The following is a 115,343-nucleotide window of genomic DNA, read 5'->3' on the forward strand; positions in this document are numbered from 1 at the left end:
GGCGGCCTGAACGATCTGCGCAAGGCGATCTCCACGATCGGGAAGGGCGTCAAGGCGTTCCAGCTCTTCCGGGATCTCGCGAAGCTCGGCGAGGCCGGCTATGAGGGGCTGAAGGGGCTGGTCAACCAGCAGTTCATCGACGAGCTGGTGGACCGGACCCGGGCTCCCTCAGGCAAGATCATGGACTTCCTGCATGGCAAGGGCTGGACCCGGGTCGCCGACGTCGCCGAGGGGATCCTGGACTCCGGGGTCGTCAAGGGGGCCGGCAAGGTGCTCGGCAAGGCGCTGCCGGTGCTCGACATCGGCATGGGCATCCACCAGATGGTCACCGCGGAGGACGGCTGGGATGTGGCCGCGGGCGGGCTCAGCACGCTCAGCGGCGGCCTGCTGCTCGCGGCGCCCTTCACCGGCCCGGCGGCGCCGATCGTCGCGGGGGTGGGACTCGTGGCCGGCGGCATCTCGCTCGGCATCGACGCGGGCAAGGCGATCGTCGAGAACTGGGACACCATCAGCGACACCGCGGGCAAGGCGTGGGACGCGACGACCGACGCCGTGGGCGACGCGGTCGAGGGCGTCGGCGACTTCATCTCCGATCCCATCGGATCGATCTTCTGACATCCTGAGCGCGGACCGCCCGACGCTCGAGCCCCACCATCGCGAGGACTCCCCATGACCGAGACGACCACCGCCCCCGGGCCCGACCAGGGCTTCCCCTACGGCGTGGGCCGCAGCTCCGGCCCGGACGCGCCCATCGAGTACAGCCGTTACGACGTCGCGAGCGCGCTCGCCGTCCTGGAGCGCTCCCAGGAGGCGGAGGAGCCGCAGGAGATCGTGTCCCTCAGCGACGAGCAGCTGCTGGGCCTCGACGGTCACCTGCGCACCCAGCCGGTCGCCCTCCCGTGGGCGGAGGAGCACGAGGAGCAGCGTGCCCTGCTCGCGACCGCGGGCGTGCGCAGCCTGCTCGCCGCGGGGACCGTCGCCGTCGGGGAGGACGAGGGAACCGGGGAGCGGCGCTGGCTCGTGGAGCCGGCGATCGACGGGGTGCTCGTCCTGCGCCGCACCGCGCGGCTGATCGCCTCCGCGGAGACGCAGGTGCGCAGCGAGGAGGCGGGTCTCCAGACGCATCGCCTGTACTACTTCGTGCACCCCGAGGGCGTGCTCGAGGAGGAGGTCACCGGCTCCGGCCTGCACCACTTCCGCTCCCTGCGCCAGGAGGCGGTGCCCGCCCGGATCGCGCACCTCGTGGACCAGGACCAGGTGGCCTCCGGCCCCACCGAGCCGGTCGTGCTGCAGGACGCGGACCTCCGCGAGGGGGCGTCGATGGCGCAGCGTCTGGCCGACGCCCGCGCGATCACGATCCTCTCCTCCCTCTCCACCCGCTCCGACGCCGTGAAGCAGCTGATGCTGTACGCGACGAGCAGCGAGCTGCTCGCCCAGCAGGTCGACGACCCCGAGGCGGAGGCCCCGGAGATCACGGTCAAGGGCCTCTCCCGCGAGGAGCTGCTCGGCCTCGCCGCCTGGCTCGTCGAGGCGGAGGAGGGCTGAGCGTGGGGAAGGCCGCCCGACTGGCCCGCCGTCACGGTCTGAGTCGACCCCTGCGCACCTATCGGCAGTCCTTCCCGCTGTGGTGGCACCTGCTGTGGATCGCGATGGCGCTGGTCATCCTCGTCTCGGTGGGGGTGAACCAGAACCTCGACGTGCTGACGAAGGCGTGGGGCGCGGCGATCCCGCTGCTCGTGGGGCTGGTGCTGTGGTGGCTGCTGACGGACGTGCGGCTGGTGCTGTGCGAGGGAGGCGTCGTCATCGGCCGCTTCTTCCCGCTGCTGTCCCCGTCGGTGATCCCGTACGGGGCGATCGAGCCGCGCGGGGTCACGTGCGTGAGCGACGTCGGCCGCTTCTCGAAGGTCTCGGGCCGCGAGTTCGGCTCGACCCTGTTCTACTTCCCGCAGTCGCGCCGCGGGCTGCTGTTCGACGGCCCGCCCGCGAAGGCCGTGCGCCGTCGCAGCGGTGCGCTCGCGTCGATGTTCGACTCCCCGCCGGACACGGTGCGCGGTGGGAAGCTGTGGGCCTTCGCCTACCGCGGCCGGCCGGAGGACCTGCTGGCCGTGATGCACCGGGGCATGGTGGGCGCCGGCGTGCCCTTCGCGGAGGCGCTGCCCGGCGCGGCGCTGCCCGAGCGCGGCGTGGGCGCGACCCGGGACGAGGCGCGCGCCCGGATCAACGGCTTCGCACCCTGAGCGGATCCACCGCGACGAGGCGCAGCCGCGTGCCCGGCGCGGCCTGGGCGAGCTGATCGAGCCCGGCCCGGGTGACCACACCGATCACGGGGTAGCCGCCGGTCGTGGGATGGTCCGGCCCGAACACGACGGGCAGGCCCGAGGGCGGGACCTGCACGGCACCCGGGAGCATCGCCTCGCTGGGCAGGGTCGCGGCGCCCTCGGGGACGGGCAGCGGTGGCCCGTCCAGGCGCACGCCCACCCGGTCCGAGTCGCTGCGCACCGTCCAGGTCGTGGTGCGGAGCGCCCTCACGGCGGCCTCGCCGAGCAGCACGTCCCGGGGGCCGAGGACGACGGGCACCTCGAGCGGCGGGCGGGGTGCCGGGGCGGGGTCGGCAGCAGGGTCGTCGCTGTCGCTGTCGCTGTCGTCATCGTGCTCGGTCCCGGATGCGGGGCCGACGGCGGAGTCGGCGTCGGGCCCGGCGACGGGTCCCGCGCCGAGCGCCGGCACGGCGTCGAGGCCGTGCTCGGGGCTGATCCCCAGCTGATCGCCTGCGCCGAGGGGCGCCGGTCCGAGCCCGGAGAGCGTGTCCCGGGAGAGCGAGCCGAGCACGGGTCCCTGCACACCGCCGCCGTCCGCGTCGCGACCCTGCGCGCCGTCGTCCTGCCCGATGCCCCCGGCGCCGACCACCCCCGTGATCCCGCCGCGCACGGCGAGCACGATCCGCAGGCCCGAGGCGGCGGGACCGATCGTGAGCTCGTCCCCGGCGTCCAGCGCGAACGCACGCCCGCCCGAGACGCCCGCCGGGACCTCGCGGTCCTCCTCGTCCGGGTCGCCGCGCAGGATCGTCACCGGTGCCGGCGCCCCCGCGAGGGCGATCACGAGCGGGGCGGACGCCCGCAGCCGCAGCGGCCCCAGCAGCCCTTCGAGCGCCGCGGCGTGCGGAGGGTTGCCGACGGCGAGGTTCGCGCTGACGAGCGCTCCCCGGTCGAAGGCCCCGGAGCTGCTCACGCCGATCGAGGCGCGGCCGGGTCGTCCTGCGTCCTCGACGAGCAGCAGCGGCCCGGGCGCGAGCACCTCGAGCGACCGGCCGGCCGCGACCGGAAGCACACCGGTTCGGCCCGCAGATCTCTCGCGCGCGGCCTCCCGGCCACTCACGCCCCGGCTCCCGGGGTCGCCCGCCTCCGGTCTCCGCGGAGCGGCGCGGAGGGCGGCGAGGCGCTCGCGGGCGGCGGCCGCCTCCCGCCGGGCGAGCTCGAGCGCGGAGGCGGCGCCGCTCGTCGCCGCCGCACCCACCGGGGTGCCGGCGAGGCCGCGGGGGCGCGCTCCCGCCGGCGCCGCCGTCGGACCTGCCGCCGATCCCGCGAGAACCCGATCGCGCCGGGCCCGGAAGTGCACGCGCGTGCCCGGTGCGAGCAGGGCGGGCGGTGTGCGCTCGGGGTCGAAGAGCGTCACGTCGGTGCGGCCCACGAGCTGCCAGCCGCCGGGGGAGGAGCGCGGGTAGACGCCGCAGTAGCCGGCCGCGAGCGCGACAGAGCCGGGCGGGACGGTCGTGCGCGGGGAGGAGCGGCGCGGCACCTGCCAGCGCGGGCCCTCGCCCTCCGCCTGCGGTACGAGGTAGGAGAAGCCGGGCGCGAAGCCGCCGAAGGCCGCCGTCCACAGGGTCCCCGTGTGCGCCGTGACCAGGGCGGGGACCTCGAGTCCCAGCAGCGCGGCGGTCTCGGCGAGGTCCTCCCCGTCGTAGACCACGGGGATCTCGACCTCCTGCGCCGCCGCGTCCTCGGCGGGGGCGGGAGGGAGGTGCTCGAGGAGCGCCGCGAGGGTGCGCGCGTCGGCGCCGCTCGTGCCGCGCAGCAGCAGGGTGCGCTCGGCGGGGACGAGGTCCGCGAGCGCGGCGGGGGCGAGGGCGCGCACCGCGCTCGCGGCCCCGAGCACGTCGGCGGTGTCCGGGTAGACGGCGAGCACGGCGGCCTCCCCGGCGGGGCGGAGATCCTGCGGCGGCGGGAGATGCTCCCCGGGGCTCACAGCGCCGCCCGGATCGTCATGCCCTCCGCCTCGAGCCGCTCGCGCACCGCGCGGGCCAGGGTCACCGCGCCCGGTGTGTCCCCGTGCAGGCAGAGGGTGCGCACGGGCAGGTCGATCACGGTGCCGTCCGTCGTGCGCACCTGCCCGTCGCGGGCGAGGGAGAGCGCCTGGGCGGTGACCTCCTCCGCGGTGGAGAGCACGGCGCCCGCCTCGCGGCGCGGGGTGAGCGTGCCCGCCGGGGTGTAGGTGCGGTCCGCGAAGCCCTCGAGCAGCACGGGCAGGCCGGCGCGCTCGGCGAGGGCGGCGACCACGGACCCGGGGGCGGCGAGCAGCGCCGGCTCCCCGCCGAGCTCCTGCAGCGCCGTGACCACCGCCGCGGCCTGCGCCTCGTGGTGGGCGATCGCGTTGTAGAGCGCGCCGTGGGGCTTCACCCCGCGCACACGGGTGCCGGTGGCCGCTGCGAGCGCCTGCAGGGCGCCGGTCTGCGCGAGGATCTGGTCGGTGAGCTCCGCGGGGTCGATGTCGAGGAAGCGCCGGCCGAAGCCCTGCAGGTCCGGGTAGGCCACGTGGGCGGTGACGGCGACCTCCCGGACGGCCGCCGCCCTCAGCGCGGCGCGCATGGTCGTGGGGTCCCCGGCGTGGCCGCCGCAGGCGACGTTCGCGGTGGTGACGACGTCGAGCAGCACCTCGTCGTCGCCGAGGCGCCAGTCGCCGTAGCCCTCGCCGAAATCCGCGTTCAGGTCGATCGTGCTCACGCTCGGGTCTCCTCGGTGCTGCGTCGGGGGTGGTGATCGGGGGTGGGGCCGACGGCGGGTCCGGAGGGGGCGACGTCGGGCCCGAGCCGCTCCGCCCAGGTGCCGAGCACGTCCTCGATCCGGCCGTGCAGGCGCACCGTCGCGAGAGGGTCCCCTCGGGTGGGGCCGTCGTTGAGGATGACGACCCCCTGGCCTGCGCGGTGGGCGGCGCGCACGAACCGCAGCCCGGACTGCACGGTGAGGCTCGAGCCGAGCACCAGCAGGGACCGCGCAGCCGCGAGCGCCGCGAAGGCCGCCTGAACGGTCTCGGGGCGGGCCGCCTCGCCGAAGAAGACGACGTCGGGCTTGAGGATCCCGCCGCACAGCGGGCACGGCGGGTAGCGGAAGCTGCTCGTGCGGTCCACCTCGGCGTCGCCGTCGGGCGCCTGCGCGGCGTCCGACGCGAGCTCCTCGATCCGGGCGGCGAGCTCGGGGTTCATCGCGAGCATCCGGGAGTGGAGCGCGGAGCGGGAGCTCCGCGCCCCGCAGCTGAGGCAGCGCACCCGGTCCAGGCGTCCGTGCAGGTCGATGACCGGGTCGGAGCCGGCGCGGCCGTGCAGGCCGTCCACGTTCTGGGTGATGACGGCGCTCTGCGGCAGCGGTCCCGCGCCGAGCCGCGCGAGCAGCAGGTGGCCGCGGTTGGGACGGGCCCGGCCGAACTGCGTCCAGCCGACGGTGGAGCGCGCCCAGTAGCGGCGCCGCGAGAGGTCCGAGCCGGTGAACTCCTGGAAGGTCATGGGGGAGCGGGGCACGGCGTGGCGCCCGCGGTAGTCCGGCAGTCCGGAGGCGGTGGACATGCCCGCGCCGGTGAGCACGGCGACCGGTCCCTCGCGCAGCAGGTCGAGCGCCGCCTCTAGCTCGTCGGGCCCGCTGATGCGGCCGTACTCGGCGCCGTCCATGGGGCCCCAGGCGGGCGTGCGCGGCAGCGACCGGGCGGGCGCCGGCGCCGCCGCGGTGGAGAACCAGCGGCCGACGTCCGCCGCGGGCCCGGCACGGTGGCCGTCGGCGGGGATGCTCACCCCTCCAGCGTAGGCGGGCCGTCCTTGCGGCGGCGCGAGCGCAGGCGCTGGGTGAGCAGGCCCAGCAGCGCGAGGATCCCGATGCCGGCCACGATCGAGGAGTAGATCCGCACGAACGCCTCGAGGGTCTCGCCGCCCGCGGTGCCGAACAGGTATCCGGCGACGACGAAGACGGCGTTCCAGATCCCCGAGCCGAGCCCCGTGGCCAGGGCGAACAGTGCCACGGGCATGCGCTCGATGCCGGCGGGGAGCGAGATGAAGGTGCGCACCATCGGCACGAAGCGGGCGAGGGCGACGGCGGGGAAGCCGTGGCGGTCGAAGAACCGCACCGCCATGTCGACGTCCTTGTCCTCGAGCAGCGGGAGGCGCCGCACGAGCCGCCGCGTCCGCTCGAGGCCCAGGGTGCGGCCCACGGCGTAGACGCCGAGCCCGCCGAGGACGGAGCCGGCGGTGGTCCACGCGATCGGCACGAGCACGTGCTGGCCGTCGGCCGCGGCGCTCACGCCGGCGAAGGGGAGCAGCACCTCGCCGGGGACCGGTGGGAAGAGGGCCTCGGCGGCGATGACGAGCGCGATCCCGGGACCGCCGAGGAGCTCCATGAGGTGGATGGCGAATCCGGCGATGTCCATGGCTCCCCCCTCCGTGCTCGACCGCCCTGCCCGTGCCGGGCCCCGCCCGGGCCGTGCGCGGCGAGGCTAGCGCCCGCGCATGGCGAGGGGGTGAACGGGCGGCGTCCGCCGCGGAGGTCACGACCCGGCGTCGATCCGGCGCCGCTGCCGTGGACGGCATTGACATCCACGGCGGTTAGCGCTTTCCTATGTGTGCCGCACCACAGGGTGCCCCCTCGTCGTCGAGGGATCACCCGCGCACTGCAACACGCGAATGAAACCTTTCAGAAACAGGCGTGCGCCGATCGCAGCAGATCGACGCCCCACCACCGCCCGCCCACGCTTCAGCAGCAGGGCAGCACCCGCCCACAGGATCAAAGGAGATCTGATGCTCACCCGACGCACCGCCCTCACCCTGGGCCTCGCCGTCCCCGGCCTCGCCGGCCTCGTCGCATGCGGCCCGAACGCGACCTCCGGCGGCGGCTCCGGCGGCAGCGACGGCGGCTCCGCCGATTCCGGCAGCTTCCGCCTCGCCTGGTGGGGCAACCCCACCCGCAACGAGAACACCACCAACGTCATCGCCGCCTACAAGGAGGAGAAGCCCGACGTCACGATCTCCCCGGAGCCCGGTGAGTGGAGCGGCTACTGGGACAAGCTCGCGACCCAGACCGCCGGCGGCGACTTCCCCGACGTCGTCCAGATGGACGAGAAGTACCTCGCCGAGTACGCGGGCCGCGGCGCCCTCCTCGACCTCGCCGGCGCGGGGCTGGACACCTCGAAGTTCGTGGACGGCTCCGTCGAGGTCGGCGAGGTGAAGGACGTGGGTCTCGCCGCGATCAACGCGGGCCTGAACGCCTTCACCGTGCTCGTGAACCCGGACGTCTTCGAGGCGGCCGGGGTGGACGTCCCGGACGACACCACGTGGACCTGGGACGAGATGATCGAGACCGCCGCGCGGATCACCGAGGCCACCGAGGACGGCACCTACGGCATGACCCAGATGGGCACCGTGCAGGGCCTGTTCCAGCTGTGGGTGCGCCAGGCCGGCCAGGACCAGTACGAGGACGGCAAGGCCGGCTTCGACGCGAAGGCCGCGACCTCCTGGTTCGAGTGGTCCAAGAAGATCCAGGACACCAAGGCCTGCCCCGGCGCGGACGCCTCCGTAGAGGACTCCACCGCCGCCATGGACCAGTCCCTCTTCGGCACCGGCAAGATCGCCATGACCGTCGCCTGGTCCAACCAGGTCGTCGCCAACGACGCGCTGCACGACGGGAAGCTCACGGTGCTGCGGCCGCCGTCGACCGCCGGCTCCGCCGCCGAGGCGCAGCTCTGGTACAAGGCGTCGATGTACTGGGCCGTCTCCGCGAAGAGCGCGAACTCCGCGGCCGCCGTCGCCTTCGTCGACTACCTCGTGAACTCCCCGGACGCCGGGAAGATCCTCTCCGTGGAGCGCGGCGTGCCCGGCAACCTCGAGGTCCGTGAGGCGATCACCCCGGACCTCGACGAGTCCAGCAAGAAGGCCGTGGACTTCCTCGACGCGATCGAGAAGGAGCTGGGCGACGCCCCCGAGATCACCCCGCAGGGCGGCGGCCAGTTCGAGGACATCCTCACCCGCGCCGGGCAGGACATGCTCTTCGGCACGATCACTCCCGCCGACGCCGGCCAGCGCCTGCTGGACGAGCTGAACTCCGCCCTGTCCTGACCGACCCGGCCGGGGGGGGGGGCGACGCGCCCCGCAGCCCGGCCCCACAGAAGGGAGACACCCGATGAGCGCTGTCGGAGAGCTCACCCAGATCGTGTCCCGCCGCAAGAAGGGCGGGGTGCGCGAGAAGCACCCGGACAACAAGATCTCGCTCGTGTTCATGGCCCCGTGGCTGATCGGCCTGCTGGGCATCACGATCATCCCGATGATCGCGAGCTTCGCGCTCTCGTTCACGGACTACAGCCTGCTGGCCCCGCCCGAGTTCGTGGGCCTCGCGAACTTCCGCGAGATGCTGGGCGACACCCGCCTGCACCACTCGCTCGTGGTCACCTTCACCTACGTGATCGTGGGGACGCCGCTGCAGCTCATCGCCGCGCTGCTGCTCGCCGTGGTGCTCAACCAGGGAATGAAGGGCCTGTCCTTCTACCGCTCGGTGTTCTACCTGCCCTCGCTCATGGGCGGCTCCGTCGCGATCTCGATCCTGTGGCGTCAGATGTTCGGCGCCGACGGCCTCGTGAACCGCTTCCTCGGGATGCTCGGATTCACCGACCTGCCCGGCTGGGTGTCCAATCCGGACACGGCGCTGTGGACGATCATCCTGCTGCACGTGTGGACCTTCGGCTCGCCGATGATCATCTTCCTCGCGGGCCTGCGGCAGATCCCGCAGATGTACTACGAGGCCGCGAGCGTGGACGGCGCCTCGAAGGTGTCGCAGTTCTTCCGGATCACGATCCCGCTGCTCACGCCGATCATCTTCTTCAACCTCGTGCTGCAGGTGATCAACGCGTTCCAGACCTTCACCCAGGCCTTCGTGGTCTCGGGTGGGACGGGCGGGCCGTCGGACTCGACGCTCTTCTACACGCTGTACCTGTACCAGAAGGGCTTCACCCAGTTCGACATGGGCTACGCCTCCGCGATGGCCTGGCTGCTGCTGGTCATCGTCGCGATCTTCACCGCGATCAACTTCTTCGTCTCCAAGTTCTGGGTGCATTACGATGACTGACCTCTCCACCGCCGCCCCCGAGATCCCGGGCCGCCCGGCGACCCCCGCCCCCACCGCTCCCCGCCGCAAGGCCGCCGGCGGCAGCGCCGGCCGCAGCGGCCGCGCCGTGCTCAAGCACGCGGCGATGATCGTCGCGAGCATCATCATGATCTACCCGCTGCTGTGGATGGTCGTCTCCTCCCTGCGCCCCAACGAGGAGATCTTCCGCAACGCGAGCCTGTGGCCGCTGTCCTTCGACATCGACAACTACGTGCGTGGATGGACGGCGCAGTCCTTCGACTTCGGCCACTACATCCTGAACTCGACGCTGCTCGTGGTGGGCTGCGTGATCGGCAACCTGTTCGCCTGCACGCTCACCGCCTACGCCTTCGCGCGGCTCAGGTTCTGGGGCCGGAACATCGCCTTCGCGGTCATGCTCATGACCCTCATGCTGCCGATCCACGTCGTGATCGTGCCGCAGTACATCATGTTCTCCCAGACCGGCTGGGTGAACACGATGCTGCCGCTCATCCTGCCGAAGTTCCTCGCAACGGACGCGTTCTTCATCTTCCTCATGGTGCAGTTCATCCGCGGCATCCCGCGGGAGCTCGACGAGGCCGCCCGCATCGACGGCTGCGGCCACCTGCGGATCTTCTTCCGCATCGTGCTGCCGCTCATGACGCCGGCCCTCGCGACCACCACGATCTTCACCTTCATGTGGACCTGGAACGACTTCTTCGGCTCGCTCATCTACCTGACGACGCCGGACCACTTCACGGTGCCCCTCGCGCTGAAGTCCTATCTCGACAGCCAGGGCTCCTCCGACTGGGGCGCCATGTTCGCCATGTCGATCGTGTCCCTCGTGCCGCTGTTCCTGGTGTTCCTGTTCGGCCAGAAGTTCCTGGTGCGAGGCTTCGCCACGACCGGCATCAAATGACACCGTCCTCCACCGCCCCGTCCGCCACCCCGCACCCCCGCCCCGCGACCCAGGGAAGAAGCCCCATGCGTACCCGCTACGCCCTCATCGGATCCGGCCATCGCGCCCAGATGTACCTCGACGCGATCGCTGGCCCCCACGCCGACGTCGCCGAGCTGGTCGCCCTGCTCGACGTGAACCCCGCCCGGCGCGAGTTCCACCGTGACCGCGTCCCCGCCTTCGCCGATGTGCGCCTCGCGGGGCCGGACGAGCTCGAGCAGGTCATCACCGATCTCGCGGTGGACCGCGTGATCGTCACGAGCGTGGACCGCCTCCACGCCGAGCACGTGGTGCGGGCCCTCGACGCCGGGGCCGACGTCGTCGTCGAGAAGCCCCTGACGATCGACGCCCCCTCGGCCCGCGCGATCCAGGAGGCGATCGACCGCACCGGCCGCAGCGTGGTCGTCACCTTCAACTACCGCTACAGCCCCCGCAACACGGCGCTCAAGCAGGTCATCGCCTCGGGCGAGATCGGCGACGTGGTCTCCGTGGTCTTCGAGTGGGTGCTGGACACGCAGCACGGCGCGGACTACTTCCGTCGCTGGCACCGCGACAAGACCAACAGCGGCGGCCTGTTCATCCACAAGGCGGCGCATCACTTCGACCTCGTCAACTGGTGGATCGCCGACGTCCCCGCGCGGGTCTACGCCCGCGGCGGGCTGCGCTTCTACGGGGCCGACGCGGCCGCCGAGCGCGGCCAGGCCGCCCTCCCCGAGCGCGGCACCCACGACGGCCCGCACGACCCCTTCGAGCTGGACCTCCGCTCCGACGAGCGGCTCGAGGCCCTGTACCTCGAGGCCGAGAAGCACGACGGCTACCAGCGCGACCGCTCCGTGTTCGACCAGGGCATCACCGCCGAGGACAACCTCACCGCGATCGTCGACTACGCGGGCGGGCCCGTCCTCACCTACGCCCTGAACGCGCACAGCCCCTGGGAGGGCTACCGGGTCGCGGTCAACGGCACCCGCGGCCGCGCCGAGCTCGAGGTCGTCGAGCGGGCCGAGGTCGTCGCGAAGGACGAGGACGGCCGTGCCCACGTCGACCCGAGCGCCGTCGCCGTCACCACGGAGGACTCCGGCGTGCGCGAGCGCGGCGAGCGCCTCGTCGTCCAGCACCACTTCGCACCCGCCCGCGAGGTCGAGATCCCCGAGGGCGTGGGCGGCCACGGCGGCGGCGACGCCCTGCTCCTGCGGGACGTGTTCGTCGGCCCCACCGAGGAGGAGGCCGGCGGCCTGGGCCGGCCCTCCGACCACACCGACGGCCTGCGCGCGATCAGCGTGGGGATCTGCGGCAACGAGTCCCTCGCGACCGGCGCCCCGGTGGACGTCGCCGCGTTCCTGGGCCTCGACCTCTCGCGCGAGCCCGCCCCGGCAGGAGCGGCACGATGAGCGTCCGCACGGCCGGCGCGCCCGTCACGACCGAGGAGGGGACGGCCGGGGCGGCGCCCGTGCGGGTCGCTCTCGTCGGCACCCGCGGTTTCGGCGCCCACCACCTGGTGAACCTCGACCGCCTCGTGGGGGAGGGGCTCGCGGAGCTCGTGGGCGTCGTCGACGTCGCCGAGCCGCCCGCGGAGCTCGCCGCCATCCACCACCCCACGCTCGGCGGCCTGCTCGCGGCGCTCGGCGAGGAGCGGCGCCCCGAGGTCGTCATCATCGCGACCCCGATCGACACGCACGTGCCGCTCGCCCTCGAGGCGCTCGCCGCCGGCAGCCACGTCTACCTCGAGAAGCCGCCCGTCCCCGCGCTCACGGACCTCGGGATGCTCGCGGAGGCGGCCGACGCCGCGCACCGCACGATCCAGGTGGGCTTCCAGGCCCGCGGCGGCGCCGGCATCGACGAGCTCCGCGAGATCGTCCGCGCCGCGACGCTGGGGAAGGTCACCGCGGTGCGCGCCTACGGCGCCTGGGTGCGCGACCGCGCCTACTACCACCGCTCCCGCTGGGCCGGCCGGCGCCGCCTCGACGGCCGGCGTGTGGCCGACGGCGTCGCCACCAACCCCCTCGCCCACTCCGTGCACGCGGCCCTCGCGATCGCGGGGCTGCGCCGGATCGAGGACGTGGCCGGCGTGACCACCGAGCTGCGCCGCGCCCACGACATCGAGGCCGACGACACGACCTTCCTGCGGGTCGCCCCCGCCGGCGACGGCCCGCCCGTCCTCGCCGCGCTCACGACCGTCGCCCCCGACTCCTCGGACCCGTGGGTCGAGGTGCTCGCCGAGAAGGGCCGCGTGCGGCTCTGGTACACGGCGGACCGCTCCGAGCGGGTCGACGCGGCGGGCACCGTGACCCGCAGCGAGTACGCCCGCACGGATCTCGTGCAGAACCTGCTCGCGCACGTGCGGGACCGCTCGGTGGCGCTCATCAGCCCGCTCGAGGACTCCGGCGCGTTCTCCGCGGTGCTCGAGGCGATCCAGTCCGTCCCCGATCCGCTGCCCATCGAGGCGGGCGTGACCTGGGAGGGCGAGGGGGAGGCCGCGCACCCCGTCGTCGACGACATCGAGGCGGTGCTGCTGCGCTCCCTCGACGAGGGCCGTCCCTTCAGCGAGCTCGACGGGGACGGGGCGGTGCCCTGGGCCCGCGCCGACGCCGTCAGCAGCTGGACCCCGCCCTCCGCCTGAGGGCGGCCCTCCCCGCCAGCACGTCCCCGCCCCGCCGATCCTGGAGATCCATGACCACCGCACAGGTGCTCGCCGACCTCGCCCGCCCCGATCCCGCCGCCCGGCCGATGATGCGCTGGTGGTGGTTCGGACCCGACGTGGACCGCGGGGAGCTCGAGCGGGAGCTCGACGCGATGGCCGCGGCGGGGATCGGCGGGGTGGAGATCGCGCTCGTCTACCCGCTGCGCCCGGGCGCCCCGGACTACCTCTCCCCGGAGGTGCAGGGCCACCTCCGGTTCGCCGCGGAGGCCGCCCGGGCGCGCGGCCTGCGCTGCGACGTGACGCTCGGCAGCGGATGGTCCTACGGCGGGGCGCACGTGGGCCCCGAGCACGCCTCGCGGCGGATCCGCTGGGAGCGCCGCGACCTGGGCCCGCAGCCCCTCGCCGTGGACCTCACCCCGCGCTGGCCGGAGGGCGAGCTCATCGCCGTGCACCTCGGCGACGGCCTGCCGCCCTCGGCCTGGCAGCGGATCGAGGTCCCGGACGAGGGTCCGCTCGTCCTCCCCGCCGGGCGCGGCCCGCGCACCGTGCTGCTCGCGTGGTCCGAGGTGACCGGGCAGCAGGTCAAGCGCGCCGCGGCCGGCAGCGAGGGGCCCGTCGTGGACCACCTGAGCGCACAGGCCGTGCGCCACCACCTCGACGTGGTGGGCGGCGCGATCCTCGAGGCGGTGCCCGCTGAGCTCCTCGGCTCCGTGTTCAGCGACAGCCTCGAGGTGTACGAGGCCGGATGGACCGCCGGCCTGCCCGCGCACTTCGCGGAGCGCCGCGGCTACGACCTGCTGGAGCGCCTCCCGCTGCTGCACGTGGGCGGCGAGGGCGCGGAGCAGCTGCGCGAGGACTACGGCCTGACCCTCTCCGAGCTCGTCGCGGAGGGCTTCATGGCGACCTGCCGGGACTGGGCGGAGGAGCACGGCACCCGGTTCCGCCTGCAGGGCTACGGGGAGCCGCCGATCACGCTCTCCGCCCAGCGCGGCGTGCACCTCATCGAGGGCGAGGGTGCCGGCTGGACGGGGATGACGCAGACCCGCTGGGCGTCCTCCGCGGCGCACCTCGACGGCCGCGACGTGGTCTCGAGCGAGGTGTGGACCTGGGTGCACTCGCCCTCCTTCCGCGCCGCACCGTTGGACCTCCTCGGCGAGGCGCACGAGCACCTGCTGCTCGGCATCAATCACCTCGTGGGCCACGGCTGGCCCTACACCGCGCCGGACGCCGCGGGGCTCGGCTGGACGTTCTACGCCGCCGGCGCGCTGGACGACCGCAACGCCTGGTGGCCCGCGATGCCGGAGCTCATGGCGCACCTGACGCGCCTCAGCGCCGTGCTGCGCCGCGGGGAGCCAGGGGCCGACGTCGCCCTCTACCTCCCCTACGGCGACGTGCGCGCCGCCCACGGCGCCGGCCACGACCTGTGGCGCGCCTGCCGCGACCACGTGGGGCCGGCGATCCCCGAGACGATCCGCCGCGCGGGCTACGACCTCGACCTCGTCGACGACGACGCGCTCGCCGGCGAGCAGGGGAGCGCCGGGCTCGACCCGGCCGCCTATCCGATCGTGGTGCTCCCGCACGTGACCCGCCTGCCCGCCGCGACCGCCGCCTGGCTGGACCGGGTGCGCGAGGCGGGCGGCCACGTGATCGCCGTGGGCGGCGCCGCACATCCGACCGTCACTTCGCCGGCCGGTGCACGGATGACCACCGCGGCTCCGTCCGCGGAGTCGTCTCCCGGCTCCGCTCCGATCACGGAGGACGGGTTCGAGGCCGCGCTGCGATCGGTGATGCCGCCGCCGCTCACGCTCACCGGCTCCGGCGGCGAGGTGGGCGTGCTGCGCCGGCGGCTGGCCGACGGCGACCTGTTCCTGCTCGCGAACACCGGCCCGCAGCTGCGCACGATCGAGCTCGCGGTGCGCGAGCCGCGCGCAGCCCTGCTGCTCGTGGACCCGGATACGGGGGAGCGCCGCGCGCTCCCCACTACTGGCGGGACACTCGAGCTGCACCCCTACCAGGCGCTCCTGCTCCTCGCGACCGACGACCCGGACCTCGCCGTGACCGGCCCCGATGCCACGACGGAGCCCGTCGGGACCGCGAAGTCCGACGGGGCCGTGGAGCCCGCCGGTACGGTGCTCCCGCTCGACGGGCCCTGGACCCTCCACGCGCCGGGGCAGGACCCGCGACCCGTCACGCTGCCGCACCTGATCCCGGGGGAGGATGCCGCGGCGCTGCCCTGGCTCTCCTACGAGCGCACCGTCACCCTCGAGGCGGAGCAGGCCCGCGGGCCGCTCGTGCTGGACCTCGGCCCGGGCACGGTGCTCCCGGCGGACGGTGCCGGCAGCGGCTACCGGGCCCTGCACGCCCCGCCCGTGCGGGAGATCGCCGCGGTGAGCGTGGACGGGGAGGGGGCCGGCCTGCTGTGGCGCGCGCCGTTCCGCCTGGACCTCACCGGCCGCCTCCGGGAGGGGACGAGCACCCTGCGGCTCGAGGTGCGCGGCACCACCGCCCCTGCGGCAGCGGATCCGGTGACCGCGCAGGCCGCGGCGCAGGAGATCGTCTCCGCGCACGAGGCCTACGGGGAGCGGTTCCAGCAGCAGGAGCTGCCGCGGATGCTCGACGGGGTCGCCCTCGGCCTCGGCGCTGTGCCGGTCCTCCGCCGCGGCTGACCGCGCCCCCTCAGCGGGCGAGGGGCGGGTAGGCCGCGCGGGGGATCGTGGTGACGAGGTCGATCGCGGTCTGCGTGGCCTCGTCCTCCTCGAGGCGGTGCTCGGCGACGAGGCGGGCGAGGTAGCCGGCGTCGATGCGGCGGGCGAGGTCGTGGCGCGCGGGGATCGAGGCGAAGGCGCGGGTGTCGTCCACGAAGCCGGAGGAGTTGTAGAAGCCCGCGGTCTCCGTCGCGGCCTCGCGGAAGCGGCGCATGCCGTCGGGCGAGTCCAGGAACCACCAGGGCGCGCCGTAGCGCACCGAGGGGTAGGCCCCGGCGAGCGGCGCGATCTCGCGGGAGAAGACGGTCTCGTCCACCGTGAAGAGCACGAGGTGGAAGCGCGGGTCGTGGCCGAACCGCTCGAGCAGGGGGCGCAGCGATCGCGTGTACTCGGTCGCGACGGGGATGTCGTAGCCCTTGTCGCGGCCGTGGCGCGCGAGGATCCCGCTCGCGTGGTCGCGCAGCACACCCGGGTGCAGCTGCATGACGAGGCCGTCCTCGCAGCTCATCGCCGCCATCTGCAGCAGCATGTGCGCCTCGAAGGCGGCGGCCTCCTCCGGTGTGGGCACGGTGCCGGCGAGGGCGGAGGCCACGAGCGCCGCGGCGGCCGCCTCGTCCATCGGTGCGGCGGCGGCGCTGAGGTGGCCGTGGTCGGTGGCGCGCGCCCCGGCGGCGACGAAGCGCCGCCGCTGGATCCGCAGGGCGTCGAGGAGGCCGGCGAGGTCGCTGATCTCCTCGCCCGCCGCGGCGCCGAGGGCCTCGACCTCCTGCGCCCAGCCGTCGCGGCCGATCATGAGCGCGGCGTCGGGGCGGAAGGTCGGGACGACCCGCTCGCCGAGGCCCTGCTCGGCGAGGGAGGCGTGGTGGGAGAGGTCCGAGGAGGCCGGGTCGGTCGTCGAGATGATCTCGATGCCGAAGCGGTCCAGCAGCTGCTGGGGCCGGAAGGCGGGATCGGCGACGGTCTCGGCGATGCGGTCGTAGAGGCGGTCGGCGGAGTCGGCCGACGGCGCCTCGTCGACCCCGAACACCTCGACGAGCTCGTGCTCGAGCCAGTAGCGGGACGGGGTGCCGCGGTAGAGGTGCCAGTTCTCGCAGAAGCGGCGCCAGATGGTGCGGGAGTCGGTCTCGACCGCGCCGCCGTCCGTGCGCGGAACGCCGAGGTCCGCGAGGTCGATCCCCTGGGAGGCGAGCATGCGGGTCACGTAGTGGTCGGGGACGATGAGCAGCTGGGCCGGGTCCGCGAAGGGCGTGTCACGCGCGAAGGCCTCCGCCTCGACATGGCCGTGCATGCAGATCAGCGGCAGCGGGGCCGTCTGCTCGAGGATGCGCACGGCGATCGCGCGCACAGCGGGATCCGCGGGCAGGGCGCGGTGGGGGTGCAGGGTCAGCGGTCGTACCACGGGGCTCCTCCTCGAGCGTTCCGTGCTCCCGATCGGGGGAGCGGAGGGCGGGGGCCGATGCCGCCCGCCATGCTGCAAACGATTGCATACGGACGCCTGCCCGACAAGCGTTCTCCCGCCAGGTTTCCGGGTCAGCGGCGGTGAAACAGTTGCATTCCTGGGGCCCCGCACCGCACGATGGGGCTCCGCCCGGTCCGCACCGGCGGCGACGAGGTCCCGCTGGACGGCGACCCGGCGGAGTCGGGACCCGGGACGACGGGCCCAGGAGAGGAGGCGCGGTGGGCATCACCCTGCGCGACGTGGCCGCCCGGGCGGACGTCTCGGTGGCGACCGCCTCCCGGGCGCTGCAGAAGCCCGCCATGGTCAGCACCGCCACCCGCGAGCGGGTCCAGCAGGCCGTCGACGAGCTCGGCTACAGCCCCAACCGCAGCGCCCGCACGCTCATCACGGGCCGCACCGGCGTGCTCGGCGTCGTCGTCCCCGACCTCCTGAACCCCTTCTACCCCGCGCTGCTCAAGGGCGCCCAGGAGCGCGCCCGCCACCACGGCGTGCAGCTCCTGCTCGCCGACGCCGAGGAGACCCCCGAGGGGGAGCTGCCGCTCGTGCGCACCCTCGCCCCGCAGGTCGACGGCATCCTGCTGTGCTCCCCGCGGATGGGCGCCAAGGAGCTCGACGCCGCCGCCCGGCTCACCCGGATCGCGCTGGTCAACCGCACCCACACCTATCTCGAGGCCGTCGCCCCGAACGCGCTGAGCGGCGTGCGCGGCGCCCTGCGGCACCTGCGCTCGCTCGAGCACCGGCGGATCGGGGTCGTCGGCGGTCCCGCCCGCAGCTGGTCCGAGGGACGCCGCCGTCGGACCATCGCCCGCGCGGCGGACGAGCTCGACGTCGAGGTCGTCGACGTCGGCCACTTCGCGCCCACCGTCGAGGGCGGGCGCGCCGCCGCGGAGAGCGTGCTCGTGCTCGAGCTGGGCGCGGTGCTCGTCTACAACGACGTCATGGCGATCGGACTGCTCGCCGCGCTGCGCGAGTCCGGGTTCCGCGTCCCGCAGGACATCAGCATCGTGGGCTGGGACGACATCGAGTTCGCCGCCGTCACGGACCCTCCGCTCAGCACCATCCGGGTGCCGCGGCGGGAGATGGGCGCGGCGGCGATCGACGCGCTCGTCGAGGACCCGGCCGCCCACCAGGACGGTCTCACCTGGCGCTTCGAATCCGCCTTCGTGGCCCGCGGCTCCACGGGCCGCGCCCGCCGGGCCGGGGACTGAGACCCGGCGCCGATGGGCGCCCTCCCTACCTGCTCAGGCGAGCGTGACCCGCTCCCCGGTGCCGACGACCTGCTGCTCGGAGCCGTCCGGCAGCACGACCCGCGCCGGCACGCCCGCGGGTATCGTCGCCGCGAGGGAGAAGCCGCCCTCGGCCGCGGACCACTCGACCTCGATCCGGCCGTGGGCCGAGTCGTACGCGCCCGTCGCCCAGTCGATGCCCGGGCCCGGAGTGGGCTGCAGCAGCACCTCCGCGTGGCCGGGGGCCGCCGGGCGGATGCCGAGGACGACCTGGTAGATCCAGTCCGCGACCGCGCCGAGGGCGTAGTGGTTGAAGCTCGTCATCTCGCCGGGGTTGATGGTGCCGTCCGGCAGCATCGAGTCCCAGCGCTCCCAGATCGTCGTCGCGCCCATCGAGACGGGGTACAGCCACGAGGGGCAGCCCTCCTCGAGCAGCAGGCGGAACGCGTCCTCCGTGTGGCCGGTCTCCGAGAGCGCCCAGGTGACGAAGGGGGTGCCCGCGAAGCCCGTGGAGACCTTGTACTCCGCGGCGCGGACCACCTCGACGAGGCGCGCGGCGGCCTTCTCCCGGGTGGCGGGATCGAGGAGGTCGAAGGCGATCGCGAGCGCGTAGACGGTCGCGCAGTCCGAGGTGATCGTGCCGTCCTCCTGCACGTATGCCTCGGTGAATGCCGCGAGGGTGCGGTCCGCGAGCTCCTGCCAGCGGCGGGCGCCGGCCTCCTCGCCGATCAGCGCGGCGGCCTCCGCGGCGAAGCGGGCCGAGCGCACGAGGCACGCGGTCGCGACGACGTACCTGTCCGCCTTCGCGGCGGCCGCGTCCTCCGGCGGGGCGTCCGGGTCCAGCCAGTCGCCGAACTGGAAGCCCTGGTCCCAGAGCCCGCTCGGGGACAGCGCCTTCTCCACGGACTCCAGATGCAGCACCATGCCGGGGTACTGGCCGCGCAGCTGGTCGAGATCGCCGTAGGCGGTCCAGAGCGCCTGCGCGACCCACACGGCGGCGTCGCCCCAGATAGCGGTCGCGCCCTTCCAGGCCTCCGCCGCCTCGACGTCGGCCTCCTTCGGGAAGGAGGCGAGCTTGAGCAGGTCCGGGATGACGAAGGGGACCCAGCCGTCGGGGTTCGCGGCGGTCTCCGCGCGCAGGTCCAGCAGCCAGTTGTGCAGGAAGTCCTGCACGTCGAACTGGTAGGCGGCGGTCGCCGCGAAGGCGGCGATGTCACCGGTCCAGCCCAGGCGCTCGTCGCGCTGCGGGCAGTCCGTGGGGACGGCGAGGAAGTTGCCGCGCTGGGACCAGATCGAGTTGCTGATCAGCTGGTTCACGCCCGCGTGGGAGGACTCGAACCAGCCGGTGCGACGGAGGTCGGAGCCGACGACGACCGCCTCGACGTCCTCCGGCGCGAGCTCCCCGGGCCAGCCGGTGATCTCCGCGTAGCGGAAGCCGTGGAAGGTGAGGGTGGGCTCGAAGGTCTCCCCGGCAGGGTTGCCCGCGAGGACGATCCGGTCCGTGGCCTCGGCGGCGCGCAGCGGGCGGGTGCCGAGCTCGTCGTGCTCGAGCACCTCCGCGTGGCGCAGGGTGATCTCGGTGCCCGCGGGTCCGGTGACCGTGAAGCGCAGCCAGCCCACGAGGTTCTGGCCGAAGTCCAGCAGCGTCCTCCCCGACGGCGAGGTCCAGATCTTCTCGGGCCGGCGGGACTCGTGGCGGACGATCAGCGGCGAGGCCTGCTCGATGAGGGTGCCGCGGTCGATCTGTGCGGTCTCGACGGGCCGGGGGTCGCCCGGGGTGAGGCGGCGGTCCTCGCGCTGGCCGTCGTAGAGGGTCGCGAAGGTGATGGGGGAGTCCGTCGCGGTCCACGAAGCGTCCGTGTCGATGCGCTGGACCGTGCCGTCTGCGAAGGTGATCTCGAGGGAGGCGAGCAGCGCCTGCTGGTCGCCGTAGTTCGCGTGGGCGTTCTCGAAGCCGAGGTCTCCGTTCCACCAGCCGCGGCCCAGGGTCACCGCGAGCTCCTGCTCAGTGCCGGGGCGCAGCAGCTCGGTGACGTCGAAGCGCTGGACCTGCAGACGGGACTCGTAGACGGTCCAGCCCGGGTCGAGCACGGAGGAGCTCACGGGGCGTCCGTCGATCCGGGCCTCGTACACGCCGTGGGCGGTGGCGATCAGCTCGGCGCGCGCGATCGCGGGGGCGCCGGAGCCCGCGGCGTCGGCGCCGGCGGTGAAGCGGGTGGCGAGCACGGGGGTGCGGCCGTCGGTCCCGGCGGCGGTGATGGCGGTCGCCGTCTCGAGGGAGCGGGCGGCGGTGTCGGGACCCGCCGTGGTGGAGGGCGTCGCGGGGGTGGTCGCGGTGGGGGAGGGGGTCACGTCGATCCTCGTCATCGGGTTCGGTGTTGCGGGTGAGGCGGGTGGGTCCGGTGCTGCGCGATCGACTCTAGATGAAACGACTCAACGAATCCAGGGGTGATTTCGCCTGGTGGTCCGCGCATCGCACCGGCCCAGGTGTCCACGGCAGCGGGATAGCGCTTGCACGTTTCAAGCCCTGCGGCCTACGCTCGCCGCGCAGTGACACCGATCGAAGGAGATCGCCCCCATGCGCAGCCCCCGCGCTCCCCGCCGCAGCATCCTCACCGCCTCCCTGCTGCTGGGCGGTCTCGCCGCCTGCGGCCCCAACGCCCCCGGCGGCTCCGGCGCCTCCGACGCAGCCGCGCTCCGCTTCGCCTGGTGGGGCAACGCCAAGCGCGACGAGCTCACGAAGACCGCCCTCGAGACCTACGGCGCCGCCCACGACGGCGCCGCCGTGAGCCCCGAGACCACCGACTGGAGCAGCTACTGGGACAAGCTCGCCACCCAGGTCGCCGGCGGCGACGTGCCCGACGTGCTCCAGATGGACGAGGGCTACCTCGCCGAGTACAGCTCCCGCGGCATCCTCGCGGACCTCGGCGACAGCGCCCTCGCGACCGACGGCTTCGACCCCACTGCCCTGGACGCCGGGAAGGTCGAGGGATCCCTCGTCGCCGTCAACGCCGGCATCAACGCCCCCGTGCTGCTCGCGAACCCCGCCGTCTTCGGGGCCGCCGGCGTGGACCTCCCCGACGACACCACGTGGACCTGGGACGACCTCGTCGACATCGCCACGCGCATCACCGAGGGCACCGAGGAGGGCACCTACGGCGTCCAGCAGCTCGGCATCGCCGGTGACCCCACCTTCTCCGTGCACCTGCGCCAGCAGGGGGCGCAGAAGTTCGACGGCAACGCGCTCGGCTTCACCGAGGAGCACCTCCTGGCCTGGTTCGAGCTCGCCCTCCGCCTGCAGGACACGAAGGCCGCGCCGCCCGCGGACGTCGCCGTCGAGGAGGCCGGGCAGGCCGTCGACCAGACCCTCTTCGCGACCGGGAAGTGCGGCCTCCAGTCGCAGTGGTCCAACCAGGTCGTCACCTTCGACGCCTCGCTCGACGGCGCCGTGACGGTGCTGCGCATGCCCTCCCTCGCCAGCGCCGCCGACCAGGCCCAGCTCTGGTACAAGGCCTCCATGTACTTCGCCGTCTCCGCCCGCTCCGGACAGCAGGAGGCCGCCGTCGCCCTCGTGGACTGGCTGGTCAACAGCGAGGAGGCGGGGAGGATCCTGCTCGCCGAGCGCGGGGTCCCCGCGAACCTCGACGTGCGCGAGGCGATCCTCCCCGAGCTCACCGAGGCCGATCTCAAGGCCGCGGACTTCATCGAGGCGATCGCGGAGGAGCTCGGCGAGCAGCCCTCGATCACGCCGCCCGGCGGCAGCGCAGTCGGCGACGTCCTCCAGCGGGGGATGGAGGACGTGCTCTTCGGACGCGTCGAGGCGGCCGACGCCGCGAGCTCCGTGCTCCAGGAGGCGTCCGGCGCGCTCGGCTGAGCGCGGGCCGCCGCACGATACAGTCACCGCAGGCGGGAAGCGGTCCCGACCGGCACGACGAGGGGAGAGGCATGGCCTCCGGGCGCCTGGTGAGCATGAAGGACGTCGCGGCCGCGGCGAGGGTCTCCGTGGGCACCGTCTCCAACGTCCTCAACCGGCCCGACGTCGTCTCCCCGGACCGCCGCGAGCGGGTCGAGCAGGCGATCGCGGAGCTCGGCTACGTGCGCAACGACGCCGCCCGCCAGCTCAAGCTCGGCCGCTCCCGCACCGTCGGCGCGGTCGTCCTCGACTCCGGCAACCCCTTCTACACCCAGCTCGTGGGCGGGATCGAAGCCGCCGCGGAGGCCTCGGGCCTCGCCGTGATCTCCGGCAGCTCCGGCAACCGCGAACGGCGCGAGCGGCTCTACCTCCAGCTGTTCGAGGAGCAGCGGGCGCGCGGCATCCTGCTCGCCTCCACCGGCGGCACCACCGAGCTCATCGAGGCGATCCGCGGCCGCGGCACCCCCGTGGTGCTCGTGGAGCGGGAGACCGAGGGCGGCTCCTCCGTGAGCGTGGACGACGTCGCCGGGGGCGAGATCGCCGTGCGCCACCTCGCGGGCATCGGCCGGCGCCGGATCGGCGTGATCGTCTCCCGTCAGGACCTGCGGCAGGTCGCGGACCGACTGCGCGGCGCCCAGCGGGCCGCCGCCGAGGCCGGGGTGGAGGTCGAGGTGATCGAGGCGGAGGACCTCACCGTCCTCGCGGGCCGCACCGTCGGCGAGGCGATCGTCGCCCGCAGCGTCGCCGAGCGGCCCGACGCCGTGTTCTGCGTGAACGACCTGCTCGCCGTCGGCGTGCTCCAGGCCTTCGCGTTCCGCCACCAGATCGCCGTGCCGGAGCAGATCGCGATCGTCGGCTACGACGACATCGCCTTCGCCCGCTCCACCGTGGTGCCGCTGACCTCCGTCTCCCAGCCCGCGGAGCTCATGGGACGCACGGCCCTCGCGCTCCTCGAGGAGGAGATCGCCGAGGCGGACGCGCCGCGCCGCCACGTGAGCTTCCGGCCCTCGCTCGTGGAGCGGGAGTCGACGCGGGGCTGAGGGACGCGGTCGTCCGTCGCGGTCATCGCGATGCTCGGCGCACGGAAGGTCAGTTCCGGGCCCCCGGTGAGTCCGGCAACGGATATGTCGGTGATCGTCCGATGTGCACGCGACGAGGAGGCCCCTCCCCGGCTGCGGCAGACGAACCGGTCGGTTCGCGTGTTCCGGCTGTGGTCAGAGAGGGCACGACTTCTCCTCCGATGGGTGCCGCCGTACGGTGAGGGGCATCACACGCGGTACGTCCGTCCCTGAGGAGGAAGCACGTCATGGCATCCACCGAGCACGCACCCACACCAGCCCCCGGTCGCCCGAACAGCGAACCCCCGTCGCTCGAGGAACCGACGGAGCCCACCGCGCCGCTCTCTCCGAAGCCGGATCAGCAGGGCGTCCAGCCCCGAACGCCCACCGGCGCCGAACCCAGCCCGGACGAGGCCACCACCGCGCAGCAGGGCGAGTTCCTGACCACCTCGCAGGGCGCCCGACTGCGCGACACCGACCATTCGCTCAAGGCCGGCAGGCGTGGCCCCGTGCTGCTGCAGGACCATCACCTGCGCGAGAAGATCACCCACTTCGATCACGAGCGGATCCCGGAGCGAGTGGTCCACGCTCGCGGCGCGGCGGCGCACGGGGTGTTCGAGGGCTACGGCACCGCAGAGAGCGTCTGCCGGGCCGGATTCCTCGCGAAGGGCAAGCGCACCGAGGTGTTCACGCGGTTCTCGACCGTCGTGGGCTCCCGCGGCTCGATGGACACCGCGCGTGACACCCGCGGGTTCGCGACCAAGTTCTACACCGATGAGGGCACCTTCGACCTGGTCGGCAACAACATCCCGGTGTTCTTCATCCAGGACGGCATCAAGTTCCCCGATGTCGTGCACGCGGTGAAGCCGCACTCGGACCGGGAGATTCCACAGGCACAGAGCGCCCACGACACCTTCTGGGACTTCGTCTCCCTCCACACCGAGGCTCAGCATCACACGCTGTGGTCCATGGGTGACCGCGGCATCCCGCGCTCCTACCGAATGATGGAGGGGTTCGGGATCCACACCTTCCGGCTCTCGAACGCCGACGGGGAGACGTCGCTGGTGAAGTTCCATTGGAAACCGGCACTCGGCGTGCACTCGCTGACCTGGGAGGAAGCGCAGATCCTCGGCGGTGCGGACCCTGATTTCCACCGTCGGGACCTCGCCGATGCGATCGAGGCCGGCGCCTATCCCAGCTGGGAGCTCGGCATCCAGGTCTTCCCTGACAACGAGGAGCAGAGCTTCGAGGGCATCGATCTCCTGGACCCCACGAAGTTCGTCCCCGAGGAGCTCGCGCCGGTGCAGCCCATCGGACGGCTCACGTTGAACCGTAATCCCCGCAACTACTTCGCCGAGACCGAGCAGGTCGCCTTCAACCCGGGCCATCTGGTGCCCGGGATCGACGTCACGGACGACCCGCTGCTGCAGGTGCGCCTGTTCTCCTATGTCGACACCCAGCTGACCCGGTTGGGCGGGCCGAACTTCGCCCAGCTGCCGATCAACCGTGCCCATGCGCCTATCAATGACATGCTGCGTGATGGCTACGGTCAGCAGGGCGACCACTCCGGTGTCGCGCCGTACCACCCGAACTCGCTGGACGGCGGGTGCCCGTTCATGGCGGGCGAGATGGATGGTGCCTTCGAGGACCTCCCGGTGCGTGTGCCGGAGAGCGTGAAGGAGCGTGCGCTCTCGGCCACGTTCGAGGACCACTTCAGCCAGGCTCGTCTGTTCTGGCGCAGCATGACGCCGGTGGAGCGGGACCACATCGTCGACGCCTACTCCTTCGAGCTCGGCAAATGCTACGAGACCACGATCCGGGAGCGGCAGCTGCAGTCCCTGGCGAACATCGACGAGGACCTGTGCGCGAGGGTCGCCTCGGCACTCGGGATGTCCGCCCCCGCGTCGACGGTCCCGGTCGGGGAGGAGTCCGACGGCGCGGCGGACTCCAGTGCTCCGCTGTCCCAGCTGGGTGGTCGGTGGCCGACCGACGGGCGGGTGATCGGCATCGTGGTGGACCCCGATGGCGACAGCTCCGCTCTGCTCGCGCTGCACGAAGCCATCGTGGCGGCCTCGATGACCCCGGTCGTGATCGCCCCGCGCGGCGGCGAGGTGGCGGGCGTGCCGGTCGGACGAACGTTCGGCACCGCCGCCTCCGTGGAGCTCGACGCCCTGCTGCTGGCGGGCAATCCCCTCACGGCACCGGACTCACGGCCCTCGGTCGATCCGAAGGCAGGAGCCCCCGGTGCCGGCGAGGTAGAGCCCCGCGTCGGCAAGCTGATCGACGAATGCTGGCGCCATGCCAAGGCGATCGGCGCCTGGGGCGAGGGGCGCGCAGCCCTGGAAGCCCGCACGGCGCCCGGCGGGGCCGGGATCGTGCTCGGCGAGGACGGGCAGGTCATCTTCGGTGAGGTCCGAACCCTGCTGGAGAGCCATCGGGTCTGGGAACGGTTCCCGGCCAGCGCCTGAACGGTGCCGGAGCGGAGGGGTTCTGAGCTCGGCCGTCATCATGGCGGCCGAGCTCCCGCCGACCCCTGATCGCGCATCAGTCCCGTGGGAGGGAGCACGGACGATGACGCGCTCCGGCCATAGGGCCGACGGTGGGGGGAACACCCGGACCGCCGACGAGAACGACGTTCTCGTCTGGTTCACCGTGCAGTGTCTCTCCAACGCCCTGCGGCTGCAGACGTACCTCGAGGACGCATGCCGCAGCGGAGACGATGAGCTCGCTGATCTGCTCGGCACGGCCCCGCACGAGAGCGCCGAGGGAGCAGAGATCGCCACAGACCTCCTGCGTCGCCGCCTCGGGCAGGACTGACGCCCATCACGGCGTGGTGGGAGCCGACCGGTAGGTCCCGAAGAGGCCCGGCCGCCGGGCGCAGCCGTACGCTCTCCGGCATGCGGATCGACCTCATCCGGCCGCTCATCGGGCGAGCTGTGACGGTGAGCGACCACGACACCGTGCTCGCCGAGGGCGTGCTTCAGCACGCCCGCCAGGAGCGCGCGACCTACCGGCCTGTTCCCGGCGGCGGCACGTGGTCAGGGGACGTGCTCGTGCTCGTCGTCGGAGACAGAACTCTGGAAGTGAGCACGAGCGTCGACGTGGAAGCTGCTGCACCACCACCGGACGCGTAGCGGCGGCATCCTGGAGGTCGCGCGAGCGCGCACCGCCCAGGGCGATGAACCCTGATCTCCTGCTGCTCGAGTGGCTTGGCTCCGCAGAGAACTCCCCAGCCGGAGTGGCGCAACTGCCCTCGGTGGTCCCTCGTCGGTTGTCACGTCCTCAGCCTCGCGGCGCGAACACCTCGAGCTCGGTGCTCTCCCGGATGACGGCACGGATGCCGCCGGGCTCCTGCCCGATCGCTCCGAGCGCCCGCGCCTGCACGGCGACGTTCCCGAGCGCGGTCGCCTCCATCGGCCCCGCGACGACCTCCACGCCGAGGGCATCGGCGGTGAGCTGGTTCAGGAGGGCGTTGAGGGAGCCGCCGCCCACCACGTGCAGCCGGCGGGGGAGCGGCGCCCGGGCGAGGCGACACGCGGCCGTGAGCTCGTCGCGGTAGGTCTCCGCGAGGGACTCGAGGATGCAGCGTACGAGCTCCGCGGGCGTGGACGGGAAGCGGTCGTCCCCGGAGAGCACCGTCGCGGCCGCGCGCACGCGGTCCGCCATCCGCCCGGGGGCGAGGAACGCCGGATCGGTGGGGTCGATCCGGAACCGGTCAGCGGGCGCATGGGCCGCCGCCGCCAGGAGCCCCTCGAGCTCCACGCGGGCGCCGTCCTCCTCCCACTGCCGGATCGCCTCGCTGACCAGCCACATCCCGGAGACGTTCTTGAGGAACCGGACGGTGCCGTCCACCCCGCCCTCGTTCGTGAACCCGGCCTCCCGTGCCGCCTCGTCGAGCACGGGGGCGCGCAGCTCGAGGCCGATCAGCGACCAGGTCCCCGAGGAGATGAACGCGACCGGCGCGTCCTCCTCGCGGGCGGGGACGGCGAGCACCGCGGAGGCGGTGTCGTGGGAGCCGACGGCGACCACCGGCACCTCGCCGATCCCGAGCTCGCGGGCGAGCCCGGGGCGCACGGTGCCGAGCTGCTCGCCCGGGGCGATGAGCGGGGCGAGCAGCGCCGGGTCCACCCCGGCCGCGTCGAGCAGCTCGCTCGCCCAGCCGTCCCCGGAGGCGAGCAGCGCCCCGGTGGTCGAGGCGTTCGTGCGCTCGGTGCGGCGCTCGCCGGTGAGCAGCAGGCCGACGAGGTCCGGGACCAGGAGCACGCCCGAGCCGGCGGGGAGGCCGGTGAGGCGGTCCTCCGCGGCGAGCTGGTAGAGCGTGTTGAAGGGCTGCTGCGCGATGCCGGTGAGCGCGAACTGCCGCTCGCGGGGCACGCGCGCGGCGAGGGCGTCGGCCACGCCGTCGGTGCGGTGGTCGCGGTAGGCGATCACCTCGCCGGCCTGCTCGCCGCCCGGCCCGACGATCCCGTAGTCCACCGCCCAGGAGTCCACGCCGATCGAGGAGAGTCCGGGCAGGCCCTGGTCGCGGGCGAGGACGGAGGCCTGGGCGAGCCCGTGGCGGATCTCCGCCCAGAGCGCGCCGATGTCCCAGCTCAGGTGCCCGTCCCGCTGCTCGAGGCGGTTCTCGAAGCGGTGCGCGGGCAGCAGCGAGATCCGCCCGTCCTCGACGAGGCCGAGCATGACCCGGCCCGAGGTCGCCCCGAGGTCCACCGCGGCGACGGCCACCGATGCGCCCGCCAGCGACCGGGGGGCGCCGCTCGCGGCGGCGCCCCCGTCGGCCGTGGTGCCGGGGCCGGTCATCGCAGGAACGCGGCCGCGACGCCGGCGTCCACCGGGACGTGCAGGCCGGTCGTGTGCGAGAGGTCCCCGGCGGTCAGCGCGAACACCGCGTTCGCGACCGTCTCCGGCAGCACCTCGCGCTTGAGCAGCGTGCGCTGGGCGTAGTACTCGCCGAGCTTCTCCTCCTCGACGCCGTAGACCTTCGCGCGTGAGGCGCCCCAGCCGCCGGCGAAGATGCCGGAGCCGCGCACCACGCCGTCGGGGTTGATGCCGTTGACGCGGATCTGGTGCCCGCCGAGCTCCGCCGCGAGCAGCCGCACCTGGTGCGCCTGGTCCGCCTTCGTCGCCGAGTAGGCGATGTTGTTGGGCCCGGCGAACACGGAGTTCTTCGAGGAGATGTAGAGGATGTCCCCGCCCATGTCCTGGGCGATCATCACGCGCGCCGTCTCCCGGGAGACGAGGAAGCTGCCGCGCGCCATGACGTCGTGCTGGAGGTCCCAGTCCTTCGCGGTGGTCTCCAGCAGCGGCTTGGACAGCGACAGTCCCGCGTTGTTGACGATGAGGTCGAGGCCGCCGAAGGCGAGCACCGCCTCGGCGACCGCGTCGATCACGGCCTGCTCGTCGGAGACGTCGGCGCTCAGGGCGACGGCGCGGTCGGGCCCGCCGAGCTCCTCGGCGACCTGCTGCGCGTTCTCGAGGTTCAGATCCGCGATGACCACGCACGCGCCCTCGGCGACGAGCCGGGTCGCGGTCGCCTTGCCGATCCCGGAGCCGCCGCCGGTGACGAGCGCGATCCGTCGCGCGAGCGGCTTCTCGGCGGGCATGCGCTGCAGCTTCGCCTCCTCGAGCGCCCAGTACTCGATGCGGAACTTCTCCGCCTCGTCGATCGGGGCGTAGGTCGAGACGGCCTCCGCGCCGCGCATGACGTGGATGGCGTTGACGTAGAACTCGCCGGCCACGCGCGCCGTCTGCTTGTCCTTGCCGAAGGAGAACATGCCGACCCCCGGCACCAGGACGATCGTGGGATCCGCGCCGCGCAGGGCGGGGGAGTCCTCGGTCGCGTGGCGCGCGTAGTAGGCGCTGTACTCCTCGCGGTAGGCGGCGTGCAGCTCCTGCAGACGGGCGATCTGCTCCTCGACCCCGGCGGCCGACGGCAGGTCCAGCACGAGCGGGCGGATCTTCGTGCGCAGGAAGTGGTCGGGGCAGGAGGTGCCGAGCGCGGCGAGCTGCGCGAGCTTCTCGCCCGCGAGGAACTCGTGGACGTCCTCGGAGTCCGTCCAGTGCCCGATCATCGGGGCGTCGGTCGAGACGAGCCCGCGGATCACGGGGGCGAGGGCGGAGGCCCGGGCCCGCCGCTCCGCGTCGGGCAGCGGGGCGCGCCCCGGATCGGCGGGGCCGAACGGCTCCGCGGCGCCGTGGGCGTCCAGGTGCGCCTGCGCCTCGCGGATGATGCGCAGCGAGTTCGCCTGCGCCTCCTCGGAGGTGTCGCCCCAGGCGGTGATCCCGTGCCCGCCGAGGATGCAGCCGATGGCCTCGGGGTTCGCCTCCTTGATCGCGGCGATGTCGAGGCCCAGCTGGAAGCCGGGACGGCGCCAGGGCACCCACACCACGGCCTCGCCGAAGATCTCGCGGGTGAGGCGCTCGCCGTCCGCGGCGGTCGCGATCGCGATGCCCGCGTCCGGGTGGAGGTGGTCCACGTGCGCGGCAGGGACGAGGGCGTGCATGGCCGTGTCGATGCTCGGCGCGGCGCCGCCCTTCCCGAACAGGCAGTGGTCGAAGGCGGCGACCATCTCGTCCTCCCGCTCGACGCCCGGGTAGACGTCCGCGAGGGCGCGCACGCGGTCCAGGCGCAGCACGGCGAGGCCCTTCTCCTGGAGGGTGCCGAGGTCGCCGCCGGAGCCCTTGACCCACAGCAGCTCGGTCTCCTGCCCGGTGACGGGATCGGTGTCGGTGCCCTTGGCGGAGGTGTTGCCGCCGGCGTAGTTGGTGGTCGTCGGATCCGCTCCGAGCGCGTTCGATCGCGCGATCAGGGCGTCCACGGTCTGACGTGCGGTGCTCATGCTCAGGCTCCCCATCCCATCTGGTTCCCGCCCACGCGCTCGGCGGCGACCTTCTCCTCGTAGCCCGAGGCGCGGAAGGCCCCGAACGGATCCGCGGGCAGGCCCTGCTCCTCGCGGAAGGCGGCCAGCGCGGGCCGCACGTCGGTCCAGAACGCGTCCATGAGGATCGCGTTCGCCTCGAGCACGTCGTAGCGGGCCTGGGCGTCCGCGAGCGCCTCGCGGTCCACGAGCAGCGCCTTGGCGAGGGTCTCCTGCACGTTGAGCACGGAGCGGATCTGCCCCTGGATCTTGGACTCGAGGTTGTGGCACTGGTCGAGCATGAAGTTCACGCCCGAGGCGGGGCGGTGCGCGTCCTGCTGCACGATCTCGAAGAGGATGCGGAACAGCTGGAACGGGTCCGCGGCGCCCACGATGAGGTCGTCGTCGGCGTAGTTGCGGGAGTTGAAGTCGAAGGCGCCCAGGCGCCCCTGCCGCAGCAGCTGCGCGACGATGAACTCGATGTTCGTGCCCGGCGCGTGGTGGCCGGTGTCGAGCACGACCATCGCCTGCTCGCCGAGGGCCAGGCAGTGCAGCAGGCTCGTGCCCCAGTCCGGGACGTCCGTGTGGTAGAACGCCGGCTCGAAGAACTTGTACTCCAGGACGATCCGCTCACCCTCCTGCAGGCCCGCGTAGATCTCCGCGAGGGAGTTGGCGAGATGGTCCTGGCGGGCGCGGATCGAGTCCTGACCCGCGTAGTTGGTGCCGTCCGCGAGCCAGATCTTCAGCTCGTGGGAGCCGGCCTCCCGCATCACCGCGAGGCACTCGAGGTGATGGTCGATCGCGCGGCGGCGCACCGCCGGGTCGGAGTGGGTGAGCGAGCCGTACTTGTACTCGTCGTCCTGGAAGGTGTTGGAGTTGATCATGCCCAGCTGCACGCCGAGGTCCTCGGCGTAGGAGCGCAGGGCGGCCGTGTCCTCGACCCGGTCCCAGGGGTGGTGCAGGGACACGCGCGGCGAGGAGCCGGTCATGGCGTGGGTCTGGGCGGCGTCCGCGATCTTCTCGAAGGGGTCGCGCGGGGTGCCGGGAGTGCCGAACACCTTGAAGCGGGTGCCGGAGTTGCCGTAGGCCCAGCTGGGGACCTCGATCGTGAACTCGCGCAGGTCGCGCGCGATGTCGTCGGGAAGCTCGGTGAGCGGGGACATGGTGCTCCTTGGGGAGGGCCCGGCTCGGCGCCGGGGGAGGCGGATTCGGGGACGGGGGTCAGGCCCGGGGGGCGGCGGCCGGGGCGTCCCGGCGATGGCCCTGGGCCATGAGTTCGATCTGGGCTTCGCCGATGTCCTTGGCCTCGACGTCGAAGAGGTTCGCGCGGCCCGTGACCTTGAAACGACTCAATTGAAACGTTAGCATCAGTCGTGCCGGTCGACAAGCGCCCGAGGGGGGACGTGGCGTCGAACGGTGAACGCCCGTCCCGATGCACGTCGAAGGAGACCGCATCCCATGTCCACTCACCCCGCAGCACCCTCGCGCGGACGCGTGCGCGGATGGAAGGCGACGATCGCCGTCGCCATGTCCAACTACATCGAGGCGGGCTCGATCATCGCCCTCGCCACCAGCCTGACCTTCTGGCAGGAGTTCTTCGGCTTCTCCAGCTGGATGGTCGGCCTCGTCGCCGCGATCTCCGCCAACGCCTTCGGCGCCGCGATCGGCGCCATGATCGGCGGGCCGCTCGGCGACCGCTACGGGCGCAAGTTCATCTACACCTACGACCTCGTCCTCTACATGCTCGGGACGCTGCTCGTCGTGTTCGCGACCCACGCCGCGATGCTCGTGATCGGCGTCGTGCTGACCGGCATCGCCGTCGGGGCCGGCGTCCCCGTCGCGTGGACGTACATCGCCGAGCAGGCGCCGCACGAGAAGCGCGCCCGCCACGTGGGCACCGCCCAGCTGGCCTGGTCGCTCGGTCCGGCGATCGTCTTCGCGATCGCGACCGCGCTGGTCCCGCTCGGCCTGCTGGGCTCGCGGATCGTCTTCGCCCATCTCTTCGTGGTCGCCTTCATCACCTGGTGGGTCCGGCGCGGCCTCGCCGAGTCGGACATCTGGACCGCGCAGCGCCGGCGGCACGACGAGGCCGTCGCCACCGGCGGGCCCGTCCAGCGGCGAGGCGTGCGCGAGCTGCTCTCGAACCGGCGGAACGTCACGGCGCTGCTGTTCCTCGTCGGCGTCTACTCGCTGTGGAACCTCGTCGCCGGGCAGATGGGGATCTTCATGCCCCGCGTCTACGCCACGGCGGGCGTGGAGAGCCCGGCGAGCCAGAACCTCCTGCAGGTGCTGCTGTGGACGGTGACGGTGATCGTCACCTACGTCGGCTTCATGCTGCTGGGTGATCGCATGGACCGCCGCGTCCTGTACGGCATCGGCGCCGCGCTCGGCATCGCCGCGTGGCTCGTGCTCGTCTTCGCCCACGTGACCATGCCGCTGCTCATCCTCTTCGCCGTGCTGTGGGGTGCCTCGGCCGGCATCGGCGCGCAGGCCTTCTATGCGCTGTGGACGGCGGAGATGTTCGCGACCCGGTACCGGGCCACGGCGCAGGGCGTCCTGTTCTTCGTCGCGCGCATCCTCGTGGGCGTGCTGAGCTACTTCTTCCCGGTGCTCCTGGAGACCCGGGGCGTCCCGTTCGTGGGCGTCCTCATGATCGCCTTCCTGGTGGTGTCCCTCCTGGTCGGCGTGATCGGGGCGCCGGACACGCGGGGCAAGAGCCTCGAGCGGATCGAGCGCGAGCGCTACGGGGAGCCGGCGTCCCGGTGACGCGGTGCCGGCGCGTCACCGGTCGCGCGCGGGACCGGTGGACTCCCGCCAGACGATCTGCGTGATCGAGGGGCGGTCCATCTCCGGCGCATCGCCGCCCATGACGCGCAGCAGCTCGGTGAGCAGGTCGGCCCCCAGCCGGCGGTGATCGATCGCGACCGAGGTCAGCGCCGGCAGCATCGCGGCGCTGAGCGGCTGGGTGTCCCAGCCGGTGACGCTGAGGTCCCCCGGCACGGACCACCCGCGCTCGACGGCGCCGCGCACGGCGCCCGCGGCGAGGGTGTCGTTCCCGGCGAGGACGGCCGTGACGCCGGTGTCCCGGGGGAGGTCGCGCACGGCGCTCGCCGCGATGGCCGGGTCCCAGCGGCAGTCCACGACGCCCGCCGAGCGCAGGTCGAGCTCCCGCACCGCCCGCTCGAAGGCCTCGCGGCGCCGCACCGAGGCCGGATGGTCGGTCTCCCCGGTGAGGTGGAGGAGCTCGCGGTGCCCGTGCTCGGCGAGATGGGTGACGAGCTCGGCCATGCGGGAGGCCTCCGAGAGCGGGCCGATGCCGCGCATGTGCTCGTCGTAGACGGGGGCGGAGACGATGGGGGCGCCGTCCGAGCTGCGCCGGTGCTGCGGGGGCAGGTCCGTCAGGGCGAGCACGGCCTCGTAGAGGCCGGAGTCGGCGAGCTCGACCACGCGCCTCCCGTGCAGCTCCGTCGCCGGGAGGGAGACGACCTCCACGGCGAACCCCGCGGCCTGCGCCGCCTCGTACGCGCCGCTGAGCAGCTGCAGCGAGCTCGTCGCATCGCCGACGGGGAGCACCATCGCCAGGCGACCCGTGCTCCGGGAGCGCATCGCCCGTGCGACGAGGTTCGGCCGGTAGTCCAGCTGGGCGACGGCGTTGTCGATGTGGGCGGCGAGCATGGGGGAGACGGTGGGGTCGCCGCGGAGGCGGCGGGAGACGGTCTGGTGGGAGACCCCGGCGAGCCGGGCGACGTCGCGGATCGTGGGCCGGCGGACGGTGGTCATGGGCTGCTCCGGAGCGAGGGGAGGGGCGCGGGGGAGGTCTCGACAGGGTGCGCGCGGGATGCGGTTCCCCGGTCACGGTGTATCACGATCGGATCACGTGTGACCGTTCATCCGCGAGAACGGCGACGTCGTCGAGTGACAGGATCGCACGGCCGCAGCTCGCGATCGGCGAACGGTCCGAGGGCCCATGCTCCCTGGTCATGGCGGTGGCGTGGACCCGCCGGCGGAGGCGGTCGCGGCCGGTGGCCCGTGGCGGGTGAACGGTCACTCGGCTCCCCGGGCCCCGCGGCCGTCCGAGCGTCCCGGACGAGTTTCGGGAAAGCGATTGACGAGCGCCCTGGAACGATTCAAGATGACGGCAGTCACACGGCGTCGGCACCGCAGCCGCACGCCGGACGGCGCGCCCGAGGCCGGGCGCCGCACTCGAGGACGAGGACCGGAAGGGAGCCCGGCGATGACGACCACGATCCACCGCTCGGCCCTCTCCGGGCCGGGCGACCTCGCCGGCTGGCACCTCGAGGGGCCCGCCGTCACGTCCTTCCCCGCCGGACGGCTCCGCCTCGAGAGCGGCGCCGAACCGGGCGAGGGCCAGGCCGCGAACTTCGTTGCCTGGCTGCCCGTCACCCACGAGGGGGACGTGCGGATCTCATGGAGCTTCCGGCCCCTGCACGAGCCCGGCCTCGCGATGATCTTCTGGGCCGCCCGCGGCCGCGGCGGGCAGGACGTCCTCGACCCCGCGCTCCCGACCCGCAGCGGCGAGTACGAGCAGTACCACTCCGGTGCGATCCACGCCTACCACCTCTCCTACTACCGCCGGATGTGGCCCTCGGAGCGGGCGCTGCACACGCTCAACGTCCGCAAGAGCCACGGCTTCCACCTCGTCGCCCAGGGCCCGGACCCGCTGCCCGCCGCGATCGACGCGGAGGGCGACCACCGCATCGAGCTCACCTGGCGCGGCGCCGAGCTGACCGTCGAGGTCGCGGGCCTCGTCTGCCTGCGCTGGACGGACGACGGCGGCGTCGGCGGCCCCGCGCGCCGCGGCGGCCGGATCGGCCTGCGCCAGATGGCGCCGCTCGTCGCGGAGTACTCCGACCTCCTCGTGGAGGCGATCTGAATGGGCCGCGCCGTCCACGCGCTCGGCGCCGGCACCGACCTCGTGCTGCGCGCGCTGATCATCCAGGGCATCTGGATCGCGGGGGCCCTCGCGGGCGGGATCGTCCTGGGCTGGGCACCGGCGACCCTCGCCGCCGTGGACGCCGCCGCCCGAGCCCGCCGCGGCGAGCCGATCACCCTGCGCGGCGCCGCCCGGGTGTGGCGCGAGCAGTGGCTGCGCGCCCAGCTCGTGCTGGGGCTGCCCGCCCTGCTCCTGCTGCCCTCGCTCACGGCGCTGCTCGCGACCGGTGTCCCGCTCGCCGTGCGGGTGCTCGCCGGGATCGGGGCGCTGCTCGTGCTCGCGGTCCTGCTGCACGTGCCCGCGGTCGAGCTGCGCTACCGCCTGCGCGCCCGTGACGTGCTGGGGCGCGCCTCCGCGCTCGCCCTCGCGCAGGCGCCGATGGCCCTCGTCCTCGCGGCGGCCCTCGCCCTGTGGGGCGGGATCCTCGCCGCCGTCCCCGGCCTCGTCCCCTTCCTCGGCGCGGCGGTCCCGCTGCTGGCCGCGGAGCACCTCGTGGGCCGCTCGATCGACCGCAACGAGGAGCTGCTCGCCGTCGCGGGCGATCCGCCGCGGCCCGCTGATGCGACACCCCGGCCCGAGGCGGCCCCCCGCCCCGTCCCGGCACCCCGACCCCGACAGGCCGGCCACCCCACCGCCGCCCGCCGGACGACCCCCGCCTGATCCCCACCGACCTCCGGCCCCTCGGCGCCGACGCCCCGGGACCCGGACCCGCTCCACCCCTGTGCAGTCCCCCCCTCGAAAGGAACGACGATGTTCTCCCGACGCACCCTCCTCGGCGGCGCCGCCGCCGGCGCGACCGCCCTCTCCCTCGCCGCGTGCGGCAGCTCCGGCGGATCCGCCGCAGACTCCGGGGAGGAGATCACCTCCCTCAAGATCATGGCGCCGCTGCTCTCCGACACCGCCCCCGATCCCGCCGGCAAGCTCCAGAAGGCCGTCGAGGAGCTCGTCGGCATGCCGCTCGAGATCACCTGGGTCCCCAACTCCAGCTACAGCGACCGGGTCACCGTGACGATGGCCTCCGACAACATCCCCCACGTCATGGTCCACACCGGCAAGAGCGCCGAGTTCGCGCAGACCGCCCAGGCGGGCGGCTACTGGGACCTCACCGACGTGCTCGGCGACTACCCGAACCTCACGCCCGAGAACGAGGAGGTCGCCCACGGCGCGAGCATCAACGGGAAGACCTACGGCATCTTCCGCCTGCGCGACGCGATGCGCGCCGCCGTGATCCTCCGCAAGGACTGGCTCGAGAAGCTCGGCCTCGAGGAGCCCACCACCACCGACGACCTCCAGGAGATCGCGAAGGCCTTCACCGAGGGCGACCCCAACGGCGACGGCTCCGCCACGACCGGCCTGATCATCCCCGCGTGGAGCGGCTACGGGAACAACGGCCCCTACGACCTCTGGGAGACCTGGCACGGCACCGCGAACGTGTGGAAGGAGGAGGGTGGGAAGCTCTCCCCGGCCTTCCTCGCCCCCGAGTTCCTCGACGCGAACCGCTCGATGCGCGCCATGGTCGAGGCCGGCCACGTCAACGCCGACTTCGCCACGATGGACGCCGCCACCTGGAACGACCCCTTCTTCACCGGCAAGGGCGGCATCATCGCCGACGTCTCCTCCCGCGGCGGGCAGCTGATGGGGCTGTTCAAGGACGAGGACCCGGAGGGCTACGGCGACAAGGTGACGATGGTCGGCAACCTGACCAACCCCGACGGCACCCTCTGGGCCCTGCCCACCCCCGGCTACTCCGGCTACCTCACGATCCCGCGCTCCTCCGTGCCCTCGGAGAAGCAGCTCGCGACCGTGCTCACCGCCCTCGACAAGCTCTCCTCCGAGGAGGGCCAGCGGCTCCTGAACAACGGCCTCGAGGGCGTGAACTACACCGTCGAGGACGGCCAGAGCGTCGCGATCGACAGCGAGGAGGCGAATGTCGTCAGCAGCGACGTCTCCGCCTTCGCCCAGATCGGCAGCCAGTCCAACGGCTACCTCGGCTACCCCTCCCAGCCCGCCGGCGAGCCCGAGGCCGCCCTCGACGAGAAGCGCCTCGCCTTCCACGAGTCGGACCTGACGAAGGCGGTGTTCAACCCGGGGGCCGCGTACATGTCGGAGACCTACCTCCAGAGCGGCGCGATCCTCGACCAGATCGTCGTCGACGCCCGCCTGAAGTACCTCGCCGGGCAGCTCGACGAGGCCGGCCTCACCGCGGAGCTCGAGCGCTGGACCAGCAGCGGCGGCCAGCAGGTCATCGACGAGATGAACGAGCTGTTCCAGAAGGGCGGGCAGTGAGCCGCCCGGGCCGCCGCCTCCCCCAGGAGGCGCGGCCATGGTCATGACCTCTCCCGCGGCGCCCGGCGCCGCCCTCCCCGCCGCCGCCGTCGAGGACGCCCCGGCGCCGCTCGCCGGCGGGCCCCGCCGTCGGCGGAGCATCCTCAAGCGGCTGCGCCGCGCCCCGGTGCTCTACCTGATGCTCATCCCCGGGATCATCTACTTCGCCGTCTTCAAGTACGCGCCGATGTACGGCATCACGATCGCGTTCAAGGACTACCTGCCCTTCCTCGGCGTCGAGGGGAGCCCGTGGGTGGGGCTCAAGCACTTCGAGCGGCTGTTCAGTGGGCCGGACTTCGGTCGCCTGCTCAGCAACACGCTGATCCTCGCCGTGCTCAACGTGCTCATCGCGTTCCCCGCCCCGATCGTCGTGGCGCTCATGCTCAACGAGCTGCGCCAGCACCTGCTGAAGAAGTTCATCCAGACGGCGATCTACATCCCGCACTTCCTCTCCTGGGCGATCGTCTCGGGGCTCACCTACCTGCTGTTCGCGCTCGACGTGGGCCCGGTGACGGTGCTGCTCAACGACCTCCTGGGCGGGCGGGTCAACGTGCTCGCCGATCCGGACTGGTTCCGTCCGCTGATCATGGCGCAGACCCTGTGGAAGAGCACCGGCTGGGGGACGATCATCTACCTCGCCGCGCTCGCCGGCGTCGACAAGAACCTCTACGAGGCGGCGATGCTCGACGGCGCCGGGCGCCTGCAGCAGCTGCGGCACGTGACGATCCCGGCGATCGTCCCGACGGTGATCATCATGCTGATCCTCAACATCGGGAACTTCCTCGACACCGGGTTCGAGCAGATCTACATGCTCACCAACTCGCTGAACCGCGAGGTGGCGGACGTCTTCGACACCTACGTGTACTTCATGGGCATCACCAACGGCGCCTACAGCTATTCCACGGCGATCGGGCTGTTCAAGTCCCTCGTCGGCCTCGTCCTCATCCTCGGTGCGAACTGGCTCGCGAAGAAGTTCACCGATTCCTCGCTGTTCTAGGAGCCCGTGATGTCCCTCAACCACACCACCGCCAAGGACCGGGTGTTCGACGGCGTCAACATCGCGATCCTGCTGGGATTCGCGGCGCTCACGATCCTGCCGTTCCTCTACGTGCTCGCCGCGTCCTTCGCGACCGAGTCGGAGATCGCCGCGCGGCCGTTCTTCCTGTGGCCCGAGAACCCCACGCTCGAGACCTACCGCTACATCTTCTCCACGGACACCTTCGTCCGCTCCCTGCTCGTGACGATCGGGGTGACGGTCGTCGGCACCGTCGTCCAGATCGTCATGACGCTGCTCATGGCGTACCCGCTCTCCGACCCGAACCTCGTGGGCCGCGGGCTGATCATGCGCCTGGTGCTGTTCGCGATGCTGTTCTCCGGCGGCATGATCCCGCTGTTCCTCGTGATCAAGCAGCTGGGGCTGCTGGACTCGTACTGGGCGCTGATCCTGCCCCTCGCGATCAACCCCTTCAACCTCATCGTCATCCGCACCTTCTTCCAGCAGCTGCCCGGCGAGCTGCGGGAGGCCGCGGAGATCGACGGCGCGAACGAGTTCACGACCTTCTGGCGGATCATGCTGCCGCTGTCCAAGCCGGTCATCGCGACGTTCTCGCTGTTCTACGCGGTGGGGCTGTGGAACGACTTCATGTCCCCGCTGCTGTACATCTCCGACAGCTCGAAGTGGACGCTGCAGATGTTCGTGCGCCAGGTGACGATCTCGACCGACCCGTCCACGACGATCGGCAATCTCGACCCGAACTACGTGCCGCCCGCGGAGGGTCTGAAGTTCGCGGTGATCGTCATCGCGACCCTCCCGATCATGTGCATCTACCCCTTCCTCCAGAAGCACTTCGCCAAGGGCGTGATGATCGGCTCCGTCAAGGGCTGACGCGTCCCCTCCCCATCCCCCTCCCTCTCGACCCCTGCCTGTTGATCGGAGCAACGATGCCCCCGCACAGCCCCCTCCCCACCTCCCACACCACCTCGCCCGCCACCCGGCCCTGGTCGCGCGCCCTGCGCCGGCCCGCGACGCTGCTGCTCGCCCTTCCCCTCGCCCTCGGCGGCGCGGGCGTCGCGGTCGTCCAGAGCGCGGAGCCCGCGACCGCCGCGCCGACGTCGGCCCCGCTGCTCCGGGACGCCGAGCGGCTGGACCGCGGCGCCGTCGCCGCCGTCACCGAGGACGGGGTGTTCCTGTCCTGGCGGCTGCTCGGCGACGAGGCCATGGGCACCCGCTTCGTGGTCTACCGCGACGACGAGCGGATCACCGAGAAGCCGATCACCGACTCCACGAACCTCCTGGACGCCGAGGGCGACGCCGACTCCGTGTACCGGATCGCGATCCAGAGGGGCGCGAGCGGCCACAGCCAGCAGTGGGCGAGCGAGGAGTTCACCCCGTGGGCAGAGCAGCACCTCGACGTGCCGCTCGACAAACCCGCGGACTTCACCGCCGTGGACGGCACCGCCCAGTCCTACCGGGCCAACGACACGATGACCGCGGATCTCGACGGCGACGGGCAGCTCGAGCTCGTCGTCAAGTGGGACCCGACGAACTCGCAGGACAACTCCCGCCCCGGGGCGACCGGCACCGTGTACCTCGACGCCTACGAGCTCGACGGCGAGAAGCTCTGGCGGATCGACCTGGGCGTGAATATCCGCGCGGGAGCCCACTACTCCCAGCCCCAGGTCTACGACTTCGACTCCGACGGCACGGCGGAGGTCATGGTCAAGACGGCCGACGGCACCGTCGACGGCGAGGGCACCGTGATCGGCGATGCCGACGCGGACCATCGCAACGACGCCGGCTACGTGCTCGAGGGCCCCGAGTACCTCACCGTCTTCGACGGCGGCACGGGCGCCGCGGTGGACACGATCGACTACGGGGTGCCGCGCGGCACCGTCACCGACTGGGGCGACGGCTACGGCAACCGCGTGGACCGCTTCCTCTCGGCGACCGCCTACCTCGACGGGGAGCACCCCTCCGCCGTCTTCGCCCGCGGCTACTACACGCGGGCGACCCTCTGGGCGGTGGACTTCGACGGCGAGCACCTCACCGAGCGCTGGCTCTTCGACTCCGACCACGAGGGCGACGGCGGCTACGCCGGCCAGGGCAACCACAACCTCACCGTCGCGGACGTCGATGCCGACGGGCGGGACGAGATCGTCTACGGCTCCGCGACGATCGACGACGACGGCACCGGGCTGTACACGACCGGGCTCGGCCACGGCGACGCGATGCACGTGAGCGACTTCGACCCGTCCCGGCCGGGCCTCGAGGTGTTCGCCGTCCACGAGGACGTCAAGGGCAACGGCGGCATCGGCTCGACCTTCCGCGACGCGGCGACCGGCGAGGTGCTGTGGTCCGTCCCCGCGAACAAGGACACGGGCCGCGGCGCGATGGCCGACATCGACCCCCGGTACGCGGGGGCGGAGGGCTGGAACGTGGGCTACGGCGCCGAGTGGGACTCGCCCGTCGGCTCCCTGCGCTCCGCCTCCGGCGAGCTGATCGGCACGGACATCCCGGCCGCGAACTTCACGGCCCTGTGGGACGGCGACCTCCTCAGCGAGATCGTGGACCACGAGTTCGACACCACGACCCGCACGGGCGTGCCGACGGTCGCGAAGTGGGATCCCGAGCAGGGCGCCGCGGTCGAGATCGAGCGGTTCGAGGGGACCGCGACGAACAACGACACGAAGGGCAACCCGGCGCTCCAGGCGGATCTGCTGGGCGACTGGCGCGAGGAGCTCGTGTACCGCACCGAGGACTCCACGGCGCTGCGGATCCTCACCACCACGGACGTGACCGACCACCGGCTGCGCACCCTGCTCTCCGACCCCCAGTACCGGCTGGCCGTCGCCTGGCAGAACGTCGCCTACAACCAGCCCCCGCACACGAGCTACTTCCTCGGCGAGGGCATGGAGACCCCCGCGGCGCCGGCGCTGCGGTACACGACTCCTGCCGCGAGCGCCCAGCCGCTGACGGCCGCCGAGCGCGGCTGAGAGGACCCCATGACGACGCTCCCCACCACCGGGATCCACCTGCTCGAACCCCGCGAGGGGCACGCCCCCGTGCCCGTCCAGTGGGGTGTGCCGTGGCCGCGCGGCACGGTGCACGAGCTGCCCGAGCTCGACCTGCGCGAGGGGGAGCGGCGCCGCCCGGTGGACTCGTGGGTCACCGCCCGCTGGCCCGACGGCTCCGTGAAGTGGAGCGGACACGGGGGTCTCGCCCCCGCCGGGGACAGCGAGCTCGTGGAGCGGGGGAGCACCCCCGGGCAGGTCGCGCCCCTGCGCATCGGGACCGGGGCCGACGGCGCCGTCACCGTGGACGCGGGATCGCTGCTGCTCGAGGTCTCCCCGCATCCGGCCGCCCCGATCCGCCGGATCGTGGTGGACGGGCGGGAGGTGGGGCTGCGTGGGCGGATCGTCGCCTCCTCGGCGACGGGCGCGGATCCCGCCGCCCCGCGCCGCGAGCACACGGTGCGCACCACGGGGGTGCGGATCGAGCGCCACGGGGAGCAGCAGGCGGTGCTGCGCCTCGAGGGGCATCACGAGGTCGGCGACGAGGGCCAGCGCGAGCGGGTGCTGCCCTTCGTGCTGCGGCTCGTCGTGACCGCCGGCTCCCCGCGGATCCGCGTGCTCCACTCGATCGTGTGGGACGCGGACCCGGAGCGCCTCTTCCTCACCTCCCTGGGGCTGCGCCTCGAGGTGCCGCTGCGTGCCGCCCCGCACGACCGCCACGTGCGCCTCGCCGGCGGCGAGGGAGGCTTCCTCACCGAGGCGGTGCAGGGCGTGACCGGCCTGCGCCGCGACCCCGGGGCGGAGGTGCGCGCCGCCCAGGTCGCCGGCCGCCGGACGCCGGAGACCTCCACCTGGGCGCCCACGGTCTCCGGCCGCCTGGGCTGGGTGCCCTGCTGGGGCGCGTGGACGCTGCGCCAGCCCACGGCGGACGGCTACACGGTCGCCAAGCGCACCGCCCCGGACCGGCCGTGGATCACCGCGGGCGCGGGCACCCGCAGCCGCGGCTACGCCTATGTGGGGGACGTGCACGGCGGGATCGGCGCGGGGCTGCGGGACTTCTGGAAGCTGATCCCCACCCAGCTCGACGTCGCCGGCGCCCGCGGCGACACGGCGGAGCTCACCGTCTGGATGTACGCGCCCACCGCCGAGCCCATGGACCTGCGCTTCTACCACGACGGTCTCGGGCAGGAGACGTTCGCGGACCAGCTCGACGCCCTCGAGATCACCTACGAGGACTACGAGCCGGGCTTCGGCGACGCCCGCGGCATCGCCCGCACCCACGAGCTCGTGATCGACGCCTTCCCCGCGACGCCCCCGGGGGAGGAGCTCTCCTCCCTCGCCGCCGCGTGCGCGCTCCCGCCGCAGCCGATGGTCGCCCCGGATCGGCTCCACGCGGCGAGGGTCTTCGGGCTCTGGGCACCGGTGGACCGCTCCACCCCGCAGCGCGCGCACCTCGAGGACCGCCTCGTCCTGCTGCGCGAGCACTACCGCGCCCAGGTCGAGCAGCGCCGCTGGTACGGCTTCTGGGACTACGGCGACGTCATGCACACCTACGACGTCGACCGGCACACGTGGCGCTACGACGTGGGCGGCTACGCCTGGGACAACTCCGAGCTGTCCCCGGACCTCTGGCTCTGGCAGGACTTCCTGCGCAGCGGGGACGCGGGCGCGTTCCGCCTCGCGGAGGCGATGACCCGCCACACCGGTGAGGTGGACCAGTACCACGTGGGGCGCTTCGCGGGCCTCGGCACCCGCCACAACGTGCAGCACTTCGGGTGCAGCGCGAAGCAGCTGCGGGTCTCGAGCGCGCTCTACCGCCGCCACCTCCACCTCCTCACGGCGGACGAGCGCACCGGCGAGCTGCTCGACGAGGTCGCCGCCTCCGAGGAGGCCCTGCTGCGCGTGGACGCGACCCGCAAGGTGCGTGAGGACGTCTACGCCCCGGACCGCCGGGCGCTCGCGATCGGCCTCGGCACGGACCTCGGGGCGCTGCTCGGCGCCTGGCTCTCCGCGTGGGAGCGCCACGGTGACGCGGAGGCGGAGCAGAAGCTGCGCTCGGCGCTCGCCGGGATCGGGGAGCTGCCGCAGGGGCTGTTCACGGGGGAGGCGCTGTGGGACCTCGACGAGCGCCGCTTCGACACCTCCCGGGACCGGGTGCGGGTCTCGCACCTCGCGGCCGTGTTCGGCTTTGTCGAGGTGGTCGCCGAGCTCCTCGAGCTCGTGGACGATCCCGGCTTCGCGCACGCCTGGGACGAGTACTGCCGCTACTACCTCGCCACGCCGGAGGAGCAGACGGAGCGGTTCGGGGCGCCGCTCACCGGCATCTCCCTGATCCCCGCCTACAGCCGCCTGCTCGCGATGCATGCCGCGCGCACCGGGGACCGCGCGCTCGCCGCCCGCGCCTGGCGGGCGTTCCTGATGGGGGAGGGGGACCAGGTGAACACCGATTCGATGGTGGGCCGCGCCGACTGGTCGATCACCCGGGTCGAGGGCCCCTCCGTGCTCGAGCCGGTCGACGAGGCGGCGTTCCTCGGCACGAACGGCGCCGCCCAGTACGGGCTCTCCGCGATCGCGAACCTCGCGCTGATCGGCGACGACCTCCCCGCGCAGATCCCGTATCTCGCGGGCGCGGAGGGCACGTCATGACCTATCACCTCGCGGGCGACTCGACGGTCGCCGCCTGCCCGCCCGAGGAGGCCCCGATGTCCGGCTGGGGCGCGTTCCTCGGCGAGCACGTGGACGCCCCCGTCGTGAACCGCGCCGTGGGCGGCGGCACGACCGAGTCCTGCCTGCGGGACGTGTGGCCGGCCCTGCTGGACGGCGTGGCCGACGGGGACACCGTGCTCCTCCAGTTCGGCCACAACGATCAGAAGCAGCCGCTCACCCTCGGCGCCCGCGGAGGCTACACGCGCCGCCTGCGCCGCATGGTCGAGGCGGTGCACGCGCGCGGCGGGCGCGCGGTGCTGTGCACCTCGGTGGAGCGCCGGCGCTTCCGCGAGGGGCGCCTCGTGCCGAGCCACGGCGACTACCCCGACGCCGTGCGGGACCTCGCGGCGGAGCTCTGCGTGCCCCTGATCGACCTGCAGGGCTTCACCGCCTGGTGGTACGAGGACCTCGGCGAGGCGGCCTCCGCCGGCCTCTTCTGCCACCTCACGCCGGGGGAGAGCGCGCGCTGGCCGGAGGGCCTGCGCGACGACACCCACTTTTGGGCGGCGGGCGCCCGCCGGATCGCGGCCTTCGTGGGCCGCGGCCTGCGCGGGATCGAGCGGCGGGACGGGCACCTGCCCGCCGCCGGGGACCCACGCGCGGAGCCGGCCGTCGACCGCCCCGGTGCGGCGGCAGGTGCCGCCGGACCCACCGGACCCCTCATGACCACCGCACCCCGAACGGAGCACCCATGACCACCCCCGAGCTCGACACCCTCCTCGCGACCAGCGAGGCGCGCAGCCCGCACCGCTGCTGCTTCCTGCTGCACGTGCGGCCCGAGCGCCTCGCCGACTACGTCGAGGCCCATCAGCACGTGTGGGAGGAGATGCGCGAGGCGCTCCGCGAGGCCGGCTGGCACAACTACTCGTTGTTCCTGCGGGCGGAAGACGGCATGGTGGTCGGATACTTCGAGGCCGACGACGTCGATGCCGCGCAGCGGGCGATCGCCGAGGCCGCGATCAGCCCCCGCTGGGAGGCCGCGATGGGGGAGTACTTCGCCCCCGGCGGCGGCGAGAAGCAGATCCTGCCCGCCTACTTCCATCTCGCCTGAACCCCCTGATACGGAGCACCGTGAACAGCATCGAGTCCAGCACCGAGCACAGCATCGAGCCCGGCACCGAGTCCGCGGCCGTCGTCGGCCGCGACAACCCCGGCACCATGGCCCGCCGCCTCGCCGCCCTCGTCGAGGCCGCCGCGCGCGGCCCCCTCACCGCGGAGGACGACGCCGCCTGGGACGCCCCCTACGGCCCGGCCGAGGCGTGGGACCTGCACGTCGAGGACCGCGAGGCGCCGGGTCCCCACGGCCCCGTCCCCGTGCGCGTCTACACCCCGGCCGCCCCCGCCGCGGGGCCGCGCCCCGTGCTCGTGTTCTGCCACGGCGGCAGCTTCCAGCACGGCGACCTCGACATGCCCGAGGGGGACGCGACCGCCCGCGGCGTCGCCGGCCGTGCGGACGCCGTCGTCGTCTCCGTCGACTACCGGCTGTGCGACGAGCCGTCCGGCGGGAACCCCGCCCGGGTCATCCCCGGCACCGATCCCGCGCTCGAGGTGCGCGCCCCGATCCCCTGCGACGACGTCATCGCCGCCGTGGACTGGACCCGCGCCCAGGCCGAGGAGCTGGGCGTCGACCCCGCCCGGCTCGCCCTCGGCGGGGCGAGCGCCGGCGGGAACCTCGCGGCCGCCGCGAGCCTGCGCCTCGCCGAGGCCGGCCGGGCGCCCGCCGCGTCGCTGCTCATGTACCCGGTCACCCACCCGCTGAACCCCGAGGCCACCGCCGAGGAGGCGGAGGCGCTCGCGGGCGTCCCGGACCGCTTCCGCTTCACCCCCGCGGGCATGCGCCGCATGGCGGAGAACTACCTGGGCGGCCCGCTCGAGCAGGCCACCGCCCACGACTTCCCGGGCCTCGGCACCGCCGAGCAGCTCGCCGTGCTGCCCCGCACCTACCTCGAGGCCGACGAGTTCGACGACCTCCGCCTCGGCGCCCGCCGCTACGCCGAGCAGCTCGCGGAGGCCGGCGTCGAGGTGGAGCTCGTGGTGCGCCGCGGCGTCACCCACGGCCACCTCAACAAGGTGGGCCTCGCCGAGGCCGCCGAGTCCTGGGACCGCCTCGCGGCGATCCTCCGCGAGATCTGAGGAGGAGCCCACGACCTCGGCCGAGGAGACGGCGACCTGCCTCCGCAGCGCCCTGGCGGCGATCGCTCCGCAGGCCAGGCCAGGCCCGGCCCGACGTGACCGTGGTGCTGGGCAGCGGCGCCGCCCGGCGGATCCCTCGCGGCGGGGACCGCACCGTGCTGCGGGAAGCGGACCAGGCCACGGCGGCCTGAGCTCGTCGGGATCGCCTCACGCGTCATCGCGCCGCACCCGGCGCGCGCGAGGCGACACTGATGAGGCCGCGCGACGGGCAGCCCGTCACTGGGCGGGCTGCATGCCCTCGAGGGTCGAGAGGATCTCCTTCGCCGCGGCGGCCGCGTCCGTGTTCCCGAAGTAGAAGTTCTGCGAGATCCGGGTGAACTCGTCCCCGAAGCCGACGCCCTCAGCCGGGGTGACCAGCGGCGCCGGGGCGACCTCGGCCTGCATGTCCTGCGCGAACGTCAGGCAGGTCTTCTCGATGTCGTCCAACTCGCCCTCGATGGCCTTCTGCACCTCGGGGAAGGCGGTGACGCCGCGCTCGATCTTCAGCACCTTCGCCGCCTCGGGGTCGGTGAGCAGGAAGCTCATGAGCGTGCCGGCGTCCTCGGCGACGGCGGACTTCGCGGCGATCGACCAGTACATCGAGGCCTTGTTGACCATCTGCGGGTCGCCGCTCGTGATCGCGGGCAGGCGGAGCAGGTCCATCGTCGCGCCGGAGGCGCTCGCGAAGGTCTGCAGCTGGGTGTGGAACTGGAAGTGGAACACGGACTTCCCGGTGCCGAAGCGGCCCTGCTCGACGCCGGCGCCGGTGTCCTCGATCTGGGCGTCCGCACCCGGGGTCGCGCCGCTGTCGATGAGGGACTTGGAGAACTCCAGGAATCTCTGGATCGTCCCCTCGCTCACGAGCGTCTCGTCCTCGCGCGGGAACACGGCCTCGCCGGCCTGGCGGGCCCAGGCCGCGATCTCCGCACCGCCCTGCCCGAAGGCGTCCAGTCCCACCACGCCCTGGTCCTTGCCCCAGTCGCTGATCTTCGCGGCAGCCTCGCCGAACTGCTCCCAGGTCCACTCGGTGTCCGCCGGCAGCTCCACACCGGACTTCTCGAGCAGGTCCTTGTTCACGCCCACGGAGAAGATGCCGATGCCGAGCGGGGCGCCCACGAGCGTGCCGTCGGCCAGGCGTCCGGTGTCGAGCACCTTCGCGTCCATGGCGGAGAGGTCCAGGACGTCGGAGATGGTCTCGAGGTCCAGCAGCGCGCCGCGGGTGCCGTAGGAGTCGATGTACGCCTCGTCCATCTGCAGCAGGTCGGGGGAGTCGCCGCCGGAGGTCTGGGTGGCGAGCTTGTCCCAGTAGCCCGTCCACTCGCTGTACTCCTGCTCGACGGGGATGTCCGCGTGGGCCTTCTCGAAGAGGGCGAGGGCATCCTGGGTGAGGCCCAGTCGGAGGTCGCCGCCCCACCAGTAGATGCGCACGGCGCCTCCCGCGCCGTCCTCCCCGGAGCCGCCGCGGGAGGCGTTGGGGCCGCAGGCGGCGAGGGCGGGCACGGCGCCGGCGGCGACGAGCAGGGCGAGCGTCTGACGACGGGTGAACATGGGGCCTCCCGGTGGATGAGCGACGGTGCTGTGCATCCGGGCCGCGGCGCAGGTGAGCGGGGCCAGGTGGGAAAACGCTAGCCCAGCACGGGGCCACGCGGCCAGGCCTCGGCCGCGGCAGGAGGGTCGCGGCGGCGCAACGTGACCGTTCCGTGTCCGGAGCAGATCTCGACACCTCTTATTGCAAGGGTTACGGTAAGTGAGTCACGAACGGCGGGCAGCGGAGCCCGCCACCTCTCCGATCACTGATGTCGAGCAGGGCTGAAGCCGTGACCAGATGAAAGGCGCGATGATGAGCCTCACCTCCTCCCCGTTCCCCCGTCGTGGACTCCTCGCCGGCATGGGTGCCGCCGGCGCAGCGCTCGGCCTGGCCGCTTGCGGGTCCGGAAGCGAATCCGGTGCGACCCCGAAGTCCGACGAGAGCCACAAGGATTTCGTCATGACCGTCTGGGGCGGCGAGGCGGACAAGGCCGCCTACCAGGCGCGCATCGACCTGGCCAAGGAGAAGTTCCCCGACTACACGATCACGCTCCAGCTCATCCCCTCGGAGAACTACGAGCAGAAGGTCCAGACGATGATCTCGTCGAAGACCGGGCCGGACATCATGCAGGTCGCGGAGAACGTGAACGTCTACGCCTCCAAGAAGCAGCTCGTCCCGATCGACGACTACCTGAGCCAGGGCGGGCTCGATCTCGAGAGCACCTTCGGTCCCGTCGGCGCGAACTATGCCTGGGACGGTGCGACCTATGGCGTGCCGGACCGGTCAGGGGCGATGGTCCTCTACTACAACAAGGACCTCTTCGATGAGGCCGGAGTGGACTACCCCAGCGCGGACTGGGACTGGGACGCGTTCCTCGACGCCGCGAAGAAGCTCACCGATCCCGCCAAGGGCCAGTTCGGCTTCGGCGGGGTGGGCTGGTGGCCTCAGTGGTTCTCCCTCGTCGCTCAGAACGGCGGGAACGTCCTGGACCCCGAGTCCGGCGCACCGGGTGTGAATTCGCCGGAGGCCGTCGAGGCGCTGCAGTTCGCCTACGACCTCTACTTCACCCACAAGGTCGCCCCGACCTCCGTGGACTACTCGAACATGGGCCCCGACATGGGCGCCGACGGCGCGTTCCAGCAGGGTCTCGTCGCGATGAACGCGACCGGGTTCTGGGGCGTGGGCGGAAACGCCGCCATCGAGGGCCTCAACTGGGACATCGCGCCGTTCTTCCACGGCGCGCAGCAGGCCGTGAGCGCCTTCGGCTCCGCGCTGGTCATCCCCACGGCCGCGAAGAACCCCCAGGGCTCCTTCGAGATCATCCAGTTCCTGACCTCCGCCGAGGGGCAGGCACCGATCGCGGACAAGGGCCAGGACGTCCCAGCGAACCTCGAGCTCCAGGAGAGCGACACCTTCCTGGACCCCGAATGGCTCGAGGCCGACGTCGACCTCCAGGCGTTCCCTGACTCCGCCGACATGATCTTCACCCCGAAGTTCATCCCCGAGTGGAACGAGATGCAGAAGGCGATCGAGGACGCGATGGCCTCCTTCTGGCTCGGCGAGTCCGACGCCCAGGCCACGGCCGACGACCTGCAGGGACGCCTCGAGCGCGTCATCAAGCCGACGAAGTGAGCACCCTGTGACCACCGCCGTCGCCCCTGTGGCCGCTGATGCCGCCGGTCGGGAGTCCGCTCCCGGCCGGCGCCGGCCCCGTCCCCGTCTGGCTCCGCACCGTCGTCGCGAGGCCCTCTTCTTCTACCTGTTCATCTCACCGTGGGCGATCGGGTTCCTGGTCTTCCTGCTCGGCCCGATGATCTTCTCGTTCTATCTCTCGTTCACCGACTGGGACTCGTTCACCGCTCCCGTGTGGGTGGGCCTGGACAACTACATCACCCTGCTCACGGACGACCCGATCTTCCTCAAGGTCATGGGCAACACCGCGTTCTACTCGCTGATCTCGGTGCCGCTCGGCATGGTGGTCTCCCTCTTCATCGCGAACCTGCTCAACAAGAAGGTGCGTTTCCGAAAGCTGTTCCGCACGCTCGTCTATCTGCCCCACCTGATCCCGATCGTGGCCGTCGCACTCATCTTCCAGATGGTGTTCGCCCCGGAGGCGGGGCCGCTGAACCAGGCGCTCGCCCTCATCGGCATCGAGGGGCCCAACTGGCTCATGGACGCGCGCTGGGTGAAGCCGGCTCTGATCCTCATGTCGCTGTGGCAGGCCGGAGGCGGCACGATCCTGCTGCTCGCCGGCATGAACGGCATCCCCAAGGAGCTGTACGAGGCGGCGGAGATCGACGGCGCATCCGGGTTCCGGCAGTTCTGGTCGGTGACCTTCCCGCAGCTCACCCCGGTGATCTTCTTCAACCTCATCATGGGGATCATCGGGTCGTTCCAGGTCTTCGCCCAGGTCTTCATCCTCACCGGCGGCGGGCCGGACAACGCGAGCCAGATGGCCGTCCCCATGCTGTTCGACGAGGCGTTCCGCTTCTACCACATGGGCTACGGCTCGGCGATCGCCTGGATCCTCTTCGTCGTCATCATGATCTTCACCGCGATCGCCTTCGCGACCTCCGGACGCTGGGTCTTCTACGAATCGGAGGTGCGCTCATGAGCGCCACGACCACTCTTCCCGCGGCGAGCGGCGCCGCCCGGCGTACGCGGCCGCGCACCCTCAGCGCGTTCCGCGGCGGCCCGTTCACCTACGGGATGCTCGTGATCCTCTCGGCGATCTTCATGGTGCCGCTGGTGTTCGTCGTCTCGATCGCCCTGGCCTCGGACTCCACGGTGTCCACCGGTCAGCTGACGATCCTGCCGAGGGACTGGCAGTTCTCGAACTTCGTCGAGATCTTCCGGACGAGCCTCCCCGTGGGCCGTTTCATGATCAACTCCGTGATCATCGCCGTGACCTCGGCGATCGGCCAGGTGCTCTCGAGCTCCCTCGTGGGCTACGCGTTCGCGAGGCTGCGGGCACCGGGCAAGAAGGGGCTCTTCCTCATCGTCATCGCGACGATGATGGTCCCCGCCCAGATCACAATGATCCCGCAGTTCTGGATCTTCAGTGAGCTGGGTTGGGTGGACACGTTCCTCCCGCTCATCGTCCCGCAGTTCTTCTCCAACGCCTTCAACATCTTCCTGGTGCGCCAGTTCGTCACGCGCATCCCCTACGAGATGGACGAGGCGGCGTCGATCGACGGCCTGGGGTTCTTCGGCATCTACGTCCGGCTCATCCTGCCGATGATGTCTCCGATCCTGATCGCCATCGCCATCTTCACCCTCACCGCGATGTGGGGTGATTTCATGGGGCCGCTCATCTACATCAACTCCGAGGAGAAGATGCCGCTCGCCCTCGGCGTGCAGTACCTGACCTCCACCAGCCAGGAGCTGCAGACGCCCCCGTGGAACCTCATCATGGTCGGCTCGATCTTCCTGTCGCTGCCGATGATCGTCATCTACTACTTCGGGCAGAAATACATGTACGAGATGAACCTCTCCGCCGGCAGCGCGGGGGTCAAGTGATGACCTCCCGGATCGACCTCTCCTCGTCGCGGCTCGAGCTCGACGGCACGCCCGCGGTGCTCCAGTGCTCCTCGGTGTTCCCCGTCCGCCTCCCCGCGGACCAGTGGGCCCACCGCCTGGACCTCGTCCGCGACTCCGGCTACCGGATGATCGACCTCTACGTGCACTGGGGCTTCCACGAGCAGGAGCCGGGCGTCATCGACCTCGACTCCGAGCAGCGGGACCTGCGCCGCTTCCTCGCCCTCGCCCAGGAGCGGGAGCTGCTCGTCATGGCGCGACCGGGGCCGTACATCTGCTCGGAGACCGACGGCGGCGGCCTGCCCTGGTGGCTGCACGGGGACGCGCCGACGGCGCCGTCGGCCCTGCGGACGACCGACCCGGACTACCTCGCCGCGGTGGACCGCTGGTTCGCGGCGGTCATGCCCGTGCTCGCCGACGCCCAGACCACCCGGGGTGGCCCGGTGGCGCTCGTGCAGATCGAGAACGAGCTGGACTTCTTCGACTGCCCCGACCCCGAGGCGTACATGACCCACCTCGCCGAGCGCGCCCGCGGAGCCGGCATCGAGGTGCCGCTCATCGCCTGCGCCGGCCAGGGCGACCTCGCGGGCGCCTCCGGCGACGCTCCGGGCGTGGTGCCGACCGTGAACCTCTACCCCGCGGACTCCTCGACGACCTTCGACGAGGAGACCCGCCACTACGCCCGCGTGCTCGGGGACCGCGACCTCCCGCTGCTGGTCACGGAGACCAACCGCGTGCATCGCACGCTGCGCCGCGAGATCCTCGCCGGCGCCCGGCTCGTCGCCCCGTACCTGCAGACCTCCGGCTTCGACCACCTCGTGCTGCCCTCCGCCGGGAACTGGGGCGATCCCGGCAACCTCATGACCCACGACTACGACTTCGACGGCTACCTCACGCCCGACGGCCGCCGCCGCCCCGAGTACGACGAGGCCCGGGACCTCACCGCGACCCTGACCGCCTGGGGCGGGCGCCTCGCGGCCGCCGCGCCGGTGCCGCTCGACCCCGGCGCCGTCGCCGACACGACCGGCGGGCCGGTCGTGGGCGGTGCGCTCGCCCTGCCCGGCGGCGGCACGATCGTGGGCCCCGCGGCCCTCGGCGCCGAGGAGCTGCCCGTGCGCCTGCGCTCCGCGAGCGGGATCGAGCTGGCGGCGAGCGTCCCCGCGGGGGCCTGCCCGTTCTGGTCGCTCGACGTGCCCCTGGACCCGTGGGGCGCCCCCGGCACCCTGCGCGTCGCGACCGCAGAGCTCACCGGGGTCGAGTCCGGCCCCGAGGGCCTCTCCCTCACCTTCACCGGCGGCGACTCCGCGGAGGTCCGTCTCGCCGTGCCCACCGCGGGCGGCGGCGAGGAGCTGCTGGAGCTGCGGGGCCCCGGCCGCGCCGCGACCCTGCAGGCCGCGACCGCGGTGAGCATCCGCATCGGCGAGCCCGGTCCGCGCCTCGCCGATCCCGAGCCCGTCCTGCACGCCGCGGGCGGGGAGCTGCTCCCGGCGCCCGCGGTCGAGGACCTCCTCGACGCGCGCCCCGTGCCGGAGGGGGCGCTGCCCGGCGCCGAGGCGCTCGGACTGGCCGACGGCCGCGTCGCCGCGGAGCTCGAGGTGCCAGCCGGGGCGAGCGGGCTGCTGCTGCTCGGCGCCGCGGACCTCGTGCGCGTCTCGGTCGACAGCGCCGACGGCGCCGGCGGTCATCGCGGCGTGCACGGCACCCACGGCGCCCCGATCCGGGTGCCCCTCGGCCCCGCCTCTGCGCACCGGGTGCAGGTCACGGCCGAGATCTGGGGCCGCGCGAACTTCGACGACGCCCGCCTGCCCGCCCTCCGCCTCGGCGCGGGCCGCGGCCTCGGCACGGTGCTCGCGATCCACGGTAGCACCGACCTCACCGACCTCTGGGAGGTGCGGGAGCTGCCGGACCGTCGCGCCCGGGGCCGCCTCGACCAGCCGCCCCTGCGCGGCCTCGGCGGCTGGTCGAGCGCGAACCCCGGCCGTCCCGTCCGCTACGGCCGCGCCGTCCCGGCCCCGGACGGGGGGAGCGCGCAGGTGCTCGTCCTGCACGGGCTCACCGAGCCGGTGCGGGTCGCCGTCGGGGGTGCGGCGGAGCAGCTCGTGACGCCGGGATCGCCCGTCGTCCTCCTGCCCACCGGCGCTCCCGCGGAGGTCGAGGTCCTCGCCCCGCACGTGCCGGGCGGCCTGCTCGAGCGGGTCGAGCTGCTCGCGGTGCGGCCGCCGCGCGTGACCGCCCTGCGCACCGTGCGCGAGGAGGATCTCGCCGCCCGCCTCACCGAACGGGCGCCCGCGGCGGGCGCCGGCGCGCCCCTGCCGCGGGAGGGGCTGCGGCTCGACGCGGGGGAGCGGCTGCTCGTGCGCCTCGACGCCGCCCCGGCGACCGCGGGACCGGGGCGCCTCCTCGAGCTCGCCGGCGAGGACGTGGAGGTGACCGTCCTCGTCGGCGGCCGGCGGGTCTCCCGCCACGTGCTCGGCGCCCCGGCCGTCTCCGGCGGCGACGCTCACCGGTCGTGGATCCCCGCGGGATGGTCCGACGGTGATCCCGACGACGTGCTCCTGCTCGTCGAGGCGCTCGGTGCGGGAGGCGGTATGTTCGGGGGCGCCCGCCGCGCCGCCGTCCCGCGCTGAGCGGTCACCGGACGGCCACGAGCGGGTCGCCCCGCAGGCCCCACGACCGGGAGGGAAGCCGTGGCCACGAAGACGTCCAAGGACATCCGCAGCGAGAGCCGCTTCATGGTGCTGCGCACGGTCTACGTGCGCGGCACGGTCACCCGTGCCCAGGTGAGCGCCGAGACGGGGCTCAGCCCGGCGACGGTCACGACCCTCGTCGGCGAGCTCGTCGAGGAGGGCGTGCTGCGTGAGGCGGGCCGGATCTCCTCCCAGGGTGGGCGGCCCACCTCGACGTTCCAGGCGAATCCCGCGCGCGGCGCGCTGCTCGCGGTCGACGTCGCGGAGACCTACGTGCGCGTCGACCTCTTCGACGCGTCCCTCGTGCGGGTGGACCAGGAGCGCGTGGACCTCGCCCCGGGGACGCAGAGCATCGCCACCATCGCGGAGCGGATCGGCGTCTGCATCACCGTGATCCTCGCGCGGCACCCGGAGCTCGAGGGGGAGGTGCTCGGCGCGGGCATCTCGCTGCCCGGGCAGGTGGACCCGGCGCGCGGGGTGGACGTCTTCGCCCCCAACTGGGACTGGCACGAGGTGCCGCTCATGGAGGAGCTCGAGAAGGCCGTCCCCGTGCCCGTCCGCATCGACAACCCGCTCATGGCGCTCGCGACCGGTGAGCTGTGGTTCGGCGCCGGGCGGCGCTTCCGCCACTTCGTCGCCGTGAACCTCGGGACCGGTGTGGGGGCGGGGATCATCGTCGACGGCCAGCTGCTGCGCGGCCCCGGGAACTCCGCCGGCGAATGGGGGCACACGACCCTCGTCTGGGGCGGGCGCGCCTGCCGCTGCGGCCGCTCCGGCTGCGTCGAGGCGTACGTGGGCGTCGAGGGCATCCGCGCCACGGTCGCGGAGATCGACCCCGAGCACGAGCTGCTCGCCGTGCCCCATCACCGGGACTTCGTCGAGCGGCTCATGCGGGCCGAGGCCGCAGGGGACCCGACGGCGCGCGAGGCGCTGCTGCGCACGGGCGACTACCTCGCGGCGGCCGTCGGCAACCTCGTGAACCTGCTGAACCCCGAGCACGTCTCGGTGCTCGGCTGGATCACCCGGTACGCGGGCTGGGAGCTGCAGGAGCGGGTGCGCGAGCGCATCGCGCAGGAGTGCCTGCCGGGCCCCTCCGCCGCGCTGAGCATCGAGTTCACCGAGGCGGACGGCGAGGGCGTGAGCCTCGGCATGGCGGTGCTCGCCCTCGAGGGCTTCCTCGAGCGGGTGGGCCTGCCGAGCCCGTCGAGCCCCCCGACCCCCGTGGTGCCCGCCGCCGGGCGCGGCCCGCGCACCGGCTGGGCGGTCCCGCAGCGCGAGGGCTGAGCGGCCGACGGGGTCCCCGTCGGCCGCCCGCTCCCGTCACTCGGCGACGACCGCCACCCAGCTGACCTGCACGTCGGGCGAGCGCGTGGGATGCAGGACGAGGCGGATCTCCCCGGCGTCGCCCACCTCGACCCCGCCGTAGGCCGCGGCCTCCGGGGTCGCGGTGAACAGCTGCTGGGCCGCGACGACCTCGTCGTTGATGCTCACCTGCGCGGCGCGGTTCGCCCAGGGCCACGGGTCGTAGTAGCCCACGTGCACCGTGTACGAGCCGGCGGGCAGGTTCGCGAAGCGGTACGTGAGGTCGTCGTGGTCCGTGGCGTAGCGCAGCGTGCGGTCGATCGAGTCGGTGCCGCTGCCGGCGCTCTTCGAGCGGCCCTCGTAGCCCCACACGCTCCCCGTGGCCGGATCCGCGCCGTAGGGCTGGTCCGCGACGGAGTTCCGCAGGCCGCGACCCCGGGCGTGCTCGCGCAGGGCGAGGTAGTCGCTCGTCTCCTCGCCGCCCGCGTTCACGAGGTAGACCATGTGCTGCGGGACCACGAGCACCTCGCGGCGCACGGTGAGGCCCTCGGACCCGGAGAGGGTGCCCGTGACGGCGACCTTCCCGGGGCGGTCGAGGCTCGCTTCCCACGTGACCTTGCGCTTCTCACTCGTGCCGCCCGCGAGGCGGAGGGTGCCGTGGCGGGGGAGGCGCTGCGTCTCGCCGATCCGCACGGACCCCGGCAGGGCGACGTCGACGGTGAAGGCGGGCTGGGCGGGCTGGTCCTCCCAGCGCCAGGAGTCCTCCCACACGAGCGAGGTCTGCGTGCCCTCGCCGAAGCGCAGCGGCAGCCAGATGTACGGCGCGTTCCTGAGGTCGGAGGGGGTCCAGCGGTCTCCCATGTAGATGTAGGTGCCGCGCTCGGGGTCCACGGGGATGACGTTCGTGGACTGGGAGCGGAAGGTGGTTGCGGCGCCGTCCCCGGTGACGGGGTTGCCGTGGTCGGTCCACTCGCCGAGGATCTCCGTCGCGGTCGCGTAGCTCGCGGGGTTGGGGTCCCAGCCGGTGGCGCCGGAGGTGATGAGGTAGTAGGTCCCCGCGCGCTTGAACAGGGCCGGGGCCTCGCGGTGGGCGCCGATGTAGGGGCGGATGAAGTCCACGCCCTTGACGGCGTCCTCCGCGGGGGTCGCGAGCTGGGTGAAGTCCGCGTCGAGCCTCGAGATGAACAGGGAGTAGTTCTCCTCGCTCGAGTAGATGATGTAGGCGGTGCCGTCGTCGTCGAGGAAGAGGGTCATGTCCCGGGCCATGCCGGGGTTGTCCGGCTGCCAGTCGGGCTCGCCCTCGGGGGCGTGGTGCAGGCGGTAGCTGTCGATCCAGCGGAACGGGCCGGTGGGGGAGTCGGAGACGGCGACGCCGGCGCGGGCCTTCGCGTACTGGGCGGTGGAGGTCTCCGAGGGGCCGTCGGCGTGGACCCACATGACCCAGGTGCCCTTCGCGGCGTTGCGGAGCACCTTGGGACGCTCGAGGATCGCGGCGGGGGCGTTGCTGCCGGGGGTCGCGGTGGTCTGCAGGTCGCGCACGACGGCGGCCTTCTGCTCCTCGGTGTACCCCTCGTAGAGCGCCGTGAAGTACGGGTCGGTGTCGATCTCCTCCGCGGTGGTGAGGGCGCGCAGGGCGAGGCCCTCGTCGGTCCAGGAGTAGAGGTCGCGGGAGGTGTAGACGTGCACGCCGGGGGAGGAGCCGTAGCCGTTGGTCCGGTCCTCGCCGTACCAGAGGTAGAGCGGGCCCTCCGCGTCATCGGAGACGACGACCTGGCCGCCGTGCGCCTGGATGACGTTGCCGGCGGTGTCGAGCCAGGGCTCGCCGGGCGTGAACGCGGTGCGAGCGTCGGCGTCCTCCTCAGCGGTCGTGCCCTCGGCGAGAGCAGGGGCGGAGGCGAGCGCGGCCAGGGGCGGCGCCGCGAGGGCGGCGGTCAGGACGCTGCGCCGGCGGGGGAGCATGCGGCGGCGGGGGAGGGGAGGTAGGGGAGCGGGCACGGGGACTCCTCGTCGAGTCGTGCGGGAGCGGCCGGCGCGGTCGCGGGGCCGACGGGCGCCGGGCACGTCCGCGTGCTCCGGTCACCCTTATCGCACCCCTCGAAAGAAGTGCGGTGGGTCGACCGTAGCCGGGCCGACGCGGGATGGGAAGGGGTGTGGCCGGATGGCGAGGATGTCTGGACTTCGCATTGCGGCGCCCTTACCCTAAGGGTCACCAAAAGCCGCTCGACGACGTGCGGCACCAGGAGACGAGGCGCCATGTCCACCGCATCCCCCACGCCGTGGAGCGCTCGCTCCCCGATCCACCGCCCCGGTCTCGTCCGCCCCACCCGGCGTGCGATGCTGGCCGGCTCCGTCGTCGCCGGGGTCGCCGTCGGCGCCGTCGGCGGAACGGGGACCGCCCGCGCGGAGGGCGCTCCCGCCGCGCCGGCCTATACGATCACGATCGACCCGACCGTCCGCCACCAGCGGATCGAGGGCTTCGGCGCCTCGGGCGCCTGGTGGGCGCAGAAGCTCGGCGCGTGGCACGCGCCGCGCCGCCAGGAGGTCGCCCGCTTCCTCTTCTCCCGCAGCCAGGGGATCGGCCTGTCCCAGTACCGCTACAACATCGGCGGGGGGACCGATGAGACCATCACCGATCCCTGGCGCACCGCCGAGGGCTTCGAGACCGGACCCGGCACCTACGACTGGAGCCGCGACGCTGCCGCCCGCCGCTTCCTCCGCGCCGCCGCGGACCACGGCGTCGAGGATCTCATCGCCTTCGTGAACTCCCCGCCCCGGCGGCTCACCGCGAACGGCCACACCTACGGCGACCCCGGCACCGCGAACCTCCCCGTCGAGCACCACGAGGAGTTCGTCGCCTACCTCCTCGACGTGCTCCGGCACTTCCGTGACGAGGAGGGCATCGCCTTCCGCACTCTCAGCCCGATCAACGAGCCCCAGTGGACCTGGGACGGACCGGGCCAGGAGGGATGCCACTACGAGCCCGAGCAGGTCCACGAGCTCACCGCCGCGGTCGTCCACGCCCTCGCGGACAGCGACCTCGACACCGTCGTCTCCGCCCCCGAGTCCGGCGAGTACAAGGCGCTCTACTCCGGGCAGTCCTATGCGGACGTGCTGCTCGAGGACCCCGACCTCCGCGCCGGCCTCGGGGAGCTCGCGACCCACTCGTACTGGTCCACCGACGAGCAGCGCACGTTCGCGGCGGAGCACCTCGCCGCGCACCCCGAGGTCCCGCTCGCCATGACCGAGTGGTGCGAGATGGTCGGCGGGCGCGACGCCGGCATGGACTCCGCCCTCGTGCTCGCCCGCACCGTCCACGCCGATCTCACGCTCGCCGGCGCCACGAGCTGGCAGTACTGGATCGCCGTGAGCCGCTACGACTACCACGACGGCCTGCTCTACACCGACTACGTCGAGTCGGGCGACGAGGAGGCGGTGCAGGAGACACGACGGCTCTGGGCGCTCGGGAACTACAGTCGCTTCCTCCGCCCCGGCGCGCGCCGGATCGACATCGCGCTCACGGAGTCCGCACCGCAGGAGGGGGTCATGGCCTCCGTCCCCTTCGTGCGCCCCGAGATCACCGCGGGCACGGCGACGGGGGAGCGGATCCTGAGGGTCGAGGACCCCGCCGGGGACGACACCGGCCCGGGCTACGTCACCTATCCCGGGAACGCCGTCTTCGCGCCGGGCACCTTCGACCTCCGCTCGGTCGAGATGATCGACGACGGCGAGGACGTGCTCGTCGCCGTCCGGCTCGGAGCCGATCTCGTGGACCCCTGGGGCGGGTCGCCCGTCGGCCACGACCTCGTGAACATCGACCTCTACGTCGACGCGAGGGCCGAGGGCGGCTTCACCGATCTCCTCCCGGCCGCCGCGCCCGGGTCGCCGAGGGCTTCGCCTGGGACCGGGCCGTCCTCGCCTCGGGGCGCACCGACGTCATCGCGGCCGACGTCGCCGCGAAGGTCTCCCCGGAGATGCAGGAGCGGCTCTTCGTCGCGCTCGAGGACGCACAGCAGGTCGCGGGGGACACGCTCACGATCCGCGTGCCCAAGGCGTTCCTCGGCGACATGCAGCCGGGCTGGGCGATCCAGGTGGTCGTCACCGGCTCGGAGGGGAACGCGGAGTCCGACTCCCTGCGGGTGCGCGAGGTGCTTCGGGAGGCGACGGACTGGAACTTCGGCGGCGGCTCCGACGGCCACGAGGACCCGAACATCATCGACCTCCTCGTCCCGGACGGCATGACCCAGGCCGAGGCCCTCGCCTGGACCCCGGCGAGCGTGGTCGAGGTCCGGGCCTCCGCCTACCTCGACGAGGAGACCGGCAAGCTCGTGGTCGTCGCGATCAACGAGTCCGCGAGCGAGCAGGCCGTGGAGATCGCCGTCCCCGTGCGCTCCCCGAAGCTCCGGCTGACGCCCTGGCGGACCTCCGAGGACGAGGCGCTCGCGAAGGGGGAGGCGGTCGTCCTGCACCGAGGGGACGACGGCGCCGCCCGCGGCACGGTGACCCTCGCTCCGCGCTCGGTCACCACGTTCACCGCGCCGCGGCCCTGACGGAGGTGGTGGCTCCTACGATGGCGCCATGTCCTCCGTGATCCGTCGCGACCTGTGCACGCTCTCCGAGCTGCTGTCCCATGCCCGCCTCGACCTGATGATCGAGGCGGCGATGCTCGGTCCGGACATGCGTTCTCGCGTGGAGCGTCATGGGCTCATGTGGGAGGACGGCGGGGGCAGCTGGCTGCAGGTGGTGCTGCTGGCCGGTGACCGAGCGGTGGTCCTGGGCGTGGACCGTGACTACTCCCGCACGGTCGGCCAGGTGGACCTGCTCGAGGGGCTGCCGGCCTGGGTCGCGGACGTCACGCGCACCCGCGACGACGGCCAGGCGGAGTCCTGGCTGGGCTTCGTGCTCTGGTGGGAGGACGGCGCGTGGTGGAGCGCCGAGCATCCCGTGGACGACGGGGTTGCGCGGATCCCCCTGCTGGGCGGCTTCCGGGAGGACGAGCAGCTCGACGCCGTCGGCGAGGCGGTGGCCGTCGCCGCGATGGACCACCAGCGTGAGGACGACCCCCGGGAGGAGCAGGAGGTCGATCCGGATGCCGTCCGTCGGCTGGTCGCCGCGGGCACGGCGGTCGACGAGCGGCTGCTGCTCGACGCGCTGATCTTCGAGGAGCTGGACCTCGGCCATGCGGTCGCCGTCGCCCGGGCCACGGGCATGATCTATCCGGCGCGATCGGGAGCGGAGGCCCGCGAACCGCTCGCCTGAGCCGCCCCGGCCTCAGCCCCGCGGCACGTGCCGCAGCAGCACCGCGCCGTGGCGGGGGATCCGCACGTCGATCGCGGTGGAGCCGGGGGCGACGCCGCGGGCGTCGTTGGACTGCACGGCCACCTCCCGCAGGGGCGCCGGCTCCCCGCTCCACAGGTCGGTGACCTCGCCGAGGTCGCGGCCGGGCAGGCCCACGTCCTGGCTGTCGAGCGACACCTCGAGCTCCTCCTCGCCCACGTTGAACGCGGCGATCCAGGTGCGGCCGTCGGCGGCGTCGGCCGTCCACAGCACGAGCGGGTCCTCGCGGAACACCTCCCGGCTCGCGGTCGCCTCCGTCTGCACGGCGAGCACCTCGGCATTGCTGAGCAGGGCGATCGTCGCGGGATCGGAGGTGGGCAGGTCCCCGCCCACCATGAGCGGGGAGCGGGCGATCACCCAGAGGGTCATCAGGGTGCGGCGCTCCTCCGGGGTGAGCAGGTCGTCGCGGGGCTCCCCGCGCTCGGCGCGGAGTCCGATCCGGCCCAGCGGCAGCATGTCGCCGTCGGGCCAGCCGTCCGGGCCGGCGTGCGGGGCCCAGCGGGCGAAGCGCGCGAGGTTCGCCTCGACGTCCTCCCACGAATCCCAGAGGTCGTCGCAGATCCGCCACATGGTCGCGTGCTCACGCAGGTGCGGGAGGCGGGTGAGGGACAGGTCCCGGCCGGGGGAGAGGCTCAGCTGCATCGGCCGGCCGCTGCGCGCGATCGCCGCGGCGAAGGCCTCGATCTCCGAGGCCTGGTAGGGCCAGAGCATGTCGTCGACCTTGAGGAAGTCGACGCCCCACGCGGCGTACTGCGCGAGCACGGAGTCGTAGTAGGCGCCCGCGCCGGGCACCGAGTGGTCGATGCCGACCATGTCCGGGTTCCACTCGCAGGCGTTCGTCGGATCCGCGATCTGCGCGGCGGTGAGCGCGGAGCCGGCCACGGGGAGGTCCGCGGCGACGGCGCGGCGGGGGATCCCGCGCATCACGTGGATGCCGAGCCGCAGGCCGAGTGCGTGGATCTGTTCGGCGAGCGGGCCGAAGCCGGCGCCGCCCGCGGCGCTCGGGAAGCGGCCCGGGTCCGGCTGGAGACGGCCGTGGCCGTCCATGACCAGCGGGGCGTCCGCGTTGTAGCCGTGGGAGCGGGCCGACGGATCCGCCCAGTCGATGTCGACGACGATGGTGTCCCAGCCGTGGGGGAGCAGGTGCTCGGCGAGGAAGCGGGCGTTCTTGAGCACCTCCTCCTCGGTGACGGTGGTCCCGTAGGAGTCCCAGGAGTTCCAGCCGCGGGGCGGGACGGCGGCGGTCGATACGGTCATGTCACTCCCCGAGCAGACGGTCGGCAAAGTCGTTGGCGAAGGTGCGGCCGGGATCCAGGCGGTCGCGCAGCGCCAGGAAGTCCGCGAGCCGCGGGTACCGGTCGCGCACCACGGCGGGGTCGGTCGTGAAGACCTTGCCCCAGTGCGGGCGCGGGGCGAAGGGCGCCAGGCGCTCCTCGATCTCCGGCAGGAGCGCGGCGACCTCGCGCGGCATCTGCTTCCACGTGAAGTGGACGCAGGCGCTGTCGCGGTGATGGGCGGGGGAGAGCCAGAGCTCGTCCGCGGCGACGGTGCGCACCTCGGAGGCGTGCAGCAGCGGCCGGATCCGCTCGCCGAGCGGCATGACGGCCGCGAGCGCGGCCGCGAGGTCCTCCCGGGCCACGAAGTACTCCGACTGGATCTCCTCCCCGCTCGAGGGGGTGAAGGCGAGACGGAAGTGCGGCAGCCGCTCGTGCGCGGGCCCCGGCTCGCCGCTCTGGTCGGTGCAGGGCTCCGCGCCGATGCCGGGCAGCGGGTGCACGGGCCGCGGGGCCCGGGTCCCGCCGTGCCAGCGCTCGGGCAGCGCGGGCTGTCCCTCGGGGCCGAGCCGACGCTTCACCCAGGCCTGCGCGATCGTCCCGTCCCAGTGGTGGAAGAGGCTCACGCTGTTCCCCGCGCCGAGGATCGCGGAGAGCTCCTCCTGCGCGAGCGCCGCGGCCGGGAGGTCGAGGTGGACCGTCTGCGCCATGTCGTGGGCGGGGACGAGGTCCAGGGTGAGGTGCGTGGCCACGCCGAGCAGGCCGAGCGCGAGCACGGCCCCGCCGAACACCTCCGGATCCGCCTCGCGGTCCAGGGTGAGCAGGTCCCCGCCCGCGGTCACCAGCTCGATGCGGCGCACCGCGTTCGCGAGCGAGCGGTGGCCGTCCCCGGAGCCGTGGGTGCCGGTCGCGCTCGCGCCGCCCACGGAGATGTGCGGCAGCGAGCCCATGTTGCCGAGCGCGAGCCCCGCCTCGTGGGCGGCGACGGCGACCTCCCCGTACCGGACCCCCGCCCCCACGCGCACGGTGCGCGCGGCGGTGTCGACCTCGATGTCCGCCGGCATCCGGGCGAGGGTGACGAGCGGACCGCTCGAGACCGCGACCTCGGAGAACGAGTGGCGGGTGCCGAGCGCCCGGAGTCGCGGCGAGGCGGCCACGAGCTGCTGCAGCTCGGCGACGGAGGCGGGGGAGTGCAGCGGGCCGGGGCCGTAGTCGACGGTCCCGGACCAGCTGCGGCCCGGTGCGGAGAAGGCCATGTCAGAAGCCCTGAGCGAGGCGGTGGTAGACCTGGTTGGTGCGCAGCTCCTGGGCGAAGGAGCGCACCGTGGTGGTCTCGTCGATGATCGCGAGCTCGAGGTCGCCGATGGTCGCGAGGTCCTCCCAGGTCTCGAGGTCCACCGCGGAGCTCATGACCGTGTGGTGGGCGGCGCCGGCCGTCAGCCAGCACTCGGCGGAGGTCGCGAAGTCCGGGGCGGGCTCCCACACCGCGCAGGCCACGGGCAGGTTCGGGAGCTCCTCGTCGGGCTCGACGACCTCCACGACGTTCGCGACGAGGCGGAACCGCTCGCGCATGTCGGACAGCGCGACGACGACCGCGGGGCCGGGGTCGGCGGAGAACGTCAGGCGCACCGGGTCCTCGCGGTCCCCGATCCCGAGCGGGTGGATCTCGAGCGAGGGGCGGGCGGTCGTGAGGGAGGGGGAGACCTCGAGCATGTGCGCGCCGAGGATCTTCTCCTTCCCGGGGGTGAGCTCGTAGGTGTAGTCCTCCATGAGGGAGGCGCCGCCGGGCAGGCCGTGACCCATGACGGTGGCGACCCGCACGAGGATCGCCGTCTTCCAGTCGCCCTCCGCGCCGAAGCCGTAGCCGTCGGCCATGAGGCGCTGCACGGCGAGGCCGGGCAGCTGGCGCAGCCCGCCGAGGTCCTCGAAGTTCGTGGTGAAGGCGCCGAAGCCGCCCTCCTCGAGGAAGCGGCGCAGGCCCAGCTCCTGGCGGGCGCCGTAGCGCAGCGACTCGTGGCGCACGCCGCCGGCACGCAGCTCGGGGACGACGTCGTAGAGCTCCTCGTACTCGGCGACGAGGGCGTCGACCGCGGAGTCCTCGATCGCGTCGACCACGGCGACGAGGTCGTTGACGCCCCAGGTGTTCACGGAGACGCCGAGCCGCAGCTCCGCCTCGGTCTTGTCGCCCTCGGTGACGGCGACGCCCCGCATGTTGTCGCCGAAGCGCGCGAGCCGCAGGGAGTGCATCTCCGCCCAGCCGGTCGCGGCGCGGGCCCAGCGGCCCACCTTCGCCTGCACGCCCGCGTCGCTCGCGTGGCCGACGACGGTCTTGCGGTCCACGCCGAGCCGCGTGGCGATGTACCCGAACTCGCGGTCGCCGTGGGCGGCCTGGTTGAGGTTCATGAAGTCCATGTCGATCGTGCCCCAGGGGAGGGCGACGTTCGCCTGCGTGTGCAGGTGCAGCAGCGGGGTGCGCAGGGCGTCGAGGCCCTGGATCCACATCTTGGCGGGGGAGAAGGTGTGCATCCAGGTGATGACGCCGACGCAGGCCGGGTCCGCGTTCGCGGCCAGCGCGACCTCGCGGATCGCGTCGCGGTCGGTGAGGACGGGCTTCCAGACGACCTTCACGGGGATGTCGGAGGCGGCGTCGAGGGTCTCGGCGATCGTGCGGGACTGCTCGGCGACCTGGTCGAGGGTCTCGGGGCCGTACAGCCCCTGGCTGCCGGTGAGGAACCAGATCTCGCGGGTCTCGAAGGGGTTCTGCATGGTGCTCAGGCCTCCTGGGGCTGGTCGTCGGCGGGGGTCGCGGCGCTCTGGCCGTAGACGTTCTGGTAGCGGTCGAAGAGGGAGTCGACGAGATCCTGGGGGATCGGCAGCGGCTCCCCGAGCTGGCGGGAGACGTGCACGGTGCGGGCGACCTCCTCGCACATGACGGCGGCCTTGACCGCGTCCTTCGCGTCGGAGCCGATCGTGAAGGGGCCGTGGTTCTGCATGAGCACGGCGCGGGAGCGGGAGCCGCGGAGGGTCTCGACGATGCCGCGGCCGATCGAGTCGTCGCCGATCACGGCGAAGGGGCCGACGGGGATCGGGCCGCCGAACTCGTCGCCCATCATCGTGAGCACGCAGGGGATCTCCTCGCCGCGCGCCGCCCAGGCGGTCGCGTAGGTGGAGTGCGTGTGGACGACGCCGCCCACGTGGTCGAGGTGCTCGTACACGTAGGCGTGGGCGGCGGTGTCCGAGGAGGGCGAGAGCGAGTCGGGCGTGCCGTCCTCGATCTTCGCGCCGTCGAGGGTGCACACGACCATCGACTCCGAGGTGAGGTCGTCGTAGGAGACGCCGGAGGGCTTGATGACGAACAGGCCCGGGAGGTCGGCGGGCAGGCCGGGCACGCGCTCGGAGACGTTGCCGGCGGTCCAGACGACGAGCCCGTTGCGGGGCAGCTCGGCGTGCAGGGCGGCGACGCGCTCACGGGTGGCGGCGACGGCCTCGCGCACGGGCGCGGGGAGGTCGGCGAGGACGAGGGGCACGGGGGCTCTCCTTCAACGTTGTAGCAGGACGTGCGGGGGATCCGACGGGCGCGCGGTGCGCCCGTCGGGGGAGGGGAGGTTCAGGCGAGCGTCTCGCCGGCGAGCCGCTCGACGGGCAGTGCGGCGGTGTACGCCTCGAGCCAGCGGGCGTAGCCGGTCACGCCCTCGGGGGAGGGATCGAGCACGCTCTGGTCCTCATCCGCGAAGACCTCCTGGTCCAGGAAGTCCGTGAGGGAGAGGTCCCCGTCGCCGTGCCGGCGGCGGCGGGCGTAGGCGGCGAGCAGGGCCATGCCCCAGGCGCCGCCCTCGCCGGCGGAGGCGCCGACCGCGACGGGGGTGTCGATCGAGTCGGCGAGGACCTGCTGGGCCACGCCCGCGGTGCGGAAGATGCCGCCGTGGGCGTGCATGACGTCGAGCTGGACGCCCTCGTCCACGAGCAGGGCGCGCATGCCCACCGCGAGCGCCCCGAAGGCGCCGTGCAGCTGGGCCCGCATGAGGTTCTCGAGCGTGAAGCCGGCGGACTGCTCGCGCACCAGCAGCGGGCGGCCCGAGGGCACGCCGGTCTGGTGCTCGCCGGAGAGGTAGTTGTAGCTCAGCACGCCGCCCGCGTCGGCCTCGCCCTCGGCGCCCGCGCGGAACAGGGTCGAGTAGAGCTCCTCCGCGGGGACCGGGGAGCCGGAGAGCTCCGCGAACCGCGCGAAGATCCCGAGCCAGGCGTCGAGGTCGCCCGTGCAGTTGTTCGTGTGGATCATCGCGACCGGGTGCCCAGCGGGCGTGGTGACGAGGTCGATCTCCTCGCGGGGGCCGGAGAGCGGCCCCTCGAGCACGACCATCGCGAAGGCGCTCGTGCCGGCGCTGACGTTGCCGGTGCGCGCGCCCACCGCGTTCGTGGCGACCATGCCGGTGCCGGCGTCCCCCTCGGGCGGGGCGGCGACGGCGCCGGGGCGCAGGGTGCCGCTCGGGTCGAGCAGCCGCGCGCCCTCCTCGGTGAGCTCGCCCGCGTCCTGCCCGGCGACGAGCACCTCGGGGAGGAGGTCCGTCAGCGACCAGGGGCGATCGCGGAAGGCCTCGAGGCCGCCCGCGCGCTCGAGCAGCTCGGCGTCGTAGTCGGTGCCGTCCGCGGCGATCGGGAACATGCCGGAGGCGTCGCCCACGCCGAGCACGTGCCGGCCCGTGAGGCGGCGGTGCACCCAGCCGGCGAGGGTCGTGATCGCGCCCAGGCGGTCCACGTGCTCCTCGCCGCCGCGCGCGGCGTGCAGCAGGTGGGACACGCTCCAGCGCAGCGGGATGTTCAGCTCGAGCGTCGAGGAGAGCTCCGCGGCGGCGTCCTCGGTGTAGGTGTTGCGCCAGGTGCGGAAGGGGACGAGCTGCTCGCCCTCGGCGTCGAGCGCGAGGTAGCCGTGCATCATGCCGGAGATGCCGATCGAGGCGAGCTCGGTGATCTCCGCGCCGTGCCGCTCGCGCACCTGCGCGGCGAGATCGGCGTAGCAGGCCTGCAGGCCGGCCTCGGCGTCCTCGAGGGCGTAGGTCCAGTTGTCCTCCGCGAGGGTGTTCTCCCAGGCGTGGGAGCCGGTCGCGAGGACGGCGCCCGCGTCGTCGACGAGGGCGGCCTTGATGCGGGTCGAGCCGAGCTCGATGCCGAGATGGGCGCGCCCGTCGGCGATGAGGGCGGCCGGCGCGGCATGGTCGGCAGAGGTCACGGCGTCGTGCGTCATGGGGCCACTGAACCAGGCGGCTACCTGAATGTCAACGTTCACATCGAGGAATCCGTGAAGGCGCCGCGCTGCGCGCCGCCGTGGTGCCCGATGGCCTGTGCGGACGTCGTCGGGGCGAGATGCGTCGCGAGCGTCGGCTGGGGTGTGGGGTCAGCGGGCGGAGGACTCGCGCACCACGAGCTGCGGTGCGAGCGGGACCGCCCCGCCCTCCGGGTCGGGGCGCGCGGCCCCGTCCGCGCCGCCACCGAGGTCCGACAGCAGCAGCTCCAGTGCTGTCCTTCCCAGCAGGGCGAACGGTTGGGAGACGGTCGACAGCGGCGGCAGCAGGAAGGCGGCGGGGACGACGTCGTCGAAGCCCACCACGGCGACGTCCTCCCCGGCACGCAGGCCCGCTCGCGACAGTGCGTGGATGACCCCGATCGCCATGAGATCGTTCGCGGCGAAGATCGCCTCGGGCGGCGATCCCGCCCTGAGCAGCTCCTCGGTCAGGCGCGCACCCGAGAGCGGGGACCAGTCCCCACCCGGGATGACGGCGCCGTCGATCCCCGAGCCCTCGAGCGCCTGCTCGAAGCCCGAGCGTCGGGCGCGAGCGTCGGCCCAGTCGGAGGGGCCGGCGAGGTGGACGACGCTGCGTCGGCCCGTGGTGGCGAGGTGCTCCACCACCTGGCGGGCGCCGAGCGGCTGGTCCACACCGATCGTGCGGACGCCGGGGACGTCGAGGGGGTCCGCGGTCACGGCGAGCACGGGCGTGGATCGGGCCGCGGCTTCCACGGCCGGGATCATCGCGTCGTGGCCGGCGACCACGAGGATGCCGTCGGCGCCGGAGTCGAGAAGCTCGCCGCCGAGCTCGCGGCCGTCGGCCTCGCCGGCGACGGTGGTCAGCAGCACCGCGTAGCCCGCACGGCGGGCCGCGGTCTCGATCGCCGTCGTCGTCTCCGACGGGCCGAACAGCCCCGAGCCGTCAGTCATGACGCCGATGAGCGAGGAGCGGGTGGTCTTCAGCTCCCGTGCCGCCCGGTTCGGGCGGAAGCCGAGCTCGGCGATCGCATCGCGCACCCGCTCCTGCGTGGACTCCCGCACGCGCTCGGGCTCGTTGAGCACCCGGGACACCGTCTGGTACGACACGCCGGCGAGGGCGGCGACGTCGGCCATCGATGGGCGGCGTGGAGGCGTGCTCATGGGAGTCCTCTCGTTCATGCCGCAGTGCGGACGGGCTGCGGGTCAGTCTCTCCCATCGTTGGCACGGTGGTGGGGGTCGGGCGCGACGCGCCGTGACGTGATCGTGATGCCCATCACCCATGACAACGTGAGAAACTCTGGGCAGCCGCACTGCCGCGGCCTGGGGCTCATCAAGGGAGATGGTCATGTCCACGAAGAATCGGATCACTCGACGCAGTGCGTTCGCCCTGGGCGGCGCGGCCATGGCGGCGGCGGGCCTCGCGGCCTGCGGTGGCAACACCGGCGGCCTCACCGGCGGGGGCGGCAGCGACGGCGGCGGCGGTGCCCTGTCGCAGTGGTACCACCAGTACGGCGAGGAGGGCACGCAGCAGGCCGCGAACTCCTACGCCGCGGACTACACGAAGGCCAAGGTCGCCGTGAACTGGGTGACCGGCGACTACGCCACCAAGCTCTCCACCGCCCTGCTCTCCGGCGGCGGCGTGGACGTCTTCGAGAACAACGCGATCGCCGTGGACCAGGCCGACCAGGGCCGCTACGTGGACCTCACCGACATCGTGGAGCCGGTCAAGGACCAGTTCAACGAGGCGTCCCTCGGTCCCGTGAGCGTGGGCGACAAGATCTGGGGCATCCCGATGATCGTCGACCCGCAGCTCTTCTACTACCGCAAGTCCCTCTTCGACGCCGCCGGCATCTCCGTGCCCGAGACCTGGGACGACCTCGTCTCGGCCGTCGCCGAGCTCACCACGGACAAGCAGAAGGGCCTGTTCCTGGGCAACAACTTCGACGCCAACAACTGGGCGATGGTGTGGGCCGCGGGCGGCTCGCCGCTGAACGAGGCCAAGGACGCGGTCGCCTACAACACCCCCGGCTACGCCGAGGGCCTGGGCGCCGTGCAGAAGATGAAGAAGGACGGCAACCTGCTCACCGGTGCGCCGTCGGACTGGACCGACCCGGCGGCCTTCTCCTCCGGCCTCGCCGCGATCACCTGGGGCGGCTGCTGGGAGCTGCCCGCCCTCGAGAAGGAGCACGACGACATCGGCGTGTTCCCGCACCCCGCCGTCGGCTCCGACGGCAAGCAGGTCGCCTTCATGGGCGGCTGGAACGCGCAGGTCGCCGGCAACTCGGAGAACATCGACGCGGCCAAGGAGTTCGTCAAGTGGCTCTGGATCGACCAGACCGAGCACCAGACGGACTGGTCCCTCAGCTACGGCTTCCACATCCCGCCGGTCACCGCGACCGCTGACCAGGCGGAGGCGCTCAAGTCCGGCAACGGCCTCGAGATCGCGACCATGGCCAAGGAGATGGGCGTGACCGGCACCCCCGAGTGGACCGGCGCCATGGACACCCCGCGCGCGGACGCCGTCAGCAACATCCTCAAGAACGGCGCCGACCCCGCCGAGGAGCTCGCCAAGGCGGAGAAGGCGAGCAACGAGGCGATCGCGAAGTGAGCGCGCAGGCCTCCGCCCCGGCGACCGGCGCGGCCACCGGCCGCGGGCGGCGTCGGGCGGCCGGCGGGGCCGACGCCCGCGGGAGGAAGTCCCCGGACCGCTCCGGGCCCACCCGCATCAAGGGCAACGGCCTCGCGTTCTGGCTGTTCACGACTCCGTTCCTGGTGGGCCTGCTGGTCTTCACGATCGTCCCGCTCATCTGGGGCGCACTGCTGAGCCTGTTCGAGGCCAAGGGCACCGTGCTGCCCACCGACTTCGTGGGCCTGGCGAACTTCCGTCACTTCCTCGTGGACACGGCGTTCCTGAAGTCGCTGCGCACCTTCACCGTCTTCGCGATCTTCATCGTGCCCGTGACGATGGTCTGCTCGCTCGGCCTCGCCGTGCTCATCAACGGGCTGCCGCGCTTCCAGGCGTTCTACCGCTCGGTGTTCTTCCTGCCCACCGCGTGCAGCTACGTGGTGGCCTGCGTGGTGTGGCGGCTGTCCCTGTTCAACGGTCTCGAGTCCGGGATCGCGAACCAGGTCCTCTCGGCGCTGGGCATGTCCTCGATCTCGGAGTGGCTCTCCGCCTCCCCGTACTGGTGGATCGTGCTGGTCTCCGTGCGCCTGTGGCTGCAGGTGGGCTTCTACATGCTGCTGTTCCTCGCGGGGCTGCAGGGCATCCCCACCCAGCTCTACGAGGCGGCGGCGGTGGACGGCCTCAGCCCCGGCGGGCTGCGCATGTTCCGCCACATCACCCTGCCGCAGCTGCGCACGACCTTCGCGGCCGTGCTCCTGCTGCTGCTCATCGCGGCCTTCCAGGCCTTCGACGAGTTCTACAACCTCACCGGCAACAACCCCGAGACGAGGCCGCCGCTCGTGTACCTCTACAACATCGCGCTCGGCTCCCAGCAGGACTTCGGCACCGGCTCCGCGGGCGCGCTCGTGCTCACGGCGATCATGGTCGTCGCGGGCCTGCTGCAGACCAGCTTCGTCGGCTTCGGCAGCAACGACGACGGGCGCCGCCGCTTCGGTCTGCGCCGGCGCGGGGCGAAGGAGGTGCAGCGATGACCGCCCAGATGCACATCGTGGGCAGCGGGCGCCGCAGCCTGGGCCTGACCCTGCGCTACGTCATCGCCTCGGTGCTCGCGCTGGTCTTCCTCATCCCGTTCTACGCGATGATCAAGACGGCGCTGTCCACCAACGAGGAGATCTACACCAGCGACTTCACGCTGTGGCCCAAGGACCCGCAGTGGCAGCGCGTGCCCGAGCTGCTGTCCGATCCGATGTTCCTCACCGCGCTGAAGAACTCCGCGATCATGGCGGTGGTCTCCACCTCGCTGACGATCCTCATCGCGGCGCTCGCCGGCTACGCCCTCGCCCGGATCCCGCACCGCGCCGCGAAGCCGCTGTTCGTCCTCGTCATCGTGGTGCTGCTGGTCCCGGCGACCACGGCGTTCGTCCCGAACTTCATCATCGTGGCGAGCCTGGGCTGGATCGGGACGCTGCGCGGCCTGATCATCCCGGGGCTGTTCAGCGCCTTCAACGTGTTCCTCTTCCGCCAGTTCTACCTGGGCTTCCCCCGGGAGGTCGAGGAGGCCGCGTACATCGACGGCGCGGGCTCCTTCCGCACCTTCTTCACCGTCGTCTTCCCCAACACGCTGCCCTTCGCCTCCGCGCTCACCGTGCTCGGGCTGATCGGCTCGTGGAACGCGTTCCTGTGGCCGCTCGTAGTCGCGGGCAACGGGCAGGGCGCGATGACGGTGCAGATCTACCTGTCCTCGTTCCTCACGGCGCAGACCTTCGACTACGGCGGGTTGTTCATGGCCGCGACGATCAGCCTGCTGCCGGTGCTGCTGGTGTTCTTCATCCTGCAGCGCTTCCTCGTGGCCGGCATCGCGGCCACCGGGCTGAAGGGATGAGCGCGGCCGTCCCCGCCTGGGACGTGCCGCTCGCCGACCCCGACGTGGTCCGCGTGCCCGGCGGCTGGATCGCCTACGGCACCGGACCCGTCGAGGACGGCCGCGCCGTGCCCGCGGCCGTCAGCACGGACCTCGTCACCTGGCGCGGGATCGGGAACGTCCTCGAGGCGCTCGCGCCGGAGTCGGGGGAGTCCTACTGGGCGCCCGAGGTGTGTGAGCGGGACGGCGCCTGGTGGATGTACTACTCCGTCGGCCACGACGACCGCGGCCACCTGATCCGGGTGGCGCGGGCCGACGTGCCCGAGGGGCCCTTCCGCGACCAGGGCGTGGTCCTCACCCCGCACGAGCGCTTCGCGATCGACGCGTCCCCGTGCCGGCTGCCCGACGGGCGCTGGTGGCTGTTCCTCGCCAGGGACGTGCTGGACCACGAGCGGCCCGGCACCCACCTCGCGGGCGCCGAGCTGCTCACCCCCACCACCCTCGGCCCCGTCCACGAGGTGCTCGCCCCCTACGACGACTGGCAGGTCTTCGCCCACGACCGACCCATGTACGGGCAGGTCCTGGACTGGCACACGCTCGAGGGCCCGCACGTCGTGGTCGCGGGGGAGCACCTGCTGCTCACGTTCTCCGGCGGCTCCTGGCAGGGGGAGGGCTATCGCACCGCCTGGGCGTGGTCGCGCTCGCCGGAGGGTCCGTGGACCGTGCCGGGCGGGGGCGAGGACGTGCTGCTGCGCACCGACGAGGAATTCATCGGCCCCGGCCACGACTCCTGCACGGTGGGCCCGGACGGCCGGCCCGTCATCGCCTTCCACGCCTGGGACGCCGCGGGCACGGGGCGCTACATGCACCTGCGCGAGCTCGAGGTCGAGGTCGACGGGCCGCACCTGCGGGTGGGCGGGCCGGTGGGAGGCGCCGCGCGCTGACATCCTCGCGGGCCCTAGTGCCGAGGGGCCCCGCGGGGGTGTTGACGGTCACTTTACAACGATGTAGATTCCTGGCCGCAGCGCTTGAAACCCGGTGTCGGACCCTGGGGCATCCCGCCCCTGGGCCGCGCCCCCACGAAGAGGTGGACAGGATGACCCAACGCTCCTCGCGCAGCGTCGCAGGACGACGCAGCCCCCGTGTCTCCCGCCGCAGCCTGCTCCAGGGCCTCGGCGGCATCGGCGCGCTCGGCGCGACCGGAGGCCTCGCCGCATGCGGCAGCGCCGGCGCCCAGGGCGTCGGCGACCTCGCCTACTGGCACCTGCTCTCCGGGCCGGACGGCGTGACGATGACCGAGCTCGTCGACGGCTACACGGCGACCGACGGCGCCCCCGGCGTCAAGCAGACCGTGCTCGCCTGGGGCGCGCCGTACTACACGAAGCTCGCCATGGCCTCCTCCGGCGGCCGCGCCCCGGACCTCGCCGTCATGCACGCCGCGCGCGTCCCGGGCTACGCGCCCGGCGGCCTGCTCGACGAGTGGGACCTCGACCTGCTCGGCGAGTTCGGGGTGAAGAAGGAGGACTTCCCCGAGCTCATCTGGGACAAGATGGTCGTGGACGACAAGCTCACCTGCATCGCCCTGGACTCCCACCCGTTCGTCCTCTACTACAACACCGACATCGCGGACGCCGCCGGCGTGCTCGGCAGCGACGGCCTGCTGCTGCCGACGGACACCCCGGAGGACTTCCGCGAGCTCGCCCTCGAGCTCGGCGCGAAGTCCCCCAGCGGCTACGGCCTCTCCTGGGGCTACCTCGGTGACGGCTCCAACCAGTGGCGCATGTTCTCGACCTACTACACGCAGCTCGGCGGCACGATCGAGCTTCCCGAGGGCGGGACCATGCAGTACCAGGAGGAGCTCGTCGTGCAGACGGCGGAGTGGATCCTCTCGCTCATCGACGGCGAGGTCGGCAACCCCGGCAACGACGGCGGCACCGCGATCTCCGAGTTCGCGACCGGCAGCACCGGCGCCTTCTACGGCGGCGTCTGGGAGTCCGGCAGCTACCGCAACGAGGGCGTCCCCTTCGACATGACCGTCATCCCCGGCGTGTTCGGCGAGCCCGCGGCCTACGCCGACTCCCACTCCTTCGTGCTGCCCCACCAGAGCAGCCCGGACGATACCAAGCGCCGTGCCGTCCACGAGATGGTCGCCTACCTCCTGAAGAACTCGATCTCCTGGGCGGGCGCCGGTCACATCCCGGCGTACTCCCCGGTCGTGCAGGACCCGGCCTACGCGAAGCTGATCCCGCAGTCGCACTACGCGGACGCGATCGACCACCTCGTCTACGACCCGCCCGCCTGGTTCACCGGCTCGGGCAGCGACTTCCACACCTACTTCGGCAACGACATGCAGAACGTGTGGGCGCGCCGCACCTCCCCGCTCGAGGGCTGGAACGCCTTCGTCGCCCGCATCAACGACCTGCTCGCCAAGCCGAGCCCGATGTGATCCGCCTCGTCGAAGGAGACGTGAGATGACGACCGCTGACGGCGTGACCGTCCCCCGCACCAGCCCCCGCCCGAACGCCGCCCTCACGGGCGGCCCGATCAGCGAGGGGCGCCGCCGGCGCCGCCGCGCCGAGAACATCCGGGGCTGGGTCTACTGCCTGCCCTTCCTCATCGCCTTCGGGCTCTTCCTCATCTGGCCCACGATCTACGGGCTGTGGATGAGCTTCACGGGCACGAGCCTCGCCGGCACCAAGACCGGCTTCGTGGGCCTCGCGAACTGGACCGAGGCGCTCGGCGACGCGAACGTGTGGACGTCGCTCGCCAACACCGCCGTGTTCACCGTGCTGTCCTCGATCCCGCTCGTGCTCATCGCCATGGGGCTCGCGATCCTGGTCAACGTGGGCCTGCCGGGGCAGTGGTTCTGGCGCCTCGCGTTCTTCCTGCCGTTCCTGCTCGCCTCGACGGTGGTCTCGAAGTTCTGGAACTGGATGTACAACCCGCAGCTGGGCCTCGTGAACACGGTGCTGGGCTGGTTCGGGATCACCGGCCCGGCCTGGCTGCAGGATCCGAGCACCGCGATGATCTCCGTGGTGATCACGACCGTGTGGTGGACCATCGGCTTCAACTTCCTGCTCTACCTCGCCGCGCTGCAGAACATCCCCGACCAGCTCTACGAGGCCGCGAGCCTCGACGGCGCGGGCCGCTGGCGGAAGTTCCGCTCGATCACGGTGCCGCAGCTCGCCCCGACCACCGTGCTGGTGCTCGTGCTGCAGCTGCTGGCCTCGCTGAAGGTCTTCGACCAGATCTACCAGATGACCTCCGGCGGCCCTGGCGGCGATACCCGCCCGGTGCTGCTGTACATCTACGAGGTGGGCTTCACGGGCTACCGCCTGGGCTACGCCTCCGCCATCTCCTACATCTTCTTCTTCATGATCATCATCGTCTCGCTCGCGTACATGGTGATCTCCTCTCGACGGAGCGTGAAGGCATGAGCGCCGCGAACCCCACCACCAGCCCCGCCCTCCCCGCGACCCGCGGGAAGCGCCGTGCCGACGCCGCCGAGCGCGCCGCGGCGACCACCGCCGCCGGCCGACGGCGGCGCCGCACCGACCCCGCCCGCGTGGTCGCCTTCGTGATCCTGCTGGTCCTCGCCCTGGCGTGGCTCGTGCCGGTCCTGTGGGCGGCGCTGACCTGCTTCAAGACGGAGGCCGAGGCGGCCGCGCTGCCGGTGACGATCGTGCCGGAGAGCGGCTTCACGCTCGACGCGTACATCACCACGCTGACCTCCGGCCAGGTGCCGCGGTGGGCGTGGAACAGCCTTCTGACCTCCACCGCGATCACGTTCATCACGGTCGTGATCTCGGCGCTCGCCGGCTACGCGCTCTCCCGCATGGAGTTCGTGGGCCGCAAGGCGATCGTCGCGCTGATCCTCGCCTCGATCATGATCCCGGGGCAGATCCTCATCGTCCCGCTGTTCCAGCTCATGCTCGGGCTGAACCTCGTGGACACCTACTGGGGGATCATCCTCCCGCAGGTGGTCGCGGCGCCGATGGTCTTCATCCTCATGAAGTTCTTCGACCAGATCCCGCGCGAGCTCGAGGAAGCCGCCCTCATGGACGGCGCGAGCCGCCTGCGGATCCTGTGGAGCATCGTGCTCCCGCTGTCGCGGCCGATCCTCGGCGCCGTCTCGATCTTCGTGTTCATCGGCGCCTGGAACAACTTCCTGTGGCCGTTCATCGTCGTCAACGACGCAGACCTCATGACCCTGCCGACGGGCCTGCAGACGGTCATCAGCGCCTACGGCATCCAGTACGCGCAGAACATGGCCCAGGCGATGCTCGCGGCGCTGCCGCTGATCATCGTGTTCCTGTTCTTCCAGCGTCAGATCATCAAGGGCATCTCGACGACCGGCATCGCCGGCACCTGATCCCCGGTCCTCCCATGCGGCGGCGGCGCTCCCCACGCGGGGAGCCCCGCCGCCGTGCGTCCGGCCCGCTCAGACCTCGCGGCTGCCCCAGAGGGCGCGGCCGTCGGGCCCGAGCACGGTGAAGGTCGGGGTCCAGGCGTCGAGGCCGTCGTGCCAGCCGCGGGTGAAGGTCCCGTCGAAGCGCGCGCCGTCCAGCTCGATCACGGCTCGCCCGGAGCCCTCCGCGCGCCAGCGGCCCTGCACGGCGCCGGTGACGGTGCCGTCGGCCCCGAGGGTCACGGGGACCGAGTCGGTGACCTCCGCGGAGATCGCGCGGCCGTGGTCCACGAGCTGCCAGTCGCCCACGATCTCGTCGCGGCGCAGGCGGGCCTCGCGGGCGGTCGCGGCGGGCTCCCCGGCGTAGCGGTGCGGGGAGGGGACGAGCCAGCCCGTGCGGGTGAGGTGGAGGCGGTGCACGCGCACCTCGTGCTCCTCGCCGCGGCCCGGGAATCGCGTGTGGAGGATCAGGAAGGACTCGTCGGTCCCCGGCCGGGTCCAGGCGGAGACGTGGCCGGGGGAGACGTAGCCCTGGCCCTCGGCGCCGTCGCGCTGCGTGAAGCGGTGGTTCCCGAGGAGCTTCACGGCGTAGGGCTCGATCGAGGCGTCGTCGAACAGCGGCAGGGAGGGGTCGGAGCGGCACTCGCGCAGGTCCTGCCCGGCATGGTCGAGGTAGGGGCCCTCGACGGAGCGGGAGCGGCCCACGCGCACGTTGTAGCCGCCATCGGCGTCGAGCCCGCCGAAGGTGACGAAGAGGTAGTAGTAGCCGCTCTCCTCGGAGCGCAGGATGTACGGCGCCTCGATGCGGGAGTGGTTCCCGCCCACGAGGTGCACGCCGTAGCCCTGGCCGGGGACGGGCCGGCCGGTCGCGGGGTCCAGCTCGAGCAGGAAGATCCCGCCGGAGTAGGAGCCGTAGACGAGGCGCAGCACGCCCTCGGCGTCGACGAAGGCCTGCGGGTCCACGACGTTGGGGTGCACGAGCGCGTCGTAGATCGTGCCGTCCTCGCTCTCCTGGTCCCACTGGCCCGAGCGCAGGAAGATGCCCTCGTCGCGGTAGGGGCCGGTGATCTCGTCGGCCACGGCGGAGCCGAGGGCGGAGCGCGGGGAGCTGCCCTCGCACGCGCAGTAGTACATGCGGTAGCGGCCGTCGTCGGCCCGGTGGACGTCCGGTGCCCAGAGCGTGGTGGTGCTCGCCCAGTCGAAGGCCTCGGCGAGCTCGACCGTGACGTCCTCGAAGAGCGGGTTCTCCGGGGTGACGAGATCCGCGACGCCGGTCCAGCGCAGGAGGTCCGGCGTGCGGGCGGCCGCGAGGTGGGAGCCGAAGACGTACAGCTCGTCGCCGGCGGCGACGATCGAGGGGTCGTGCACGGAGATCTCGGCGAACGCAGGATCGGGGAGCGTGCGCCGTGGTGGGGCGGCGGTCGCGGCGGGGGTGGCCACGGCCGCGGCACCGGTGGCGGTGAGGGCGGCGGCCGAGCCGATCAGGGTGCGGCGGGAGAGCGTGCTCATGGTGACTCCTTCGTCGGTCCGGGCCGGCGCCGGTGACGGCGTCGCCGGTGCTGCGGGCCCGGGGGGAGGGGTGCGTGCGAGTGGTCGCACGGGGCACTGCGGCAGGACGTCGGCGTCGCTGCCACGAGCAATCTACAACGTTGCAGAAGTGGGGGCCAGAGGTGACCGGGACGCAGGGGGGGGCGTCAGGGGAGGAGCGGGCCTCGGGGGAGGGTGGGGGCCGCGCGGTGGTGCGTGAGGATCCGGTAGCGCAGGCCGGACCTGCTCTCGTGCCACCCCTCTGCGGGCTCGGAGGCACGCAGGGCGAAGCCCGCGGGGATCGCGGGGGCGAGGGTGTCGCCCTCGACGTCCAGGTCGATCTCGGTGACGACGAGGAGGTCCGCGCGGTCCATCGCCTCGCGGTACACGCGCCCGCCGCCGATCACCCAGATCGTGCCGGCGCCCTCGGCGGCCGCGCCGTCGACCGCGGAGGCCCGCGCCGCGAGGTCCTCCCGGGCGAGGTCGAGCGCCTCGTCCAGCGAGCCCGCGCGCAGCGCGCCGTCTGCCGCGAAGCCGGGATCGGAGGTGATGACGATGTTCGTGCGCCCCGGCAGGGGCCGGAAGCGCGGCGGGAAGGACTCCCAGGTGCGGCGGCCCATGACGACGGGGGCGCCCGCGGTGGTCCGCGAGAAGTGCTGGAGGTCCTCCGGGAGGTGCCAGGGCATCGTGCCGCCGGCGCCGATCACGCCGCCCCGGGCCTGCGCCCAGATCATGCCGATGCGCGGTGCGCGCTCCTCCATCAGACCGCGACCGGGGCCTTGATCCCGGGGTGGTGCTCGTAGCCCACCACCTCGAAGTCCTCGAACTCGTAGTCGAGGATCGAGTCCGGGCGGCGGGTGATCCGCAGCTGCGGCGGGGCGAAGGGCTCGCGCGCCAGCTGCCGCTCCACCTGCTCGACGTGGTTGTCGTAGATGTGCACGTCCCCACCGGTCCACACGAAGTCGCCCACCTCGAGATCCGCCTGCTGGGCGACCATGTGGGTGAGCAGGGCGTAGGAGGCGATGTTGAAGGGGACCCCGAGGAACATGTCCGCGCTGCGCTGGTAGAGCTGGCAGGACAGCTTCCCCTCGTGCACCTCGAACTGGAACAGGGCGTGGCAGGGGGCGAGCGCCATGTCGGGGACGTCGGCCGGGTTCCAGGCGGTGACGATGTGCCGGCGCGAATCGGGGTTCGTACGGATCTGCTCGACGACCTGCGTGATCTGGTCGACGACGCCGCCGTCGCGCGTGGGCCAGCTGCGCCACTGCGCGCCGTAGACGGGGCCGAGCTCGCCGTCGGCGTCCGCCCACTCGTCCCAGATGCTCACGCCGCGCTCCTGCAGCCAGCGCACGTTCGTGTCGCCGCGCAGGAACCACAGCAGCTCGATCGCGAGCGAGCGGAAGTGCACGCGCTTGGTGGTGATCAGCGGGAACCCCTCGGAGAGGTCGAAGCGGATCTGGCGGCCGAACACGCTGCGCGTGCCGGTGCCGGTGCGGTCCGACTTGTGGGTGCCGGTGGCCAGCACGTCGCGCAGGAGGTCCTCGTACGGGGTCGCGATGTTCATCGGGTCCATTCTCACCCCTGTGAGGGGGCCGCGGCTGTGCTCTCGCGCACCACGAGGTCGTAGGGCGTCATGACGGTGCGGGGCGGGCCGTCGTAGCCGCCGATCCGCTCGATGAGGAGGTCCAGCACCGTGGTGGCGAGGGCCTGCTTGTCCGGGGAGACGGTGGTGAGCGGGGGAGAGGTGAAGGGGGCGTCGGGCGTGTCGTCGTAGCCGATCACGGCGACGTCCTCGGGCACCCGGCGGCCGTGGCGGCGCAGGCACGAGAGCACGCCGATCGCGAGGTCGTCGTTGCCGCAGACGATCCCGTCGACCTCGGGCAGGCGCTCGAGCAGGGCCTCGGCGCCGTCGGCCCCGTCCTGGCGGTGCCAGTCGCCCACCTCCTGGATCGTCGCCGCGGAGGGGTCGAGGCCGTGGGCGGCGAGCGCGCGCAGGAAGCCGTCGCGGCGCAGCGTGCCGGAGCTGTGGGGCTGCACGCCGTGCGCGGAGGGGATCGCGCCGAGGAAGGCGAGGCGCCGGCGCCCCTGGTCCAGCAGCAGCGAGGTGGCCTCGAAGGAGGCGCCCTCGTTGTCGATCTTCACGTAGTCGCAGCCACGGGGCAGCTGCTCGGGGAGGTGCTCGCCGATGAAGACGGTGGGCTGGCTCGTGCGCTCCATGCGCGCGAGCTCCTCCTCCCAGAGCTGCAGCGGGTTGAAGATGACGCCGTCGCCGAGCACCCGCTCGAAGCCCTGGAGCACGGTGCGCTCCGCCTCCGGCCCGGCGGAGGTCGTGTGCAGGACGACGGTGCGCCCGCGGCGCTGGGCCTCGTCGATGAAGGCCTGGGCGATGTCGGAGTAGTAGGTGAAGGTGAGCGAGGGCAGGGCGAGGGTGATGAGCCCGCTCGCGCCCGTGCGCAGCTGCTGGGCGGCGGCCTGGGGGCGGTAGCCCACCTGGGCGATCGCGGCGAGCACCCGATCGCGGGTCGCCTGCTTCACGTAGGGGTAGTCGTTGACCACGTTGGAGACGGTCTTGATGGAGACCTGGGCGATCTCGGCGACGTCGCGCAGGGTCGGGGGGCGCTGCGGGAGCGGTCGGGGCGGCGTCGGCATGGGCAGATTCTTGCACCGACCGGCGTGCATTGACGTGCGGGGGCAGACGTGGTGGGATATCTGCAACGTTGTAGAGACGCTCCGCGCCCGCGAACGGCACCCCTGCCGCCCACCCTCTGCAGACAGGATGCGCACACCGATGTCCGCCACCGTCACCCTGACCCTCCACCCCGCGTTCTCGGTCGCCCCCGTGCGCCGGCGCACCTTCGGCGCCTTCGTCGAGCACCTCGGCCGCTGCGTCTACACGGGCATCCACGAGCCCGGCCATCCCACGGCCGACGCCGACGGGTTCCGCGGCGACGTGCTCGAGCTGACCCGCGAGCTCGGCGTGAGCAGCGTCCGCTACCCCGGCGGCAACTTCGTCTCCGGCTACCGATGGGAGGACGGCGTGGGCCCCGTCGAGGAGCGCCCCGCCCGCCACGACCTCGCCTGGCACTCCACCGAGCCCAACACCGTGGGCCTCGACGAGTTCATGACCTGGGCGGAGAAGGCCCAGGTCGAGCCGATGTACGCCGTGAACCTCGGCACCCGCGGCATCGAGGAGGCGCTCGACGTCCTCCAGTACGCGAACGCCCCGCAGGGCATCGCCCTCTCCGACCAGCGCGCCGCCAACGGCCACCCCGATCCCTACGGCATCCGCATGTGGTGCCTCGGCAACGAGATGGACGGCCCCTGGCAGGCCGGCCACAAGACGCCCGAGGAGTACGCGCGCATCGCGACCGAGACCGCGCGTCTGCTGCGCCAGGAGGACCCGGACCTCGAGCTCGTCGCGTGCGGCTCCTCGAGCTCCTCGATGGAGACCTTCGGCGCGTGGGAGAACATCGTCCTCACCGACGCCTACGACTACGTCGACATGATCTCCGCGCACGCCTACTACGCGGAGAAGGACGGCGACCAGGCCTCCTACCTCGCCTCGGCCGACGACATGGACCACTTCATCGACTCCGTCGTCGCCACCGCCGATCACGTGCGCGCGAAGCTCAAGAAGGACAAGCGCATCATGATCAGCTTCGACGAGTGGAACATCTGGTACCAGCACCGCGCCGAGTCCCGCCCGCCCCAGGGTGACGACTGGCCCGTCGCCCCCGTGCTGCTCGAGGACACCTACAACGCGATGGACGCCGTGGTGTTCGGCAACCTGCTGATCTCCCTGCTGCGCCACAGCGACCGCGTGGCCTCCGCCTCGCTCGCCCAGCTCGTCAACGTGATCGCCCCGATCATGACCGCGCCCGGAGGCCCCGCCTGGAAGCAGACCACCTTCCACCCCTTCGCCCTCACCTCGAAGCACGCGGTGGGCCAGGTGCTCGACGTGCGCCTGACCGCGCCGAGCTTCGAGAACCCCCGGTTCGGCGAGAGCTCGACCGCGGATTCCGTCGCCACCTGGGACGAGGAGAGCGGCGCGCTCTCCCTCTTCGTCGTCAACCGCGGCGCGGAGCACTCCCTCGCCCTGGACGCCGACCTCACCGGCTTCGGCGACCTCGAGCTCGTCGAGGCCCTCACCCTGCACCACGAGGACCCCTACGCGGCCAACACCCAGGACGCCCCCGAGACCGTGGTCCCCGCGGCCAACGGCTCGGTGACCCTCACGGACGGCCACCTCACCGGTGACCTGCCCGCGATCTCCTGGACCCTGGTCCGGCTCGCCCGCCGGGCCTGACCCCCGACGCGGTCCGGCCGGGTGAGCGTCCCCCGGCCGGGCCGACCCCCTGACGCACAGCGGCCGCCCCTCCTGCGAGGGGCGGCCGCTGCGTGCTCCGGGCGGGGTCAGGCCAGGTCGAGGCTGATCGTCGCGTAGGACGCCGCGGGCAGCTCGACCTCGAGGCCGCGCGCGTGCGGGCGGATCGTCGTCAGCTCGCGCGGCGCGACGGCATCCGGCGCGGCGGGCGTGTTGTGCGCCGCGGTGGACTCCGCCGCCAGCACCTGCCCGCTGTGCGCGGTGACCTCGGCGCCGCGCAGGTCGAGGACCACCGTGCGGGACTCGGTCGCGTGGAGGTTCGACAGCGAGACCAGCGCGGAGCCGTCCTTCGTCGAGGCGCTCGCCGAGAGCAGCGGCAGCTCGCGGCCGTCCACGCTCGCCGCGGCCTCCGGCAGGGACACGTGCACCGGGAGGGCGGCGGCGTCGTGGTGCCCCGCGTTCATCGCGAACACGTGGTACGTGGGCGTGAGCACGAGCGCCCCGGTCTCCGGGTCCGTGAGGATCATGGCCTGGAGGACGTTGACGGTCTGCGCGATGTTCGCCATGAGCAGGCGGCCCGCGTGGCGGTGGAAGGCGTCGAAGTGGATCGAGGCGACGAGCGCGTCCCGCAGGGTGTTCTGCTGGTACAGGAACCCCGGGTTGGTGCCCGGCTCGACGTTCCACCAGGTGCCCCACTCGTCGAGCACGAGGCCCACCTTGCGGTACGGGTCGTAGCGGTCCATGACGGTGCTGTGGCGGGCGAGCAGCTCGTCGATGTACGAGGCGCGGGAGAGCGCCGCGTACCACTCGTCCTCGGTGAACTCGGTGGCCGATCCCTTGTCCGTCCAGGGGCCGGTCATCGTGTAGTAGTGCAGCGAGACGGCCTGGAAGGGCGCGGGGTCGCCGTCGGCCTGCCGGCCGAGTCCGTCGCCCAGGGCGCGCATGAGCACCTCGGTCCAGTGGGTGTCGCCGTCGTGGGCGCCGGCCGCGATGCGGGTGACCTCGTTGCCGGCGTGGTCGCGCACGTACGTCGAGTACTGGCGGGCGAGGTCCGCGTAGGCCTCGGCGGACATGTTGCCGCCGCAGCCCCAGGCCTCGTTGCCGATGCCGAAGAAGGGCACCGTCCAGGGCTCGTCGCGGCCGTTGCTGCGGCGCAGGGCGGCCATGGGGGAGTCGTCGGAGCGGGTGAGGTACTCGATCCACTCGGACATCTCCTGCACGGTGCCGGAGCCGACGTTGCCGTTGACGTAGGCCTCGGTGCCCAGCAGCTCCACGAGGTCCATGAACTCGTGGGTGCCGAAGGAGTTGTCCTCGACGACGTCGCCCCAGTGGGAGTTGACCATGCGCGGCCGCTCCTCGCGGGGGCCCACGCCGTCCTTCCAGTGGTACTCGTCCGCGAAGCAGCCTCCGGGCCAGCGCAGGTTGGGGACCTGCAGGGCGCGCAGGGCGGCGACGACGTCGTCGCGGATGCCGCGGGTGTTCGGCAGCTCGGAGTCCTCGCCCACGAAGAAGCCCTCGTAGATGCAGCGGCCCAGGTGCTCGGCGAAGTGTCCGTAGACGTGGCGGCTGATCGTGTCCCCGCCCTGGTCGAGGTCGACGGTCACCTGCGCGGGGCCGGCGGGCGCGGGCGGCGGGGCCGGGGTGCCCGATGCGCCGGCGGCGCTCGGGGCGGGGGCCTCCGAGGCAGCGGGCGCGGCGAGCGCGGAGGTCAGCGCTGTGGACAGCGAGCGGCGACGATTGCTGGTCATGGGTGCTCCTGGGAGGGCGGCCGGGGCCGGGCTGAGAGGGGGGGGTGATGCCTGATGCGGGAGCGCGGGGCCGACGGTGGCCCGCGCGCGTCGGCTCCATCGTGTATCGATACACCGCCAGAGTCAAGAGGGCGACGGGACGTGGGCGAGGCACCTGGTCGAGGCGCGGCCGCGCCTCAGCGGCGCGTGGACTCGCGCTCGACGAGGGTGAAGGGCGCCCGGATCTCGAGGCCGCCGAGCTCCGCGGGGGCGGGGGCGTCGATCCGCTCCTGCAGCAGCTCCACGGCGCGGCGCGCGATCCAGCGGTGGTCGGGGCTGATGGTCGAGAGCGAGGGGAGGGAGAACTCGCCCTCGGGGAGGCCGTCGAAGCCGATCGCGAGCGCATCCTCCGGCACCCGCAGGCCCCTGTCGGCGAGGCCGCGCACGGCGCCCAGCATGACCGAGTCGGTCACGCCCACGTAGCCGTCCGGGCGCAGTCCCCGGTCCACGGAGTCCCGCGCGGCCTCGCGCCCGGCCTGCGCGGTGAGGCCCGCGACCGGGATCAGCATCGGCTCTCCGGTCTCCCCGCCCCAGGCGGCGAGCGCGTCGCGGTAGCCGTCGATGCGACGGGCCAGCGGATCCGTCTCCGGCCAGCCGTCCCCGGCCAGCAGGGCGATCGATCGGCAGCCGCGCTCGAGCAGATGCGTGGTCGCGGCGAACATGCCCTCCTGGTTGGAGAGGGAGATGTGCGCGGTGCCCGTCGGCGCGGGCCGCTCGCCGAGCACGACGACGGGGAGCTCCGCGGGCAGCAGGCTCGCGTCCTCCGGGCGCAGGGCGAGCGGGGTGAGGATCAGGCCGTCGTAGGCGAGGGTGCGGGCGCGCTCCACGGCGGCGACCTCCGCGAGCAGGTCCGCCTCCGGGGTCTCCGTGACGAGCGAGAGGCCGTGGCGCCGCGCCTCCTGCGCGATGAGGCCGCCGAGCATCCCGTAGTAGGAGAAGGGGGAGTCGGTGCCCGGGGCGAGCAGGCCGATCACGCCGCTGTGGCCGGAGCGCAGGGTGCGCGCGGAGACGTTCACGCGGTAGCCCGTCTCCCGCACGGCCTCCTCGACGCGGGCCCGCAGCTCGGGGGCGACGCTCGCCTTCCCCCGCAGGACGTTCGAGACGGTCATCGGCGAGACGCCGGCTCGTCGCGCGACGGCCGCCATCGTGATCCGCTGCGCCATCGCGCACCTCCTGCCCGGGCCGGTGACCTCAGCGCAGGGTACCGGAGGGCCGTCGGCGCCGGCCGGGGATCGTGGCGCGGGAGCGGGCCGCCGCCTCAGATCTCGACGTCGCGTCCCACGGCGGTGCGCAGGTGCAGCACGAAGCGGGAGCCGGGGGCCTCGCGGATCGCGGCGACGCCGTCCCCGAGGCCGAGGGCGTCGAGCGCCTTCTGCTGGGGTGCGGGGTTCACCTCGATGCGCTCGAAGGAGACCAGCTCGACCGCGGGCAGATCGGAGCCGAGCCCCGGGTGGGGTGTGTCGCCCCAGTCGATGAGGAAGGGGATCGCGTAGTTGCGCGGGGCCTTCGCCTGGGTCAGCCTCCAGCGCAGCTCGGCGCCGTCCGCGGTGCGGCGGGAGAGGTCCTGCACGTCGCCGGGGTCGACGCCCCCGGCCCGGGCGTGCCGGGCGACCTCGTCGATCCTCTCGGGGTGCACGGCGTAGGTGATGAGGGTGGGCTTCCTCAGCCGGTTGATGCTGAAGGTCTTCGGCAGCTCCTCGCCCTCGCGCTCCGGATCGGGACCGATCAGCTCGAGGTAGAGCGGGCCCTGCTCGCCGTCGACCGTGAGGGCGACCAGCGCGTTCGCGGTCCCGGTGGGGTGGGTGCCGCCGGGGGCGGCGGTGACCCCCGTGAGCTCGTGGAACCAGTCCACGAGCTGGGCGAGGTCGGGGCCGGCGATGACGACGTGGTCGAGCAGGCGGGGGATGCTCATGAGGGCTCCTGGGATCGGGGCCCCTGGTATCACCGGGACCCGGGGGCGGGTGGTCGACGGCGCGGGTGGCGCGCCGACGTCGATGCCGACGACGGTACCCGGCCGGCTCGTGCGGGAACGGCGTGCTGACCGCGGCGCCGTGGGGTGCGGACCTCCGAGCGAAGACCTCTCCCTCCGGAAGACGTGACCGCGGCCACAGGGCCCCGTAGGCTCGAGCGCATGTTCTCCTGCCTCTCGCCCGGTGCCCTCGGGCTGACCCTCGACCACACGGACGCGGTCGACCTCGCCTCCAGCCTCGGATTCGGCGGCGTCGACCCCGATCCCTCGTACTTTTCCTCCCTCCCCAGCCGTCAGGCCGTCGTCGAGCACGGCGACGCGGTGCGCGAGAAGGGGCTGCGCTGGGGGATCGCGGGCCTGCCCATCGGCCTCGACGCCCCCGCGGAGGAGTTCCGCCAGGCCCTCGCCCAGCTCCCCGACGCCCTCGACCTGCTCACCGCCGCGGGCGTGAGCGCCGTCGGCACCTGGATCCGCCCCATGCACGAGGACCGCGACCACCGCGAGAACTGGCGACTCCACGTGGGCCGCCTCGCCCTCGTCGCCGAGCTCCTCGCGGATTCCGGCCTCCGCCTGGGCCTGGAGTACATCGGCCCCAAGACCTTCTGGTCCACCGAGCGCTTCCCCTTCATCCACGGCATCCGCGAGGCCCGCGAGCTCATCGCGGAGACCGGCGCCGGCAACGTCGGCCTCATCCTCGACAGCTACCACTGGTACACCGCCGGCGAGAGCGCCGAGGACCTCGCCGGGCTCACCGACGCCGACGTCGTCTCCGTGGACATCAACGACGCCCGCGACGACCGCGAGCGTGACGAGCAGATGGACCTCGACCGGCGCCTGCCCTTCGCGACCGGGGTCATCGATCTCGACGGATTCATGGGCGCTGTGCGTGACGCCGGTTACACCGGGCCGGTCAAGGTCGAGCCCTTCATGAAGGAGCTTGCCGAGCAGCCGATCGCGCAGGTCCTCACGGATATCCGGGAGCGCACGGACCGTGCGATCGGCGCCGTCTGAACCCTCCGCGCCGACGTGCGCCCCGTCTCGCTGATCGTTACGGTCGACGGGCCCCCCGCCCTCCACCCCTCTCTCCCCGCCCTTCCCCCACCCCGCTCCTCGGAGGACCCATGGACCTGACGTTCAAGCTCATCGCGGTCGGGATCTACTTCCTGGCCATGCTCGCGATCGGTCTCTACGCGTACCGCAAGACCGATGACGGCGAGGACTACATGCTCGGCGGGCGCAACCTGCACCCGTTCACCGCAGCGCTCTCCGCCGGCGCCTCGGACATGTCCGGCTGGCTCATGATGGGTCTGCCCGGCGCTCTCTACCTCTCCGGCCTCGTCGAGGTCTGGATCGCGATCGGCCTCACCGTCGGCGCGGCCGTGAACTGGATCGTCGTCGCCCCGCGGCTGCGTCAGCACACGCAGATCGCCGGCAACTCGATCACGCTCCCCAGCTTCTTCGAGAGCCGCCTGCGGGACCGCACGCGCCTGCTGCGCATCGCTGCGGGCCTCGTGATCCTCGTGTTCTTCGCCTTCTACGTCTCCTCCGGCATGGTCGCGGGCGGCCTCTTCTTCGAGTCCACCTTCGGCGGCTCCTACGTGGTCGGCATGCTCCTCGTGGCGGGCGTGACCATCGTCTACACCCTCTTCGGCGGGTTCCTCGGCGCGAGCTACACCGACGTCGTCCAGGGCCTGATCATGATGGTCTCCCTCATCGCCGTGCCGATCGTCGCGATGGTCGTCACGGGCGGCCCCGCGCAGATGTTCCACTCCGCCTTCGTGGAGAACCCCGAGTTCGGCTCCCTCGTCGCGGGGGCGAGCATCGTCGCGATCGTCGGCAACGTGGCCTGGGGCCTCGGCTACTTCGGCCAGCCGCACATCATCGTGCGCTTCATGGCGCTGCGCTCCGCCCGCGATGCGAAGTACGGCGCGACCGTGGGCATCGGCTGGATGGTCATCTGCGTGATCGGTGCGATCCTCACCGCGATCGCGGGCCTCGCCTACATGCAGCAGAACCCGGGCCAGTCCCTCACGGACACCAAGAACGCCGAGTCGGTGTTCCTGGACATGGCCCAGATCCTCTTCCACCCGCTGATCGCCGGGTTCCTGCTGGCCGCGGTGCTCGCCGCGATCATGTCCACGATCTCCTCGCAGCTCATCGTCACGAGCTCCGCGCTCGTCGAGGACCTCCTCGGCGCCGCCGGCAAGGCCACCTCGCCCAAGGCGAAGCTGTGGTGGGGCCGTGCGGCCGTGCTCGCCGTCGCCGTGTTCGCGCTGCTGCTCGCATTGAACCCGAACGCCTCCGTGCTGGACCTCGTGGGCTTCGCCTGGGCCGGCTTCGGCTCCGCCTTCGGCCCCGTCGTTCTGCTGAGCCTCTTCTGGCGCGGCCTCTCCGCGATGGGCGCCCTCGCCGGCATGGTCAGCGGCGCCGTCGTCGCCTTCGTCTGGGGGCAGACGGAGCTCGGCACCCTGTTCGGGCTGCTGCCGGACCGCCTCTACGAGATCATCCCCGGCTTCGCCGTGGGCCTCGCCGTCGCGGTGCTCGTGAGCCTCGTGACGCCGAAGCCCCCGAAGGAGGCCATCGACGAGCTCGACCAGGCGGTCGCGGAGATCCGCACGGGCGCCTGACCTCCCGCCGCACCGCCGCGGCCTGGGGAACGATCCCCACGTTCCCGACGCGCCCCGTCACCGTCCCCGGTGGCGGGGCGCGTCGCCGTCCGGGGCCCCTATCCTGCCGCCATGGACATGCCCCAGCCTGAGGACGCCCGCCGCGCCGCCCGCCGTGCGGAGGACACCGCGCGCCGTGCCGAGGACGCCGCCGAGGAGGTCGCCGAGCACCCCGTCTTCGAGGGCCTCGCCCGCGCCGGCTTCGTCGTCAGTGGGCTCGTGCACCTGCTCATCGGCGCGATCGCGCTGCGGATCGCCCTCGGCTCCGGCGGTGAGGCGGACCAGTCCGGCGCCCTGCGCTCCATCGCCTCCGCCCCCGGTGGTCCCGTGCTGCTGTGGACCGGCGGTGTCGCGATGATCGCCCTCGCCCTGTGGCACGTCGCGGAGGCCTGGTTCGGCGCCCGGCAGGCCGACGGTCGAGCGGACGCCGCCCAGCACGTCGTGAAGACCCTCGGCAAGGCGATCGTCTATGCGGCGCTCGCCTCGACCGCCCTGCGCTTCGCGATCGGCAGCGGCAGCTCCTCCGAGCAGCAGACGGACTCGGTGACCGCCGCCCTCATGACCGCCCCCGCCGGGCGGCTGCTCGTGGGCGTCGTCGCCCTCGTCATCATCGGGATCGGGATCTATCACGTCGTCGCCGGGGTGACGCGCCGCTTCGAGAAGCAGCTCGAGGGCCGACGCCACCGCACGGTCTCCCGGGCCGTGACCGTGAGCGGCACCGCCGGGTACGTCGCCAAGGGCGTGGCGCTCGTGGCCGTGGGCGCCCTGTTCGGCTGGGCGGCGATCACCGCGGATCCTGACAAGGCCGGCGGCCTCGACGCCGCTCTCTCCACGATGGCGTCCCTCCCGGCCGGGACCGTGTTGCTGATCCTCGTGGGCGTGGGTCTCATCCTCTTCGGCGTCTTCTCGATCCTGCGCTCCCGCTACGCGGACATGTGAGGGCGGTGGGGGAGCGCCTCTGCCCGCCACCTCGCCCCCCTCGCCGGCGGCGCGTCGGTCGACGGCGCCCCCGTCTCTCGCTCCTGTGGCGCACCGGCCGACGGTCCCTCCAGAAAATCGCGTACATCATGTACTTCCCGAGAATCGTGATCGGCGCGGATCGTGACCTCTTCTCGTCAGGGATTTCCTGCGTCTCGATGGTGGGCGGGTGAGTGTGCGCATCTGTGCAGGTCGTGATGCCGATCGTTCCTCCCCAGCGCAGGGTTGTCCACATTCTTCGGCAGTTCTCGACGGGCCCTGGTGATCATCGATCAACTGTTCTAAAATGGAGGGAACGTGACGGGCGGGAATCGCTGACGCTTCCCCGTCCTTCCGCATGCAGATCCCGGTCGGTGCGAGGGAGGTGGTGGGTGATGTCGACGCTCTCGCGCGAGCCCGTGCCGCGCGGCGAGGAGGGCTCGCCGCCTCCCACTCCCACTCCCGCGCTCCTCCCTGAGGAGTCGGCTGCTTCCGCTGCGCGCCGGCCGGGGGAGCCGGAGCAGGCGCTCCCGCGCGTCCTGCGGGGAACGGTGAAGGGCCGGAGCGAGGTGACGGCGGGGACCATCGCCGGCCTCGCGCTCGTGGAGGAGGAGTCCGAGGAGGCCGTGGTCCTCCGTCGGCTCCTGGACCGGCGGCGCACCGTGCTCGCGGCGCTCTACGTCGCTGAGCTGCGGGACCTCGCCGCCCTGTGGGACGCGAAGGCGGGGGAGGAGGACGGCGACGTGAACGCGGCGGCGGTGGGGATGGTGCTGCGCGCCAGGATCGGCCGCGCCACGACCCGTCAGCGCGATGCCTTCGTCGGCGTCACCGACCTGCCCCGCTGCCTCGCCGAGGTCGAGGCCGGCGCGCTCCCCGCGGAATGGTTCGACCACGTCCTGCGCTCGGTCCGGGATCTGACCGCCGAGCAGCGGCATCTGGTGGACGAGCAGGTCGCGGGCTGGCAGCTGGACTCCCTGTCCCCGGACCGCTTCTGGACCCTGCTGCGCACACTCGTGCTCTGGTTCGGTCGCACCGCAGCGGACGGCTCCCCCGAGTCGAAGCGGGACGTGCGGATCGACGTGAACGCCGATGCGACCGCATGCCTGAGCGTGACGGGGCCGATCCCCGAGATCCTGGGCCTCGGCCGGCGCCTGGACAAGGCGGCCCGTGCGGTGCAGGACGCGCAGCGCCACGCCCTCGAACGGATCGCCGCCGGGGCGCAGGACGTCGAGATCCCCTGGGACGTGGACGGCGACGCCGCCGCCGCGGGGCGGCACATGACGCTCGGCGCGATCCGCTATCTCCTCCTCACCCGCTCGACGATCGCCACCGGGGGAGTGCCCGTGCCGCGGATGCCGCTGCGGCTGCACCTCCTCGTCCCCGTCCTGTCCCTCCTCGGCGTGAGCGATGCGCCCGGCACGCTCGACGGCACGATCCCGATCCCCGCCGAGATGGCGCGGGCCCTGTGCGGGGACGCACCGGTGTGGCACCGCGTGCTGACCGATCCGATCAGCGGGGAGTTCCTGCCCGTCGCGGCGCAGCAGTACCGGCCCTCACGGGCGATGCTCGAGCACGTGAAGCTCGTCGACACCGTCTGCGCCGTCCCCGGCTGCACCCGCACCCTCGTCGACGCGGGGGAGGTCGACCACATCGAGGAGTTCGACCACCTCCACCCGTGCCGCGGCGGCCCCACCACCCCCGCGAACCTCCACGGCCTGTGCCGGCGCCACCATGCGGCGAAGACGCAGGGCCGGCTCGACCCCGAGCGCACGGACGGCGGCCGCGCCACGCGCTGGTCCGTCGACGGGACCGCCTGGAGTGAGGTCACCACGAACCGGGACCTCGTCACCGCAACCCTCGCCGCCGAGTACCAGCGGCTCTGGGACCTCTACCTGGACGAGAAGAGATACGCCCCGGTGTGGGAGCGCATGGAGCGCGAGTGCTGCTTCGCCACCCCCGAGGAGGAGGCGATGTGGCAGCGTTGGTACGCCTTCCACGAGGAGCACTACACGGCCTGGGACGGTCCGCCCGGTGTCGACCCTCCACCACCGGAGTTCCCCGAGTTCCAGGAACCGCCCTTCTGACCGGATGCACGGATGCGCGGGAATGCGCCGTGGGTCAAGCGCGTCGGCGCGACTGGTGCTCGCGCGGGCTCACCCCGTGCCGGGCGCGGAACCGCCGCGAGAAGTACAGCGGGTCCGCGTAGCCCACGCGTCTCGCGATCCGGGCGACCGGATCCGGGGTGAGCTCGAGCAGGTGCGCGGCGAGCTCGAGGCGCTGCGCCTCCACGTACGCGGCGGGCGCCGACCCCACCTGCGCGGAGAACAGGTGCGAGAACCGCGACGGGGACAGGTGCGCCACCTCGGCGAGCCGGCGCAGCGAGAGGTCCTCCGCGAGGTGCGCGTCGATGTGCTCGAGCACGCGCAGCAGGCGCTCGTCGATCCGGTGCCGGCGCGGGTTCTGCGTGTCGTACCAGAGTAGCGCCGCCTCGAGCCCGTTCAGCGCGAACAGCTCCGGGCGCCCCACCTCGAGGCGCGTAGCCCGCGCGGCGGAGCGCAGCGAGGGCAGCACGCGCGCCTCCACCTCCGCCCCGAGCGTGATGAGCCCCGTCCCCGGCGCGGCCTCCGGCCAGTCCAGAAGCGCCGTCCAGCTCGCCGGCGGATGGACGTGGGCGTACAGCAGCCGCCAGCGCCCGACCGCGGGGTCCGTGCCGTAGTCATGGACGGTGCCCGGCGCGATCAGCGCCGCGGCACCTGGGCCCAGGCGCAGCGGCGGACCGGCCGACGGGCGCAGCAGCCCTGCCCCGGCGACGGTGTGCAGCAGCAGCCAGTCCTGCGTCCCCCGCGAACGGCGTACGTGGTACCCGGCGCCCTCGTCGTGCTCCCCGGCGACGACCCGGCCGAACTCCGGCGGAGGCACCTCGACAGCAGGCGCCTGGGCGCGCGCAGCAGGATCATCCATGTCCCCACCCTCCGATCACCTGGTCGCCGACGGTCGCCATGACAAGACTCGCACCATGACGACCCTCTCCGACAATCCCTCCACCACCCCGGCCCCCGACGTCGATCTCCTGATCCTCGACGCGGCCGGCCTCGACCCCGCCGTCCTCGCCGAGGCCTACGAGCGCAGCGGCGCCGTGCACCTGCGCCGCGTGCTCGACGCCGAGGAGATCGCCGAGCTGCGGGAGACGTACACGCGCCACATCGAGGAGGACGGCACCGGCGGCGCCTTCCACGAGACCCCCGAGGACGACCCCCTCCACGCCTACCCCCGCATGATCCAGCCGCACCGTGACGACCACGCCCCCGGCCGCCTCGCCCGGCGGTGGCTGCTCGAGCGGCGCGTCATGGGCCGCGTCGAGGAGGCCGTCGGACCCGTCTGGGCCGCGCAGTCGATGTTCTACTTCAAGCCCCCGGGCGCCCGCGGCCAGGCCATGCACCAGGACAACTACTTCCTGCAGTCCCACCCCGAGACCTGCATCGCCGCCTGGATCGCGGTGGACGACTGCGACGGCGAGAACGGCGCCCTGGGCGTGGTCCCCGGCACCCACCGCTACGACATCGAGTGCCCCGAGGAGGCCGACGCCGCCGAATCGTTCACGACCATCACCGTCTCCATCCCCGAGCACCTGCGCGTGGTGCAGACGGACATGCGCGCCGGCGACATGCTGATCTTCCACGGCAGCCTCGTGCACGGCTCGAAGCCGAACACGAGCACGGACCGGTTCCGCCGCTCGCTGATCCTCCACTACATCCCCGAGGGCAGCCGCGAGGTCGCCTCGAGCTACCAGCCGCTGCTCGACGCCCGCGGCGAGGAGGTGCGCATCGACGCCTCGGAGATGGGCGGCACCTGCGGCGAGGGGTGGATCCCGAGCAACCACTGACGCCTAGTCTTCGGTCATGACTGCAGCCGACGCCTCCCGGGACCGCCTGCGCGCGCTGCTCGGCCTGACCGAGGGGACCCCCGACGGAGCGCGCCTCGCTCCCCGCCCCGACGATTCCACGCCCGACGGCGCCGAGTCCGTGGAGATCCGCGTGCCCGGCAAGGAGGAGGGCGTGCCCGCCTTCCTGCTGCGCCCCGAGCCGGCGCGGGCGAGCGGCGCCGCCGTGGTGCTCGTCGCCGGGCACGGCCGCGGCATCGACGACCTGGTCGAGCCCGACGGCTACCACGACGCGCTCGCCCGCAAGCTCGTCGCGGCCGGGATGACGGTGCTGTGCCCGGAGATGATCAGCTTCGGCCGGCGCCGCTTCGCGCGCCCCGGCGGCGCGGTGCCGGAGGACCCGGCGGAGAGCACCTGCGGGATCGACGCCGCCCGGCACCTGCTGCACGGCGCCCCCGTCATGGGGGCCCGCGTGGCCGACGCCCGCGCCGCCGCGCAGGCCCTGCGCACCCTGCCCGGCGTGGACCCGCAGCGGGTGGGCGTGGCCGGCGGCTCCGGCGGGGGAGCGGTCGCGCTGCTGCTCGCCGCCGTGGAGCCGAGCATCGCAGCATCCCTGGTCGCGACCTACTTCTCGAGCTTCGCGGCGTCGATCGCCTCGATCCGGCACTGCCCCTGCAACATCGTCCCCGGGCTGCTGCCGGAGCTCGAGATGGCCGACATCGCCGCCCTCATCGCCCCGCGCCCGCTCGTCATCGAGGCGGGCGAGCAGGACCCGATCTTCCCGATCGAGGCGACCCGGGAGGCCTTCGCCGCGCTGGGCCCCGTGTGGGAGGCGACCGGCGGGCCCGCCCCGCAGCTCGTCGTCGAGGAGGGCGGCCACGCCTTCCGAGGCGCGCGCTCCCTCGAGCTGCTCGCCGCGCGGCTCTGACCGCGGGGGCGCTCAACCCGGCGGGCTACTGGTAGGAGACGAACCAGGGGCGCGGCTCGACGTCGTAGGTCTGCTCGGGGGTGAACATCGGGGCGTCCTCGTCGTAGAAGTTCTTCCACGCCATGACGATCCCGGCGGGCAGATCCTTCTGGAGGGCGCGCCAGGTCGTGAGCTTGTCATCGGGGGTGCCGGCGCCGTCGGCGTGGACGATCATCGCGAGCTCGGGATGCGAGGTGTCCAGGTCCTGCCGGTCGGTGATCATCGAGCGGGTGAACTGGTGGAGCACGAACGCCTTCTGGGGGAGGTCGTGGCGGGCGGTGAGCTCGGCGAGCCACTGCGCGGTCTCGTTGACCTCGGCGGCGCTCACCGAGCCGATCTGCTCGAGGTGCTTCTGGCCGGGCTCCAGCCGCCACTCGGCGTCGAGGGCGAGGCCCACGTGCGGCGCCGTGAGCAGCTCCTCGACGAGCTGCGCCTGGGAGGGGAAGGACTCGGTGCCGGGCTGGAGGTCGAGCACCACGTACACCCCGGCCTCGCCGGCGGCGTCGACCCACTCGCGCAGGCCGTCGATGCCGAGCTCGCGCGAGTAGTCGCCGTCGGCCCCCGGCTGGGAGGAGGCGAGCGTCGCGATGATCTCGAAGGCGGGGACGACGACCTCGTCCGTGAGCGCCTGGTACTGCGCGGTGAGCTCCTGGACCCGGGTGATGGTCGCCTGGACGTCCTGCTCGCCGAGGATCCCCAGCGACGGGACCCCGGGGGTGCCGTAGGCGGCGACCATGCGGCGGCCGGGGAAGACGGTCTGCCCGCCGCCGGGCAGCTCGGGAACGGTGAGCACGCGGTGCAGACGGGCCTCCCAGGCGTCGGCCGCGCCGAAGCCCGGCCCGAGGGCGAGCAGCCCGGTGGAGGGGTCCTCGCCCGCGGCCTCCTTCACGGCGGCGACGCTCTGCGCGCTGCGGCCGGGGTCCCCGCCGGGGGTGCGGAGCGTCCTGGCGCCGGCAGCGCGCGCGAGCGCCCCCGCGGCGGCGGCGAGGGCGGGGGACTGCTCGGGGTCCACGAGCACGGTGAGCCCCTCGAGCGGCTGCTCGAGCCGCGGGGTGGGGAGGTCCTCGAGGGGGTCCTCGGCGGCGAGGTCGATCTCGTGGAGGGTGCGGCCCTCGGCGAGGGTGCCGGTGTTCAGGCCGGCGGGCGCGCCGATCGTGCCGGCGCCGAGCCGGGCCAGCTCGGCCGCGACGGCCTCGCCCGTGCCGATCAGCAGCGGGATCCCGGCGGGGCCGGTGAGCGCGGCGAGGGCGGGGGCGGAGTCCTCGTCGGCGAGGACGACGACGGCCGCCGCCTCGAGCAGCGCGGAGGAGAGCGCGAGGGTCCCGGCGGAGGCGTCCTCCGCGGGCAGGACGGTCGAGGCGGGGGCGTCGCCGACCGTGCGGACGGTCCCGTCCCCGCGCAGCAGCGAGCAGGCGCCGAGCCCGGCGGTGGTCATGCCGGCGCCGGCCGCGACAGCGGCGCCGCGCAGCAGGGAGCGGCGGGAGGGGCGGGGCATGGCCTCCACCCTAGGGGAGGCGGCGTCCGGGCGGTCGTCCGGGGCGCGTCGATGACCCGTGCTTGAAAGATGCGCCGTCCGCGTGCTCTACTGAGCCCCACGGAAAGCGGTTACCGGCCATGGGGCCGGCCGCGACCGCGACCGCACACACGCACCTCGCATCACGCACCACGCACCACGCACTCGAAGGAGAGTCACCGATGGCCACTCGACGCATCGGCATCATCGTCAACGGGGCCACCGGCCGCATGGGCTACCGCCAGCACCTCGTCCGCTCCCTCCTCGCGATCCGCGAGCAGGGCGGCGTCGAGCTCGCGGGCGGCGACCGCCTGCTGCCCGAGCTGCTGCTCGTGGGCCGCAACGAGGAGAAGCTCGCGGAGATCGCCGAGCGCCACGGCCTGCAGAACTGGACCACCGACCTCGACGCCGCCCTCGCCGACGACGACTACGAGGTCTACTTCGACGCTCTCGTCACCAGCAGGCGCCTGGACAACCTCAAGCAGGCCATCGCCGCCGGCAAGGCGATCTACACCGAGAAGCCCACCGCGGAGACCTTCGAGGACGCCCTCGAGCTGGCCCGCCTCGCGAAGGCCGCCGGCGCCGTCTCCGGCGTGGTCCACGACAAGCTCTACCTGCCCGGCCTGCTCAAGCTGCGCCGCCTGATCGACTCCGGCTTCTTCGGCCGGATCCTCTCCGTGCGCGGCGAGTTCGGCTACTGGGTCTACGAGGGGGACTGGCAGCCCGCCCAGCGCCCCTCCTGGAACTACCGCGCGGAGGACGGCGGCGGCATCGTCGCGGACATGTTCCCCCACTGGAACTACGTCATCGAGGAGCTGTTCGGCCGTATCGAGGACGTCTACGCCCAGACCGCCACCCACATCACCGAGCGTTGGGACGAGAACGGCGAGAAGTACACCGCGACAGCCGACGACGCCGCCTACGGCGTGTTCCGCCTCGAGGGCGGGACCGTCGTCCAGATGAACTCGAGCTGGGACGTGCGCGTGCACCGCGACGAGCTCGTCGAGTTCCAGATCGACGGCACCGACGGCTCCGCCGTGGTGGGCCTGCACGGGGCATGGATCCAGCCCCGCGAGGCGACCCCGAAGCCCGTGTGGAACCCCGACGTCAAGGACGAGCACAACTACCACGACGACTGGATCGAGGTCCCGGACAACCAGGGCCCCGCCGGCTTCGACAACGGCTTCAAGGTCCAGTGGGAGGACTTCCTGCGCCACGTCGGCGAGGGGCGCGGGGCGGAGTACCCCTACGACCTGCTCGCCGGCGCGCGCGGCGTGCGCCTCGCGGAGACGGGCCTCGCGAGCGCGGCCGAGGGCCGCCGGATCGCCCTCGACCCGCTCACGGAGGCGTGATCGGCATGGACCTCCACCTCCTGGACGAGGACGGCTCGCTGCGCACCGTCGAGCTCGGCGCCGCGGCGGCCTTCGCCCCGCCGAGCGGCCCGCTGCGCTCGCGCACCGTCTACGCCGCCGTGCACGTCATCCCCCGCCCCGCCTCGGACACCGCCCCCGGCGCCCCCGCGGACCTCGACTGGGAGGCGACCCTCGCCTTCCGTCGCAGCATGTGGCGGCGCGGCCTCGGCGTCGCCGACGCCATGGACACCGCGCAGCGGGGCATGGGCCTGGACCCCGCGGCGACCCGCGAGCTCATCACCCGCACCGCGGGCGCCGCCCGTGAGGCCCTCGCCGATCCCGCGATCGCCCCGCTGTTCCCCGCGGGCGCCGAGGTGCGCGACCTCGTCGTCGCCGGGGTCTCCACCGACCAGCGCCCCGAGGCGGAGCTGAGCCTCGACGAGATCGTCGAGGCCTACCGCGAGCAGCTCGCGGCGACCGAGGCCACCGGCGCGGGCGCCGTGCTCATGGCCTCCCGGCACCTCGCCCGCGCGGCCCGCTCCGCCGCGGACTACGAGAGCGTCTACCGCCGGGTGCTCGACGCCGCGACCGCACCCGTCGTCCTGCACTGGCTGGGCACGGCCTTCGACCCGCAGCTCGAGGGGTACTTCGGCAGCACCGACACCGCCGAGGCCTCCGCGACCCTGCTGCGGATCATCGGCGAGGACCCCTCGCGCGTGCGCGGAGTGAAGATGAGCCTGCTCGACGATGCCGCCGAGGTCGCCGTGCGCGAGCGGCTCCCCGAGGGGGTCCGCATGCTCACGGGGGACGACTTCCACTTCTCCCCCCTCATCGTCGGCGAGGACGGGGCCTTCTCCCACGCCTTGCTCGGCGCCTTCGCGGCGACCGCCCCGGCGGCCTCCGCGGCCGTGCAGGCCCTGGACCGCGGGGGCCGCGCCGAGGCCCGCCGCATCCTCGACGACGCAGAGCGGCTCGCCCGGCACGTGTTCTCCGCGCCCACCTTCCACTACAAGACCGGCGTCGCCTTCCTGTCCTGGCTGAACGGCCACCAGCAGGCGTTCTCGATGGTCGGCGGCATGCACGCGGCCCGCAGCCTGCCCCACCTCTCGCGCACGGTCGAGCTGGCCGCGGCGACCGGCAACCTCGAGGACCCGCCGCTCGCGGCGGCGCGGTGGCATGCGCTGCTGTCCCTGCACGGGTTCGGGGTCCCTGCGGACGACGGAGCCGCGCGATGAGCGCCCCCGTCGCCGTCCCGCGGCTCTCGATCAACCGCTGGACCTGCCGCACCACCCCGCTGCAGGACCTGCTCGAGGCGTGCGTAGCCGAGGGGATCGGCGGGATCGGCCTGTGGCGCCAGGACGTCGCGGAGATCGGCCTGGACGCCCTGCGCCGGCGTGTGGACGACGCCGGTCTCGCGGTGACGAGCCTGTGCCGCGGCGGGTTCTTCACCGCCGCGGACCCGACCGACCGCGCCGCCGCGCTCGAGGACAACCGCCGCGCGATCGACGAGGCCGTGGGCCTCGGCACGGACGTGCTCGTGCTCGTCGTCGGCGGGCTCACCCGGGAGGACAAGGACCTCGTCGCGGCCCGCGAGCGCGTCGTCGAGAACATCACCGCGCTCGCCCCGCACGCGGAGCAGGCCGGCGTGAGACTCGCGATCGAGCCCATGCACCCGATCTTCGCGGCCGATCGCGGGGTCGTCTCGACCACCGCGCAGGCGCTCGACATCGCCGAGGCGGTGGGATCGGCCGCCGTCGGCGCCATCGTGGACACGTACCACGTGTGGTGGGACCCGCAGCTCGCCGCGTCCGTGGCGCGCGCGGGGGAGAGCGGGCGGCTGATGGGCTACCAGGTGTGCGACTGGAACCTGCCGCTCGCCGCGGAGACCCTGCACTCCCGCGGCTACATGGGCGACGGCTTCGTCGACTTCCCCGCCGTGACCCGGCTCGTCGCGGGCGCGGGCTACACCGGCCCGATCGAGGTGGAGATCTTCAACGAGGACGTCTGGGCGACCCCGGTGGACGACGCCGTGCGGATCGTCCGCGAGCGCTTCGAGCAGCTGGTGCTGCCCTCCGCCTGACTCGACCGCGCCTCGGCGGGCGGGCGCGTGGACCTGCTCCCCGGGCGGGCCCGCGCATCGCCGCCGGACGTCCTCCCGCGACCCAGCTGACACGAGTAACCTGCCCGGAGCAGGCACGGATCTCGCAGAGGAGCACGACATGGGCCAGGACGGCACGAGCACGACGGTCGACGCGGCGGAGGTCGCCCCGCTGCCCGCGGCGGAGAAGGTCGCGCTCACCGGCGGCCAGGACTTCTGGTACACCCACGGCGCCCCCGGCCTGGGCCTCGAGCCGATCATGACGAGCGACGGCCCGCACGGCCTGCGCACCCAGAAGGCGGAGGCGGACCACCTGGGCCTGAACGACTCCGTGCCCGCCACGTGCTTCCCGCCCGCCGTCGGCCTCGCCGCCACCTGGAGCCGCGAGACCGCCGCCGCCGTCGCCGCGGCGATCGCCGAGGAGGCCCTCGCCGAGGGCGTCTCCGTCGTCCTCGGCCCCGGCATGAACATCAAGCGCTCGCCCCTGTGCGGCCGCAACTTCGAGTACTTCTCCGAGGACCCCCACCTCGCCGGCGAGCTCGCCGTCGCCTACGTCGACGGCATGCAGGACCGCGGCGTCGGCACCTCCGTGAAGCACTTCGCGCTGAACAACCAGGAGACGGACCGCATGCGCGTGGACGTCTCCGTCGACGAGCGCACCCTGCACGAGATCTACCTGCGCGCCTTCCGCTCCGTCGTCACCCGCGCGCAGCCCTGGACGATCATGTGCTCCTACAACTCGGTGCTGGGCACCCTCGTCTCCCAGAACCGCTTCCTGCTCACCGAGGTGCTCCGCGAGCAGTGGGGCTTCGAGGGCGCCGTCGTCTCCGACTGGGGCGCCGTCGTGGACCGCCCCGCCGCCGTCGCCGCCGGGCTGGACCTGCAGATGCCCGCGGATCCGGGCGCCGAGCAGGCCCTCGCCGCCGCCCTCGCGGAGGGCACGGTCGACGAGGCCGCCGTGGACCGCGCTGCCGCCAAGGTCGCCCGGCTGCTGCGTCAGGGCGCCGCGCACCGCGACCCCGCCGCGACCTACGACGCCGCCGCCCACCACGAGGTGGCCCTCGGGGCCGCCCGCCGCGCGATCGTGCTGCTGCGCAACGAGGGCGGCCTGCTGCCTCTCGAGGGCGACGCCGCCGCGGGCCTCGCCGTCATCGGCGACTTCGCGCAGACCCCGCGCTACCAAGGCGCCGGCTCCTCCCACGTCAACGCCACCCGCGTGACCTCCGCCCTCGAGGCGCTGCGCACGGAGCTCGGCGAGGTGCCCTTCGCCCGCGGCTTCTCCGCCGGGGCCGACGAGGCCGCGGATCCCGACGCCCTGCGCGCCGAGGCCGTCGAGCTCGCCCGCACCGCCGGCACCGTCGTCCTCTTCCTGGGCCTCGGCGAGGACGTCGAGTCCGAGGGCTTCGACCGCGCCGACATGGAGCTGCCCGCGGAGCAGGAGCGCCTGCTCGAGGAGGTCCTCGCCGCGAACCCGCGCACCGCCGTCGTCCTCACCCACGGCTCCGCGATCCGCCTCTCCGAGACCCTCCGCTCGGCACCCGCGATCCTCGAGGCCTGGCTGCTGGGCCAGGCCGGCGGCGAGGCCACCGCGGAGGTCCTGCTGGGCCGCACGAACCCCTCGGGCCGCCTCGCCGAGACCATCCCGCTGCGCCTCGCGGACGTCCCCTCCACCCCGTACTTCCCGGGCGAGCACGGCCGCGTCACCTACGGCGAGGGCCTCTTCGTGGGCTACCGCGGCTTCGACCAGCGCGGCACCGAGGTCGCCTTCCCCTTCGGCCACGGCCTGAGCTACACAACCTTCTCCCACGAGGGCCTCGAGGTCGCCGAGCAGGATGGAGGCCTCGTGGTCACCGTGCAGGTCACCAACACCGGCGAGCGGGAGGGCCGCGAGGTCGTGCAGGCCTACGTCGCCGTTCCCGGAAGCGCCATCTCCCGCGCCCCGCGCGAGCTCAAGGGCTTCGCCGAGGTCACCCTCGCCCCCGGCGCCTCCGCCGCCGTGCGCATCGACATCCCCGAGACCGAGCTGCAGTACTGGGACGCGCGCGCCGGGCAGTGGGCTGTCGAGGCCGGCACCTACCGCGTCGAGGTGGGCGCCTCGAGCCGGGACCTGCCCCTCTCCGCCGAGGTCGCGCTCGAGGGGACCGAGCCGCGGATCCCCGCGACCTTCTCCACCACCCCGCTCGAGCTCTCCGCGATCCCCGGCGGCACCGAGGCCCTCCAGGAGCTCGTGGGCGACAGCCCGCTCTTCCAGGACCCGGAGATGGTGAAGATGTTCGAGCAGATCCCGGTGGGCCGCCTCACCGGCTTCGCGGGGCTCGCCCCGGAGCAGATCCAGGAGTTCCTGGACCGCGTCAACGCGGGCGACGGCCGGTCGTGACCGACGGGCAGTGGCCGGGCGCCCCGGAGCGCGGCCGGCGCGTGACCAGCGCGGACGTCGCCCAGCACGCCGGGGTCTCGCGGGCGACGGTGAGCTACGTGCTCAACGACCGGCCCGACCGGCCCCTGCCCGAGGCCACGCGCCGCAAGGTGCTCGACGCCGCCCGGGCGCTCGGCTACGTGCCGAACCCGAGCGCCCGGGCCCTGCGCGGCAAGCTCCCGCCCGTGATCCTCGCGCTTTCCCCCGCGCTGCCGCACGGGCGGAACCTCGCCGTCCTGACGGACACGCTGACCGCCCTCGCCCGCGAGCACGGCTACTCGCTGGTGTCGCTGCGCGCGGGGGACGCGGGCGCGCTCGAGGCGGCGCTCCAGCACCTCCAGCCGCAGCTCGTGCTCGCCCTCGCCGTGCTCACCGCCCCCGAGCGGACCGTGCTCGACGCGGCCCGCACGCCCACCACGCCGGACACCGGTGCGTGCCCCGGAGGTGAGGACGGCGACCCCGTCGCGCACCTCCAGGTGCGGCACCTCCGCACGGCCGGGCACGCGCACCTCGCCCACCTCGGCGCGGGGGACCCGGATCTCGCCGAGCTCGACGCGCAGCGCCGCACCGGGATCGAGCGCGCCTGCGCGGCGGCGGGGCTGCCCGCTCCTCGGAGCGCACGGATCGCCACCGGGGCGCCGCTGTCGGACCTGCGCGCCCTGCTGCGCGAATGGCGCGCCGCGGAGCCTCCCGTCACGGCCGTGGCCTGCTACAACGACCTCTGGGCCGCCGCGCTGCTGCACGCCGCCCGGGAGGAGGGCGTGGCCGTGCCCGGGGAGATCGCGGTGATCGGGATCGACGACGAGCCGATGGCCGCGCACCTCGACCCGCCGCTCACCACGATCGACCACGACCCCGCCGGCCTCGCCCGTGCGGTGTTCGCGGAGGGGCTCGCGATGATCGACCCGTCCGCGCCGCGGGGGAGCGCCGTGCTCGACGGCGCCGCCCCGCGCTTCCGGGTCGTCGAGCGCGGGAGCGTCTGAGAGGTCGCCCTCAGGAGGCGGCGGTCAGCTGCGTGGACTCGCGCAGCAGCACCTCGCCGCTCACGTGGACCTCCGCCGCGGCGGGTGCCTCCTGCCCCGCGTCGCCGCGCGCGAGGACCCAGTCCACGGCCGTGCGGGCCATGTCGTCCAGCGGCAGCGCGATCGTCGAGAGGGTGGGGGCGACATCGGCCCCGTCGGGCACGCCGCCGAACCCGGCGACGGCGACCTGACCGGGGACGTCGAGCCCGCGACGGCGCAGCTCGCCGAGCGCGCCGAGGGCCATGACGTCCGCCGGGGCGAAGAGGCACAGCGGCAGCGGGTCCGACGGGGCCGACGACGGTGACGGCGCCGCGGCGAGATGGTCCGCGACCCGGGCGGCGGCGTCGTGCCCGCCGCTGCGGGTGAGCTCGGCACGCAGGGTGAGCTCCGGCTCGATGCCCGCGCGGGTCAGGCCGCGCACGAAGCCGCCGGTGCGGTCGCCGGCGGAGGGGATCCCCGCGATGCCCTCGACGACCGCGAAGCGACGGTGGCCCTCGACGACGAGCGAGGTCGCGAGCTCCTCCGCGGCCTCCGCGTTGTCCGGGACGATCGTGCGGCCCACGCCGAGGGACTGGCCGAGACCCACGACGGTGCCGCCGTTGCGGCTGAAGCCCTCGAGCAGGGTCGAGATCGCGGCGTCCGCGTCGCCGCCGTAGCGGTGCGAGCCCACGAGCACGAGCGCGTCGACCTGCTGGGCGATGAGCGAGCGCAGCGCCCGCACCTCGGTCTCGTGGTCGCGGTCGGTCTGCGTGAGCAGCACCTGCGAGTCCGAGGCGAAGATCTGCTGCTGCACGGCGCGCGCGATCGCGGCGAAGTACGGGTCCGCGATGTCGTGGACGACGAGGCCGATGAGCCCCGAGCGGGAGCGGGCGAGGGCCTGCGCCTGGGCGTTCGGCACGTAGCCGAGCTTCGCGGCGGAGGCCTTCACCTTCTCGGCGACGTCCTTGCCGGGCACGCGGGAGGAGCCGTTGAGCACGCGGGAGGCGGTCGCGAGGGAGACGCCCGCATCCGCGGCGACGTCGCTGAGCCGGATCGCCGGCATGGGAGCTCCTCGGGGTCGGGGACAGGCGCGGGTCGCGGGACGGCAACCGCTGTCCCGGGAGCCTCAGGATACGGCGAGCAGCTCCCGCAGGGTCCCCGCCTCGCGAGCCAGCAGCGCCGGATCGTCCCCGGGCACGAACTCGAGCAGCGCATCGTGGTCGCCGCCGTGCGCGGCGAGCGTGGCGAAGACCTCGCGCCACAGGTCCGACCGCGCGGACAGCGCGAGCCGCTGCGCGCCCGGCCACCAGGAGAAGACGTGGATGCTCGAGGTGCGGGGGAGCACCGCGCGCAGCGTCGCGAGCGCCTCCTCGCGCGGCATGTCCTGGTGGGGCTGCCAGTAGGTGGTGAGCGCGGGGTGGGCGACCTCCTCCAGCAGGCGCAGGGTCGAGCCGACCTCGTCGGTGAGCGTCCCGCCGTGGAACTCGAGGCCCAGGCCGATGCCCTGCGCGGTGGCGAGCTCGCAGGCCCGGCGCAGGTTCCGCGCCACGTCCGCGCGGGCGTCCGGGGTGGCGTCGGCGGAGCCCGCCGTCCCGGCCCACACCCGCACCCGCGAGGCGCCGAGGGCGGCGGCGGCGTCGAGCACCGCCCGGGTCTCCTGCTCGGCGGCCGCGGCGGGGCCCTCGCAGCGCAGGTAGGAGCCGTAGGAGGCGACCGCGAGGCCCGCCCCCTCCGTGAGGGCGCGCACCTGCGCGGCTTGCTCCGCGTCCCCGGGCGGGACGTGCACGTCACCGCCCCATTCGATCGCCTCGAGGCCCGCCGCGGCGGCGAGCTCGACGACGGCGGGGGGCTCGAGTGCGCGCAGCGTCACCGAGCACAGGCCGGGGCGGATCATCGGGCCTCGTCGCGCTGCGCCTGCTCGGCGCGCCAGACCTTCTCCTTGGCGACGTACTCGTTGTCCTCGGAGACGAGCGAGGCGATCTCCTCGTCGCCGTGGATGCGGCGCACCTCGAGCTTCATGCCCTTCCCGAGCGGGCAGCGGCTCGCCCACTGCAGCGCCTCGTCGCGCGAGGCGACCGTGAGGATCCAGAAGCCGTTGAAGAGCGCCTCGGTGGGGCCGTAGGGCGCGGTGGAGACGGCCGGCGGGTCCTGGTCGAAGTCCAGGACGAAGTTCTCCGGGGCGGCGGCGTCGGTGAGGCCCTCGCCGGCGGTGAGCACGCCCGCGTCGTGGAGCGCCTCGTTGAAGGCGCCCATCGCGTTGACGACCTCCTCGAAGTCGACCTCCTGGGAGGCGGCGAGGGCGGCATCGGTCGCGCGCATGATCAGCATGTACTTCATGGGGATCTCCTCCTGGAGCGGGCCCCGGGACGGCCCCGGGCGCGGGACCCCGCGGGTCCCGCGCCCAGCGTAGGCGGTGCGCCCGTCGCCGTCAGCGGATCAGCGCCCCAGCAGCGAGCCCATCGGCACGAAGTCAGCGAACTCGTCGTCCAGGCCCACCGCGACGGTGCGCGCGGGGGCGGCGGGGCCCGCGGGGGTCCCGGCGGCGTCGGCCGCGTCACCGCCGTCGGCCCCGGAGGTCCCCGCGACCAGCAGCAGCAGCTCCCGGGCGGCGCGGCGGATCCGCGCGGCGAGCGGCTGCTCGTCGCCCTGGCCCTCGGTGTCCGCGCCGAAGTCCGCGGAGGCCGCGAACACGGCCGTCGGCGCGAGCTCCGCCTTGAGGGAGGCGAACATCGGGCGCAGGGCGTAGTCGATCGCGAGGGAGTGGCGGGCGGTGCCGGCGGTCGCGCCGAGCAGCACGGGCCGGCCGTTCCAGATCTCCTTGTCGACGGCGTCGACGAACATCTTGAACAGGCCCGACGGGCCGATGTTGAACACAGGGGTCACGGCGATGACGGCGTCCGCCCGGCGCACCGCGTCGATCACCGGGGACAGCCGCTCCCCGGGGAAGCGGGTGAGCATCAGGTCGGTGATCTCGTGGGCGTGCTCGCGCAGCTCCACGACGACGGTGGAGACGGGGCGATGGCCGGCCTCCGCGGTGACGGCGCGGGTGAGCTCGTCCGCGAGCATGCGGGTCGAGCTGGGCGTGGAGAGCCCGGCGGAGAGCACCACGAGCCGCAGCGGCTCGACGGTGGCGTCAGGAGCGGTGCTGGTCGGGGTGGTCATCGACGTCCCTCCTTCGCGTCCTCGGCGCGCAGGCCGGTCCAGTTGTCGCCGGTCTCGAACTTGTAGGTCGCGTCGAACGCACCGCGCTCGGCCTCCGCCGCCGCGACGAGCGAGGCGTGGGTGGGGGCGTCGGGCACGGTCGCGGGGCGGCGGGCGTCGAGCTCCTTGCGCAGCACGGGCACCACCTCGGTGCCCAGCAGCTCGATCTGCTCGAGCACCGTCTTGCGGGGCAGGCCCGCGTGGTCGAGCAGGAACAGCTGGCGCTGGTAGTCGCCCACGTGGTCCGCCATGGTCAGGTAGCGCTCGATGACCTGCTCCGGGGAGCCGACGACGAGCGGGGTCTGCCGCGTGAAGTCCTCCATCGAGGGGCCGCCGCCGTAGACGGGGGCGTTGTCGAAGTAGGGGCGGAACTCGGTGATCGCGTCCTGCGAGTTCTTCCGCATGAACGCCTGGCCGCCGAGGCCCACGATCGCCTGGTCGGCGGTGCCGTGGCCGTAGTGCTCGAAGCGCTCGCGGTAGAGCTGGACCATCTGCTTCGTGTGGGTGATGGGCCAGAAGATGTTGTTGTGGAAGAAGCCGTCGCCGTAGTACGCGGCCTGCTCGGCGATCTGCGGGGAGCGGATCGAGCCGTGCCACACGAAGGGGGCGACGCCGTCGAGCGGGCGCGGTGTCGAGGTGAACTGCTGCAGCGGGGTGCGGAACTGACCCTCCCAGTTCACGACGTCCTCGCGCCACAGGCGGTGCAGCAGCTCGTAGTTCTCCACGGCGAGCTCGATGCCCTTGCGGATGTCCTGGCCGAACCAGGGGTAGACCGGGCCGGTGTTGCCGCGGCCCATGACGAGGTCCACGCGCCCGTCCGTGAGGTGCTGGAGCATCGCGTAGTCCTCGGCGATCTTCACCGGGTCGTTGGTGGTGATCAGCGTGGTCGCGGTGGAGAGGATGATCTCGCGGGTCTTCGCGCCGATGTACGCGAGCGTCGTGGTGGGGGAGGAGGTCACGAAGGGCGGGTTGTGGTGCTCGCCGAGGGCGAAGACGTCCAGGCCCACCTGCTCGGCGAGGGTCGCCTCCTCGACCATGAGCGCGAGCCGCTCGTGCTCGGTGGGGACGCGCCCGGTGGTGGGGTCCGGGGTGATGTCGGCGATGGTGAAGATTCCGAACTGCATGATGCGCTCCTGACGACTCGTCGTGTGCCGTCGGTGGGAGGGCCGTGCCGCGGTGCCGCGGGTCTGCGGTGCCGTGGGCGGCGCCCCTCCGACTGATAGTTCGAAATTAAACTACTTTGAGGGTGTGCGCAAGCCCCTGTGGCGCCGGTCGCCCGCAGGGGTGCCCGGGACCTCGCGGACGAGACCGGGGCACCCCTGCGGATCGAGCTCAGGCGACCTCGTCGAGCGGGGCCTTCCAGGCGTTGCACGCGGCCAGGTCGCCGTCGGCCTCGAGGCCCTTCTTGATCCAGCGGGCGTGGGTCTCCGCGGTGACCGCGGGGCCGTCCTGCCAGGTCTTCGGGTCGGAGAGGATGCCGCGCACCGTCTCGCTGGGCTGCGCGGCGGTCGGGACGCGCATCGACATCAGGCTCGCCACGCAGATGTTCTGCGAGGCGTAGCGGCGCTTCGCCTCCGCCTGGCGGTCGGGATCGTCCTCGAGGCCCTGGGACATCTGGCTGTAGTAGATGCCGATCGTGCTGTCCCACCAGCCCGCGTTCACGTAGCTGTAGGAGAGGTCCCACAGGTAGGCGGTGGAGAGCTCCGCCTCGTCACCCACCGCGCCCGAGGCGCCCATCTCGTGGGCGATGCCGGAGCCGGAGGGCCAGTAGATCGTCCCGTCGATGTTGCACACGCGCGGGGTCTCCGCGTCGAAGGTGTCCGGCTCGCACACGGCGCTCGAGGGGACGTCCGGGTGCTTGTAGACCACGAGCGAGCGGTTCGACCACGGGAGCTCGCGGTCCGAGCTCGCCGTGGACCACACCGAGCTCAGGCAGCCGCCCGCGGCGTCGAGCGTGGCCTGCAGCTGCTCGTCGGAGGGCTCCTTCGGCGTGCCCGGCAGCTCACAGCTGCCGATCGTGCTCACGGTGCCGGAGGTCATCGGGTTGTCCTCGAGGATCGACCAGATCTCGTCCGGGGTCTTGAGCGACTCGCCGTAGGGATCGGCCGGCTCGAAGGCGGCGCCCTCGGAGGATCCGGAGACCGTGGGGGCCTCCGTCGTCGCCTCCGTGGTGGGCTCCTCCGTGGGGCTCCCGGAGGTGGTCGGGGCGGCCGTGGGATCGTCGCCCCCGACGCTGCGGTTCAGCAGCACGGTCGCGGTGATGATGCCGATCCCGAGGAACAGCGCGAGCACGCAGCCGATCGCCACGAGGATCAGCGGCCACTTCTTGCGCGGCGGCGTCGGCGGCTGCGGCGCACCGTAGGCGGGGGAGCCGCCGTACGGGCCGCCCTGCGGCGCCCCGCACGGGGACGGCTGCCCCCATGTCGGTGGCTGCTGCGGGGACGGCTGCTGCGGCGCGGGACCCCACCCGCCCTGCTGGCCGGGCTGCTGGCCCTGAGCCTGCTGGCCCGGCTGCTGGGACCAGCCCTGCTGGCCCTGCGGGTTCTGGCCCCAGCCCTGCTGCGACGATCCGTCCTGAGAGGACGGCCCTTGGCCGCCCCAGCCCGACTGCGACATCCTTGCCCCCGTGATTCGTCGATTCCGGCGTTCGCGGAAGGATATCCGGGCCTGTCGCGCAGGTCACCGTCGCCGCGCAGATGGAGACCGGATGGTGACCCGGGGACGTAGTGCCCCCCGCGGGCGATGGTCCGATTCCGTTCCCTCGCAGGCACCGATCCGGGACGGAATCGGACCATCGCCGCGCATGTGCGCAGGCGGGGCGGACATGCAGATCGCCCCGGATCCGCAGTGCGGGTCCGGGGCGATCATTCGGCGGAGGATGGGGGATTTGAACCCCCGAGGGCTTGCACCCAACACGCGTTCCAGGCGTGCGCCATAGGCCGCTAGGCGAATCCTCCAGTGCTCGTAAGAGCAGGCATCAGCGTACCCGAAGCCCGGGGCGGGGGCGAACCGGGCGGGCGCAGGTCACATCCGCGCCGCCGTCGGCCGCCGCTCGCGCCGCCCCGCGCTCAGATCTCGTACTCGATCAGCTGGTGGTAGGCGCGGTTGCGGTACACGAGCGGCTCCGCGTCGAACACCTGCGCGCGATCCGCGGCGACGAGCACCAGGTGGCTGCCGCCCGCCGGGACGCGCTGCAGCACGTGCCCGCTGATCCAGCCGGAGGTGCCGCGCAGCACGGGCTCCCCGGTGGGCAGCTGCTGCCAGTCCGCCTGGGCGAAGCGGTCCACGCCGGAGGTCGCGAACACGGTGGAGACCTGACGCTGGTCCGCCGCGAGCAGGTTGATCGTCACCGACTCCGCCCGGGAGACCGCGGGCCACGAGGAGGACGTGTCGTTGATCGAGAAGGCGAGCACCGCCGGCTGCGCGGAGACCGAGATGACGGAGGTCGCGGTGAAGCCGACGGGCACGCCGTCGTCCAGCAGGGTGACGACGGCGACGCCCGCCGGGTGACGGCGGAACAGGGCGCCGAAGCTCTCCCGGTCCAGGGCGCCGTCCAGCGGCGCGGCCTCGGCGGGATGGGCGACGTCGCGGTCCGGCTCGGACGGATGGGGCGCGGTGGTCATCGGTTCTCCTCGGGTGCTCCGTGGAATCGGGTGCCGTGCGGACACGAGATGCAGGGGTCGACACGGGACCCGTCGACAGGGGGCGTTCCGTCGACAGTAGGAGCGGCGCCGCGCCGCCGTCATGTTCGTGACGCCAGATGACCACATGCGTCCTGGGGCCCTCCGCTCAGGCGTGCACCGGACCGGTCGACGCCCGCACGTGCAGCACGGGGTCCACGACGCTCGAGGTGTCGTGGCTGCGGCCCTCGAAGCGCTCCCGCAGCATCCGTGCGGCGAGCCGCCCCATCTCGCCGCGCGGCTGGTGGACGCTCGTGAGGTGCGGGCGCACGGTGAGCGCGACCGCGGAGCCGTCGTAGCCCACGACGCTCAGGCGTCCGGGGACCTCCACCCCGAGGTCCGCCGCGCGGTGCAGCACGGAGACCGCGGCCATGTCGTTCGCGGTGAACACCGCGGTGGGGGCGTCCGCGTCGCCGCGGCGCACCGAGCGCAGCAGCGTCGTGATGCCGTCCTCCGCACGGTCCGGGCCGATCACCGTCGCCGTGCCCCGCAGCCCGCGCCGCTCCGTCTCGGCGAGGAAACCGGTGCGGCGGCCCGCCGGGCCCGGGCGCGAGGAGAGGGTCACGTGCGCGAGGCGGCGGTGCCCGAGCTCGACGAGGTGGCGCACCGCGAGCGCCGCACCGGCCTCGTCGTGCGTGCGCACCGCGTCCGTGCCGGGCACCGCGTCCTGCATCCGCCCGATCACCGTCACGGGGACCACCTGCACGGCCCGCTCGAGGGCCGACGGCCGCAGCCACGTCGTCACCGCGACGATGCCGTCCACGCCGAGGTCCAGCAGGCGCTGCAGCTGCGCCTCGAGGTGCTCGGGGTCTCGCCGCCCGTGCGCGATGACGACGCCGAGGCCCAGCGCATCGGCCTGCCCCTCGATGCCCGCGATGACGTCCGTGTGGTACGGGTTCCCGAGGTCCGTGGGGAGCACGCCGATCAGCCCGCTGCCCCGCCCGCGACGGCGATAGCCCAGGTGCCGCGCGGCCTCGAGCACCCGCAGCCGCGTCCCCCGGGAGACGCCGGGGCGGTCGTTGAGCGCCATCGAGGCGGAGCCGGGGGAGACGCCCGCGGCCCGGGCGACCTGCGCGAGCGTGGGCCGGGAGGAGCGGGGGTCGAGGGTCATGCCCCGATCTCACACCAGCGGGAGTCCTGGTCAGAGCCGGGTCTGAAGAGTTTCAGCACTCCTGGCCGAACGGTGGGCGACGGTTCATCCGCTGTTCACGATCGGACCGCGCGGCCTCCGTAGCGTCGGAGATGCCGATCGGGACCCGCCCCTCGGCCCCGCCCCGAGGAGCCCCGTGTCCACTACGACCCGACCCGCCGCGACCGACGCCGACCCGACGGACGCCGCCGCGCTCGCCGCCGTCGATCCCGCGACCGCCCTGCCCGCGCCCCGCGCCCTGCTGCTCGACTTCGGCGGCGTGGTCGTGACGACGACCCCGCGGGCCGGCTGGGCGCGCGAGCTCGCCGCCGAGGTGGTCCGGCGCGCTGAAGCGATGGGCCTCGCGGCGGAGCAGGGCGAGGTCGAGGCCTCGCTGCGGGCGGGGCGCACCGCGCTCTCGCTGTGGAAGAACGCCTCCTCCCGCCGCCCCGAGCCGCGGGAGCTCACCGCCCGCGAGATCGTCGCCGAGATGCTGCTCGCGGATCTCCCCGACGCGCTCCGCCACGGCCTCGCCCTCGAGGCGGGGGAGCTGCTCGAAGCCATGGCGCCGATCGTCGCGGACCACCACGTGCGCCCCGGCATCCCCGCCCTGCTCGAGGCCGCGCGCGAGCACGGCGTGCGCCTCGCGATCGTCTCCAACGCCCACTCCGGCCGCGCCCACCGGGCGATCCTCGCCGAGGCCGGCCTCGCGGACGCGTTCGCGGTGCAGATCTACTCCGACGAGGTCGGCATCCGCAAGCCGCACCCGGGCATGCTCCACCTCGCCGGTGAGGCGCTCGGCGTGCGCCCCGAGCAGGCCTGGTACGTGGGGGACACCTACGACCGCGACGTCGCCGCGGGTCGCCGCGCCGGGATCGGCGCCCTCGTCATCACGCGCGACCACCGCACCGACCACCCGCCCTTCGCCGTCACCGACCGCCCGGACCTCGAGCTCGACAGCCCCGAGGAGCTGCTCGCGCCGATGCTGCGGGCGCTGCGCGACGCGGCCGACGGCGGCTCCGCCTCCGTCGCGCCCTCCGCCTCCGCCGCCCCGTCGGCCGGCGCCCCGTCCGCCCTCGCCCCGGCGCCGGGCCGGCCCGCGCTGCTGCTCGACCACGGCGGCGTCATCACCCTCTCCACCCCCGCCCCCGACCGCTTCACCCGGATGGGGGAGCGGATCGCCGCCCTCGCCGCGCAGGTGGGCGTGCCGCTCGAGCCGTCCGAGGCGACGGCCGCCGTCGAGGCCGGCTGGGACCGCCACCGGGCCCGCAAGCACGAGCGGGACGCAGGAGGCGACGGCACCCACACCGAGATCCTCGCCGCCGAGCTCTGGGGCGACCTCGTGGGCCAGGACCTCCCCGCGGCCCTCCGCCCCGCGCTGCGGCTCGAGGCCGCGGAGCTCTCCCTCGCGCTGCACCGCGCGAAGTCCGAGCCCGCCCTGCGCCCCGGCGCCCTCGAGCTCATCACCTGGGCACGCGACCACGGGATCGTCGTCGGCATCGTCTCGAACACGATCTCCGGCCGCGGCGTGCGGGAGATCCTCGAGCGCCACGGGGTCGCCGCGATGATCGGCCCCGCCGCGTACTCGGACGAGGTCGGCGTGCGCAAGCCCGGCCGCGCGATCTTCGAGGCCGCGCTCGCCGGCCTCGAGACCCTCCCCGCCGACGTCGTCTACGTGGGGGACAAGGCCGTCAACGACGGCCGCGGCGGCACCGAGGCCGGCATCGGCGCCGTGTGCCTGCTGCGCGGCGGGAAGGACGAGGAGCCCGCCCTCGCCCGGGCCCTCGCCGTCGGCCACGCCGACCACGTCCTCGACTCCCCGGCGCAGGTGATCGACGTGCTCGCCGCGCGCCTCGCCCTCACCACCGCCACCGCCACCGCCCCCTGAGCTTCCCCTCCCCGCATCCGGTCCGCCCCACCCCCGAGGAGCACCCCATGTCCACCCAGGTCCCCCCGCGTCCCGCCGAGGACGAGCGCCGCGGCGCCCTCCGCGGCACCATCGACGGCATCCGCCGCACCGAGCTGTCCACCTCGCAGAAGCTCATGATCTTCGTGCTCTCGATGTCGCTGTTCGGGCTCTCGAACATCATCCTCGAGATCATCCCGGACCCCTCCATCGGCCCCGTCGACGTCTCCGTCTCCTACATGGTGTTCGTGCCGCTCACGGTCGCCGCCCTGTTCTCCCCGTTCTGGGCGGCGCTCGGTGCGCCGCTCGGCGAGATCGTCTTCACCGACCTGCTCATGGGCGACTTCTCCGGCCTCGCCGAGGTCGAGGGCTTCCTGCAGATGTTCCTCGCCGTGTTCATCGCCGGCTCCCTCGTGCGCAACCCCCGCTCCCGCGTGCAGATCGCGATCGCCTCGGTCGTGCTGGTGCTCGTGGACAAGGTGCTCTCCGCCGTCGTGGACCTCTCCAAGGTGTGGATCGGCGTCGAGGACGCCGAGCTCGTCGAGGGCCTGCCGCAGTCGATGCTCGCCCTCGAGACGATCGGCCTCGGCGTGGACGTGATCATGAGCGGCGTGCTGCTCGGCGCGATCCCCGCCATGTGGCTGATCCCCGCCCTGCACGGGAAGATCGAGCCGCTCATGGGCATGCGCCCCCGCGTCCCCGGGGAGCCGATCCCCGGCGCCGCCCCGCGCACCCCGCTCCTCGTGGGCGGCGCGCTGCTGCTGAGCGTCGCGAGCTTCGGCTTCGCCTTCCTCGAGGCCTTCGACATCTCCGCCGGGGCCTTCGAGCCGGACTTCATCGACCGCTTCGGCAGCGGCTTCCTGCTCGTCGCCGTCGCCGCGATCGCCGTGGTGCTCACCGTCGCCGTGCTCCTGTTCCGGCTCTCGCGCCGGGCCGCCGAGACCGCCGGCTCCTGATCCGCTCGACCCCTCGCCATCGACCCCGGAGCGCCATGACCGCCCTGCCCCCGACCCTCGCCGTGCCGGCCCCCGCCGCCCCATCGGCCGACGCCGCGCCGCCCGCGATCGTCGTGAAGGACCTGTCCTTCCGCTATCCCGGCACGGACCGCGACGCCCTGCGCAACGTCGATCTCACGATCGAGCGCGGCGACTTCGTCGCGGTGGTCGGGGGCAACGGCTCCGCCAAGACCACCCTGTGCAAGACCTTCAACGGCCTCGTCCCGCACTACTGGAACGGCGACTTCGCCGGCGCCGTGCACGTGGACGGCGTGGACACCTGGGACTCCTCCGTCGCGGAGCTCTCGAGCCGCGTCGGCTACGTCTACCAGGACTTCCAGAACCAGCTCGTGCGCCCCACCGTGCGGGACGAGGTCGCCTTCGGGCCCCTGAACTTCGGCCACGCCGACCACCGCGAGCGCACCGAGGAGGCCCTCGCGGCGCTCGGCATCGCCCACCTCGCGGACCGCTTCGTCTGGCAGCTCTCCGGCGGTCAGGCCCACCTCGTCGCGCTCGCCGCGGTGCTCGCCCTGCGCCCCGAGGTGATCGTCGTCGACGAGCCCGTCGCGGAGCTCGACCCCGCCCGCGCCCGCGAGATCTACCTGCGCCTGCGGGAGCTGAACACGCGCCACGGCATCACCGTCGTCACCATCGAGCACCACGCCGAGTTCGTCGCCGAGTTCGCCCGCTCGGTGGTGCTCATGGCCGACGGCGCCCCCGTCTGGCACCTCCCCGTGCAGGAGGCGATGGACCGCCACGGCGACCTCCGCGCCCACGGCATCCCCGCCCCCGATGCGGTCGCGCTCACCGCGGCCGTCGGCGCGGAGCGGGTCGCCCTCGACGTCCCCTCCGCGGTCACCGTGCTGCGCGAGCACCTCCGGCCCGCGGCCGAGCGGAGCGGCCCGTCGGCCCCCGTCCCGGGCCCGGCTCCCGAGCCCGCCCCCGCAGAGGTTGTCGCGTCCCTGCGCGGGGTCAGCCACGGCTACCGGGGCGTGGACGGCTCCCTCTCGACCGTCCTCGACGACCTCTCCCTCGAGCTCCGCGCGGGGGAGCGGGTCGCGCTCGTGGGCACCAACGGCGCCGGCAAGTCCACGCTCATGCGCCTGCTGACCGGGCTGATCGTGCCCCGCGCCGGCACCGTCGCCGTGGACGGCATCGACACCCGCACCCGCTCCGCCTCCCTCCTCGCGGACCACGTCTCCTTCCTCGACCAGCACCCCCAGCGCATGTTCCTCAAGGACACCGTGCGCGAGGACGTCGCGCTCTTCCCGCGCGGTCGCAAGGTGCCCGACGCCGAGGCGATCGTGGACCGCATCCTCACCGAGGTGGGGCTCACCGAGCTCGCCGGGCGGGACGGCCGCACCCTCTCCGGCGGGCAGCAGCGCCGCTCGACCCTCGGCATCGGCCTCGCCATGCGGCCCCGCCTGCTGCTGCTCGACGAGCCCACCTCGAGCCTCGACATCCGCTCCCGCGACGACGTCACCGCCATGCTCGCCGCGCTCGCGGAGACCGTGCGCTGCGCCGTCGTCGCGACCCACGACATGGACCTCGTCGCCGCCTGGGCGACCCGCGTGATCGTCCTGGACCAGGGGCGCGTGCTCGCCGACGCCGCCCCGCAGGAGCTGTTCGCCCGGCGCGAGATCACCGGCCGCGCTCGCCTCACCCCGCCGCAGGCCGCCCGGATCGCCCTCGAGCTGGGCCTGGACCCGCTGCCGCTCACCGCGACGGCGCTGCGCGAGCACCTGCGCACCGTCGACGCCGATCCCACCCAGGAGCACTGATGGCCCGCACGACCCACGACGTCCTCAGC

92 protein-coding genes, 1 tRNA gene and 1 pseudogene (2 of these 94 only partly in view) are annotated in these 115,343 nt (G+C 73.2%); 57 read left to right on the top strand and 37 right to left on the bottom strand.

Annotation, left to right across the window (positions count from 1 at the left end; translation table 11 throughout):
* The 3 genes in view from ABD080_RS05990 to ABD080_RS06000 are tightly spaced (at most 54 nt apart) and all read left to right on the top strand, a layout consistent with a single transcriptional unit that may run on beyond the window.
* Positions 1–615: the 3' portion of a WXG100 family type VII secretion target gene (locus tag ABD080_RS05990; protein WP_137769592.1), read on the top strand. Its footprint begins 321 nt before the window's first position; only the last 615 of its 936 coding nucleotides appear in the window; the start codon falls outside the window, past its left edge; it ends in the stop codon at positions 613–615.
* Between the two features lie 54 nt (positions 616–669).
* Positions 670–1,545, top strand: a complete 876-nt coding sequence (locus ABD080_RS05995; protein ID WP_343903991.1) for a hypothetical protein — start codon at positions 670–672, stop codon at positions 1,543–1,545.
* A 2-nt stretch (positions 1,546–1,547) separates the two neighbouring features.
* On the top strand, positions 1,548–2,237 hold the full coding sequence (locus ABD080_RS06000) for a hypothetical protein (protein WP_343903992.1): 690 nt from the start codon (positions 1,548–1,550) through the stop codon (positions 2,235–2,237).
* Here ABD080_RS06000 and ABD080_RS06005 read toward each other — a convergent pair.
* From ABD080_RS06005 to ABD080_RS06020, 4 genes are read right to left on the bottom strand one after another with little or no spacing between them, the layout of a single operon-like run.
* A complete protein-coding gene (locus tag ABD080_RS06005; protein WP_343903993.1) occupies positions 2,218–4,242 on the bottom strand; it encodes a 5-oxoprolinase subunit B/C family protein in 2,025 nt (674 codons plus the stop codon). The genes ABD080_RS06000 and ABD080_RS06005 overlap by 20 nt on opposite strands.
* Positions 4,239–4,997, bottom strand: coding sequence for a LamB/YcsF family protein (locus ABD080_RS06010; RefSeq protein ID WP_343903994.1), 759 nt, complete (start codon positions 4,995–4,997; stop codon positions 4,239–4,241). Before ABD080_RS06010 ends, ABD080_RS06005 begins: the two co-directional genes overlap by 4 nt.
* Positions 4,994–6,055: a Sir2 family NAD-dependent protein deacetylase gene (locus tag ABD080_RS06015; protein WP_343903995.1), complete on the bottom strand. Its 1,062-nt coding sequence runs from the start codon at positions 6,053–6,055 to the stop codon at positions 4,994–4,996. The genes ABD080_RS06010 and ABD080_RS06015 overlap by 4 nt, the downstream gene beginning before the upstream one ends.
* Entirely contained in the window at positions 6,052–6,684 is a 633-nt protein-coding gene (locus tag ABD080_RS06020) for a DedA family protein (RefSeq protein ID WP_343903996.1), read from the bottom strand. Before ABD080_RS06020 ends, ABD080_RS06015 begins: the two co-directional genes overlap by 4 nt.
* 367 nt (positions 6,685–7,051) lie before the next feature.
* Between ABD080_RS06020 and ABD080_RS06025 the strand changes: the two genes are divergently transcribed.
* The 6 genes from ABD080_RS06025 (at position 7,052) to ABD080_RS06050 (ending at position 15,627) form a co-directional block, all read left to right on the top strand.
* Complete coding sequence (locus ABD080_RS06025) at positions 7,052–8,365, top strand: ABC transporter substrate-binding protein (protein WP_343903997.1); 1,314 nt, start codon at positions 7,052–7,054, stop codon at positions 8,363–8,365.
* A 64-nt stretch (positions 8,366–8,429) separates the two neighbouring features.
* On the top strand, positions 8,430–9,368 hold the full coding sequence (locus tag ABD080_RS06030) for a carbohydrate ABC transporter permease (protein ID WP_137769600.1): 939 nt from the start codon (positions 8,430–8,432) through the stop codon (positions 9,366–9,368).
* Positions 9,361–10,284, top strand: coding sequence for a carbohydrate ABC transporter permease (locus tag ABD080_RS06035; RefSeq protein ID WP_137769601.1), 924 nt, complete (start codon positions 9,361–9,363; stop codon positions 10,282–10,284). The genes ABD080_RS06030 and ABD080_RS06035 overlap by 8 nt, the downstream gene beginning before the upstream one ends.
* 65 nt (positions 10,285–10,349) lie before the next feature.
* Entirely contained in the window at positions 10,350–11,711 is a 1,362-nt protein-coding gene (locus tag ABD080_RS06040) for a Gfo/Idh/MocA family protein (RefSeq protein WP_137769602.1), read from the top strand.
* Positions 11,708–12,940: a Gfo/Idh/MocA family protein gene (locus ABD080_RS06045; protein ID WP_137769603.1), complete on the top strand. Its 1,233-nt coding sequence runs from the start codon at positions 11,708–11,710 to the stop codon at positions 12,938–12,940. The genes ABD080_RS06040 and ABD080_RS06045 overlap by 4 nt, the downstream gene beginning before the upstream one ends.
* 50 nt (positions 12,941–12,990) lie before the next feature.
* Positions 12,991–15,627: a glycosyl hydrolase gene (locus ABD080_RS06050; RefSeq protein WP_343903998.1), complete on the top strand. Its 2,637-nt coding sequence runs from the start codon at positions 12,991–12,993 to the stop codon at positions 15,625–15,627.
* A gap of 10 nt (positions 15,628–15,637) precedes the next feature.
* Here the strand turns inward: ABD080_RS06050 and uxaC are convergent, their stop codons facing one another.
* Positions 15,638–17,065, bottom strand: a complete 1,428-nt coding sequence (uxaC, locus tag ABD080_RS06055; RefSeq protein ID WP_343903999.1) for a glucuronate isomerase — start codon at positions 17,063–17,065, stop codon at positions 15,638–15,640.
* Between the two features lie 278 nt (positions 17,066–17,343).
* Between uxaC and ABD080_RS06060 the strand changes: the two genes are divergently transcribed.
* Positions 17,344–18,333 (top strand): LacI family DNA-binding transcriptional regulator, encoded by a 990-nt coding sequence (locus ABD080_RS06060; protein WP_343904000.1) that lies wholly within the window; start codon positions 17,344–17,346, stop codon positions 18,331–18,333.
* Positions 18,334–18,366: 33 nt separating this feature from the next.
* Here ABD080_RS06060 and ABD080_RS06065 read toward each other — a convergent pair whose 3' ends face one another.
* The gene (locus ABD080_RS06065; RefSeq protein ID WP_343904001.1) at positions 18,367–20,703 is read right to left on the bottom strand and encodes a family 78 glycoside hydrolase catalytic domain; all 2,337 of its coding nucleotides are present in this window, start codon (positions 20,701–20,703) and stop codon (positions 18,367–18,369) included.
* A gap of 226 nt (positions 20,704–20,929) precedes the next feature.
* Here ABD080_RS06065 and ABD080_RS06070 point away from each other — a divergent pair, with 226 nt between their 5' ends.
* The 5 genes from ABD080_RS06070 to ABD080_RS06090 all read left to right on the top strand — a co-directional run bounded on the left by ABD080_RS06070 (position 20,930) and on the right by ABD080_RS06090 (position 26,456).
* Entirely contained in the window at positions 20,930–22,225 is a 1,296-nt protein-coding gene (locus tag ABD080_RS06070) for an ABC transporter substrate-binding protein (protein WP_343904002.1), read from the top strand.
* Between the two features lie 71 nt (positions 22,226–22,296).
* Entirely contained in the window at positions 22,297–23,304 is a 1,008-nt protein-coding gene (locus tag ABD080_RS06075) for a LacI family DNA-binding transcriptional regulator (RefSeq protein ID WP_343904003.1), read from the top strand.
* Between the two features lie 266 nt (positions 23,305–23,570).
* On the top strand, positions 23,571–25,790 hold the full coding sequence (locus ABD080_RS06080) for a catalase (RefSeq protein WP_343904004.1): 2,220 nt from the start codon (positions 23,571–23,573) through the stop codon (positions 25,788–25,790).
* Between the two features lie 103 nt (positions 25,791–25,893).
* Positions 25,894–26,139, top strand: coding sequence for a hypothetical protein (locus ABD080_RS06085; RefSeq protein ID WP_343904005.1), 246 nt, complete (start codon positions 25,894–25,896; stop codon positions 26,137–26,139).
* 80 nt (positions 26,140–26,219) lie between these two features.
* A complete protein-coding gene (locus ABD080_RS06090; protein ID WP_137769617.1) occupies positions 26,220–26,456 on the top strand; it encodes a hypothetical protein in 237 nt (78 codons plus the stop codon).
* A gap of 148 nt (positions 26,457–26,604) precedes the next feature.
* Here ABD080_RS06090 and ABD080_RS06095 read toward each other — a convergent pair whose 3' ends face one another.
* From ABD080_RS06095 to ABD080_RS06110, 4 genes are read right to left on the bottom strand one after another with little or no spacing between them, the layout of a single operon-like run.
* A complete protein-coding gene (locus ABD080_RS06095) occupies positions 26,605–28,122 on the bottom strand; it encodes a rhamnulokinase (RefSeq protein ID WP_343904007.1) in 1,518 nt (505 codons plus the stop codon).
* Positions 28,119–30,161, bottom strand: coding sequence for a bifunctional aldolase/short-chain dehydrogenase (locus ABD080_RS06100; protein WP_377827279.1), 2,043 nt, complete (start codon positions 30,159–30,161; stop codon positions 28,119–28,121). Before ABD080_RS06100 ends, ABD080_RS06095 begins: the two co-directional genes overlap by 4 nt.
* 2 nt (positions 30,162–30,163) lie before the next feature.
* Positions 30,164–31,342, bottom strand: a complete 1,179-nt coding sequence (gene rhaI / locus ABD080_RS06105) for an L-rhamnose isomerase (protein WP_343904009.1) — start codon at positions 31,340–31,342, stop codon at positions 30,164–30,166.
* A 58-nt stretch (positions 31,343–31,400) separates the two neighbouring features.
* On the bottom strand, positions 31,401–31,532 hold the full coding sequence (locus ABD080_RS06110; RefSeq protein WP_343904010.1) for a hypothetical protein: 132 nt from the start codon (positions 31,530–31,532) through the stop codon (positions 31,401–31,403).
* Positions 31,533–31,637: 105 nt separating this feature from the next.
* Here ABD080_RS06110 and ABD080_RS06115 point away from each other — a divergent pair, with 105 nt between their 5' ends.
* Entirely contained in the window at positions 31,638–32,945 is a 1,308-nt protein-coding gene (locus ABD080_RS06115; protein ID WP_343904011.1) for an MFS transporter, read from the top strand.
* A 15-nt stretch (positions 32,946–32,960) separates the two neighbouring features.
* Here the strand turns inward: ABD080_RS06115 and ABD080_RS06120 are convergent, their stop codons facing one another.
* The gene (locus tag ABD080_RS06120; protein WP_343904013.1) at positions 32,961–33,959 is read right to left on the bottom strand and encodes a LacI family DNA-binding transcriptional regulator; all 999 of its coding nucleotides are present in this window, start codon (positions 33,957–33,959) and stop codon (positions 32,961–32,963) included.
* A gap of 454 nt (positions 33,960–34,413) precedes the next feature.
* Here ABD080_RS06120 and ABD080_RS06125 point away from each other — a divergent pair, with 454 nt between their 5' ends.
* The 10 genes from ABD080_RS06125 (at position 34,414) to ABD080_RS06170 (ending at position 46,308) form a co-directional block, all read left to right on the top strand.
* Positions 34,414–35,073, top strand: a complete 660-nt coding sequence (locus ABD080_RS06125) for a DUF1961 family protein (protein ID WP_343904015.1) — start codon at positions 34,414–34,416, stop codon at positions 35,071–35,073.
* Positions 35,074–35,793 (top strand): DUF624 domain-containing protein, encoded by a 720-nt coding sequence (locus ABD080_RS06130; RefSeq protein ID WP_343904017.1) that lies wholly within the window; start codon positions 35,074–35,076, stop codon positions 35,791–35,793.
* A gap of 90 nt (positions 35,794–35,883) precedes the next feature.
* On the top strand, positions 35,884–37,419 hold the full coding sequence (locus ABD080_RS06135) for an extracellular solute-binding protein (RefSeq protein WP_343904019.1): 1,536 nt from the start codon (positions 35,884–35,886) through the stop codon (positions 37,417–37,419).
* A gap of 43 nt (positions 37,420–37,462) precedes the next feature.
* Complete coding sequence (locus ABD080_RS06140) at positions 37,463–38,455, top strand: ABC transporter permease (RefSeq protein WP_343904021.1); 993 nt, start codon at positions 37,463–37,465, stop codon at positions 38,453–38,455.
* 9 nt (positions 38,456–38,464) lie between these two features.
* Positions 38,465–39,343: a carbohydrate ABC transporter permease gene (locus ABD080_RS06145; protein ID WP_343904023.1), complete on the top strand. Its 879-nt coding sequence runs from the start codon at positions 38,465–38,467 to the stop codon at positions 39,341–39,343.
* Positions 39,344–39,399: 56 nt separating this feature from the next.
* Positions 39,400–41,451, top strand: coding sequence for a rhamnogalacturonan lyase (locus ABD080_RS06150; RefSeq protein ID WP_343904025.1), 2,052 nt, complete (start codon positions 39,400–39,402; stop codon positions 41,449–41,451).
* 9 nt (positions 41,452–41,460) lie between these two features.
* A complete protein-coding gene (locus ABD080_RS06155; protein ID WP_343904027.1) occupies positions 41,461–44,115 on the top strand; it encodes an exo-rhamnogalacturonan lyase family protein in 2,655 nt (884 codons plus the stop codon).
* Positions 44,112–44,870: a rhamnogalacturonan acetylesterase gene (locus ABD080_RS06160; protein ID WP_343904029.1), complete on the top strand. Its 759-nt coding sequence runs from the start codon at positions 44,112–44,114 to the stop codon at positions 44,868–44,870. Before ABD080_RS06155 ends, ABD080_RS06160 begins: the two co-directional genes overlap by 4 nt.
* Positions 44,867–45,226 (top strand): L-rhamnose mutarotase, encoded by a 360-nt coding sequence (locus ABD080_RS06165; RefSeq protein ID WP_343904031.1) that lies wholly within the window; start codon positions 44,867–44,869, stop codon positions 45,224–45,226. The genes ABD080_RS06160 and ABD080_RS06165 overlap by 4 nt, the downstream gene beginning before the upstream one ends.
* Before the next feature lie 20 nt (positions 45,227–45,246).
* The gene (locus ABD080_RS06170) at positions 45,247–46,308 is read left to right on the top strand and encodes an alpha/beta hydrolase (RefSeq protein ID WP_343904033.1); all 1,062 of its coding nucleotides are present in this window, start codon (positions 45,247–45,249) and stop codon (positions 46,306–46,308) included.
* 276 nt (positions 46,309–46,584) lie between these two features.
* Here ABD080_RS06170 and ABD080_RS06175 read toward each other — a convergent pair whose 3' ends face one another.
* Positions 46,585–47,895 (bottom strand): ABC transporter substrate-binding protein, encoded by a 1,311-nt coding sequence (locus ABD080_RS06175; RefSeq protein ID WP_343904034.1) that lies wholly within the window; start codon positions 47,893–47,895, stop codon positions 46,585–46,587.
* A 439-nt stretch (positions 47,896–48,334) separates the two neighbouring features.
* On the opposite strand from ABD080_RS06175, the gene ABD080_RS06180 reads away from it, so the two are divergent.
* Genes ABD080_RS06180 through ABD080_RS06200 form a run of 5 tightly spaced genes read left to right on the top strand, consistent with a single transcriptional unit; the run spans position 48,335 to position 55,383 of the window.
* The gene (locus tag ABD080_RS06180) at positions 48,335–49,507 is read left to right on the top strand and encodes an ABC transporter substrate-binding protein (protein WP_240811227.1); all 1,173 of its coding nucleotides are present in this window, start codon (positions 48,335–48,337) and stop codon (positions 49,505–49,507) included.
* A 7-nt stretch (positions 49,508–49,514) separates the two neighbouring features.
* On the top strand, positions 49,515–50,489 hold the full coding sequence (locus tag ABD080_RS06185) for a carbohydrate ABC transporter permease (protein ID WP_343904036.1): 975 nt from the start codon (positions 49,515–49,517) through the stop codon (positions 50,487–50,489).
* Positions 50,486–51,394, top strand: coding sequence for a carbohydrate ABC transporter permease (locus tag ABD080_RS06190; protein WP_137769630.1), 909 nt, complete (start codon positions 50,486–50,488; stop codon positions 51,392–51,394). The genes ABD080_RS06185 and ABD080_RS06190 overlap by 4 nt, the downstream gene beginning before the upstream one ends.
* On the top strand, positions 51,394–54,039 hold the full coding sequence (locus ABD080_RS06195; protein WP_343904039.1) for a beta-galactosidase: 2,646 nt from the start codon (positions 51,394–51,396) through the stop codon (positions 54,037–54,039). The genes ABD080_RS06190 and ABD080_RS06195 overlap by 1 nt, the downstream gene beginning before the upstream one ends.
* 60 nt (positions 54,040–54,099) lie before the next feature.
* Positions 54,100–55,383, top strand: coding sequence for an ROK family transcriptional regulator (locus tag ABD080_RS06200; protein WP_343904041.1), 1,284 nt, complete (start codon positions 54,100–54,102; stop codon positions 55,381–55,383).
* Between the two features lie 36 nt (positions 55,384–55,419).
* Here ABD080_RS06200 and ABD080_RS06205 read toward each other — a convergent pair whose 3' ends face one another.
* The gene (locus ABD080_RS06205; RefSeq protein ID WP_343904043.1) at positions 55,420–57,396 is read right to left on the bottom strand and encodes a glycoside hydrolase family 43 protein; all 1,977 of its coding nucleotides are present in this window, start codon (positions 57,394–57,396) and stop codon (positions 55,420–55,422) included.
* Between the two features lie 339 nt (positions 57,397–57,735).
* Here ABD080_RS06205 and ABD080_RS06210 point away from each other — a divergent pair.
* The 3 genes and pseudogenes from ABD080_RS06210 to ABD080_RS06220 form a co-directional block, all read left to right on the top strand.
* Positions 57,736–59,600: pseudogene (locus tag ABD080_RS06210) on the top strand (glycoside hydrolase); the annotation flags it as partial.
* Positions 59,601–59,636: 36 nt separating this feature from the next.
* On the top strand, positions 59,637–59,948 hold the full coding sequence (locus ABD080_RS06215) for a glycoside hydrolase family 30 beta sandwich domain-containing protein (protein WP_343904047.1): 312 nt from the start codon (positions 59,637–59,639) through the stop codon (positions 59,946–59,948).
* Between the two features lie 28 nt (positions 59,949–59,976).
* Positions 59,977–60,657 carry a hypothetical protein gene (locus ABD080_RS06220; RefSeq protein ID WP_343904049.1) on the top strand — a complete coding sequence of 227 codons (681 nt, stop codon included), beginning with the start codon at positions 59,977–59,979 and terminating at the stop codon, positions 60,655–60,657.
* A gap of 12 nt (positions 60,658–60,669) precedes the next feature.
* Here ABD080_RS06220 and ABD080_RS06225 read toward each other — a convergent pair whose 3' ends face one another.
* The 6 genes from ABD080_RS06225 to ABD080_RS06250 all read right to left on the bottom strand — a co-directional run bounded on the left by ABD080_RS06225 (position 60,670) and on the right by ABD080_RS06250 (position 68,430).
* Positions 60,670–61,992 carry a glycoside hydrolase family 27 protein gene (locus tag ABD080_RS06225; protein ID WP_343904051.1) on the bottom strand — a complete coding sequence of 441 codons (1,323 nt, stop codon included), beginning with the start codon at positions 61,990–61,992 and terminating at the stop codon, positions 60,670–60,672.
* Position 61,993: 1 nt separating this feature from the next.
* Positions 61,994–63,265 (bottom strand): FAD-binding protein, encoded by a 1,272-nt coding sequence (locus tag ABD080_RS06230; protein WP_343904053.1) that lies wholly within the window; start codon positions 63,263–63,265, stop codon positions 61,994–61,996.
* A 1-nt stretch (position 63,266) separates the two neighbouring features.
* Positions 63,267–64,775 carry an L-arabinose isomerase gene (gene araA / locus ABD080_RS06235; protein WP_343904055.1) on the bottom strand — a complete coding sequence of 503 codons (1,509 nt, stop codon included), beginning with the start codon at positions 64,773–64,775 and terminating at the stop codon, positions 63,267–63,269.
* A 5-nt stretch (positions 64,776–64,780) separates the two neighbouring features.
* On the bottom strand, positions 64,781–65,536 hold the full coding sequence (locus ABD080_RS06240) for an L-ribulose-5-phosphate 4-epimerase (protein ID WP_343904057.1): 756 nt from the start codon (positions 65,534–65,536) through the stop codon (positions 64,781–64,783).
* 80 nt (positions 65,537–65,616) lie between these two features.
* On the bottom strand, positions 65,617–67,251 hold the full coding sequence (locus ABD080_RS06245) for a xylulokinase (RefSeq protein ID WP_343904059.1): 1,635 nt from the start codon (positions 67,249–67,251) through the stop codon (positions 65,617–65,619).
* 150 nt (positions 67,252–67,401) lie between these two features.
* A complete protein-coding gene (locus ABD080_RS06250) occupies positions 67,402–68,430 on the bottom strand; it encodes a LacI family DNA-binding transcriptional regulator (RefSeq protein WP_343904060.1) in 1,029 nt (342 codons plus the stop codon).
* A gap of 185 nt (positions 68,431–68,615) precedes the next feature.
* Here ABD080_RS06250 and ABD080_RS06255 point away from each other — a divergent pair, with 185 nt between their 5' ends.
* The 7 genes from ABD080_RS06255 to ABD080_RS06285 all read left to right on the top strand — a co-directional run bounded on the left by ABD080_RS06255 (position 68,616) and on the right by ABD080_RS06285 (position 76,129).
* Complete coding sequence (locus ABD080_RS06255; RefSeq protein WP_343904062.1) at positions 68,616–69,878, top strand: ABC transporter substrate-binding protein; 1,263 nt, start codon at positions 68,616–68,618, stop codon at positions 69,876–69,878.
* On the top strand, positions 69,875–70,927 hold the full coding sequence (locus ABD080_RS06260; RefSeq protein WP_343904063.1) for a carbohydrate ABC transporter permease: 1,053 nt from the start codon (positions 69,875–69,877) through the stop codon (positions 70,925–70,927). The genes ABD080_RS06255 and ABD080_RS06260 overlap by 4 nt, the downstream gene beginning before the upstream one ends.
* A complete protein-coding gene (locus tag ABD080_RS06265) occupies positions 70,924–71,778 on the top strand; it encodes a carbohydrate ABC transporter permease (RefSeq protein WP_343904064.1) in 855 nt (284 codons plus the stop codon). The genes ABD080_RS06260 and ABD080_RS06265 overlap by 4 nt, the downstream gene beginning before the upstream one ends.
* Positions 71,775–72,701, top strand: a complete 927-nt coding sequence (locus ABD080_RS06270; RefSeq protein ID WP_343904065.1) for a glycoside hydrolase family 43 protein — start codon at positions 71,775–71,777, stop codon at positions 72,699–72,701. Before ABD080_RS06265 ends, ABD080_RS06270 begins: the two co-directional genes overlap by 4 nt.
* A gap of 152 nt (positions 72,702–72,853) precedes the next feature.
* A complete protein-coding gene (locus tag ABD080_RS06275; protein ID WP_343904066.1) occupies positions 72,854–74,203 on the top strand; it encodes an extracellular solute-binding protein in 1,350 nt (449 codons plus the stop codon).
* A gap of 25 nt (positions 74,204–74,228) precedes the next feature.
* The gene (locus ABD080_RS06280; RefSeq protein WP_343904067.1) at positions 74,229–75,194 is read left to right on the top strand and encodes a carbohydrate ABC transporter permease; all 966 of its coding nucleotides are present in this window, start codon (positions 74,229–74,231) and stop codon (positions 75,192–75,194) included.
* Positions 75,191–76,129, top strand: a complete 939-nt coding sequence (locus ABD080_RS06285) for a carbohydrate ABC transporter permease (protein ID WP_343904068.1) — start codon at positions 75,191–75,193, stop codon at positions 76,127–76,129. The genes ABD080_RS06280 and ABD080_RS06285 overlap by 4 nt, the downstream gene beginning before the upstream one ends.
* Positions 76,130–76,198: 69 nt before the next feature.
* Here ABD080_RS06285 and ABD080_RS06290 read toward each other — a convergent pair whose 3' ends face one another.
* From ABD080_RS06290 to ABD080_RS06305, 4 genes are all read right to left on the bottom strand, one after another.
* Entirely contained in the window at positions 76,199–77,674 is a 1,476-nt protein-coding gene (locus ABD080_RS06290; protein ID WP_343904069.1) for a glycoside hydrolase family 43 protein, read from the bottom strand.
* A gap of 185 nt (positions 77,675–77,859) precedes the next feature.
* Positions 77,860–78,453, bottom strand: a complete 594-nt coding sequence (locus ABD080_RS06295; RefSeq protein ID WP_343904070.1) for a dihydrofolate reductase — start codon at positions 78,451–78,453, stop codon at positions 77,860–77,862.
* Positions 78,453–79,256 carry a thymidylate synthase gene (locus ABD080_RS06300; RefSeq protein ID WP_343904071.1) on the bottom strand — a complete coding sequence of 268 codons (804 nt, stop codon included), beginning with the start codon at positions 79,254–79,256 and terminating at the stop codon, positions 78,453–78,455. Before ABD080_RS06300 ends, ABD080_RS06295 begins: the two co-directional genes overlap by 1 nt.
* An 11-nt stretch (positions 79,257–79,267) precedes the next feature.
* Positions 79,268–80,341: a LacI family DNA-binding transcriptional regulator gene (locus ABD080_RS06305; protein WP_343904072.1), complete on the bottom strand. Its 1,074-nt coding sequence runs from the start codon at positions 80,339–80,341 to the stop codon at positions 79,268–79,270.
* Positions 80,342–80,480: 139 nt separating this feature from the next.
* Between ABD080_RS06305 and arfA the strand changes: the two genes are divergently transcribed.
* Positions 80,481–81,998, top strand: a complete 1,518-nt coding sequence (gene arfA, locus ABD080_RS06310; protein ID WP_343904073.1) for an arabinosylfuranosidase ArfA — start codon at positions 80,481–80,483, stop codon at positions 81,996–81,998.
* A gap of 107 nt (positions 81,999–82,105) precedes the next feature.
* On the opposite strand, the gene ABD080_RS06315 is transcribed toward arfA, so the two are convergent.
* From ABD080_RS06315 to ABD080_RS06325, 3 genes are all read right to left on the bottom strand, one after another.
* The gene (locus ABD080_RS06315) at positions 82,106–83,764 is read right to left on the bottom strand and encodes an alpha-N-arabinofuranosidase (protein ID WP_343904074.1); all 1,659 of its coding nucleotides are present in this window, start codon (positions 83,762–83,764) and stop codon (positions 82,106–82,108) included.
* Between the two features lie 176 nt (positions 83,765–83,940).
* The gene (locus ABD080_RS06320) at positions 83,941–84,966 is read right to left on the bottom strand and encodes a LacI family DNA-binding transcriptional regulator (protein ID WP_343904075.1); all 1,026 of its coding nucleotides are present in this window, start codon (positions 84,964–84,966) and stop codon (positions 83,941–83,943) included.
* Positions 84,967–85,061: 95 nt separating this feature from the next.
* Positions 85,062–85,715, bottom strand: coding sequence for a VOC family protein (locus ABD080_RS06325; protein WP_343904076.1), 654 nt, complete (start codon positions 85,713–85,715; stop codon positions 85,062–85,064).
* A gap of 219 nt (positions 85,716–85,934) precedes the next feature.
* Here ABD080_RS06325 and ABD080_RS06330 point away from each other — a divergent pair, with 219 nt between their 5' ends.
* The 4 genes from ABD080_RS06330 to ABD080_RS06345 all read left to right on the top strand — a co-directional run bounded on the left by ABD080_RS06330 (position 85,935) and on the right by ABD080_RS06345 (position 91,479).
* Complete coding sequence (locus tag ABD080_RS06330) at positions 85,935–86,783, top strand: sugar phosphate isomerase/epimerase family protein (RefSeq protein WP_343904077.1); 849 nt, start codon at positions 85,935–85,937, stop codon at positions 86,781–86,783.
* Between the two features lie 110 nt (positions 86,784–86,893).
* Positions 86,894–88,399 (top strand): sodium/proline symporter PutP, encoded by a 1,506-nt coding sequence (gene putP, locus ABD080_RS06335; protein ID WP_343904078.1) that lies wholly within the window; start codon positions 86,894–86,896, stop codon positions 88,397–88,399.
* 111 nt (positions 88,400–88,510) lie between these two features.
* Entirely contained in the window at positions 88,511–89,377 is an 867-nt protein-coding gene (locus ABD080_RS06340; RefSeq protein ID WP_343904079.1) for a DUF1206 domain-containing protein, read from the top strand.
* A 587-nt stretch (positions 89,378–89,964) separates the two neighbouring features.
* On the top strand, positions 89,965–91,479 hold the full coding sequence (locus ABD080_RS06345; RefSeq protein WP_343904080.1) for an HNH endonuclease signature motif containing protein: 1,515 nt from the start codon (positions 89,965–89,967) through the stop codon (positions 91,477–91,479).
* Positions 91,480–91,513: 34 nt separating this feature from the next.
* On the opposite strand, the gene ABD080_RS06350 is transcribed toward ABD080_RS06345, so the two are convergent.
* Complete coding sequence (locus tag ABD080_RS06350; protein ID WP_343904081.1) at positions 91,514–92,356, bottom strand: helix-turn-helix domain-containing protein; 843 nt, start codon at positions 92,354–92,356, stop codon at positions 91,514–91,516.
* On the opposite strand from ABD080_RS06350, the gene ABD080_RS06355 reads away from it, so the two are divergent.
* Positions 92,355–93,278 (top strand): phytanoyl-CoA dioxygenase family protein, encoded by a 924-nt coding sequence (locus tag ABD080_RS06355; protein WP_343904082.1) that lies wholly within the window; start codon positions 92,355–92,357, stop codon positions 93,276–93,278. The two genes, ABD080_RS06350 and ABD080_RS06355, sit on opposite strands and share 2 nt — an antisense overlap.
* A gap of 16 nt (positions 93,279–93,294) precedes the next feature.
* Entirely contained in the window at positions 93,295–94,203 is a 909-nt protein-coding gene (locus tag ABD080_RS06360; RefSeq protein ID WP_343904083.1) for an alpha/beta hydrolase family protein, read from the top strand.
* A 25-nt stretch (positions 94,204–94,228) separates the two neighbouring features.
* On the opposite strand, the gene ABD080_RS06365 is transcribed toward ABD080_RS06360, so the two are convergent.
* Entirely contained in the window at positions 94,229–95,737 is a 1,509-nt protein-coding gene (locus ABD080_RS06365) for a hypothetical protein (RefSeq protein ID WP_343904084.1), read from the bottom strand.
* A 200-nt stretch (positions 95,738–95,937) separates the two neighbouring features.
* On the opposite strand from ABD080_RS06365, the gene ABD080_RS06370 reads away from it, so the two are divergent.
* From ABD080_RS06370 to ABD080_RS06390, 5 genes are all read left to right on the top strand, one after another.
* Complete coding sequence (locus tag ABD080_RS06370) at positions 95,938–97,107, top strand: Gfo/Idh/MocA family protein (protein ID WP_137769662.1); 1,170 nt, start codon at positions 95,938–95,940, stop codon at positions 97,105–97,107.
* A gap of 5 nt (positions 97,108–97,112) precedes the next feature.
* Complete coding sequence (locus ABD080_RS06375) at positions 97,113–98,342, top strand: DUF993 family protein (protein WP_343904085.1); 1,230 nt, start codon at positions 97,113–97,115, stop codon at positions 98,340–98,342.
* Entirely contained in the window at positions 98,339–99,187 is an 849-nt protein-coding gene (locus ABD080_RS06380; protein ID WP_343904086.1) for a sugar phosphate isomerase/epimerase family protein, read from the top strand. The genes ABD080_RS06375 and ABD080_RS06380 overlap by 4 nt, the downstream gene beginning before the upstream one ends.
* Before the next feature lie 139 nt (positions 99,188–99,326).
* Positions 99,327–101,582 carry a glycoside hydrolase family 3 C-terminal domain-containing protein gene (locus ABD080_RS06385; protein WP_343904087.1) on the top strand — a complete coding sequence of 752 codons (2,256 nt, stop codon included), beginning with the start codon at positions 99,327–99,329 and terminating at the stop codon, positions 101,580–101,582.
* Positions 101,583–101,623: 41 nt separating this feature from the next.
* Positions 101,624–102,604: a LacI family DNA-binding transcriptional regulator gene (locus ABD080_RS06390; protein ID WP_343904088.1), complete on the top strand. Its 981-nt coding sequence runs from the start codon at positions 101,624–101,626 to the stop codon at positions 102,602–102,604.
* 10 nt (positions 102,605–102,614) lie between these two features.
* Here the strand turns inward: ABD080_RS06390 and ABD080_RS06395 are convergent, their stop codons facing one another.
* The 9 genes from ABD080_RS06395 to ABD080_RS06435 all read right to left on the bottom strand — a co-directional run bounded on the left by ABD080_RS06395 (position 102,615) and on the right by ABD080_RS06435 (position 110,614).
* Positions 102,615–103,685, bottom strand: a complete 1,071-nt coding sequence (locus ABD080_RS06395) for a LacI family DNA-binding transcriptional regulator (RefSeq protein WP_343904089.1) — start codon at positions 103,683–103,685, stop codon at positions 102,615–102,617.
* A gap of 63 nt (positions 103,686–103,748) precedes the next feature.
* A complete protein-coding gene (locus ABD080_RS06400; protein WP_343904090.1) occupies positions 103,749–104,516 on the bottom strand; it encodes a sugar phosphate isomerase/epimerase family protein in 768 nt (255 codons plus the stop codon).
* Positions 104,513–104,959 (bottom strand): YciI family protein, encoded by a 447-nt coding sequence (locus tag ABD080_RS06405; RefSeq protein ID WP_137769669.1) that lies wholly within the window; start codon positions 104,957–104,959, stop codon positions 104,513–104,515. The genes ABD080_RS06400 and ABD080_RS06405 overlap by 4 nt, the downstream gene beginning before the upstream one ends.
* 99 nt (positions 104,960–105,058) lie before the next feature.
* Complete coding sequence (locus tag ABD080_RS06410) at positions 105,059–105,784, bottom strand: CE1759 family FMN reductase (RefSeq protein WP_343904091.1); 726 nt, start codon at positions 105,782–105,784, stop codon at positions 105,059–105,061.
* On the bottom strand, positions 105,781–106,947 hold the full coding sequence (locus tag ABD080_RS06415) for an LLM class flavin-dependent oxidoreductase (protein ID WP_137769671.1): 1,167 nt from the start codon (positions 106,945–106,947) through the stop codon (positions 105,781–105,783). The genes ABD080_RS06410 and ABD080_RS06415 overlap by 4 nt, the downstream gene beginning before the upstream one ends.
* 208 nt (positions 106,948–107,155) lie before the next feature.
* Positions 107,156–108,439 (bottom strand): hypothetical protein, encoded by a 1,284-nt coding sequence (locus ABD080_RS06420; RefSeq protein ID WP_343904092.1) that lies wholly within the window; start codon positions 108,437–108,439, stop codon positions 107,156–107,158.
* A gap of 256 nt (positions 108,440–108,695) precedes the next feature.
* A tRNA-Ser gene (locus tag ABD080_RS06425) sits at positions 108,696–108,780 on the bottom strand.
* 111 nt (positions 108,781–108,891) lie between these two features.
* Positions 108,892–109,446 carry a flavin reductase family protein gene (locus ABD080_RS06430; RefSeq protein ID WP_343904093.1) on the bottom strand — a complete coding sequence of 185 codons (555 nt, stop codon included), beginning with the start codon at positions 109,444–109,446 and terminating at the stop codon, positions 108,892–108,894.
* 166 nt (positions 109,447–109,612) lie between these two features.
* Positions 109,613–110,614 (bottom strand): LacI family DNA-binding transcriptional regulator, encoded by a 1,002-nt coding sequence (locus ABD080_RS06435; protein ID WP_343904094.1) that lies wholly within the window; start codon positions 110,612–110,614, stop codon positions 109,613–109,615.
* Positions 110,615–110,789: 175 nt separating this feature from the next.
* Between ABD080_RS06435 and ABD080_RS06440 the strand changes: the two genes are divergently transcribed.
* The 4 genes in view from ABD080_RS06440 to ABD080_RS06455 are tightly spaced (at most 47 nt apart) and all read left to right on the top strand, a layout consistent with a single transcriptional unit that may run on beyond the window.
* Positions 110,790–112,520 (top strand): HAD family hydrolase, encoded by a 1,731-nt coding sequence (locus ABD080_RS06440; RefSeq protein ID WP_343904095.1) that lies wholly within the window; start codon positions 110,790–110,792, stop codon positions 112,518–112,520.
* Between the two features lie 47 nt (positions 112,521–112,567).
* Positions 112,568–113,494 carry a DUF8171 family membrane protein gene (locus ABD080_RS06445; protein ID WP_343904096.1) on the top strand — a complete coding sequence of 309 codons (927 nt, stop codon included), beginning with the start codon at positions 112,568–112,570 and terminating at the stop codon, positions 113,492–113,494.
* 35 nt (positions 113,495–113,529) lie between these two features.
* Complete coding sequence (locus tag ABD080_RS06450) at positions 113,530–115,314, top strand: ABC transporter ATP-binding protein (protein ID WP_343904097.1); 1,785 nt, start codon at positions 113,530–113,532, stop codon at positions 115,312–115,314.
* Positions 115,314–115,343, top strand: partial view of an energy-coupling factor transporter transmembrane component T family protein gene (locus tag ABD080_RS06455; RefSeq protein ID WP_343904098.1) — the 5' end (the start) only. It continues 789 nt past the right edge of the window; 30 of the gene's 819 nt are visible here — the first part of the coding sequence; its start codon is at positions 115,314–115,316; the stop codon falls past the right edge of the window. Before ABD080_RS06450 ends, ABD080_RS06455 begins: the two co-directional genes overlap by 1 nt.

Origin of the sequence: Brachybacterium rhamnosum (assembly GCF_039526185.1) — a bacterium.
GTDB lineage: Bacteria > Actinomycetota > Actinomycetes > Actinomycetales > Dermabacteraceae > Brachybacterium > Brachybacterium rhamnosum.

Bases quoted from the DNA above. Each gene is read 5' to 3' on its own strand.
- ABD080_RS05995 (WP_343903991.1), top strand. From the start codon at position 670: ATGACCGAGACGACCACCGCCCCCGGGCCCGACCAGGGCTTCCCCTAC.
- ABD080_RS06020 (WP_343903996.1), bottom strand. From the start codon at position 6,684: ATGGACATCGCCGGATTCGCCATCCACCTCATGGAGCTCCTCGGCGGT.
- ABD080_RS06025 (WP_343903997.1), top strand. From the start codon at position 7,052: ATGCTCACCCGACGCACCGCCCTCACCCTGGGCCTCGCCGTCCCCGGC.
- ABD080_RS06030 (WP_137769600.1), top strand. From the start codon at position 8,430: ATGAGCGCTGTCGGAGAGCTCACCCAGATCGTGTCCCGCCGCAAGAAG.
- ABD080_RS06035 (WP_137769601.1), top strand. From the start codon at position 9,361: ATGACTGACCTCTCCACCGCCGCCCCCGAGATCCCGGGCCGCCCGGCG.
- ABD080_RS06040 (WP_137769602.1), top strand. From the start codon at position 10,350: ATGCGTACCCGCTACGCCCTCATCGGATCCGGCCATCGCGCCCAGATG.
- ABD080_RS06045 (WP_137769603.1), top strand. From the start codon at position 11,708: ATGAGCGTCCGCACGGCCGGCGCGCCCGTCACGACCGAGGAGGGGACG.
- ABD080_RS06050 (WP_343903998.1), top strand. From the start codon at position 12,991: ATGACCACCGCACAGGTGCTCGCCGACCTCGCCCGCCCCGATCCCGCC.
- ABD080_RS06070 (WP_343904002.1), top strand. From the start codon at position 20,930: ATGCGCAGCCCCCGCGCTCCCCGCCGCAGCATCCTCACCGCCTCCCTG.
- ABD080_RS06075 (WP_343904003.1), top strand. From the start codon at position 22,297: ATGGCCTCCGGGCGCCTGGTGAGCATGAAGGACGTCGCGGCCGCGGCG.
- ABD080_RS06080 (WP_343904004.1), top strand. From the start codon at position 23,571: ATGGCATCCACCGAGCACGCACCCACACCAGCCCCCGGTCGCCCGAAC.
- ABD080_RS06085 (WP_343904005.1), top strand. From the start codon at position 25,894: ATGACGCGCTCCGGCCATAGGGCCGACGGTGGGGGGAACACCCGGACC.
- ABD080_RS06090 (WP_137769617.1), top strand. From the start codon at position 26,220: ATGCGGATCGACCTCATCCGGCCGCTCATCGGGCGAGCTGTGACGGTG.
- ABD080_RS06095 (WP_343904007.1), bottom strand. From the start codon at position 28,122: ATGACCGGCCCCGGCACCACGGCCGACGGGGGCGCCGCCGCGAGCGGC.
- ABD080_RS06100 (WP_377827279.1), bottom strand. From the start codon at position 30,161: ATGAGCACCGCACGTCAGACCGTGGACGCCCTGATCGCGCGATCGAAC.
- rhaI (WP_343904009.1), bottom strand. From the start codon at position 31,342: ATGTCCCCGCTCACCGAGCTTCCCGACGACATCGCGCGCGACCTGCGC.
- ABD080_RS06115 (WP_343904011.1), top strand. From the start codon at position 31,638: ATGTCCACTCACCCCGCAGCACCCTCGCGCGGACGCGTGCGCGGATGG.
- ABD080_RS06120 (WP_343904013.1), bottom strand. From the start codon at position 33,959: ATGACCACCGTCCGCCGGCCCACGATCCGCGACGTCGCCCGGCTCGCC.
- ABD080_RS06125 (WP_343904015.1), top strand. From the start codon at position 34,414: ATGACGACCACGATCCACCGCTCGGCCCTCTCCGGGCCGGGCGACCTC.
- ABD080_RS06130 (WP_343904017.1), top strand. From the start codon at position 35,074: ATGGGCCGCGCCGTCCACGCGCTCGGCGCCGGCACCGACCTCGTGCTG.
- ABD080_RS06135 (WP_343904019.1), top strand. From the start codon at position 35,884: ATGTTCTCCCGACGCACCCTCCTCGGCGGCGCCGCCGCCGGCGCGACC.
- ABD080_RS06140 (WP_343904021.1), top strand. From the start codon at position 37,463: ATGACCTCTCCCGCGGCGCCCGGCGCCGCCCTCCCCGCCGCCGCCGTC.
- ABD080_RS06145 (WP_343904023.1), top strand. From the start codon at position 38,465: ATGTCCCTCAACCACACCACCGCCAAGGACCGGGTGTTCGACGGCGTC.
- ABD080_RS06150 (WP_343904025.1), top strand. From the start codon at position 39,400: ATGCCCCCGCACAGCCCCCTCCCCACCTCCCACACCACCTCGCCCGCC.
- ABD080_RS06155 (WP_343904027.1), top strand. From the start codon at position 41,461: ATGACGACGCTCCCCACCACCGGGATCCACCTGCTCGAACCCCGCGAG.
- ABD080_RS06160 (WP_343904029.1), top strand. From the start codon at position 44,112: ATGACCTATCACCTCGCGGGCGACTCGACGGTCGCCGCCTGCCCGCCC.
- ABD080_RS06165 (WP_343904031.1), top strand. From the start codon at position 44,867: ATGACCACCCCCGAGCTCGACACCCTCCTCGCGACCAGCGAGGCGCGC.
- ABD080_RS06175 (WP_343904034.1), bottom strand. From the start codon at position 47,895: ATGTTCACCCGTCGTCAGACGCTCGCCCTGCTCGTCGCCGCCGGCGCC.
- ABD080_RS06180 (WP_240811227.1), top strand. From the start codon at position 48,335: ATGACCGTCTGGGGCGGCGAGGCGGACAAGGCCGCCTACCAGGCGCGC.
- ABD080_RS06190 (WP_137769630.1), top strand. From the start codon at position 50,486: ATGAGCGCCACGACCACTCTTCCCGCGGCGAGCGGCGCCGCCCGGCGT.
- ABD080_RS06195 (WP_343904039.1), top strand. From the start codon at position 51,394: ATGACCTCCCGGATCGACCTCTCCTCGTCGCGGCTCGAGCTCGACGGC.
- ABD080_RS06215 (WP_343904047.1), top strand. From the start codon at position 59,637: ATGACCCAGGCCGAGGCCCTCGCCTGGACCCCGGCGAGCGTGGTCGAG.
- ABD080_RS06220 (WP_343904049.1), top strand. From the start codon at position 59,977: ATGTCCTCCGTGATCCGTCGCGACCTGTGCACGCTCTCCGAGCTGCTG.
- ABD080_RS06225 (WP_343904051.1), bottom strand. From the start codon at position 61,992: ATGACCGTATCGACCGCCGCCGTCCCGCCCCGCGGCTGGAACTCCTGG.
- ABD080_RS06230 (WP_343904053.1), bottom strand. From the start codon at position 63,265: ATGGCCTTCTCCGCACCGGGCCGCAGCTGGTCCGGGACCGTCGACTAC.
- araA (WP_343904055.1), bottom strand. From the start codon at position 64,775: ATGCAGAACCCCTTCGAGACCCGCGAGATCTGGTTCCTCACCGGCAGC.
- ABD080_RS06245 (WP_343904059.1), bottom strand. From the start codon at position 67,251: ATGACGCACGACGCCGTGACCTCTGCCGACCATGCCGCGCCGGCCGCC.
- ABD080_RS06250 (WP_343904060.1), bottom strand. From the start codon at position 68,430: ATGAGCACGCCTCCACGCCGCCCATCGATGGCCGACGTCGCCGCCCTC.
- ABD080_RS06255 (WP_343904062.1), top strand. From the start codon at position 68,616: ATGTCCACGAAGAATCGGATCACTCGACGCAGTGCGTTCGCCCTGGGC.
- ABD080_RS06265 (WP_343904064.1), top strand. From the start codon at position 70,924: ATGACCGCCCAGATGCACATCGTGGGCAGCGGGCGCCGCAGCCTGGGC.
- ABD080_RS06270 (WP_343904065.1), top strand. From the start codon at position 71,775: ATGAGCGCGGCCGTCCCCGCCTGGGACGTGCCGCTCGCCGACCCCGAC.
- ABD080_RS06275 (WP_343904066.1), top strand. From the start codon at position 72,854: ATGACCCAACGCTCCTCGCGCAGCGTCGCAGGACGACGCAGCCCCCGT.
- ABD080_RS06280 (WP_343904067.1), top strand. From the start codon at position 74,229: ATGACGACCGCTGACGGCGTGACCGTCCCCCGCACCAGCCCCCGCCCG.
- ABD080_RS06285 (WP_343904068.1), top strand. From the start codon at position 75,191: ATGAGCGCCGCGAACCCCACCACCAGCCCCGCCCTCCCCGCGACCCGC.
- ABD080_RS06290 (WP_343904069.1), bottom strand. From the start codon at position 77,674: ATGAGCACGCTCTCCCGCCGCACCCTGATCGGCTCGGCCGCCGCCCTC.
- ABD080_RS06295 (WP_343904070.1), bottom strand. From the start codon at position 78,453: ATGGAGGAGCGCGCACCGCGCATCGGCATGATCTGGGCGCAGGCCCGG.
- ABD080_RS06300 (WP_343904071.1), bottom strand. From the start codon at position 79,256: ATGAACATCGCGACCCCGTACGAGGACCTCCTGCGCGACGTGCTGGCC.
- ABD080_RS06305 (WP_343904072.1), bottom strand. From the start codon at position 80,341: ATGCCGACGCCGCCCCGACCGCTCCCGCAGCGCCCCCCGACCCTGCGC.
- arfA (WP_343904073.1), top strand. From the start codon at position 80,481: ATGTCCGCCACCGTCACCCTGACCCTCCACCCCGCGTTCTCGGTCGCC.
- ABD080_RS06315 (WP_343904074.1), bottom strand. From the start codon at position 83,764: ATGACCAGCAATCGTCGCCGCTCGCTGTCCACAGCGCTGACCTCCGCG.
- ABD080_RS06320 (WP_343904075.1), bottom strand. From the start codon at position 84,966: ATGGCGCAGCGGATCACGATGGCGGCCGTCGCGCGACGAGCCGGCGTC.
- ABD080_RS06325 (WP_343904076.1), bottom strand. From the start codon at position 85,715: ATGAGCATCCCCCGCCTGCTCGACCACGTCGTCATCGCCGGCCCCGAC.
- ABD080_RS06330 (WP_343904077.1), top strand. From the start codon at position 85,935: ATGTTCTCCTGCCTCTCGCCCGGTGCCCTCGGGCTGACCCTCGACCAC.
- putP (WP_343904078.1), top strand. From the start codon at position 86,894: ATGGACCTGACGTTCAAGCTCATCGCGGTCGGGATCTACTTCCTGGCC.
- ABD080_RS06340 (WP_343904079.1), top strand. From the start codon at position 88,511: ATGGACATGCCCCAGCCTGAGGACGCCCGCCGCGCCGCCCGCCGTGCG.
- ABD080_RS06355 (WP_343904082.1), top strand. From the start codon at position 92,355: ATGTCCCCACCCTCCGATCACCTGGTCGCCGACGGTCGCCATGACAAG.
- ABD080_RS06350 (WP_343904081.1), bottom strand. From the start codon at position 92,356: ATGGATGATCCTGCTGCGCGCGCCCAGGCGCCTGCTGTCGAGGTGCCT.
- ABD080_RS06360 (WP_343904083.1), top strand. From the start codon at position 93,295: ATGACTGCAGCCGACGCCTCCCGGGACCGCCTGCGCGCGCTGCTCGGC.
- ABD080_RS06365 (WP_343904084.1), bottom strand. From the start codon at position 95,737: ATGCCCCGCCCCTCCCGCCGCTCCCTGCTGCGCGGCGCCGCTGTCGCG.
- ABD080_RS06370 (WP_137769662.1), top strand. From the start codon at position 95,938: ATGGCCACTCGACGCATCGGCATCATCGTCAACGGGGCCACCGGCCGC.
- ABD080_RS06375 (WP_343904085.1), top strand. From the start codon at position 97,113: ATGGACCTCCACCTCCTGGACGAGGACGGCTCGCTGCGCACCGTCGAG.
- ABD080_RS06380 (WP_343904086.1), top strand. From the start codon at position 98,339: ATGAGCGCCCCCGTCGCCGTCCCGCGGCTCTCGATCAACCGCTGGACC.
- ABD080_RS06385 (WP_343904087.1), top strand. From the start codon at position 99,327: ATGGGCCAGGACGGCACGAGCACGACGGTCGACGCGGCGGAGGTCGCC.
- ABD080_RS06395 (WP_343904089.1), bottom strand. From the start codon at position 103,685: ATGCCGGCGATCCGGCTCAGCGACGTCGCCGCGGATGCGGGCGTCTCC.
- ABD080_RS06400 (WP_343904090.1), bottom strand. From the start codon at position 104,516: ATGATCCGCCCCGGCCTGTGCTCGGTGACGCTGCGCGCACTCGAGCCC.
- ABD080_RS06405 (WP_137769669.1), bottom strand. From the start codon at position 104,959: ATGAAGTACATGCTGATCATGCGCGCGACCGATGCCGCCCTCGCCGCC.
- ABD080_RS06410 (WP_343904091.1), bottom strand. From the start codon at position 105,784: ATGACCACCCCGACCAGCACCGCTCCTGACGCCACCGTCGAGCCGCTG.
- ABD080_RS06415 (WP_137769671.1), bottom strand. From the start codon at position 106,947: ATGCAGTTCGGAATCTTCACCATCGCCGACATCACCCCGGACCCCACC.
- ABD080_RS06420 (WP_343904092.1), bottom strand. From the start codon at position 108,439: ATGTCGCAGTCGGGCTGGGGCGGCCAAGGGCCGTCCTCTCAGGACGGA.
- ABD080_RS06430 (WP_343904093.1), bottom strand. From the start codon at position 109,446: ATGACCACCGCGCCCCATCCGTCCGAGCCGGACCGCGACGTCGCCCAT.
- ABD080_RS06435 (WP_343904094.1), bottom strand. From the start codon at position 110,614: ATGACCCTCGACCCCCGCTCCTCCCGGCCCACGCTCGCGCAGGTCGCC.
- ABD080_RS06445 (WP_343904096.1), top strand. From the start codon at position 112,568: ATGTCCACCCAGGTCCCCCCGCGTCCCGCCGAGGACGAGCGCCGCGGC.
- ABD080_RS06450 (WP_343904097.1), top strand. From the start codon at position 113,530: ATGACCGCCCTGCCCCCGACCCTCGCCGTGCCGGCCCCCGCCGCCCCA.